Source organism: Shewanella sp. 5S214, from assembly GCF_041439795.1.
GTDB classification, from domain to species: Bacteria; Pseudomonadota; Gammaproteobacteria; order Enterobacterales; family Shewanellaceae; genus Shewanella; species Shewanella vesiculosa.
On record NZ_JBGOOV010000005.1, the window covers coordinates 89,601 to 204,943 of the forward strand.

General features: G+C 42.2%; 96 protein-coding genes (1 of these 96 only partly in view). 72 read left to right on the forward strand and 24 right to left on the reverse strand.

Translation table 11 applies throughout. From position 1 onward, the window contains the following. From ACED29_RS04830 to ACED29_RS05005, 36 genes are all read left to right on the forward strand, one after another. A partial coding sequence (locus ACED29_RS04830) for a flagellin (RefSeq protein WP_371697166.1) occupies positions 1–575 on the forward strand: 575 nt, incomplete at its 5' end. A 205-nt stretch (positions 576–780) separates the two neighbouring features. Next, positions 781–1,173, forward strand: a complete 393-nt coding sequence (locus ACED29_RS04835) for a flagellar protein FlaG (RefSeq protein WP_371697167.1) — start codon at positions 781–783, stop codon at positions 1,171–1,173. A 58-nt stretch (positions 1,174–1,231) separates the two neighbouring features. Further along, positions 1,232–2,599 carry a flagellar filament capping protein FliD gene (fliD, locus tag ACED29_RS04840; RefSeq protein WP_371697168.1) on the forward strand — a complete coding sequence of 456 codons (1,368 nt, stop codon included), beginning with the start codon at positions 1,232–1,234 and terminating at the stop codon, positions 2,597–2,599. 72 nt (positions 2,600–2,671) lie between these two features. Continuing rightward, the gene (locus tag ACED29_RS04845; protein ID WP_371697169.1) at positions 2,672–3,004 is read left to right on the forward strand and encodes a flagella biosynthesis chaperone for FliD, FliT; all 333 of its coding nucleotides are present in this window, start codon (positions 2,672–2,674) and stop codon (positions 3,002–3,004) included. 8 nt (positions 3,005–3,012) lie between these two features. After that, positions 3,013–3,417: a flagellar export chaperone FliS gene (gene fliS, locus ACED29_RS04850; protein WP_371697170.1), complete on the forward strand. Its 405-nt coding sequence runs from the start codon at positions 3,013–3,015 to the stop codon at positions 3,415–3,417. A gap of 468 nt (positions 3,418–3,885) precedes the next feature. Beyond that, on the forward strand, positions 3,886–5,316 hold the full coding sequence (locus ACED29_RS04855; RefSeq protein ID WP_182698011.1) for a sigma-54-dependent Fis family transcriptional regulator: 1,431 nt from the start codon (positions 3,886–3,888) through the stop codon (positions 5,314–5,316). 169 nt (positions 5,317–5,485) lie between these two features. Beyond that, a complete protein-coding gene (locus ACED29_RS04860) occupies positions 5,486–6,706 on the forward strand; it encodes a HAMP domain-containing sensor histidine kinase (protein WP_310741671.1) in 1,221 nt (406 codons plus the stop codon). Next, positions 6,699–8,048: a sigma-54 dependent transcriptional regulator gene (locus ACED29_RS04865; protein ID WP_182742510.1), complete on the forward strand. Its 1,350-nt coding sequence runs from the start codon at positions 6,699–6,701 to the stop codon at positions 8,046–8,048. The genes ACED29_RS04860 and ACED29_RS04865 overlap by 8 nt, the downstream gene beginning before the upstream one ends. 243 nt (positions 8,049–8,291) lie before the next feature. Further along, a complete protein-coding gene (gene fliE, locus ACED29_RS04870) occupies positions 8,292–8,633 on the forward strand; it encodes a flagellar hook-basal body complex protein FliE (RefSeq protein ID WP_124016924.1) in 342 nt (113 codons plus the stop codon). A gap of 71 nt (positions 8,634–8,704) precedes the next feature. After that, positions 8,705–10,384 carry a flagellar basal-body MS-ring/collar protein FliF gene (fliF, locus tag ACED29_RS04875; RefSeq protein ID WP_165870119.1) on the forward strand — a complete coding sequence of 560 codons (1,680 nt, stop codon included), beginning with the start codon at positions 8,705–8,707 and terminating at the stop codon, positions 10,382–10,384. Beyond that, complete coding sequence (fliG, locus tag ACED29_RS04880; RefSeq protein ID WP_273059472.1) at positions 10,377–11,423, forward strand: flagellar motor switch protein FliG; 1,047 nt, start codon at positions 10,377–10,379, stop codon at positions 11,421–11,423. Before fliF ends, fliG begins: the two co-directional genes overlap by 8 nt. A gap of 136 nt (positions 11,424–11,559) precedes the next feature. After that, positions 11,560–12,738, forward strand: coding sequence for a flagellar assembly protein FliH (gene fliH, locus ACED29_RS04885; RefSeq protein WP_371697171.1), 1,179 nt, complete (start codon positions 11,560–11,562; stop codon positions 12,736–12,738). After that, entirely contained in the window at positions 12,719–14,059 is a 1,341-nt protein-coding gene (gene fliI / locus ACED29_RS04890; protein ID WP_124016928.1) for a flagellar protein export ATPase FliI, read from the forward strand. The genes fliH and fliI overlap by 20 nt, the downstream gene beginning before the upstream one ends. A 5-nt stretch (positions 14,060–14,064) precedes the next feature. Then, positions 14,065–14,517: a flagellar export protein FliJ gene (fliJ, locus tag ACED29_RS04895; protein ID WP_124016929.1), complete on the forward strand. Its 453-nt coding sequence runs from the start codon at positions 14,065–14,067 to the stop codon at positions 14,515–14,517. 294 nt (positions 14,518–14,811) lie between these two features. Next, entirely contained in the window at positions 14,812–16,371 is a 1,560-nt protein-coding gene (locus tag ACED29_RS04900) for a flagellar hook-length control protein FliK (RefSeq protein ID WP_371697172.1), read from the forward strand. Positions 16,372–16,461: 90 nt separating this feature from the next. Further along, entirely contained in the window at positions 16,462–16,986 is a 525-nt protein-coding gene (gene fliL, locus ACED29_RS04905; RefSeq protein ID WP_371697197.1) for a flagellar basal body-associated protein FliL, read from the forward strand. A 29-nt stretch (positions 16,987–17,015) separates the two neighbouring features. Beyond that, complete coding sequence (fliM, locus tag ACED29_RS04910; protein WP_124016932.1) at positions 17,016–18,044, forward strand: flagellar motor switch protein FliM; 1,029 nt, start codon at positions 17,016–17,018, stop codon at positions 18,042–18,044. Between the two features lie 10 nt (positions 18,045–18,054). After that, the gene (gene fliN / locus ACED29_RS04915; RefSeq protein WP_124016933.1) at positions 18,055–18,438 is read left to right on the forward strand and encodes a flagellar motor switch protein FliN; all 384 of its coding nucleotides are present in this window, start codon (positions 18,055–18,057) and stop codon (positions 18,436–18,438) included. A gap of 85 nt (positions 18,439–18,523) precedes the next feature. Then, complete coding sequence (gene fliO / locus ACED29_RS04920) at positions 18,524–18,925, forward strand: flagellar biosynthetic protein FliO (protein WP_371697198.1); 402 nt, start codon at positions 18,524–18,526, stop codon at positions 18,923–18,925. Next, entirely contained in the window at positions 18,925–19,686 is a 762-nt protein-coding gene (fliP, locus tag ACED29_RS04925) for a flagellar type III secretion system pore protein FliP (protein ID WP_182757211.1), read from the forward strand. The genes fliO and fliP overlap by 1 nt, the downstream gene beginning before the upstream one ends. Before the next feature lie 12 nt (positions 19,687–19,698). Continuing rightward, entirely contained in the window at positions 19,699–19,968 is a 270-nt protein-coding gene (fliQ, locus tag ACED29_RS04930) for a flagellar biosynthesis protein FliQ (protein WP_182698018.1), read from the forward strand. A gap of 3 nt (positions 19,969–19,971) precedes the next feature. After that, a complete protein-coding gene (gene fliR, locus ACED29_RS04935; protein ID WP_182698019.1) occupies positions 19,972–20,775 on the forward strand; it encodes a flagellar biosynthetic protein FliR in 804 nt (267 codons plus the stop codon). Between the two features lie 9 nt (positions 20,776–20,784). Next, the gene (gene flhB / locus ACED29_RS04940) at positions 20,785–21,918 is read left to right on the forward strand and encodes a flagellar biosynthesis protein FlhB (RefSeq protein WP_371697173.1); all 1,134 of its coding nucleotides are present in this window, start codon (positions 20,785–20,787) and stop codon (positions 21,916–21,918) included. A gap of 137 nt (positions 21,919–22,055) precedes the next feature. Continuing rightward, entirely contained in the window at positions 22,056–24,155 is a 2,100-nt protein-coding gene (flhA, locus tag ACED29_RS04945; protein WP_273059456.1) for a flagellar biosynthesis protein FlhA, read from the forward strand. A 29-nt stretch (positions 24,156–24,184) separates the two neighbouring features. Further along, on the forward strand, positions 24,185–25,570 hold the full coding sequence (flhF, locus tag ACED29_RS04950) for a flagellar biosynthesis protein FlhF (RefSeq protein WP_182757210.1): 1,386 nt from the start codon (positions 24,185–24,187) through the stop codon (positions 25,568–25,570). 4 nt (positions 25,571–25,574) lie between these two features. Next, positions 25,575–26,456 carry a MinD/ParA family protein gene (locus ACED29_RS04955; RefSeq protein ID WP_124017021.1) on the forward strand — a complete coding sequence of 294 codons (882 nt, stop codon included), beginning with the start codon at positions 25,575–25,577 and terminating at the stop codon, positions 26,454–26,456. Then, the gene (locus ACED29_RS04960) at positions 26,449–27,168 is read left to right on the forward strand and encodes an RNA polymerase sigma factor FliA (RefSeq protein ID WP_182698022.1); all 720 of its coding nucleotides are present in this window, start codon (positions 26,449–26,451) and stop codon (positions 27,166–27,168) included. Before ACED29_RS04955 ends, ACED29_RS04960 begins: the two co-directional genes overlap by 8 nt. 44 nt (positions 27,169–27,212) lie before the next feature. Further along, complete coding sequence (gene cheY / locus ACED29_RS04965) at positions 27,213–27,596, forward strand: chemotaxis response regulator CheY (protein WP_011919599.1); 384 nt, start codon at positions 27,213–27,215, stop codon at positions 27,594–27,596. A gap of 13 nt (positions 27,597–27,609) precedes the next feature. Continuing rightward, a complete protein-coding gene (locus tag ACED29_RS04970; protein WP_124016941.1) occupies positions 27,610–28,347 on the forward strand; it encodes a protein phosphatase CheZ in 738 nt (245 codons plus the stop codon). A 15-nt stretch (positions 28,348–28,362) separates the two neighbouring features. Beyond that, complete coding sequence (locus ACED29_RS04975) at positions 28,363–30,576, forward strand: chemotaxis protein CheA (RefSeq protein WP_182741556.1); 2,214 nt, start codon at positions 28,363–28,365, stop codon at positions 30,574–30,576. Positions 30,577–30,603: 27 nt separating this feature from the next. After that, positions 30,604–31,797: a chemotaxis response regulator protein-glutamate methylesterase gene (locus ACED29_RS04980; protein ID WP_182698024.1), complete on the forward strand. Its 1,194-nt coding sequence runs from the start codon at positions 30,604–30,606 to the stop codon at positions 31,795–31,797. Next, positions 31,790–32,242, forward strand: coding sequence for a membrane anchored protein in chemotaxis locus (locus ACED29_RS04985; protein WP_371697174.1), 453 nt, complete (start codon positions 31,790–31,792; stop codon positions 32,240–32,242). Before ACED29_RS04980 ends, ACED29_RS04985 begins: the two co-directional genes overlap by 8 nt. A 46-nt stretch (positions 32,243–32,288) precedes the next feature. Beyond that, a complete protein-coding gene (locus tag ACED29_RS04990; RefSeq protein WP_124016944.1) occupies positions 32,289–33,083 on the forward strand; it encodes a ParA family protein in 795 nt (264 codons plus the stop codon). Beyond that, entirely contained in the window at positions 33,067–34,125 is a 1,059-nt protein-coding gene (locus tag ACED29_RS04995; RefSeq protein WP_124016945.1) for a chemotaxis protein CheW, read from the forward strand. The genes ACED29_RS04990 and ACED29_RS04995 overlap by 17 nt, the downstream gene beginning before the upstream one ends. 2 nt (positions 34,126–34,127) lie before the next feature. Continuing rightward, entirely contained in the window at positions 34,128–34,622 is a 495-nt protein-coding gene (locus ACED29_RS05000) for a chemotaxis protein CheW (RefSeq protein WP_124016946.1), read from the forward strand. An 88-nt stretch (positions 34,623–34,710) separates the two neighbouring features. Beyond that, positions 34,711–35,109 carry a DUF2802 domain-containing protein gene (locus ACED29_RS05005; protein WP_124016947.1) on the forward strand — a complete coding sequence of 133 codons (399 nt, stop codon included), beginning with the start codon at positions 34,711–34,713 and terminating at the stop codon, positions 35,107–35,109. A 95-nt stretch (positions 35,110–35,204) separates the two neighbouring features. On the opposite strand, the gene ACED29_RS05010 is transcribed toward ACED29_RS05005, so the two are convergent. Further along, complete coding sequence (locus ACED29_RS05010; RefSeq protein ID WP_371697175.1) at positions 35,205–36,581, reverse strand: RsmB/NOP family class I SAM-dependent RNA methyltransferase; 1,377 nt, start codon at positions 36,579–36,581, stop codon at positions 35,205–35,207. A gap of 169 nt (positions 36,582–36,750) precedes the next feature. Further along, positions 36,751–37,422, reverse strand: coding sequence for a DUF2461 domain-containing protein (locus tag ACED29_RS05015; RefSeq protein ID WP_182698026.1), 672 nt, complete (start codon positions 37,420–37,422; stop codon positions 36,751–36,753). A 465-nt stretch (positions 37,423–37,887) separates the two neighbouring features. Between ACED29_RS05015 and ACED29_RS05020 the strand changes: the two genes are divergently transcribed. From ACED29_RS05020 to ACED29_RS05035, 4 genes are all read left to right on the forward strand, one after another. After that, positions 37,888–38,319 (forward strand): RimK/LysX family protein, encoded by a 432-nt coding sequence (locus tag ACED29_RS05020; RefSeq protein ID WP_124016950.1) that lies wholly within the window; start codon positions 37,888–37,890, stop codon positions 38,317–38,319. 3 nt (positions 38,320–38,322) lie between these two features. Continuing rightward, positions 38,323–39,228: a 30S ribosomal protein S6--L-glutamate ligase gene (gene rimK / locus ACED29_RS05025; RefSeq protein ID WP_182741559.1), complete on the forward strand. Its 906-nt coding sequence runs from the start codon at positions 38,323–38,325 to the stop codon at positions 39,226–39,228. After that, positions 39,228–40,244 (forward strand): succinylglutamate desuccinylase/aspartoacylase family protein, encoded by a 1,017-nt coding sequence (locus ACED29_RS05030; RefSeq protein WP_124016952.1) that lies wholly within the window; start codon positions 39,228–39,230, stop codon positions 40,242–40,244. The genes rimK and ACED29_RS05030 overlap by 1 nt, the downstream gene beginning before the upstream one ends. Before the next feature lie 507 nt (positions 40,245–40,751). Then, positions 40,752–42,335: a PAS domain-containing methyl-accepting chemotaxis protein gene (locus tag ACED29_RS05035; protein ID WP_182698027.1), complete on the forward strand. Its 1,584-nt coding sequence runs from the start codon at positions 40,752–40,754 to the stop codon at positions 42,333–42,335. A gap of 195 nt (positions 42,336–42,530) precedes the next feature. Here the strand turns inward: ACED29_RS05035 and ACED29_RS05040 are convergent, their stop codons facing one another. Then, positions 42,531–44,567: a methyl-accepting chemotaxis protein gene (locus ACED29_RS05040; protein WP_371697176.1), complete on the reverse strand. Its 2,037-nt coding sequence runs from the start codon at positions 44,565–44,567 to the stop codon at positions 42,531–42,533. Positions 44,568–44,967: 400 nt separating this feature from the next. Here ACED29_RS05040 and ACED29_RS05045 point away from each other — a divergent pair, with 400 nt between their 5' ends. Next, positions 44,968–45,660 carry a fumarylacetoacetate hydrolase family protein gene (locus ACED29_RS05045; RefSeq protein ID WP_371697177.1) on the forward strand — a complete coding sequence of 231 codons (693 nt, stop codon included), beginning with the start codon at positions 44,968–44,970 and terminating at the stop codon, positions 45,658–45,660. Positions 45,661–45,811: 151 nt separating this feature from the next. Here the strand turns inward: ACED29_RS05045 and ACED29_RS05050 are convergent, their stop codons facing one another. From ACED29_RS05050 to ACED29_RS05080, 7 genes are all read right to left on the reverse strand, one after another. Continuing rightward, entirely contained in the window at positions 45,812–46,069 is a 258-nt protein-coding gene (locus ACED29_RS05050) for a hypothetical protein (protein WP_124016955.1), read from the reverse strand. Between the two features lie 55 nt (positions 46,070–46,124). Continuing rightward, complete coding sequence (gene pfaD, locus ACED29_RS05055; RefSeq protein WP_371697178.1) at positions 46,125–47,753, reverse strand: eicosapentaenoate synthase subunit PfaD; 1,629 nt, start codon at positions 47,751–47,753, stop codon at positions 46,125–46,127. Positions 47,754–47,773: 20 nt separating this feature from the next. Continuing rightward, positions 47,774–53,683 (reverse strand): beta-ketoacyl synthase N-terminal-like domain-containing protein, encoded by a 5,910-nt coding sequence (locus tag ACED29_RS05060; RefSeq protein WP_371697179.1) that lies wholly within the window; start codon positions 53,681–53,683, stop codon positions 47,774–47,776. Further along, a complete protein-coding gene (locus tag ACED29_RS05065; RefSeq protein ID WP_371697180.1) occupies positions 53,680–55,866 on the reverse strand; it encodes a PfaB family protein in 2,187 nt (728 codons plus the stop codon). The genes ACED29_RS05060 and ACED29_RS05065 overlap by 4 nt, the downstream gene beginning before the upstream one ends. Further along, positions 55,863–63,698 carry an SDR family NAD(P)-dependent oxidoreductase gene (locus ACED29_RS05070; protein WP_371697181.1) on the reverse strand — a complete coding sequence of 2,612 codons (7,836 nt, stop codon included), beginning with the start codon at positions 63,696–63,698 and terminating at the stop codon, positions 55,863–55,865. The genes ACED29_RS05065 and ACED29_RS05070 overlap by 4 nt, the downstream gene beginning before the upstream one ends. Continuing rightward, entirely contained in the window at positions 63,682–64,563 is an 882-nt protein-coding gene (locus tag ACED29_RS05075; RefSeq protein WP_371697182.1) for a transcriptional regulator, read from the reverse strand. The genes ACED29_RS05070 and ACED29_RS05075 overlap by 17 nt, the downstream gene beginning before the upstream one ends. Before the next feature lie 368 nt (positions 64,564–64,931). Further along, complete coding sequence (locus ACED29_RS05080; protein WP_371697183.1) at positions 64,932–65,069, reverse strand: hypothetical protein; 138 nt, start codon at positions 65,067–65,069, stop codon at positions 64,932–64,934. Positions 65,070–65,366: 297 nt separating this feature from the next. Between ACED29_RS05080 and ACED29_RS05085 the strand changes: the two genes are divergently transcribed. Beyond that, entirely contained in the window at positions 65,367–66,227 is an 861-nt protein-coding gene (locus ACED29_RS05085) for a 4'-phosphopantetheinyl transferase superfamily protein (RefSeq protein WP_371697184.1), read from the forward strand. On the opposite strand, the gene ACED29_RS05090 is transcribed toward ACED29_RS05085, so the two are convergent. Both ACED29_RS05090 and queF read right to left on the reverse strand, forming a co-directional pair. After that, on the reverse strand, positions 66,224–67,747 hold the full coding sequence (locus ACED29_RS05090) for a S10 family peptidase (RefSeq protein ID WP_182698032.1): 1,524 nt from the start codon (positions 67,745–67,747) through the stop codon (positions 66,224–66,226). The two genes, ACED29_RS05085 and ACED29_RS05090, sit on opposite strands and share 4 nt — an antisense overlap. 383 nt (positions 67,748–68,130) lie before the next feature. Further along, positions 68,131–68,988 (reverse strand): NADPH-dependent 7-cyano-7-deazaguanine reductase QueF, encoded by an 858-nt coding sequence (gene queF / locus ACED29_RS05095; protein ID WP_124016962.1) that lies wholly within the window; start codon positions 68,986–68,988, stop codon positions 68,131–68,133. Between the two features lie 54 nt (positions 68,989–69,042). Here queF and syd point away from each other — a divergent pair, with 54 nt between their 5' ends. After that, positions 69,043–69,693, forward strand: coding sequence for a SecY-interacting protein (syd, locus tag ACED29_RS05100; protein WP_182757198.1), 651 nt, complete (start codon positions 69,043–69,045; stop codon positions 69,691–69,693). Positions 69,694–69,788: 95 nt separating this feature from the next. Here syd and ACED29_RS05105 read toward each other — a convergent pair whose 3' ends face one another. The 3 genes from ACED29_RS05105 to ACED29_RS05115 are packed head-to-tail and all read right to left on the reverse strand — an operon-like array spanning position 69,789 to position 73,636. Next, positions 69,789–72,482 carry a DEAD/DEAH box helicase gene (locus ACED29_RS05105; protein WP_371697185.1) on the reverse strand — a complete coding sequence of 898 codons (2,694 nt, stop codon included), beginning with the start codon at positions 72,480–72,482 and terminating at the stop codon, positions 69,789–69,791. Positions 72,483–72,496: 14 nt separating this feature from the next. Further along, positions 72,497–73,270, reverse strand: a complete 774-nt coding sequence (locus ACED29_RS05110) for a Zn-ribbon-containing protein (RefSeq protein WP_124016965.1) — start codon at positions 73,268–73,270, stop codon at positions 72,497–72,499. Then, a complete protein-coding gene (locus ACED29_RS05115) occupies positions 73,271–73,636 on the reverse strand; it encodes a hypothetical protein (RefSeq protein WP_371697186.1) in 366 nt (121 codons plus the stop codon). It abuts the gene before it with no gap. A 159-nt stretch (positions 73,637–73,795) separates the two neighbouring features. On the opposite strand from ACED29_RS05115, the gene ACED29_RS05120 reads away from it, so the two are divergent. Continuing rightward, a complete protein-coding gene (locus ACED29_RS05120) occupies positions 73,796–74,179 on the forward strand; it encodes a DUF3192 domain-containing protein (protein ID WP_124016967.1) in 384 nt (127 codons plus the stop codon). A gap of 35 nt (positions 74,180–74,214) precedes the next feature. Here the strand turns inward: ACED29_RS05120 and ACED29_RS05125 are convergent, their stop codons facing one another. After that, the gene (locus ACED29_RS05125; protein WP_124016968.1) at positions 74,215–74,451 is read right to left on the reverse strand and encodes a DUF2789 domain-containing protein; all 237 of its coding nucleotides are present in this window, start codon (positions 74,449–74,451) and stop codon (positions 74,215–74,217) included. Positions 74,452–74,628: 177 nt separating this feature from the next. Here ACED29_RS05125 and ACED29_RS05130 point away from each other — a divergent pair, with 177 nt between their 5' ends. From ACED29_RS05130 to msrA, 3 genes are all read left to right on the forward strand, one after another. Then, complete coding sequence (locus ACED29_RS05130) at positions 74,629–75,258, forward strand: GNAT family N-acetyltransferase (protein ID WP_124016969.1); 630 nt, start codon at positions 74,629–74,631, stop codon at positions 75,256–75,258. A gap of 69 nt (positions 75,259–75,327) precedes the next feature. Next, positions 75,328–75,645: a DUF962 domain-containing protein gene (locus ACED29_RS05135; RefSeq protein ID WP_124016970.1), complete on the forward strand. Its 318-nt coding sequence runs from the start codon at positions 75,328–75,330 to the stop codon at positions 75,643–75,645. A gap of 1,110 nt (positions 75,646–76,755) precedes the next feature. Continuing rightward, positions 76,756–77,349, forward strand: a complete 594-nt coding sequence (gene msrA / locus ACED29_RS05140; RefSeq protein WP_182742990.1) for a peptide-methionine (S)-S-oxide reductase MsrA — start codon at positions 76,756–76,758, stop codon at positions 77,347–77,349. Positions 77,350–77,885: 536 nt separating this feature from the next. Here msrA and ACED29_RS05145 read toward each other — a convergent pair. Beyond that, entirely contained in the window at positions 77,886–78,515 is a 630-nt protein-coding gene (locus tag ACED29_RS05145; RefSeq protein ID WP_124016972.1) for a heme-binding beta-barrel domain-containing protein, read from the reverse strand. Between the two features lie 264 nt (positions 78,516–78,779). Here ACED29_RS05145 and ACED29_RS05150 point away from each other — a divergent pair, with 264 nt between their 5' ends. Next, the gene (locus tag ACED29_RS05150; protein WP_124016973.1) at positions 78,780–79,307 is read left to right on the forward strand and encodes a LuxR C-terminal-related transcriptional regulator; all 528 of its coding nucleotides are present in this window, start codon (positions 78,780–78,782) and stop codon (positions 79,305–79,307) included. A gap of 363 nt (positions 79,308–79,670) precedes the next feature. Here ACED29_RS05150 and focA read toward each other — a convergent pair whose 3' ends face one another. Continuing rightward, positions 79,671–81,251, reverse strand: coding sequence for a formate transporter FocA (gene focA / locus ACED29_RS05155; protein WP_182757192.1), 1,581 nt, complete (start codon positions 81,249–81,251; stop codon positions 79,671–79,673). 1,410 nt (positions 81,252–82,661) lie between these two features. Here focA and ACED29_RS05160 point away from each other — a divergent pair. Beyond that, positions 82,662–83,369: a hypothetical protein gene (locus tag ACED29_RS05160; protein ID WP_124016975.1), complete on the forward strand. Its 708-nt coding sequence runs from the start codon at positions 82,662–82,664 to the stop codon at positions 83,367–83,369. Between the two features lie 119 nt (positions 83,370–83,488). On the opposite strand, the gene ACED29_RS05165 is transcribed toward ACED29_RS05160, so the two are convergent. Beyond that, entirely contained in the window at positions 83,489–83,875 is a 387-nt protein-coding gene (locus ACED29_RS05165) for a DUF3301 domain-containing protein (RefSeq protein WP_124016976.1), read from the reverse strand. Beyond that, positions 83,872–84,885, reverse strand: a complete 1,014-nt coding sequence (locus ACED29_RS05170) for a DUF3549 family protein (RefSeq protein WP_182698042.1) — start codon at positions 84,883–84,885, stop codon at positions 83,872–83,874. The genes ACED29_RS05165 and ACED29_RS05170 overlap by 4 nt, the downstream gene beginning before the upstream one ends. A 49-nt stretch (positions 84,886–84,934) precedes the next feature. Between ACED29_RS05170 and ACED29_RS05175 the strand changes: the two genes are divergently transcribed. Together ACED29_RS05175 and truC are read left to right on the forward strand one after the other, a co-directional pair. Beyond that, positions 84,935–85,297 carry a YqcC family protein gene (locus tag ACED29_RS05175; RefSeq protein WP_124016978.1) on the forward strand — a complete coding sequence of 121 codons (363 nt, stop codon included), beginning with the start codon at positions 84,935–84,937 and terminating at the stop codon, positions 85,295–85,297. A 170-nt stretch (positions 85,298–85,467) separates the two neighbouring features. Next, positions 85,468–86,268 carry a tRNA pseudouridine(65) synthase TruC gene (gene truC, locus ACED29_RS05180; protein WP_371697199.1) on the forward strand — a complete coding sequence of 267 codons (801 nt, stop codon included), beginning with the start codon at positions 85,468–85,470 and terminating at the stop codon, positions 86,266–86,268. Between the two features lie 17 nt (positions 86,269–86,285). Here the strand turns inward: truC and ACED29_RS05185 are convergent, their stop codons facing one another. Continuing rightward, positions 86,286–86,447, reverse strand: a complete 162-nt coding sequence (locus ACED29_RS05185) for a hypothetical protein (protein ID WP_165870116.1) — start codon at positions 86,445–86,447, stop codon at positions 86,286–86,288. Positions 86,448–86,618: 171 nt separating this feature from the next. On the opposite strand from ACED29_RS05185, the gene ACED29_RS05190 reads away from it, so the two are divergent. The 4 genes from ACED29_RS05190 to ACED29_RS05205 all read left to right on the forward strand — a co-directional run bounded on the left by ACED29_RS05190 (position 86,619) and on the right by ACED29_RS05205 (position 91,825). Next, positions 86,619–87,083 (forward strand): flavodoxin, encoded by a 465-nt coding sequence (locus ACED29_RS05190; protein ID WP_124016979.1) that lies wholly within the window; start codon positions 86,619–86,621, stop codon positions 87,081–87,083. Further along, positions 87,035–88,513, forward strand: a complete 1,479-nt coding sequence (locus tag ACED29_RS05195) for a PTS transporter subunit EIIC (protein WP_182698044.1) — start codon at positions 87,035–87,037, stop codon at positions 88,511–88,513. The genes ACED29_RS05190 and ACED29_RS05195 overlap by 49 nt, the downstream gene beginning before the upstream one ends. A 178-nt stretch (positions 88,514–88,691) precedes the next feature. Beyond that, a complete protein-coding gene (purU, locus tag ACED29_RS05200; protein ID WP_124016981.1) occupies positions 88,692–89,564 on the forward strand; it encodes a formyltetrahydrofolate deformylase in 873 nt (290 codons plus the stop codon). Positions 89,565–89,926: 362 nt separating this feature from the next. Then, positions 89,927–91,825, forward strand: coding sequence for an HD domain-containing phosphohydrolase (locus ACED29_RS05205; protein WP_371697187.1), 1,899 nt, complete (start codon positions 89,927–89,929; stop codon positions 91,823–91,825). A gap of 167 nt (positions 91,826–91,992) precedes the next feature. Here ACED29_RS05205 and dapD read toward each other — a convergent pair whose 3' ends face one another. From dapD to map, 3 genes are read right to left on the reverse strand one after another with little or no spacing between them, the layout of a single operon-like run. Further along, positions 91,993–92,817: a 2,3,4,5-tetrahydropyridine-2,6-dicarboxylate N-succinyltransferase gene (dapD, locus tag ACED29_RS05210; protein WP_371697188.1), complete on the reverse strand. Its 825-nt coding sequence runs from the start codon at positions 92,815–92,817 to the stop codon at positions 91,993–91,995. Between the two features lie 52 nt (positions 92,818–92,869). Then, positions 92,870–95,443 (reverse strand): bifunctional uridylyltransferase/uridylyl-removing protein GlnD, encoded by a 2,574-nt coding sequence (gene glnD / locus ACED29_RS05215; RefSeq protein WP_182741744.1) that lies wholly within the window; start codon positions 95,441–95,443, stop codon positions 92,870–92,872. 23 nt (positions 95,444–95,466) lie between these two features. Next, positions 95,467–96,264 (reverse strand): type I methionyl aminopeptidase, encoded by a 798-nt coding sequence (gene map, locus ACED29_RS05220; RefSeq protein WP_124016985.1) that lies wholly within the window; start codon positions 96,262–96,264, stop codon positions 95,467–95,469. A gap of 350 nt (positions 96,265–96,614) precedes the next feature. Between map and rpsB the strand changes: the two genes are divergently transcribed. The 17 genes from rpsB to tilS all read left to right on the forward strand — a co-directional run. Next, on the forward strand, positions 96,615–97,343 hold the full coding sequence (gene rpsB, locus ACED29_RS05225; RefSeq protein ID WP_124016986.1) for a 30S ribosomal protein S2: 729 nt from the start codon (positions 96,615–96,617) through the stop codon (positions 97,341–97,343). A 117-nt stretch (positions 97,344–97,460) separates the two neighbouring features. Continuing rightward, positions 97,461–98,312, forward strand: coding sequence for a translation elongation factor Ts (gene tsf / locus ACED29_RS05230; RefSeq protein ID WP_124016987.1), 852 nt, complete (start codon positions 97,461–97,463; stop codon positions 98,310–98,312). A gap of 68 nt (positions 98,313–98,380) precedes the next feature. Next, a complete protein-coding gene (gene pyrH / locus ACED29_RS05235; RefSeq protein ID WP_124016988.1) occupies positions 98,381–99,118 on the forward strand; it encodes a UMP kinase in 738 nt (245 codons plus the stop codon). Between the two features lie 134 nt (positions 99,119–99,252). Further along, the gene (gene frr / locus ACED29_RS05240; RefSeq protein WP_220487623.1) at positions 99,253–99,795 is read left to right on the forward strand and encodes a ribosome recycling factor; all 543 of its coding nucleotides are present in this window, start codon (positions 99,253–99,255) and stop codon (positions 99,793–99,795) included. 81 nt (positions 99,796–99,876) lie between these two features. Further along, positions 99,877–100,701: a polyprenyl diphosphate synthase gene (uppS, locus tag ACED29_RS05245; RefSeq protein WP_124016990.1), complete on the forward strand. Its 825-nt coding sequence runs from the start codon at positions 99,877–99,879 to the stop codon at positions 100,699–100,701. A 19-nt stretch (positions 100,702–100,720) separates the two neighbouring features. Next, a complete protein-coding gene (locus ACED29_RS05250; protein ID WP_124016991.1) occupies positions 100,721–101,578 on the forward strand; it encodes a phosphatidate cytidylyltransferase in 858 nt (285 codons plus the stop codon). A gap of 5 nt (positions 101,579–101,583) precedes the next feature. Beyond that, positions 101,584–102,774 (forward strand): 1-deoxy-D-xylulose-5-phosphate reductoisomerase, encoded by a 1,191-nt coding sequence (gene ispC / locus ACED29_RS05255; protein ID WP_371697189.1) that lies wholly within the window; start codon positions 101,584–101,586, stop codon positions 102,772–102,774. A 12-nt stretch (positions 102,775–102,786) separates the two neighbouring features. Continuing rightward, positions 102,787–104,157: a sigma E protease regulator RseP gene (gene rseP, locus ACED29_RS05260; protein ID WP_371697190.1), complete on the forward strand. Its 1,371-nt coding sequence runs from the start codon at positions 102,787–102,789 to the stop codon at positions 104,155–104,157. A 31-nt stretch (positions 104,158–104,188) separates the two neighbouring features. Continuing rightward, the gene (bamA, locus tag ACED29_RS05265; protein ID WP_182757184.1) at positions 104,189–106,672 is read left to right on the forward strand and encodes an outer membrane protein assembly factor BamA; all 2,484 of its coding nucleotides are present in this window, start codon (positions 104,189–104,191) and stop codon (positions 106,670–106,672) included. 65 nt (positions 106,673–106,737) lie between these two features. Continuing rightward, positions 106,738–107,235 carry an OmpH family outer membrane protein gene (locus ACED29_RS05270; RefSeq protein ID WP_124017027.1) on the forward strand — a complete coding sequence of 166 codons (498 nt, stop codon included), beginning with the start codon at positions 106,738–106,740 and terminating at the stop codon, positions 107,233–107,235. A 5-nt stretch (positions 107,236–107,240) separates the two neighbouring features. Next, positions 107,241–108,266: a UDP-3-O-(3-hydroxymyristoyl)glucosamine N-acyltransferase gene (gene lpxD, locus ACED29_RS05275; protein ID WP_124016994.1), complete on the forward strand. Its 1,026-nt coding sequence runs from the start codon at positions 107,241–107,243 to the stop codon at positions 108,264–108,266. A gap of 31 nt (positions 108,267–108,297) precedes the next feature. Beyond that, the gene (gene fabZ, locus ACED29_RS05280) at positions 108,298–108,759 is read left to right on the forward strand and encodes a 3-hydroxyacyl-ACP dehydratase FabZ (RefSeq protein WP_124016995.1); all 462 of its coding nucleotides are present in this window, start codon (positions 108,298–108,300) and stop codon (positions 108,757–108,759) included. Further along, complete coding sequence (gene lpxA / locus ACED29_RS05285; RefSeq protein WP_124016996.1) at positions 108,756–109,526, forward strand: acyl-ACP--UDP-N-acetylglucosamine O-acyltransferase; 771 nt, start codon at positions 108,756–108,758, stop codon at positions 109,524–109,526. Before fabZ ends, lpxA begins: the two co-directional genes overlap by 4 nt. Before the next feature lie 9 nt (positions 109,527–109,535). Then, positions 109,536–110,684 (forward strand): lipid-A-disaccharide synthase, encoded by a 1,149-nt coding sequence (gene lpxB, locus ACED29_RS05290; protein ID WP_124016997.1) that lies wholly within the window; start codon positions 109,536–109,538, stop codon positions 110,682–110,684. A 78-nt stretch (positions 110,685–110,762) separates the two neighbouring features. Then, entirely contained in the window at positions 110,763–111,350 is a 588-nt protein-coding gene (rnhB, locus tag ACED29_RS05295) for a ribonuclease HII (RefSeq protein ID WP_371697200.1), read from the forward strand. A 109-nt stretch (positions 111,351–111,459) separates the two neighbouring features. Beyond that, entirely contained in the window at positions 111,460–114,933 is a 3,474-nt protein-coding gene (dnaE, locus tag ACED29_RS05300; protein WP_124016998.1) for a DNA polymerase III subunit alpha, read from the forward strand. 9 nt (positions 114,934–114,942) lie between these two features. Continuing rightward, on the forward strand, positions 114,943–115,343 hold the 5' end (the start) of the coding sequence (tilS, locus tag ACED29_RS05305) for a tRNA lysidine(34) synthetase TilS (RefSeq protein WP_371697191.1). It continues 1,051 nt past the right edge of the window; only the first 401 of its 1,452 coding nucleotides appear in the window; the start codon lies at positions 114,943–114,945; the stop codon falls past the right edge of the window.

Consider the following 115,343-nt stretch of genomic DNA (forward strand, 5'->3'; position numbering starts at 1 on the left):
GGAAAGCGGGTTATGATGTCAGTTACGATAAAGATACCAGTGTTATCAGTCTTACAGCTAAAAATGTAAATGGTATTCAAATTGCTGGTGCGACAGCGGGTACAGCAAAACTTGGAGGTCTAGTTGCAGGTGCAACTAATGCAGCAGTAAGTAAAACGTCTGAATTGAAGCTATCATCATCGGATAAATTTACTGTTACAGGTGCATCAGCAGATGAATTACTCGGTGGTGGTACTACGGCTACCGCAGGAGCTTCAAAGCTTAATAAAGTGAGTTCAATTGATATTGGAACAGCAAAAGGTGCTCAAGATGCACTCGCTGTGATTGATGCGGCAATTGGTGGTATTGATGCTCAACGTGCTGATTTAGGTGCGGTACAAAACCGTATGAACTTCACCATTAATAACTTGAGCAACATTCAGTCGAACGTATCTGATGCACGTGGTCGTATTCAGGATGTAGATTTTGCTCAAGAAACTGCTCAGTTAACTAAGCAGCAGATTTTGTCGCAAACATCATCTGCAATGTTGGCTCAGGCTAATCAGTTACCTCAAACCGCGTTATCACTACTATAATAGTGAATAGCTAAGTAAAGGTTAAAGATAGGGAGAGTCGTTAGCGATTCTCCCTTTTTGTGTTTTAACAGTAATAAATGAGCAGAGTTACCATAATAACTTGTTATTAGTTAAGTGAAACTAAATGTGATTAACTCTTGATAGGTATGTAGTTCAAAATTGGTGTGGTATTTGCTTTATTTTATGCGTTCTTTAGAGGTGTATTATGGATATTAATGTAACAGCATTAAATACCAACTTACGAAAAGATAGCCTGTCTAATCTTGTCGATAAACAGTCCAGTATTGCAAATGTTGATCAACCACAAGACGGTATCCAGAATGCTGGGGATGCAAGCAGGTCGATTAAACAGGTTAATCAGGCTTCTAAAGTTGATGCCGAAGAATTAAATCAAGCTGTCAATGATATTGCTGCTAGCATGAATGTGATGCAAAAAGGATTAGCCTTTAATATCGATGAGGAATCAGGCATACAAGTGGTTAAAGTCATCGATGTTAAAACGGGTGATTTAATCCGTCAAATTCCTAATGAAGAAGCGCTTGATATTGCCAAGAAATTGAATGAAGTGACTGGTTTGTTGATGAAAACGGAAGTTTGACCAATAAAATAAACAATTATTAGCAGGTTTGTTTTTAGATGAAATTGCAGAGGTTATTATGGGATTAACATCAGTTGGTATAGGTTCAGGTCTTGACATCGGTGGTATTGTTACCGCGCTTGTTAATGCAGAAAGTGCAGGGAAAACTGCCAAGTTTGATGTTAATGAAGGTAAAATTAATGCACAAATTTCTGGTATCGGCTCTTTAAAAAGTGCCATGTCGGAGTTTAAAGACAAAATAGCTGCTTTAACAAAACCAGAAACCTTTGGCAGTCAAAAAGTAGCAACCTCTACTAAAGATTATCTTTCAGCGACAGTTGATAAAACTGCGGTATCGGGTAGTTACCAGGTAAAAGTAGAACAACTCGCCCAAAGTCAAAAAGTCGGTTCCGCTGTGGTGGCAGATAAAACCTCAGCTATTGGTGAGGGCTCGTTAAGTATTGCTCTAGGAACTGGGGATAGCTTTAATATCGATATCGCAGCCACTGACACACTGACTGATATCATGAATAAGATCAATAAATCTGAGGATAATAATGATGTTACTGCCACAATTATCAATGGTGAATTAGGTCCTCAGTTAGTGCTAGGTTCTAAAAAAACTGGTGAAGATAACACTATCAGTGTTAGTGCCACAGATACTGATGGTAATACTGGCTTAGCAGATACTTTTTCTATGACTGAGCTGACCCCGGCTAAAAATGCCATTGCCTATATTGATGGTGTAAAAGTTGTCTCACAAAGTAATACCATCAGTGAGGGAATTACCGGAGTGTCACTCTCATTAACCGCTGCAGATATTAATAAAACAACCACATTGACAGTAAGTAAAGATACAGCAAAAACCAAAACTGCGATTGAGGGGTTTGTTGAGGCTTACAATACTGTGATGACAACTATCAAAGATTTAACGGGTTATAATCCTGACACTAAAGCTGCAGGTATTTTACAAGGTGATGCTTTACCTCGAAGTATTCAAAGTCAACTTCGTGGCATGCTGTCGAGTAGCGTTGACACCTCTGACGGATCAAAAATGCTCGCCAACCTTGGAGTAAAAACTACTCGTGAAGGATTACTGGAAATTGATTCGACTAAACTGACTGATAGCATTAACAATGATAAAGGCTCTATTGCTGAGTTATTTAGCACTGAAGATACAGGTTTAGGTAGTAAAATATCGAACTTAATGGATAGCTATATAAAGTCAGGAGGTATCATGGAAAGCCGTGACACCTCATTAGATGAACAACTATCTCGAATTGAAGATAGTCGAACACAGCTGAGTGAGCGTATGGCTGCTTTTAGTGATCGCTTATATAAACAGTTTAATGCTATGGATCTGGTTGTGGCTAACTTAAATAGCCAAGGTAACAATTTACTTTCTCGTATAGATTCCTTACCTGGTGTGGTATCAAAGAACAAATAAACCAATATGGCAGTTTTTTGGCTTTTGGGGTTTAGTTAATCCATGAACTATCTATGAGTATGAGGTTTTGTTTTGACGTATTCACTCAAAATGATTGATGAAGTAAATGGTAAAATATTGTTTACTATTGATAAAATTGATAAAGCTAAACCAGAAGATGATTTTTTACCTGATGTGGTATTAGAATTGCATTCACTGGTTGAAACGCGTCAAAGTTTGTTGAATGCCTTAGTAGCTGACAATAATTTTACTGATAGAGATATACTCGAACAACAGTATGATTTAACTCAGACATTGATCAAAAAAAGTCAGAAAATCATGGATTTTCGTCAAGCACTATTACAGGCTGGCAATACGACTAAACGTCAAATTAATGTATATAAAGCAATAGATTCAAATAGGTAGGTATAAATATGCGCGGTTCAATGCAATCATATCGAAAAGTTTCAGTTGACAGCAATTTGGCTGTAGCAACACCACATCGTATAATTCAGATGCTTCTTGCGGGTGTACTTGAGCGACTAGCTCAGGCTAAATTAGCTATAGAGAATAACGATATTGCTAACAGGGGTGTGTTAATCGGTAAAGCTATCGGTATCGTTAACGGCTTAAATGGCAGTTTGAACATGGATGCAGGTGCTGAGGTTGCTGGTAATTTGACTCAGTTATACGATTACATGTTACGCAGAATGTCTGAAGCCAATCTCAATAATGACTCTCAAGCTATTGACGATGTAGTGTCTATTTTGAAAACTATTAAAGAAGGTTGGGATGCAATCCCACAGGATATGCACGAGCTAACCTCTGAAGTGAGTTAATCCTTACAGTGTTCTGTATTTCAACTAAAAAGACGCTTCGCGTCTTTTTTTATTTCTATTAGTCTTCAATTCATTACATGAAATTCATGTATCTAATTCATCATTTTTCATCTATTTATTACCGTGAGATGATGCTATGGCGAGTCTATATTTAACCTCTCAGTTCAAACGAAACTTGGTTCATTAGATTTTTCGAATAAAAAAGCAGCATATTGCTATTAAAATGTGGGTCAATGTAGATAAAATGTAACTGGTGCTTGCTTATGGTGAGCTGATAATACAATATTTATCCCTAAGTTCGTTTTTCTACCCAGAATTTTGCGGATTTACGATCATGTTTTAGGAATAATGCTAGAATACTGTCAGTGTTGTCAGCTGTTATGGCTGCAATGTACTTTGGTTTTTGTTGCTGTGTGCGACGCAACCATTCCGAATAAATACCTATAACAAGAGCTTTTGGCCTTCTGAATGATGCAAATAGAACAACGAATTTTAATTGTCGGTACCCCATCAGAGCGCGTGACCCGTTTGTGCTGTATTTTAGAATTCTTAGGTGAGCAATGTGACATTGTTTCTAATGAATCTTTAGCAGCCTTAGTCGAGCTTTCTCGGTACCGAGCAGTTGTCATTGTGAATGAAAATATCGATGTCGATAGTATTAAAAACATTATCGCTGCAGCTCCTTGGCAACCCATACTCTTGCTGGGTGATATTGATATTCATCTATCAAATGTGCTTGGGCTGATCGAAGAACCGATAAATTATCCGCAACTTACTGAGTTATTGCATTTTTGCCAAGTGTTTGGTCAAGCAAAACGTGAGCATACCTTAACAAACGGTAATCAGACTAAGTTATTCAGAAGCCTAGTGGGGCGCAGTGAAGGTATTGCTAACGTTAGACACTTGATTAGTCAAGTATCTAGTTCTGATGCAACTGTATTAGTGTTGGGGCAATCTGGCACAGGTAAGGAAGTGGTTGCACGTAATATTCATTATTTGTCTGAACGACGTGATGGCCCATTTATTCCTGTTAACTGTGGTGCTATTCCTGCTGAGTTACTTGAAAGTGAGTTATTTGGCCATGAGAAGGGCTCTTTTACCGGGGCAATATCTGCACGTAAAGGTCGTTTTGAAATGGCTGAAGGCGGTACGCTATTTCTCGATGAGATCGGTGACATGCCATTGCAGATGCAAGTTAAGTTGTTGCGTGTATTGCAAGAAAAGGTTTTTGAGCGTGTTGGTGGCAGTAAAACGATTGCCACAGATGTACGTATTGTGGCAGCTACGCATCGCGACCTTGAAACCATGATTGTAGATAATGAATTTCGTGAAGATTTGTTTTATCGATTAAATGTGTTCCCAATCGAAATGCCGGCGTTAAGTGAGCGACGTGATGATGTGCCGTTACTGCTGCACGAACTCGTTAACCGAGTGTTTAATGAAGGCCGTGGTAAGGTTCGCTTTACTCAACGAGCCATTGAATCATTAAAAGAGCATCCTTGGTCCGGTAATGTGCGTGAATTATCAAACTTAATTGAGCGCTTAACGATTTTGTACCCAGGCGGACTGGTTGATGTCAACGATTTACCGCATAAGTATCGTTATATTGATGTGCCAGAATATTGTATTGAAGTCAGTGAAGAACAGCTAGAACGTGATGCGTTAGCATCGATATTCAGTGATGAAGAGCCTGTCGAAATACCCGAAACTCGCTTTCCAAGTGAATTGCCGCCGGAAGGGGTTAATTTAAAAGACTTACTGGCCGAATTAGAAATCGACATGATCCGTCAGGCACTCGAACAGCAAGATAATGTTGTCGCAAGAGCGGCTGAGATGCTTGGTATTCGCCGTACCACATTAGTCGAAAAAATGCGTAAATATGGTTTAAGTAAAGAATAATTAAACTGTAATTAATTGATATTGTAATGAAAACACACTAAGAGTGTGTTTTTTCGTTTGCGTAGCTTGCTGAGGAACCGTGCACCGATGTTTCAGCTACGACAAAATGTTTGCTTGGCACGGTAAATGCATTGGGTTAGTCAAATGTTATTTTTTTGACGGAGCGACCATGTATTCAGCACGAGCGTTAACCCAGACAGACGATTCATACTTTGAATTATCTGCGTCAGCTTCGTCTTTCGCTATCACTGATGCGGAAACACAAACGTCTGCAATTGACGTGAATTCAAATGTACAAAGTCATACCAATCAGGGACGTGTTCACTCAAGCTCATTCATTGCCACAGGCATAGCAACGTCTCTCGTCAGTTCATATTCCAGTAAGGCCGCCAATATGTCGAATCAAATGGCGCATATTCTTCAAGCTATGCCATCTGGCGTGGTGATCATTGATGGTGATGGTGTTGTGACGTTAGCTAATCCGGTTGCAACAGAGCTATTAGGCCGACCTCTACAAGGATTACGTTGGTTTGATATTATTCATCGTGCTTTTGCACCTCAAGATGATGATGGACACGAAGTGTCGCTAAAAAATGGCCGACGGGTAAAGTTGGCTATTACACCGTTAGCCCCTGAACCTGGGCAGTTAATTGTGTTAACTGATCTTACCGAAACCCGTTTACTGCAGAAAAACCTATCTCATTTACAACGTTTATCGGCGTTAGGGAAAATGGTGGCCACGTTAGCACATCAGGTACGCACCCCATTATCTGCAGCGCTTCTGTACGCTTCTAATCTTGCTAGTCCTAAATTAACCGATTCTGCACGGTCTAAGTTTCAATCTAAGTTGGTTGACCGACTCAATGAACTCGAGCGTCAAGTAAATGACATGTTACTTATGGCTAGAGGACGCCAAGATGGAATGGCTGAATCTGTTTCAATGGATGAGATAATCAGCCAAGTGATGGCCAGTTGTGAACCGATTGCAGATAAAAAACATTGTCAGCTGGTTGTTGAAGATACTTCACATTCATTGATGCTTGCCAATGCGAATGCGCTCAGTTCAGCGGTAAATAATTTAGTGATGAACAGTATTGAAGCAGGGGCCACAAAAATAAAAGTCAGCGCCAGTGAAACGCCTGATGGTCTATTATTGGATGTTATTGACAATGGCAAAGGGCTTGAACCGTCAATGCAGCAACAAATACTTGAGCCGTTTTTTACAACAAAGAGTCAAGGTACAGGTTTAGGCTTAGCTGTTGTGCAGTCGGTAGTACGAAACCATGGTGGACAGATACAGTTGTCGTGTAAACCCGGTATGGGTTGCCATATTCGTTTGAGCTTTCCGCACATTAACAAAATGAGTGTTCAGGAGGTGGCGCGTGGCTGAAGCAAATATTCTATTAGTTGAAGATGATGCTGATTTACGTGAAGCATTGCTTGATACACTGATGCTTGCCCATTACGACTGTGTTGATGTTGGCAGTGCTGAAGAGGCTATATTGGCCTTAAAAGTAAACCACTTTGATATGGTGATTAGCGATGTGCAGATGGATGGCATCGGTGGTATGGGCTTGCTGAGTTATTTACAACAACATCAACCTAAAGTGCCGGTATTATTAATGACCGCATATGCCACGATTAACAGTGCTGTTAGTGCGATGAAATTAGGCGCAGTAGATTATCTTGCTAAGCCTTTTGCACCAGAAGTGTTATTAAATCAGGTATCACGCTATTTGCCTTTAAAACAAAATCACGACAATCCCGTGGTTGCCGATGAGAAAAGTTTAGCATTGTTGGCGCTGGCTCAGCGCGTTGCGGTGTCAGATGCTTCGGTCATGATCATGGGCCCGAGTGGTTCAGGTAAAGAAGTGCTGGCACGCTATATTCACCAGCATAGCCAACGTAATGAGCAGCCATTTATTGCGATTAATTGTGCGGCAATACCAGAAAACATGTTAGAAGCCACCTTATTTGGTTATGAAAAAGGTGCATTTACTGGTGCTTATCAAGCTTGTCCAGGCAAGTTCGAACAAGCTCAGGGCGGCACCATATTGCTTGACGAGATTTCTGAGATGGAGCTTGGCTTACAAGCAAAATTATTACGGGTATTACAAGAGCGCGAAGTAGAGCGTTTAGGTGGCCGTAAAACCATAAAATTAGATGTGAGAGTTCTCGCAACGTCAAACCGCGATTTGAAATCGTTGGCGACGTCTGGCGAATTCAGAGAAGATTTATATTACCGCATTAACGTATTTCCACTGACGTGGCCAGCACTAAACCAACGTCCTGCGGATATTCTTCCGTTAGCACGTCATTTATTGGCGAAGCATGCTAAAGCATTGAATATGACGTCGGTGCCTAAACTTGATGATGCGGCAACTCGACGGTTACTGACTCATCGCTGGCCGGGTAATGTGCGAGAGTTAGACAATGTTATTCAACGCGCCTTGATATTACGAGTAAATGATGACATTGGTGTCAATGATATTATTATCGACTCTGCTGATGTGAAGTTAGTTGCCACAGAATATGCAGAGACAGAGCAGTCTATTGAAGTAGATGGCTTAGGTGACGAATTAAAGGCCCAAGAACATGTGATTATTTTAGAAACCTTGAATCAATGTCAGGGGAGTCGAAAAAAGGTCGCTGAAAAACTCGGTATAAGTGCTCGAACATTACGTTATAAGATGGCCAAAATGCGTGATATGGGCATTCAACTTCCTGCTTAGCGTTATCTGTAATTGGTTAATTAACCTTATGATTTATAGTCTAATTAACTTTGCTTATTTATTGCTAACATCTGTCAAGATGCAAAAAGTAACCTGTCCTATCTAATGGAACGGTTACTTTTGCTCTGTTTCCCGCCATTTTATCTACTCATATTATATTTCTTCTAATATTGGCATCTAAATTGCTTTAACTCTTTATTAGTTATTATTGTCGTCAAAAAGTCGACGAAAGGGAGTTACATCATGCAGATTAGCGCAAATCCATTAATGCAAGAAATGCAGTCACTTCGTGGCGAAATAGCCCCTTCGATTGGCTCATCAATTCGACCTAATCTTACTCAGCAAGTGAATAACACCACAGGCGTCGATTTCAGTCAGTTATTGTCTCAGGCTGTCGGCACTGTCAATGAGTTACAACAAAACTCGTCCAATTTAGCCACTCGTTTAGACATGGGCGATACGACGGTTACCCTTTCTGATACGGTTATTGCGCGTGAGAAAGCCGGTGTTGCCTTTGAAGCAACGGTGCAGGTACGTAATAAACTCGTTGAAGCATATAAAGAAATTATGAGTATGCCTGTTTAGCTGCAGATAGCGTTAAGCACTAAATAATATAACAACATTAGATATAGCAGGTACGTATTGTGAGCACAGACATGATGGTAGGTTCAGATTCAACAGTTGATGGCGGCGTCCAGCAAGAGAATAAATCTGGGCTGCTTGGCGGCATCGGCGGTGCAGATATGATGCGCCAAGTGATCATGATTTTGGCACTAGCGATATGCCTAGCGCTCGCTGTGTTTGTGATGATGTGGGCACAAGAGCCAGATTATCGACCTCTGGGTAAAATGGAAACAGCTGAGATGATCCAAGTCTTAGATGTGCTTGATAAAAACCAAATCGAGTATCAAATCAACGTCGATGTTGTGAAAGTACCTGAAGATAAATATCAAGAAGTAAAGTTACTGCTTAGCCGTGCGGGGATTCAAAGTAGCACTCAAGCTAACGATTATTTAAGCCAAGACAGTGGTTTTGGTGTTAGCCAACGTATGGAACAAGCGCGCTTAAAACAAAGCCAAGAACAAAACCTAGCCAGAGCTATTGAAGAATTAAAAAGTATTAGCCGTGCTAAAGTTATTTTAGCGTTACCCAAAGAAAATGTTTTTGCCCGCAATGCTTCTAAGCCAAGTGCTACAGTAGTTGTGAGTGTGCGCCGTGGTGGTTTAGGCCAAGAAGAGATTGATGCGATTGTTGATATTGTTGGTTCGGCTGTTCAAGGGTTAGAGCCTTCTCGTGTAACGGTAACTGACTCCAATGGGCGTTTGCTGAATTCAGGTAGCCAAGATGGTACCTCAGCAAGAGCACGTCGTGAGCAAGAGCTCGTGCAGCAACAAGAAGCTGAATACCGTAAAAAAATTGACTCAATCCTAATGCCAATCTTAGGCCCAGAGAACTTTACTTCTCAGGTTGATGTTAATATGAACTTTACTGCAGTAGAGCAAACCGCAAAACGTTTTTCACCAGATTTACCGGCTATTAGAAGTGAGATGACCATTGAACGTAACTCAACGGGTGGAAGTTCTGGTGGTATTCCTGGTGCGCTAAGTAATCAACCGCCGATGGAGTCTGATATTCCGCAAGTTGCAGGTGAAGCGACAGCTTCAACCGTATCTGGCGATTCTTCAAAAGAAGCGACTCGTAATTATGAATTAGATACAACTATCAGCCATACTCGTCAGCAAATTGGTGTGGTACGCCGTGTGAGTGTGTCAGTAGCGATTAACTTTAAACCTGGGCAAGTAGATGAAAATGGCCAGGTCACTCGTGTAGCGAGAACTGAGCAAGAGTTAACTAATATTCGTCGTTTACTCGAGGGCGCTGTTGGGTTTAGTACCCAGCGTGGTGATGCTCTTGAAGTGGTAACCGTTCCCTTTATGGATCAGCTAATTGAAGAGTTACCTGAACCTGATATGTGGGAACAACCATGGTTTTGGCGTGCAATTAAGCTAGCATTAGGTGCGATTGTTATTTTAGTGCTTATCTTGGCTGTGGTTCGTCCTATGCTTAAGAAGCTCACCAATCCTAATGGGATCAACATGCCAGATGATGTTCGTCCTGGACATGAGTTAGCAGAAATTGAAGATCAGTATGCAGCAGATACCTTAGGTATGCTCAATACTAAAGAGGCGGAATACAGTTATGCTGATGATGGCTCAATTCATATACCTAATTTGCATAAAGATGATGATATGATTAAAGCAATTAGAGCGTTAGTGGCTAACGAGCCTGAACTTTCCACTCAAGTAGTTAAAAACTGGTTACAAGACAATGGCTAAAGATAAAGTAGAAAAAACAGAGAAATCAACGGCATTTGACCCAGATTTAGTTACTGGTGTTGAGAAAACAGCCATTTTGTTGCTCAGTTTGAGTGAAGCGGATGCTGCGTCAATTTTGAAACACTTAGAGCCTAAGCAGGTACAAAAAGTGGGTATGGCGATGGCGGCGATGGATGACTTTGGTCAAGAAAAAGTCATTGGGGTTCACAAGCTATTTTTAGATGATATTCAAAAATTCTCTTCAATTGGTTTTAACAGTGAAGAATTCGTCCGTAAAGCGTTAACCGCGGCATTGGGGGCAGATAAAGCTGGTAACTTAATTGAACAAATTATTATGGGCAGCGGCGCTAAGGGGCTTGATTCTTTAAAGTGGATGGATGCCCGCCAAGTGGCGACCATTATTCAAAATGAACATCCTCAAATTCAAACCATTGTTTTGTCTTACTTAGAACCGGATCAAGCCGCTGAAATTTTTAGTCAGTTCCCTGAAAATACTCGTTTAGATTTAATGATGCGTATTGCCAATCTTGAAGAAGTTCAGCCAGCAGCATTGCAAGAGCTAAACGACATCATGGAAAAACAATTTGCGGGTCAAGGTGGTGCGCAAGCAGCCAAAATGGGCGGCTTGAAAGCTGCAGCCAATATTATGAACTACCTCGATACTGGTATTGAGAGCCAAATAATGGAAACTATGCGTGAGTCTGACGAAGAGATGGCGCAACAAATACAAGACATGATGTTTGTATTTGAAAACCTCATTGACGTTGATGACCGTGGTATTCAGGCATTGTTACGTGAAGTACAGCAAGATATCTTGATGAAGGCACTCAAAGGTGCAGATGAAGCTTTAAAAGAGAAAATTCTGGGGAACATGTCCAAGCGTGCTGCAGAATTACTGCGTGATGACTTAGAAGCCATGGGGCCTATTCGTATCAGTGAAGTTGAAGTAGCACAAAAAGAAATTCTGTCTATTGCACGTCGACTCAGTGACAGTGGTGAAATTATGCTTGGCGGCGGTGGCGGTGACGAGTTCTTATAATCCTACAATTAGGTATGTCTGAAAGATATACCTAATTTACTTGCCTAATTCGTTTGTTGTCAGTAAAGCTAATACATTGTACTCCTGTTATTATTTTGTTTTGAGCCAATGTTTTCAATAACACAAGTGACCAATTATGTCTGAATCAAAAGTGCCTAAAGATGTCACCAATGCCGATAATGAGCATGAGTTTAGCCATTGGCAATTACCTGATATTACCAAAGACAGCAGTCACGATCCTTCAAATTTATTTGGTCAATTTTCTGAAGCTCATCGGCCAAACCCCATTTCTGGCCCCGAGAAGTCTATGGCGCCGCCTACGATGGCACAAATCGAAGATATTCGCGCAGCGGCAGAGCAAGAGGGGTTTGAGCAAGGTCAACAAGAAGGTCATCAACAAGGGCTGGAACAAGGGCGTTTAGAAGGATTAGAGCAAGGTCATCAGCAAGGTTTTGCTCAAGGCGAACAACAAGGTTATGAGGCTGGTCAAACTAAAGTTAATCAGTTAGTTGAGCAACTTAATCACATTATGACTCAATTTGAGTTGCCATTATCAATCGTTGATAACGAAATTGAAGCAGAATTGCTCGCCATGACAATCAGTTTAGCAAAGTCGGTAATTGGTCACGAACTAAAAACACATCCAGAGCATATATTATCAGCGTTACGCCAAGGTGTTGACGCCCTACCATTAAAAGAACAACTGGTTAAATTACGCTTAAATCAAGCCGATGCTGAAATCGTCAGCCAATGCTATAGTGCTGAACAATTACAAAAAAATAACTGGCAAATTGATATCGATCCTACTTTATCAAATGGCGACTGTATTATTGAAAGTGTCCGCTCCTCCGTTGATTTACGCGTCGAGCAACGTATCAATCAAGTCTTTAGTGAATTGGATGCGCAGTCGAATCAGATAGCTAAAAATGTACAACAACAAAAGTCTACTCATCCACAATATCAAACAACATCAGTCGATAATTTGACAGAGTATCAACAAGCCTCTGAGTCTGCTGATGGCATTGAGGCTGTCGACGATCAAGCCGCTTCAGATACTGCTCCCGACCAAGATAATCAGCTCGAGACTCGACAAACCGATGTTGCTCAGAATACTAATGCGACTGAATCTGTCGCTGAAAATGTTCTAGATGGCTCAGCTGCATCACTCAATGTTGAGCATGATAAAAATGCCACTGTCGATAACGATATAACGCTCAATACAAGTGCACCAGCGGGTAGTAGCGCAGGCGATGACGATCAGCAACAGAACAAAGGTCTATCTCAAGGAAATATCGATGACCACCCGTCAACATAAACTCCTCAATAAACTGTCGGTGCATCATAAACACGTGCTACCGCTTAGACCCGTCGCTAGCGGCCAGTTAGTTAGGGTTGTTGGTTTAACCTTAGAAGCGACAGGATGTCGTGCGCCTGTGGGCAGTTTATGCTCCATTGAAACCATGGTTGGTGAGTTAGTTGCTGAGGTGGTTGGCTTTGATGACAAACTGTTGTATTTAATGCCTATTGAAGAGCTGCGAGGTGTCTTGCCTGGCGCACGGGTTCAACCCTTGGGTGAGCAATCTGGATTAAATGTCGGATTAGCATTGTTAGGTAGAGTATTAGACGGTAGCGGCGTGCCGTTAGATGGTTTGGGGCCATTGAATACGGATCAATACGCAGCCCGTCATGGTCCTTACATTAATCCATTGTCTCGACGTGCCATTACCGAACCATTAGATGTCGGTGTTCGTGCCATTAATTCGATGTTAACCGTAGGTAAAGGTCAGCGAATGGGGCTGTTTGCTGGCTCTGGGGTAGGTAAAAGTGTGCTCCTAGGCATGATGACTCGAGGTTCTAAAGCCGACATTATTGTGGTGGGATTAGTCGGCGAGCGTGGCCGCGAAGTTAAAGAATTTATTGAAGAAATTTTAGGTAAAGAAGGTCGTGCCCGCTCGGTTGTAGTGGCTGCACCGGCAGATACTTCGCCATTAATGCGTTTACGTGCCTGTGAAACATCGACTCGTATAGCCGAATATTTTCGTGATTTAGGCTACGATGTTTTATTGTTAATGGACAGCTTGACACGTTATGCACAAGCGCAACGTGAAGTGGCGCTTGCGGTAGGAGAACCGCCAGCAACCAAAGGCTATCCACCCTCTGTGTTTGCTAAGTTACCCCGTTTGGTTGAGCGCGCCGGTAATGGCGGAGCTGGACAAGGTTCTATTACGGCTTTTTATACTGTGTTGACCGAAGGTGATGATCAGCAAGATCCGATTGCAGATGCTTCTCGAGCGATTTTAGACGGCCATATTGTGCTATCTCGTCAACTTGCCGATTCGGGTCATTATCCCGCGATTGATGTGGAAGCATCAATTAGCCGCGTTGCGCCAATGGTGATAAGTGGAGAACACTTAGAGGCGATGCGTAAAGTCAAACAGATGTATTCTTTGTATCAGCAAAATCGTGACCTGATTTCAATTGGCGCGTACTCACAAGGCAGTGATCCTCGGATTGATAATGCGATACGTTTACAACCTGCAATGAATGCTTTTTTACGTCAAGGGTTTAAAGAACCTGTCTCATTTGAAGAAAGCCGAGTGATGTTGACTCAAATTGCCGCTCAATGTCAGGGATAACCTAGATGACTCGCACAGACCCATTATTAACGGTATTGAAGCTAGCGACTGCTGCCGAGGAACAAGCGGCATTGCAGCTCAAGTCGGCTCAATTTGAAAAACAAAAACGCCAAGGGCAGCTCGATGCGCTAAACAATTACCGTTTAGATTACATGAAGCAGATGGAAGGGCACACGGGCACGACATTACGTGCTAATCAGTACCATCAGTTTCATCAGTTTATTCGTCAAGTTGATAGTGCTATTACCCAACAAGTAGCAGCGGTTAAAGATGCCGAAAAACAAGTGGGTTACCGTCAAGTTCACTGGCAAGAAAAACAACAAAAACGCAAAGCGGTAGAAATGTTACTCGCTCAGAAAGCCAAAAAGGCTATGGTCGTAGAAGCAAAACGTGAACAAAAAATGTCAGATGAGTTTGCTATGCAACAATATTACCGTCAAAAATCAATTAAGTCATAGCCTCCAAATCTAACATTCGTTTTACCGCAATCCCTTTGATTGGTTCGTGTTCAAACTCTATTTATTATCTAAACTTTATTAACTAATATTTATTGGCACTTAAATTGCTTAATATAAATTTAAGTTTACATTGGAATAGAAATCGTCAGCGAAGCGACAGTGGAAACCTCATGATGAGGTTTGTAATGACTCTATTGATATTACCTAATATCGACATATGATTCATCGAGGTAATTTGATAGCTGTTTGTTAGACGATAATGACCTAACTTTGTTTGATTGAGTGGAGCTGATTATGCAGCAGATGAGCAATATCTTACTTGGAAATAGCAGTAAATCTGCTGATCTTAGTACAAAAGGAAACATGCAAGGTGTTGAAAATACATCATTCTTGTCTGCTTTTAATCAAGCGAGTGAATCCGAACTTGCTTCGCGGCCTAACGCCAATAGTGCACCTGTATCGTTAGACGCTGAAGTGGATCAAGTCGATGCTGCCAATGACCTTGATTTATCTACTGAAGAAAATGCTGATATTGAATTGATTTTTGCTCAGCTTAATATGGCCGATGCATTAAATAAACGTCATTCCTCTGGCGGAAATGAATTGCCGCATGTGGATACATTAGATATTGGTTTTGACGCGATATCTTTGATCGACCCTGACAGCAGTATTATTGATGAGCTGAATAGCGATAGTCAGTCAGAGATGGGGGCGCTATTCACTGATGCTATTGATTTACCCGCTGACTCTCTTTCTACCAAAGAAGCTCTTTCTCAGCTTAGCCCTGAAGATATATCCAGCTTAATGGCATTTGCCAATTTATCTGAAAATGATTTACAAGCACTAGACATTAAGGGCTTAAGCGAGTTAATTAGTGACTTTAATTTACAAGCGCCTGTTGTTGATGAATCCATTCTAGCGATGGTGTCTGCAGATATGGACAGTAGTGACGATTCCCCAAAAAGTATCCTTAGATCTGAAGAACAAAACCAAATTGATAAATCAATTGCCGCCAGTGTCACCGTTCCAGGCCAAACTGGCTCTGCGGGTCTTAATTCTGCGGTTGTTAAATTAGACCGCACCGTTTTTTTGGAGGCTAGCGCCACTCTTGCATCTTCTTCAGCGATATCTGCCGACCCTAAGACGATTTTAGGTGATAGCACTGGTATTGATGCCAATATTCAATCAGATACTGATAATGCTAAAATGCTGGCGAAAGCTGATTTTTCTGTGGTCCTAGATTCCCTAGCGACCAAGCGTGCATCAGGAGAACTGTCAGCCAATATAAATTCGGCTAACTTGGGTTTAGACGCAGTGAATGATATCGGTGATACCGACACTAAGGCTTTACAAAATCAGAGTAGTTTTACTCCGATACATAAAAGTGATGTACCACAATTTCAGTTATCGTTGAAACCGCAAGGCGATCATGGTGCGCAAATGCAAGAGATGATCCAGCGCTTTTCTCCGGTCATGAAGCAGCAGTTAATTACTATGGTCAGTAATGGTATTCAGCAAGCTGAAATTCGTTTAGATCCGCCGGAACTTGGGCATTTAACCGTTAAAATTCAAATTCATGGTGATCAAACCCAAGTACAGTTTCATGTTGCTCAGTCGCAAACCCGTGATATTGTTGAGCAAGCAATGCCTCGATTACGCGATATGCTTGCCCAAGAAGGATTACAACTAACAGACAGTCAGGTTTCTCAAGGCGATGGCGGGCGTGATCAGCAAGGACAATCTGGTGAACATGCTGCTGGAGATACGCAATTGGATGAAATTTCAGCACAAGAGCCTAGCTTGATGACAAATCCATCAAGGAGTTTACATTCTGCTATAGATTATTATGCTTAAGCAGGTAACCTATAGCATTAATATATCTTTTCAAGAATAACGAGTTATTCAGTTAAGTTATAATGTTAATCACAATGTTGATTAGGAACCATAATGCCTGAACAAGAATTAGAGTTAAACGACACCCCTAACACCGGTAAAAAAAGCAAGAAACTATTCATCTTTGGTGGCATTGGTTTAGTATTAGTTTTGCTTATTGGCGGCGGATTGTGGTTTTTTATGGGCTCGGACGAGCCTGCCGCTACCGACGTCAGTGGTGATGCATCTGCCGATCCCGCTGCGCCGATAGTCAGTTCTGAAGCAGAGTATGTCGGTATGCCAAGACCTTTTTTATTTAATTTACCTGGCGCTGACCGTGCTCGTTTAGTTGAAATAAAAGTCCAATTAATGGTGCGTGGTGAAAGTAATAGTGTATTGACCCAAAAACATATTCCTTTAATTGAAGATGCGTTATTAACGACCTTTAGTGCTGCTGATGTGCAAAAGCTTAGTACCCAAGCCGGTAAAGACGAGCTGCGCCAGTTAGCCTTACTCAATGTTCAGAATACGCTGCAACCAATAACAGGAACTAAAGTGGTAGAGAAAGTCCTGTTTACTGGTTTTGTCATGCAATAACTAAAAGCGTTAACTGCTAAGGCGATGATGTGAGTGATTTATTAAGCCAAGATGAGATTGATGCGCTATTACATGGTGTCGATGACGATGATGATGATGAGATTGTAGAAGATAGTGCTGATGCACGATCGTATGATTTCTCATCTCAAGATCGTATTGTGCGCGGTCGTATGCCAACGCTTGAAATCGTCAATGAGCGATTTGCTCGGCATTTACGCATCAGTATGTTTAACATGATGCGTCGCGCTGCAGAAGTGTCAATTAATGGCGTACAAATGCTTAAGTTTGGTGAGTATGTACATACGCTATTTGTTCCAACGAGTTTAAATATGGTGCGTTTTAGTCCACTAAAAGGCACAGCGTTAATTACCATGGAAGCAAGACTAGTCTTTATTCTCGTCGACAACTTCTTTGGTGGTGATGGCCGTTTTCATGCCAAAATTGAAGGTCGTGAATTTACTCCAACAGAACGCCGAATAGTCCAGTTACTGCTTAAAATTATTTTTGAAGATTACAAAGAAGCATGGGCGCCGGTAATGGACGTGGAGTTTGAATACCTCGATTCTGAAGTGAACCCTGCCATGGCCAACATTGTCAGTCCAACTGAAGTGGTGGTGATTAACTCATTCCACATCGAAGTCGACGGTGGGGGGGGAGACTTCCACATCACTATGCCGTATTCAATGATTGAACCAATACGTGAATTACTCGATGCCGGTGTTCAAAGTGATAAACAAGATACCGATATGCGCTGGTCGCAAGCATTACGTGATGAGATCATGGACGTGCAAGTTGGTTTTGATGTCAATGTGGTTGAGCATGAAGTGACTTTACGTGATGTGATGGGATTTAAAGCGGGTGATATTATTCCGATTGATTTGCCTGAACATATTATGATGCGAATAGAGGGCTTACCAACTTACCGCTGTAAAATGGGTAAATCACGCGATAACTTAGCATTAAAAATCAGTGAGAAAATCCCGCGGCCAGAAACGGTTAAAACAGAGCTGCAATTAGTGACTCGCAAAGGCAAGTCGCGTGATATTTCAGACTTATAAGGTGAAGTAAATGAGTACAGAAGATACTGGCGATGACTGGGCTGCAGCAATGGCTGAACAGGCTTTAGAAGAAGCGGAACATGTCGAATTAGATGAGTTAGTCGACGAGTCCAAGCCTATTTCTAAAGAAGAAGCGGCAAAATTGGATGGTATCCTAGATATTCCTGTGACCATTTCTATGGAAGTTGGAAGAAGTTTTATTAGCATTCGAAATCTACTCCAGTTGAACCAAGGCTCTGTTGTTGAGCTTGATCGCGTCGCAGGTGAGCCTCTGGATGTTATGGTTAATGGCACCTTGATTGCCCATGGGGAAGTGGTGGTCGTTAATGACAAATTTGGTATTCGTTTAACTGATGTTATTAGCCAGACTGAACGTATTAAAAAGTTAAAATAACCATTTACACTAACGAAGCAGAGATCAGTATTCATTGAGTCTTTGCTTGGTGGGTTAACTATCACAAGGAATCACAGTGGCTAATATGATACCAATGCTCGGCATCATGAGTGAGGCATTAAGCGCCCCTGCAATGTCTAGCACTTTAGCTAGTAACACCTTAGTTCGGCCCGCCGAAACCTCTAATGTTGCAACCTTAGCGAATATGGTTGGTGGATTAATTGTCGTTTTAGCGCTGATTTTCTTGTTAGCGTATATTGTGAAACGTCTTAAGTTAGTCCCATCAAATGGTGGAATCATTAAAACGATTGCTGTGACGCCCATTGGACAGCGTGAAAAGGTGGTATTGGTGGAGGTCAATGGTCAGCAATATTTACTTGGCGTGACTTCGCAACAGATTAATCTTATCGATAAGTTATCTACCCCTGTCGACGTTCCACTTTCCTCGTTTGCCAGTCGCCTAAAACAAGCCAAGGAACAGCAATAATGAATAAGTACATAACAGCATTGGTGTTGGCGATACTGACGTTAGTGGCCGTTGTTCTATCACCCTCTGCACTGGCTCAAGACGGAGTGTTACCTGCATTGACGGTTACAACTGGTGCTGATGGAACCACTGAATATTCGGTAACCATGCAGATTTTATTGCTGATGACGGCAATGAGCTTTATTCCTGCCATGGTGATTATGCTCACCTCTTTTACCCGTATTATTGTGGTGTTATCGATATTAAGACAAGCTTTGGGGTTACAACAAACACCGTCGAATCAGGTATTGATTGGGATTAGCTTGTTTATGACTTTTTTTATTATGGCGCCCGTGTTTGACAAGATTTATGCTGAAGCCGTAGAACCTTATATCAATGAAACCATGACCTTAACCCAAGCTTATGACGTTGGCAAAGAGCCAATTAAAACATTCATGCTGTCGCAAGTTCGCACCACAGACTTACAAACTTTTATTGAAATATCAGGCTATAAAGACATTCAATCTCCTGAACAAACGCCAATGAGCGTTGTTATTCCTGCATTTATTACTAGTGAGCTGAAAACGGCATTCCAAATTGGCTTTATGCTGTTTGTGCCTTTTTTAGTCTTAGACTTAGTGGTTGCCAGTATTTTAATGGCGATGGGGATGATGATGTTGTCACCAATGATTGTGTCGTTACCCTTTAAAATCATGCTGTTTGTACTGGTTGATGGTTGGGGTCTTGTGATGGGCACATTAGCGAATAGTTTCGGAATATAAGGCCTCGTATTTATGTCTCCAGAATCGCTCATTGATATCTTTCGAGAAGCACTGTCAATTATTGTATTGATAGTGTCAGCGATTATTTTGCCTGGCTTATTTATTGGTTTAATTGTGGCGGTCTTTCAAGCTGCAACTTCAATTAACGAGCAAACCTTAAGTTTTTTACCACGTTTACTCGTGACCTTATTTGCATTGATGTTTTTAGGCCACTGGCTAGTGCAAACTATGATGGATTTCTTTTATGAGATGGTCAACCTCATCCCACAGGTTATAGGTTAAGTTGTGGATATTTTGTTTGATGAAATCAGTCAAACAATTGCGGCCTATCTTTTGCCTTTTTTTCGTATTTCATCCATGTTGATGGTAATGGCTGTGTTTGGCGCAAATACTACACCCGCTCGAGTTCGGCTGATGTTATCTGTTGCGATAACTATGGCCGTTGCGCCTATGCTGCCTCCTATTGAAAATATCGAGCTAATGGCATTAGGTTCCGTTTTTGTGATTGCTCAGCAAATTTTGATCGGGGTCACTATGGGTTTTGTCACCTTAATGGTGATGCAAACTTTTGTGTTAACGGGGCAAATTATTGGTATGCAAACCAGTTTAGGTTTTGCCTCTATGGTCGATCCAGGATCCGGTGAACAAACACCCGTAGTGAGTAACTTTTTTCTATTGCTCGCCACATTAATTTTTTTAGCCGTAGATGGACATTTATTGATGTTGCGGATGTTGGTAGCCAGTTTTGAAACGATTCCAATTTCAAATCAAGGCATATCAATTGCTAATTACCGTGCCCTTGCTGATTGGGGCAGTTTCATGTTCGGCTCAGCCTTAACGATGTCGATTTCTGCGATTATTGCCTTGTTGCTAATCAATTTATCCTTTGGTGTGATGACTCGTGCATCGCCGCAATTAAATATTTTTTCGATTGGTTTTCCGGTCACTATGGTTAGCGGTTTATTGATTTTATGGTTAACGTTAGCCCCAATCATGGCGCATTTTGATGAGGTGTGGTTAGCTGCACAGCTGCTCATGTGTGATCTACTGCTACTTCAATGTCAAATTGATGGCTCAGTGGTTTTTTAGGGGGCATAGATGGCAGAAAATGATAGCAGTCAAGAACGCACCGAGGAACCTACAGGGAGGCGACTTGATCAAGCGCGTGAAAAAGGTCAAGTCGCTCGCTCTAAAGAGTTAGGTACTGCAGCTGTATTGCTTGCTGCATCGATAGGGTTTTCGATGACAGGACCTGCTATTGCCAAAAGTCTCTACACCATTATGAAGCAAGTGTTTTCAATGGAACGCGATCAAATTTTTGATACTAATTCCATGTTTCGGGTTTGGGGCGTTGTTGGCAATGAGCTTGCTTGGCCGTTGATCAGCTTTATTGCTTTATTGGCATTCGTGTCTTTTCTGGGGAATATTGCCTTAGGTGGTATGTCTTTTTCAGTCAAAGCCTTTATGCCAAAAGGCAGTAAAATGAACCCAATGAGCGGCTTTAAACGCATGTTTGGTACTCAAGCCTTAGTTGAACTTACAAAGGGTATCGCTAAATTTTCTGTGGTAGCGCTATCTGCATATTTCCTTCTTAGTTTTTATTTCTATGATATTTTGACTCTGTCTAGCGATCATCTTCCTGGTAATGTTTATCACGCCTTAGATTTGTTGATTTGGATGTTTATTTTACTGTGTAGCTCCATGCTATTGATTGTTGTTATTGATGTGCCATTTCAAATTTGGAATCATAACAAACAGTTAAAAATGACCAAGCAAGAAGTCAAAGATGAATATAAAGACACTGAAGGTAAGCCAGAAGTTAAAGGCCGCATAAGACAAATGCAGCAAGAGCTGGCGCAACGACGCATGATGAGTGAGGTACCTAATGCTGATGTTATCGTGGTCAACCCAGAACACTATGCTGTGGCGGTTAAATACGATGTAAGTCGTTCTTCTGCCCCCTTTTTAATCGCTAAAGGGGTCGACGATGTTGCTTTTAAAATACGTGAAATTGCTCGTGAACATAATGTTGCTATTGTTTCTGCTCCACCACTTGCCCGTGCTATTTACCATACAACTAAAATAGACCAGCAAGTTCCAGAAGGCCTATTTACTGCAGTAGCACAAATACTCGCGTATGTTTTTCAGCTAAGACAATATCAAAAAGGCAAAGGTCGTCGGCCTAAACCCATTCCTATTAATCAACCCATTCCTGATGATTTAAAACATTAATCAACCCTATATCAGTCAAATCGCGACATTATGAATGATGCTATAACTAATAGTGGCTTAGTTTTTGCTTTGTAGATTTATTAGCGTCAAATAAAAACATAGTATTTCGCAATAGACTATACAAAGGGTTCCCCTCTATGGATGCAAAAGCAGCTTTCGGGCAGTTTAAACAAATAAGACCATCGACATTTAAAGGTATCGGTACACCTTTATTGGTACTTGCTGCGCTTGGGATGGTAGTTTTACCCATTCCTGCTTTTTTACTCGATATCCTATTTTCATTCAATATCGCGTTAGCATTAGTTGTGTTACTTGTTGCTATTTATTCAGACAGACCCCTTGATTTTGCTGCATTTCCGACAGTCTTACTGGTTGCTACTTTATTAAGACTCGCGCTTAACGTTGCCTCCACCCGTATTGTATTGCTCGAAGGTCATAATGGTGGTGATGCTGCGGGTAAAGTGATTGAAGCCTTTGGTTCTGTGGTTATTGGCGGAAACTATGCGGTTGGTTTAGTGGTGTTCATTATTCTTATTATCATTAACTTTGCTGTGGTAACTAAAGGTGCGGGGCGTATTGCTGAGGTGAGTGCTCGATTTACCTTGGATGCTATGCCGGGTAAGCAAATGGCCATTGATGCTGATTTAAATGCTGGCACCTTAACCCAAGACCAGGCGCGTATTCGCCGTGCTGAAGTGACTCGTGAAGCCGACTTTTATGGTGCGATGGACGGTGCTTCAAAGTTCGTTAAAGGTGATGCTATCGCCGGTATTATGATTCTTGTCATCAATATACTCGGTGGCTTTGTGATTGGTATCGTTCAGCATGATCTGGATTTTTCTAGTGCAGTAGAAATTTATACTTTACTGACCATCGGTGATGGCTTGGTTGCGCAAATTCCCGGTTTATTATTATCAATTGCAGCCGCGTTAATGGTAACGCGTCAAAATGAATCTGGTGATATGGGCCAAATGATGTTTAGTCAGATGTTTGACAGTCACAAATCATTAGCCATTGCTGCTGGGTTACTGTTTATCATGGGGGTTGTCCCTGGAATGCCTCATGTGGCATTTTTGACCTTCGCATTTATTACTGCTGGTGCAGCGTACTTTGTCTACAAGCGTAATGTTGACAAAAAACAAGCGGCACTGACACTGGCGACCAAAGGGCCAGTAGAAGCTAGAGATAAAGAACCTAAAGAGTTGAGTTGGGATGATGTGCGCCATGTTGATACTATCGGTCTGGAAGTGGGATATCGGTTAATTCCATTGGTTGATAAGTCTCAGGGTGGTGAGTTATTAGGCCGAATTAAAGGTGTGCGTAAAAAATTGTCACAAGAATTAGGTTTTTTAGTGCCAGCGGTGCATATTCGTGACAATCTAGACTTATCGCCAAATGCATATCGTATTTCCTTAATGGGTGTGGTGGTAGGTGAGGCTGAAGTTAGACATGATTGTGAGCTAGCGATCAATCCTGGTCAGGTTTACGGTAAGCTTGACGGTATTGACACCCGTGACCCCGCTTTTGGTTTAGAGGCGGTGTGGATCACACCAGAGCAACGTGAACATGCACAAACATTAGGTTATACCGTCGTTGATACCGCAACGGTTGTGGCAACGCATATTAGTCAGTTATTGAGTAATAATGCAGCCAAACTATTAGGTTATGAAGAAGTGCAGCAGTTAATGGATATGCTGAGCAAGAACTCGCCTAAATTAGTCGATGGTTTTGTGCCTGATATTATGCCGTTGGGATCGGTTGTTAAAGTCATGCAAAACTTACTTAACGAAGGTGTCTCGGTTCGTGATTTACGCACCATAGTGCAGACATTATTAGAGTACGGCACCAAGAGTAATGATACCGAAGTCTTAACTGCAGCAGTGCGTATAGCGCTAAAACGGATGATAGTACAAGAAATCTCTGGGCCTGAACTTGAAATACCTGTCATTACATTGGCGCCAGAGTTGGAACAGATGTTGCATAAGTCTATGCAGGCGACTGGCGGTGAAGGACCGAATATTGAACCCGGCCTTGCAGAACGCATGCAGCAGTCATTGTTAGATGCTGCACAGAAGCAAGAAATGGTAGGGCAACCAGCCATTTTATTGACCTCTGGTATGTTGAGGTCAACGCTGTCCAGATTTGTTAAATACACTATTCCAAATTTACGAGTGATTTCTTATCAAGAAATACCCGATGAGAAACAAATTAGAATTGTTTCTGCTGTTGGCCAATAGTGATAACGTCAGTTTATTGAGGTGCATAAGTGAAAATTAAACGATTTTTTGCCAAAGATATGCGCGAAGCATTGGCTCAAGTAAAAGAGACCTTAGGCTCTGACGCTGTCATTATGTCAAACAAAAAAGTAGCAGGCGGAATCGAAATTGTCGCCGCAGTCGATTATGATGAACCTAAGGCCTCTATTGCATCGCAAGCGCCAACGACAAGCTTTATGGACGTCAGTGAGGATCGCGTCTCAATAGGCGCAAAGCCTGTAATGAAAGCTCAATCTAAGGTAAATCCGCCACCGGAAGCAGATTCTCTTCAAGCATTGCTTGAAAAACAGCATAATCGCATGAAACAACAAATGTCTGTTCGCCAAGATGAACCTGAATTACCTGAGTGGGCGCGTCAATTACAAGGGGCAAAGTCAGCTAAGCCTACATCAACGTTAAAAGCGCAAGCCGCGCCTGAACACGCTAAAAAAACCAATAGAAATCAATCTGATGATATGGACGCGTTGCGTGAAGAAATGGCTTCATTACGTAACTTATTGACTCATCAAGTGTCATCGTTAATGAAAGACCAAAAAAAGCGTACCGATCCAGTTGGTGCTATGCTTGAAAGTAAATTGATTGCCGCAGAGTTTTCTCCTGCAGTTGCTGCTAAACTAGCAGGATTGAGTCAACATTATACGCCAGCCGACTTAGTAAGAGCGCTACCGCAAAGCTTAGCTAACTTACTCGACAACCAAGGTGATGATATTGTCAAACGTGGTGGTGTGGTCGCTTTTGTTGGCCCAACAGGTGTAGGTAAGACGACTTCTTTAGCTAAAATAGCAGCTCGATTTGCTGCCCATCATGGCCCCGAGCAGGTGGCATTGATTACCACAGATCATTATCGTATTGGTGCCTATGAGCAATTAGCAACTTATGGCAAAATAATGGGCTGTCCGGTGAAGCAAGCACATGATTTAGCCGAATTAGAACAAATTCTTTATCAATTTAGGAATCGTAAGTTAGTATTAATCGATACCGCCGGTATGGGGCAGCGAGATATGCGCTTATATCAGCAACTTGATAATTTGACGGCAAATAGTAGGATCCCCATTCGGAGTTACTTAGTCTTGTCAGCGACAGGCCAGCGCCGTGTCTTACAAGATGCTGTAGAACATTTTAAACGTATTCCATTAGCGGGTGCGATTTTAACAAAATTAGATGAATCAATATCAATTGCAGGTGCATTGAGCGTATTGATTCAAAATGAGTTACCATTAAGCTATGTTACTGACGGTCAACGTGTTCCTGAGGACATGAAAGTCGCAGATACACTAGAGCTAGCCAAGAAAGCTCTCGCGGCGTTAAATGAAACTGAACAACAATTATCACAAGACACAGTGTGGTCTAATGACACAGCCTATGCATTTGAGTAAAGATATGACTCGGGATCAAGCAAGTGGTTTACGTATGATGAATCAACCAAATAACGATAAAGTTAAAGTAATTGCCGTATCCGGTGGTAAAGGCGGAGTTGGTAAAACAAGTGTGTCAATTAATACTGCGGTAGCATTAGCCGAAAAGGGCAAACGTGTATTAGTACTTGATGCCGATTTAGGTTTAGCCAATGTCGATGTGATGCTCGGGATACGTGCTGAGAAAAATTTATCTCATGTTTTGTCAGGTGATGCCGAATTAGATGACATCATTGTACGCGGACCCAAAGGTATCGGTATTGTTCCTGCTACATCAGGTTCACAAGCGATGGTTGAATTGACACCAGCACAACATGCCGGCTTGATCCGTGCATTTAGTGAAATGCGGACTCAGTTTGATATTTTAATTGTTGATACTGCTGCCGGTATATCAGATATGGTGCTGAGTTTTTCTCGTGCATCACAAGATGTATTAATTGTGGTTTGTGACGAACCAACATCGATTACTGATGCTTATGCGTTAATTAAGATACTAAGTCGTGAACATGGTGTGTTCCACTTCAAAATTGTGGCAAATATGGTACGTAGTTTACGAGAAGGTATGGAATTATTTGCTAAACTCAGTAAAGTGACTGATAGATTTCTAGATGTTGCATTGGAGTTGGTGGCAACCATTCCCTTTGATGAGAATTTACGTAAAGCAGTTCGTAAACAAAAACTAGTCGTTGAAGCGTATCCTAAATCACCTTCAGCCATTGCTTACCACGGATTAGCCAATAAAATTATGACTTGGCCTGTGCCACAGCAACCCGGTGGTCATTTAGAATTTTTTGTTGAACGTCTTGTACAACGTAAGCCGATACAAGAAGGAAGAACGGGTGAATAAAGCCGCAGCGTATACTCAGTTCGATAACAAAACGTCTATCATTGAACAGTATGCACCGTTGGTAAAAAGAATTGCTCATCATATGCTGGCAAGATTACCAGCATCGGTGCAACTTGATGACCTGTTACAAGCTGGAATGATGGGGTTGCTTGAGGCCTCATCAAAATTTGATAACAGCAAAGGTGCTAAGTTTGAAACTTTTGCTGGCATTAGAATTCGTGGAGCGATGATAGATGAAATTCGTCGTGGTGACTGGGTTCCACGCTCAGTTCACCGTAATAATCGTCGAGTTGCACAAGTAATTGATGAATTAGAGCAACAGCTTGGTCGTGATGCTTATGATACTGAAATTGCTGAAAAGCTTGAAATGTCGCTCGATGAGTACCATCATATCTTAAATGATGTTTCTGTTGGTAAAATCATAGGCATAGAAGATCTTGGTGTTTCGCAAGATGTGTTAATCACAGATAATGAATCGCCAGATGAGGCCTTTGACTCGCTTGCTGAAATTCAATTCCAATCTGCATTGGTTGAAGCAATTAAGACATTGCCAGAAAGAGATGCGTTAGTGTTGTCGTTATATTACAACGAAGCATTAAATTTAAAAGAAATCGGTGCCATCCTTGATGTTAGTGAATCGCGTGTAAGCCAGATATTAAGTCAGGCAATGCTCAGATTAAAAGCTAAACTCAAGCATTGGACACAAGAATAATAACTTATTTAGAGCAAACGAGTGTCAGCTCACCGGAGGAAACCTTGGACAAGAATATGAAGATTCTTATTGTTGACGATTTTTCAACAATGAGGCGTATCATTAAGAACTTGTTGCGAGATTTGGGATTTAATAATACCCAAGAAGCAGATGATGGCTCAACAGCCCTACCTATGTTACAAAAAGGCGATTTTGATTTTGTAGTAACAGACTGGAACATGCCTGGAATGCAAGGTATTGATTTACTTAGAGCAATCCGTGCAGATGATTCGTTAAAGCATTTACCCGTATTGATGGTAACCGCAGAAGCCAAGCGTGAACAAATTATTGCTGCAGCGCAAGCTGGGGTAAATGGTTATGTGGTAAAGCCTTTCACCGCCGCAACGTTAAAAGAAAAGTTAGATAAAATCTTTGAACGACTCGCATAAGCAAGGATAAGTCATGCAGGCATCAATATCGGGGTTAATCACTCTCGAACAGGCCCAAGAACTTGTTGAATTGCTTACCTTAGGTCAGCAAGATAAAGCTGATGACGTCATCAGGGAGCTTGCTACACCATTGCAGCGTGAGCTTTTTGAAGAAGTGGGTAAGTTAACTCGACAACTTCATAGTGCATTAAAAGATTTTCAAATTGATAACCGTTTATCTGAATTAGCCAATACCGAAATTCCGGATGCTAAAGAAAGATTAAACTACGTTATCGATATGACAGAGCAAGCTGCTAATAAAACCATGGATGCAGTTGAAGAATGTCTACCTTTGGCCGATACCATTATCAGTAATATTCAATCAGTAACGCCAATGTGGGATAAATTGATGCGTCGTGACATCGAGTTGGGTGAGTTTAAATCACTTTGCCACGATGTTCAGCAGTTTATGTTACACAGTGAAAATGATTGTAATCGTCTTCGTGAGCTATTAAATCAAATTTTAATGGCGCAAGACTTCCAAGACTTAACTGGCCAAATGATCCGTCGAGTGATTGATTTAGTTCGTGAAGTAGAAAGTAATTTAGTTTCAATGCTAACGGTGTTTGGTGATCATATTACTGAGTCATCACCAACGATAAACGATAATAAAATAGAAGCAGAAGGCCCCATCATGAATGCAGAACTGCGTGAAGATGTGGTGACAGGTCAGGATGAAGTAGACGATCTGCTATCAAGTCTGGGTTTCTAATTAGGAGTCAATTTAATGTCCTTTGATGTTGATGAAGAGATACTCCAGGACTTTTTAATTGAAGCTGGTGAGATTTTAGAGCTTCTACAAGAGCAGCTAGTTGCTCTTGAAAATAATCCTGATGACAGTGATTTACTTAATGCTATTTTCCGTGGATTTCATACTGTCAAAGGCGGAGCTGGTTTTTTAAGCTTAAAGCCGATGGTTGACGTGTGTCATGAAGCTGAAAATACGTTCGATTTATTGCGCACCGGAAAACGTGGCGTAAATGCAGAATTAATGGATATTATTTTGCAAGCGGTCGACGCCATTAATACTATGTTTGCTCAAACTCAACAGGGACAAGAACAAGACCCTGCCGATCCAATGCTACTTGCGAAACTCAAATTATTAAGCTCTGGTGCGCCATTACCCTCAGAGATGTCGGCTGCAGAACTTGAACCTATCGAAAATGTTGTTGAGGTTAACGAGCCTGAAGTCATAGAGGATGTGAGTTCTTTTACGGCAGAAACGTCTGATTCTGGCAGCATTGATGAAATTGATGAGTTAGAATTTGAAGCCTTGCTTGATGCCTTACACGGTTCAGGTAACAGTCCTGTTGCATCTAAATCTTCTGCAATAAAGAAAGACAATATTGACTCAAAACCAGCACCAGCAAAAAGCAGTGACGAAATTACCGATGACGAATTTGAAGCACTCTTAGATGAGTTACACGGCTCAGGTTCATTTAAAGCCAAAGACGAACCTGTGGTTGCCGCTAAACCTGCAAGTACACCAGTTGCTCAACCCGCAGTAGACTCAGATGAAATCACCGACGATGAGTTTGAACGTCTTTTAGATGAATTACACGGTAAAGGCACAGCCCCAGTAGCGAAAGTGCAATCAACTCCGGTTGCTGCAGAATCTGCTAAAGTGGTTACTCCTCCACCGGCAGCAAAACCCGCTCCGACTCCAGTTGCTAAGCCAGTTATGCCATCGACTCCAGCCGTTGTGCCAAAAGTTGAACCCTTAGCAGATAAAGCCCCAGTCAAAGCCTCGTCTGTGCCACAAGGTGAAACCACAGTTCGCGTAGATACCGCTCGTTTAGATCAAATCATGAATATGGTTGGTGAATTGGTATTAGTCCGTAATCGACTGGTGAGCTTAGGCATTAATCGTGAAGACGAGGAAATGTCAAAAGCACTTGCTAACCTTGATTTGGTGACCGCTGATTTACAAGGTGCGGTGATGAAGACGCGCATGCAACCTATCAAGAAAGTATTTGGTCGTTTCCCACGGGTTGTTCGAGATTTAGCGCGTACATTAAATAAAGAAATTGATTTAGTTATGATTGGTGAAGACACCGATCTTGATAAAAATTTAGTTGAGGCTTTAGCCGATCCTTTGGTCCACTTAGTGAGAAACTCAGTCGACCACGGTATTGAAATGCCGGTGACTCGTGAAGCAAATGGTAAATCCCGAACCGGTACTATTACCTTATCGGCTAGCCAAGAAGGTGATCACATCCTGCTGAAAATTGAGGATGATGGCGCTGGCATGGATCCTGAAAAGCTAAAACAAATTGCGATAAGTCGTGGTGTGCTCGATGAAGATGCCGCCTCGAGAATGACTGATAACGAAGCGTATAATCTGATTTTCGCTCCAGGGTTTTCAACTAAAGTTGAAATCTCAGACATTTCAGGCCGTGGTGTGGGTATGGATGTGGTGAAAACCCGCATAAATCAACTCAATGGTACTGTCTACATTGATTCGATGAAAGGTAAGGGCACCACACTTGAAATTAAAGTGCCGTTAACCTTGGCTATCATGCCAACCTTGATGGTTGATGTGTCTAATCAAGTCTTCGCTCTGCCATTATCGAGTGTTAATGAGATCTTTAATTTAGATTTAACCAAAACCAATATTGTAGATGGTCAATTAACGGTTATTTTCCGTAATAAAGCCGTGCCATTATTTTATCTAGAACATTGGTTGCACAGTAAGAAATCGACATTTAAGCATGGTGATAAGAAGCATGGCCATGTTGTGATTGTTCAACTTGGTACGATGCAAATCGGTTTCGTTGTTGATGCATTAATTGGGCAAGAAGAAGTTGTCATCAAACCACTTGGCAGTATGTTACAAGGTACGCCAGGAATGGCGGGGGCAACAATTACATCAGATGGTGGTATTGCACTTATTTTAGATGTGCCAGGACTACTGAAACATTACGCCAAAAGCAAAAAATAAAAAAAGTTCCATTATTTAAGGAATTAAATGGCCATAAAAGTATTAGTTGTAGATGATTCTAGCTTTTTTCGACGTCGAGTCAGTGAGATTGTTAATAAAGATCCTGATCTCGAAGTCGTTGCTGTTGCTGTTAACGGTAAAGAAGCTGTTGAAATGGCTGCAAAATTAAAGCCTCAAGTCATCACCATGGACATTGAAATGCCAGTGATGGATGGTATTACTGCTGTGCGTGAAATCATGGCTACTAACCCCACTCCAATTTTAATGTTTTCATCATTAACTCATGATGGTGCCAAAGCGACACTTGATGCGTTAGAAGCTGGCGCATTAGATTTTTTACCAAAACGCTTTGAAGATATTGCGACCAATAAAGACGATGCAATACTGTTACTGCAGCAGCGAATTAAGGCTTTGGGGCGACGCAGAGTATATCGCCCAAGTTCAGCATCAAGTTCATTATCGACTTCATCATCACCTGAACCTCGTAAAACATCGGTTTCCGCTTCGGATACCTATTCATCTCGTCGTCCATTTAGCAGCGGTTTAACTCCAACGCCTGCAGCAACCCACTCTAGTGCATCTCCTGATCGCCATACTCCCAATAACACGAGTTCATCAATATCGTCTATTCGGGCTAGTGGTAAACAATACAAAGTATTACTTATCGGGACTTCAACTGGTGGACCAGTGGCTTTGCAGAAAGTATTAACCGCTTTTCCTGCGAATTATCCTCATCCAATTGTATTGATCCAGCACATGCCTGCAGCATTTACTCCTGCATTTGCAGCACGTTTAAATACATTATGTCAAATTGATGTGAAAGAGGCTGAAAATGGGGATGTTATGCGCCCTGGATGCGCTTATTTAGCGCCCGGTGGTATGCAGCTTATGGTTGAACGAAATGGTATTACAGGCAGACTTAAAGTTGTTCCTGGTACCCCTGAAATGAATTATAAGCCAAGTGTAGATATTACTTTTGCGTCTGCATCTAAAGCTTTTGGTGGAGATGTTTTGGCTGTAGTGTTGACTGGGATGGGGGCCGACGGTAGAGAAGGGGCTAGAATGTTAAAGTCTGTTGGTGCAACCATTTGGGCACAAGATGAAGCGAGTTGTGTTGTCTATGGTATGCCACAAGCTGTAGCATCTGCTGGTATCTCGACTCACTCTATTTCGTTGGATAATATTGCTGAAGCTATTTTAAAAGAGTCTAGTCGTGGCTAAGTCGAGTTATTCCTCACAGACTAAGCACATGCTGGGTTTTTTTCTGTGTTTTATTACCATCTTAGTACTAGCGGGTTTGTATGTTGATGCGAATAAAAAGATAACACTATTAAAGCAAGATGTGGCTCGTTTAACCGACTCTCAAGTACTTTTGATGGTTCCTGAGGAGCAAGCTGCTAATATTGCTAATTGGTTAACTCAGCATCCTGAACAAACTCAAGCAATTGTTGCGTCCGCAGGACAAGAGCAAGCTAAAAGTGTGTTGTTTGGACCTGGCGCTTTAGATGATGATCAGCCCACTAAACATAAGCATCCCGAAGTTGTTAGTGAAGGCAATAATCAAGAAATCATAGTGTCAGAAGATGCTCAAGGGGTTAAGGTGATCCGTTTACCTAACGGCGGGATCCGTGTAACAACCCGTGATGATACACAACACAAGCAGTAGTCAATATTCCATAACAGCATCATTATAATGAGTTGAGAGGCTTTTTTTGAAAGTATGGACGGTAGCGAATCAAAAAGGTGGTGTCGGTAAAACAACCACAGTAGCCAGTTTAGCCGGAGCATTGGTTAAGCGTGGTCAACGAGTGCTGATGATTGATACTGATCCTCATGCTTCATTGGGTTATTACTTAGGTATTGATTCAGATGAAGTGCCATGTTCGCTTTATGATGTCTTTTTGAATCACCAGACACTGACTCAAGAGTTTATATTACAAAATGTCATCCCTACTCAAATAGAGGGACTGGATATTATTGCTGCTAATATGGCGTTAGCAACACTGGATAGATCCTTAGGTCATCAGGAAGGTATGGGCTTGGTGTTGCGCAATTTATTGGCGCTACTTGAAGATAAATATGATGTGGCTATCATTGACTGCCCACCTGTTTTAGGGGTGCTAATGGTCAATGCATTAGCTGCAAGTCATCACATTATTATACCGGTTCAGACTGAGTTTTTAGCCATAAAAGGCCTTGAACGTATGGTGAAAACCATGGAAATCATGGGGCGTTCTAAGAAAACACGATACAGTTTCACAGTATTACCGACTATGTATGACAAGCGAACTAAAGCCTCACCTATCGCACTACAATTTTTGCAGGATAAATATGGTTCATCACTTTGGCCAAGTGATGTGATTCCTGTGGATACTAAATTTAGAGATGCAAGCTTGGCTCATTTACCAGCATCACATTATTCAGCCAGTAGCCGAGGTGTAAAAGCTTACAATCGTCTGCTGGATTTTTTATTTTCTCAGGAGTTTAACCATGTCAAAATCGGTTGATGAAACTGTTTTTGATTATTTCAGTCTTTTACTACAGGAATCGTCAGAGTCGATTCCTGTGAATCCTGCTAATAATATTACTACTAAATCGCTAAATATTATCGAGGACAAGCTGGCTGATACCACCACAATAGCCGCATCTTCATCAGCTCATTATTCACCACCAACTTTGTCTAAGATTTCATCTGTTGTTGCGAGCCAGTGGGATTATGCTCAGCCGACAACCAGTGTAGATAAACTGGCGCTTGAAAAATTATTATCAGCAGTATCTACACCTAGTGCTGAAACAGATTTATCGCAACAGATCAAAAACAGCGCAGAACGTGTTCGTCAGGCAATTAGTGATATTGAGCCTAAAGCAGTCGTTAATAATACAAAAACACAAGAAATAGAGCTAACGGATAAAGAAATCAAGCCGTTAGTCGATATAAATAATAACGAAAGTTCACATGCTGTTATAAAAGACGCTATTATTAAGCATGAAGAGTTGGTGATGAATTCGGCGGAGCAAGTGCAAACGCCACCACAAACTCAGGTTGGGCATCAACCACCGAGTATCACCCATGATTTACAAGAAGTACTTGATGATGAGTTTCAGGTGCTATTCTTTAATGTTGCAGGGTTAACGTTAGCGGTACCACTAGTGAGCTTGGGGGGGATTATTAAAATTGACAAGATAAACCATCTTATTGGTAGGCCCTCTTGGTTTAAAGGGGTGCAAACCCACCGAGATACTAAAATTAATGTGGTTGATACATGTGCATGGGTAATGCCTGAAAAATATTCTCCAGCATTAGCACAAACGGTAAATTATCAATATCTTGTTATGCTAGAAGATAGTCAGTGGGGACTAACGTGCGAATCGTTAGTTAACGCCGTTAAAATAGATAAATCCCACGTCAATTGGCGTGAAAAACCGGGTAAGCGTCCTTGGCTTGCTGGGGTAGTAAAACAACAAATGTGTGGCATTTTACATGTTCAAGCATTAATCAAAATGCTTGATGCAGGTTTAGGTTGTCAGGATTCGATTGACCGAGGTTAACTATGAGCGATTCTAGAAGTGTAGCAGCGGTTGCTGCAAGTAAAGACGATGCAGTATTACAATGGGTAACATTTAAATTAGATAATGAAACCTATGGTATTAACGTAATGCAAGTTCAGGAAGTATTACGTTATACCGAAATAGCTCCTGTGCCAGGTGCTCCTGATTATGTGTTAGGGATTATTAACCTTCGCGGAAACGTAGTTACCGTTATCGATACTCGTTCACGTTTTGGCTTACAATCAGCAGAATTAGACGACTCGACTCGTATCGTGATTATTGAAGCAGAAAAACAAGTTATTGGTATCTTAGTTGATAGCGTGGCTGAAGTCGTATACTTGCGCCGTTCTGAAATCGATAACGCTCCTAATGTCGGCACGGAAGAAAGTGCTAAATTTATTCAAGGGGTGAGTAATCGCGACAACGAGTTATTAATCTTGGTTGATTTAGATAAACTATTATCTGACGATGAGTGGGTTGAATTAACTCAAATCTAGTCGTGTTGTAACCGAAAAGCCAACCGAATCACTGTTGGCTTTTTTGTTTGGCTTAGTGCTTTTGAGTAATAGCAACATAGGTATGTTAATGGGTGATGAATTTCTAATTGCAGCTTTAGTGTGTGCGATTGCATGTCTTGTTTTAGTACTTTACTTGCAAAAACAGTCGAGTAAATTAAAAACTAAAGTGGATGCCCTGACTGTGTTGGTTAAAGAAAGCGACCGTCAGCGTGAAGCTGTTAAGCGTGAATTACACGAATTACGCAGTGGTACTATTGGTGTCGGTAGGCGAGTTGTCGAACTAGAAAAAAAACTGTCTAAACAGTCTGATATGCTTGAAGAAGCTAGCCAGCAAGACCCACAAGCTAAATTATACTCGCGTGCGCTTAAAATGGTCGGTCTTGGGGCTGGTATTGAAGAGTTAATGCAAGAGTGTGAATTGCCAAAAGCTGAAGCGGAATTAATACTGCGGCTGCACAGAAAATAGCTCAATAGTGTTTGTCTGTGAACCATAATATAAAAGCCATCGAAAGATGGCTTTTTAGTGGAGCATTATTTGGCATTAGTGTTTGAGTCAGCTTGCTATTTACGACGCATCTTAGCAACAAACATCCCATCACTATCGGCTTGTTGAGGCCAAATCGTTAACATATCAAATTGCTCACCAGTAAAAGGATGTATGACTGGTTCAAGTTCAAACTCAGACGTTACGGATAAAAAGTCTTTCACAATCTGTTCATTTTCACTTGGTGATAAAGAGCAGGTGGCATAAACCAATTTACCGCCCGATTTTACTGCAGCAGCGCTTCGACGTAAAATTGCTAATTGAAGTATAGGCTTGTCTGTAATCGCGCTAGCATCATCAAGCCAGCGCATATCAGGATTTCGACGCCAAGTGCCAGTGCAGCTGCAGGGTGCATCAACTAATACACCGTCAAAAGCATTAGCATCGACAGGCAATACCTCTCCTTTCCATGGCGCGACACTGATATGCTCAAAACCCGCACGTTTAGCTCTTTTACGCAGTTCTTCTAAAGGTTTATGGCGAATATCTGATGCCGTAATGCTACCGCTGAATTCCGTGCTTTGCTGTGACATTAATGAATGCAATTGCAGGGATTTACCGCCAGCACCACTGCACGCATCCCACCATTTTTCATGACTGTTTGGCTGGCAAATTTGGCCAATAACTTGTGAGGCTAAATCCTGAATTTCAAGATGACCTTGTTTATAAACCTCTATCTCATTTAGATTAATACTTTTATGCCCTAGACTAATGGCATCGGCAAAGTAGCCGCTAGTTTTAGCTTCAACACCCGCTTGTTTAAGTGACGTAATTAATTTGGCTGTTGATAATGTTTGTGCCCGAGCCCAAATGGGGGGGCGAGTCGTCATTGCGTTAACAAGCGCATATTGCTCTGTGCTATCTACTGGACAAAGTTGCCAAAACCATTGGGGTAATAACTGAGTGATTTGACAACTTTCTATCGCGCTTAAAGCAATATAAGCGGCTAATTTATCTTTTAATGTGGCTTGATTATCTAGGGTAGTTTGATCTGCGCGGGTTTGAGGCCAATCAGCAAAATCATTCCAAGCACCAGTGACATCAGGCCATGGGTGTTGTTCTAACATTGCACAAGCACTTAATTGTTGGAACCATGTACTGTGTTTTTGACTGGTATCTAACTGGCTTAACCAACCCCACCAGCGAAATAAACCAAACAAACTTTCACGGATCACTCGTCTATCTTTAGAGCCATGTTTTTTATGCTCGCGAAAATATTGGCCAATGATTCTATCGGCTGGCATGCCGGTGTTCATCACTTGATTGAAGAGTGATTCAATCGTTGTCGAGTAACTTAAGGCACGTTTTTGTGCTGGCGTGATCGCAGCGATTTCGGACGCAGATGTCTCAATTGATGGTGTTGTGTTAGACATGGCGGAAATATTATGGCTCATGAATTGACCTGGTAATAGGTGCAGCAATTAACAGAGTGCTGCACCGGAAACTATTTTTTGCTAGTTTAACACGGCTTATCTAAATAATGAGCTAAAACTATAATAGCGTAAAAATGAGTTAATATTTTCAACAACACCATGATTAATGTTTCGTTATGTTGCTTAAAGACTAAAAATCTAGCTCTAGGGCAAAACATAAGTAAGCCATTAATGCGCGAGTATGCTGATATTCTTGCGCACAAAACTCGACAAAATCAGCCTGGCATACTTGCTTAGGGCTAATGGATTTTATGGCGATAAAGTCTTTACGCTTTAGCTCGTCAATCATGGGATGATGTTTATCAAATCCGCGTGGCGGTCTGGATAAGCTATCGCCTGTTAATTCAAATCCAGCCTGCCTCAATTGCGCTAATGCTTTTTGGTACGCATTAGGGTTTTCATCAATACAATGGCGAATTGCATTGAGCGTTTTTGATTCAGGATGCCAAATTCCAGCCGCAATAAAGCATTCATCATTGGCAATATGGACATAAAATCCAGGCGCATGCACATCTTTTGCTTGAAAGTGTCTAAACTGGATACCCACATTGGTTTTATAAGGCGTTTTATTTTTACTAAAGCGACTGTCGCGTTGTGGGCGCATTAGGCTACCCCCGACTTTTTTAGCTACAGCAACAAATCGTGGTGATAAGCCTAAAATGGGTCCTTGCATGGCTTGTATAAATTGTAATGCAGGGCTTCTAACCTGATCTTCATATTGTTGCTGGTTGGCTTTAAACCATTCTCTATCATTATTGGCTGCTAGAGTGTTTAAAAAATCGAAACTAAGTTGACTGAACATGACGATACCTTTTTACAATAGCGATGCAGATTATAATGTTATAATTTTACTAGTATGTTAAACAATGTCTGTAGTAAGTGACATAGCTAGGATTTATTTAAACTATTAAGATTGAATACCTTATGTTGACATCTCTATATTAATGCGGTGTTTTTTGGTATTTTATCTAGAGTAAACATAATATTTTGATGCTTTTTAAATTTCCGTATATCCATTGTAACTTACTGACATAGAGATTTTTTTTCATTATTTTTTAAATGTTAATTTGATATAAATAAAGTGTTGGTGTTAAAATCGCTTCAAAGGCTAGTTTATTGATGTAAACCTTGTGGTTCATCTTTATCAACAACATATATTGGTTGGCTAGTGCAAGACGTTAAACCGATTTTGCTATCTATTCAAACACTAATTCATTTAAAGATTACACTTTGGAATGAATAATTCCTCTACAAGAAAGGATTGACCATGACTGAACATTCCCTCGGTATTGTGGGTTGGCGTGAGTGGGGCACTTTTCCTGATATTGGCAACGAAAGAGTCAAAATCAAAGTGGATACTGGCGCAAAAACATCTTGTTTGCATGCGTTCAAAATAAAACCGTTTCAAAAAAATAACCAAAAATGGGTTCGAGTCTGGCTGCATCCTGACCAGGATTCTGACCGAGAAGTCGTGTGTGAGTTTCAAGTATTTGATCGCCGAGATGTCAGTGATTCCGGCGGCCATGTAACCAAACGTTACGTGATAAAAACCCCCATTCTTATCGGTACACAACTTTTTGACATCGAACTGACATTGACCAATAGAGATCACATGAAATTTAGGATGTTATTAGGTCGTCGCGCGTTAGAAGGGCGTTTTTTGGTTAATTCAGCAGAATCATTTTTAGCAGGAGAATAACAAATGCATATTGCAATAATGTCGAGAAATAAGAATTTATACTCGACCAGTCGCTTAAGAGAAGCTGCTGAAGCTCGCGGTCATGTGATCAAAATTGTCGATCCATTAAAGTGTTACATGAACATCAACATGAATGCACCTAGTATTCATGTCCGCGGTGAAGAGCTGCCAAAATTTGATGCCGTGATTCCGCGAATTGGCGCGTCAGTGACCTTTTATGGCACCGCGGTATTACGCCAGTTCGAAATGATGGGCACTCACCCATTAAACGAGTCTGTCGCCATTACACGTTCTCGGGACAAATTACGTTCATTGCAACTGTTATCTCGCAAGAATATTGGTTTGCCGGTGACCGGTTTTGCCAGTAAGCCTGCTGATATTCCCGATTTGTTGGACATGGTCGGTGGTGCTCCTTGTGTGATCAAGTTACTTGAAGGCACTCAAGGTATCGGTGTTGTATTAGCTGAAACCCGTAAAGCCGCCGAATCGGTTATTGAAGCCTTCATGGGGTTAAAAGCCAACATCATGGTGCAAGAGTATATTGCCGAAGCTGGTGGCGCTGATATTCGTTGTTTCGTGATTGGTGACAAAGTGATAGCGGCGATGAAACGCCAAGCATTACCAGGTGAGTTTCGTTCTAATTTACACCGTGGTGGTTCCGCCAGCATTGTTAAGCTCACTCCAGAAGAACGTTCAACGGCATTACGTGCTGCTAAAACGATGGGGCTAAACGTTGCGGGTGTAGATATATTACGTTCTAAGCACGGTCCATTAGTGATGGAAGTTAACTCATCTCCGGGTCTTGAAGGCATCGAAAAAGCCACCGGTATTGATGTTGCGGAAAAGATCATTCAGTTTATTGAAAAAAATGTTAAATCTACTAGCTCGAAAACGAAAGGAGTTGGTTAATGGCAAGAAAGCACGAACCGTTTGTTATCGGTGATGTTAGCGTACCGGCAGGCACTCAACAAAGTGTTAAATTGCCCGCAGCAAAACTGTATAACGATACACCGATGGATCTGCACGTTGAAGTGTTTCATGGCACTAAAGCGGGACCTGTTTTATTGGTTTGTGCAGCGATCCACGGTGATGAGTTAAATGGCATTGAAATATGTCGACGCTTGCTCGGTCGTGTGAATGCTAAAACCTTAACCGGGACCTTACTCATTGTCCCTATCGTTAACGTATTTGGTTTTATTCAACAATCTCGCTATTTACCCGATCGTCGTGACTTAAATCGTTGTTTTCCGGGCTCAGCTAAAGGTGCGCTTGCCAGCCGTTTAGCGCATTTATTTAGCAGTATTTTAGTTAAACGTGCAACCCATATTATTGATTTACATACTGGCGCAATTCATCGCGATAACTTACCGCAGATCCGCTGTGATACCGACGATACAATGATGCTCGATATGGCTAATGCTTTTGGAGCACCAGTCATAATGTCTTCTAAAGCACGTGAAGGTTCAATGCGCGGTTATGCTAACAGCCTTAATATTCCTTGTATTTTATATGAGGCTGGTGAAGCACTGCGCTTTAGCGATATGTCGATTAAGTCTGGTGTAAATGGCGTTATCAATGTGATGCGTTGTTTAGGTATGACCAAAGGTAAAATTAACACTAAAACCACCAGTGTTAATGCAAGTCGCAGTTACTGGGTACGAAGTGAATCTGATGGGCTGGTGAATATTAAATTTAAACTGGGTGAGCGAGTATCTAAAGGCCAAGTGTTAGCCAATATTGTAAACCCTCTGGGCGGCGAGCCGATACCATTAAAGGCCCCAACAGATGGGATTATTATTGGCAACAGCAATATTCCGGTCACCAATGAAGGTGAGGGCTTGTTTCACATTGCACAATTTAGTGGTGATGAAATAGAAGTTATTAACGATAATCTTGATGATTTTATGCAAGAGTACGCTGAATAACGTTCTTGAATAGAAACCCTTTGAGAGTTTAATTGGATTGTTAATCAAGCTGTATAAAGCGATTATTAGCACTATGTTATTAGATAACTTAACCCTTGGTGATGACGAAGCTCGGGTTAAGTTTATAGATAAAGATGTGTTTTAAACTCGCAACAGGATGATTAACCTAATGTTGGATTTACTGTTTTAGGCTAAGTATCCTGAATTCAGCTCATTTTCAACTCGCTTCACGATAAGCCAATCAAGGTTAAGTTTAAAACGACGAGAGTAATGCTTGGTAATAAATCGACCAATATTATTTTACAGATAGTTAATTAATTAATTGACAATTTTCAGATACATACCAAACTTATAATGACTTATCAAAATAAGTGTATATCTCGTTAAGTACAGTGATGTTATCAACCAACAAGCTCATTAAACGGAATTGTTATCTTTGCACCTTTGGTGTCAAAGATAATCTTAATGGATGCTTATTTTCCATACATTTAAAAGGATTTAGTGTCCATGCGCAATAACCAACCCGTTACTCTAAAGCAATATTACTTCGACGATGAAGTTCGTTTAATTTCAGGAACTGATTTACGCGGCCACATCACTTATTGTAATGATGCCTTTGTTGAAGTCAGCGGCTTTGACAAAAGCGAGTTAATCGGAAAACCCCATAATCTCGTTCGTCATCCCGATATGCCAAGTGAAGTGTTCAAAGAGATGTGGGCCTGTATTTCAGCTGGTAAAGTATGGATGGGGTTGGTTAAGAATCGTCGAAAAAATGGCGATTACTATTGGGTTAGCGCATTTGTCACCCCAGTGTTTGAAAACAATAAAGTAGCAGGATATGAGTCCGTTAGGATAACTGCATTACCTGCAGAAATTGCTCGAGCAGAGGCTGCTTATGCCAGGATTAAGGCCAATAAGTCCCCAAGGCCACTGCATGCTAAAATAACACATCAAGTACTTAAGTTGTTGCCCGTTTGGTTACCTATGTTTGTTTTGTCAATGGTACTCTTTGAGTTTTGGGGGCTGATCCCTGGCTTGATAAGTTTAATCACACTAACACTATCAGCTGCATGGTTAGGCTATAAACAACAGCAAGACTGGCTAGAAGTCGTCACACTCAATCCTAATTCGTTTACCGATCGCACTGTCGCAGAAACCTACTTTGCTGATTTTGGCGCCAAAGCACAGGCTAAATTAGCTCTTGGTTGTGAAATTGCTCGATGTCGTACCGCTATGACAAGGATCGAGGATGCAGCAGGATCTTTAGATGGTATTGTTGAGCATACCCAAGTTGAAGCAGAGTCAACCGCTAAAGCTGTCGGTCTTCAAAGCGCATCAATACAACAAATTGCTTCAGCCATTACAGAGATGTCTACAGCGATACAAGAGGTCTCTGCTAATGTCGAGCGTAATGCTGATAGTGCTAAAGATGCATTAGACAATGTGAGTGCAGGGGCTCTACTTGCAAATCAAGCCAAACAGTCTATTGATGAATTAAATCTCTCGGTTGCTGATATCGCGACTACCGTTCGCGAGTTATCGGAATCCACCAATGAGATTGGTCAAGCCGCCAGTATTATTTCCAGTATTGCCGATCAAACTAATCTACTTGCGTTAAATGCGGCCATTGAGGCAGCAAGGGCAGGTGAGCAAGGACGAGGATTTAGTGTTGTTGCTGATGAGGTCCGCTCTCTGGCATTTAAAACTCGCGAATCAACCGATAAAATTCACAGTATTGTCAGTGTGTTAACCAAACGTGCCAGTAACGCTGTCCAAGTGTCACTTAGGGGCGAGCAAGCGGCGAGTAAAGGTGTTCAAATTGTCGATGAAACTCGTAATGCATTAGCGTCGATTAATCAATCAGTCGAGCAAATTACCCAACTTACCTTGGATATGTCAGCCGCTGTAGAAGAGCAAGGCGCTGTCGCAGAACACATTAACCAACAGATTATTGATATTGCTGATTCAGCAGAGATAACTAAAATATCATCAGAAAAATCCTTACATAATAGTAGTGAGTTAGGTGAATCCGTAATGATGGTTAGATCAATTATCAGACGTTTTGCGGTTGGGGCCATAGGCAAGAAATAAATTAAACAGCAGATGTCAAAAAGGCCAGAAACTTGACGTTTCTGGCCTTTTTATTCGCTTAATCATGATGTTATAAAACGTTTCACTGCACTGATACATGAAGTCAGTGGATCAGCTCATGGCTCTAGCTGATAGTTTATTGAGTTATTGATACCGCCCCTCTGGCTTTTCCTCAGGTTTTTATTCGCTTAATGGTTATAGTTTAAAGCGTTCTACTGAGGTCGTCAGTGAATGAGCTAATTGGTTTAGTTGCTGGCTTCTTTCTGTCATTGATGCCGATTCTTGGGCATTTTGTTGCGCTGAGTCTGCAGTCTGAGTCATTGTTTGTTCTATTTGTTGACTGTAATTAACCTGTTCATTGGCCGCGTGAGTAATATTTTGGCTCATGCCACTAATGGTATTTAATGCGGTTTCTATTTTTTCAATCGCATCATGTAAAGATTGGCTTTGTTCTACACATTCACTGGCTTGGTTTTGTCCTTGGGTGATCGCCTTAACGGCGTTTGTGGTTTCTTGTTGCAATGCATCTATCATGGTTTGAATTTCAGCTGTTGATAATTGAGTTCTAGAGGCTAATGAACGTACCTCGTCAGCAACGACAGCAAAGCCGCGACCATGCTCACCCGCTCTGGCTGCTTCAATGGCTGCATTCAACGCAAGTAAATTGGTTTGGTCTGCAATAGCACTAATCGTTGTTAAAATCCCGCCAATATTGTTGCTATGCTGACTAAGCGTTGTCATGATCTTAACTGAGTCGTGCAAGCTACTTGATAAGGTCTCAATACGGATACGGTTATCATCGGCAATGGTTTTTATTTGTCCTCCTTGGACAGAGGCGGATTTGATATATTGTTCTGACTCAGAAGCTTGTTGATTAACCTGAGTTGAACTGTGATGTATTTGTTCGGCAAGCTGTTTGGCTTGGCTAATATTATCAATCTGTTGTGAAGCTGAATGAGATATTTTTTCGCTTTGTACTTGTGAGCGAATAGCGGATTCATCTAATTGATGGGCATCACTATTAATCGCTTGTAATAACTGGGTCAAATCATCAGATAACTTATTAGTGTTGTCTATCAATTCGCCAAATTCATCATTATTTCGTTTGCTTAATCGTTGCGATAAATCGCCACCCGCAATTCGCGATAATGCGATGTTTATTGCTTGTAGAGGGCCTAACATGGCTTTTGAGGTAAAGTAATAAATAAAAATCGCCATCGATACAAATATCACTGCCATTGAAATGGCTAATGTTTGTGCTGTCGTCACTTCATCAACGGCCACCATCTGCAATAGGTGGAACCTTTCGTTAGCGAGTGTGACTAATTGATCTAACTGCTGATTAGTCGTATCAAAAAAGGTGTTAGCTTGCAGGTGACTTTGCTCTGCCAAGAGTTGCTTATTGATGACATTTTGTTGCGCGATGTACAAGTTACCAGGCTCATCTGTAAATTGTTTAATTGCTTGCAAGTGAGTGTTAAATTCTGCAAATAGCGCCGCAGCACCTAAGGGTTCAGCTTGTTGAGTTAAGTAGCTGCCATTGACGCTAATATTACCTAATAACATGGCAACATCTTGTTTGTGGATGTCCACGGCATCGGTAGAGGTTAATCGACCGAGTTCTGTCATGGTATTACCCAGAGTAAATAGCATGTCATCGATACGTACTCCACCACCAACCACTTCTTCTAATAATGAGGCCTCATTTTCTGGCGCTTCGATAAGCTCTAAATCAATCATGTTATTACTGGCGCTGATGCGCGCATCGTCGAACTGTTGTTTTAAAGTGGTGAAAGTGGCGCGGGTTTGCTCTATTTCGAGTTTTGCGTTGAACATAGTGCGAGATTGCTTAATGTACTGCTCATAAGCATTTTTGGCTTTGGTTAACGCCTGTTGCATCGTCGGCTGATCGGCGACTTTAACTAATAGTGTGCTTAATACATTATCGAATTCTTGCTGTAATTGATTAAATTGTGTAAAGCTGAGATTAATATTGTCATTACCTGTTTGTGAATAAGCTAGGCTATCTGTTTTTGCCATTTTTAATAAGGTAATTTGCAACCCGTTCGATTGATTTTGTACCGGGACGGCTAAGGTTTCAATATTATTATTTGCTGTTTGAATTTGATTTAGGGAACCATAGAAAAAACTACTTCCAACAAGCAGTAATAAGCCTATTGAGGAAAAACCTAGCGCTATTTTTTGTTTAATAGTGAATTCGAACATGGCCATTTGGTCTCTCTTATTGTTATTTACCTGACGTCATTCATACTATATTTATATGTGCTATTGCTTGTTTATTGTCTGATTAAGACTGACTCTAGACTAGAACGTTGTAAAAAAAATGTAAATGCACTTATGCAAAAAATAGAAATATATCTTTGTTTTTATAGTAGTATTTCATTGTTTATAAGTAAGCAATACCTAGCTTGTAATCAAGATGTGTATATCCTTGTTAAGTTTATATGGCTACTGTTCAACATCTATATCGTCAGTTAGCAGCAAGATTGATAGGCTATCTTTATGTTCACTAGACACCCAATAGTATTTTGCTTTAAGTCTAAAAAGTGTAGTTGTTTATATCGCTAAATCGATATTTTTTATCATTATTTTGAAACCATTCGAGGTTAATGTGAGTCAACAATCGGTAACGCTAATACAAGCCAGTGGCCAACAGAAAAATATTACGCCGTCGAAAGTGATATGTATTGGGCGAAATTATGCTGAGCATATTGATGAATTAGGCAATGAAGTACCCGATGATATGGTGGTATTTCTTAAGCCTAATTCAGCGATTACTGAGAACTTATTAAGCTATAAGGACGAAGTGTTGCATTATGAAACCGAGTTGTGTTTTATGGTGGCAGATGGTCAGTTTGGTGCAGTTGGCCTTGGGTTAGATATGACTAAACGCGAGCTCCAAGGTAAATTAAAAAAACAAGGCTTACCGTGGGAGAGAGCAAAAGCCTTTGATAGCTCAGCCCTGTTTAGTCAATTTATTCCAATCACTCCGGGCATGGATAATTGGTGTTTTCAGTTAACCATTGATAATGTCGTGACCCAACTTGGGCATCAGCAATTAATGATGTATCAGCCTCGAGCCATTTTTAATGCGCTTAGTGAGTTTATGACTTTAAATGATGGTGATATTGTTATGACGGGAACCCCAAAAGGTGTGGGAGCTGTCACTGCTGATACGCAATTTACGATCAGTTTATGGCCTAATGTGCCATTTAGTCAGTTTGAGACTGCACTCTCGGGTGCTCATTCGCTTGAACAGCTTTGTGGTAAGCCAATGATCCTCAAGCAGTGGCTTGCTCAATAATCTTAGTACTGGATATGGCGATAGTGCTGCATGTAAATAGATAAAGCGCGAAAAAAAATGACCATCTTGTTAAAGGTGGTCATTTTTTATTGGTCATTGTTGGCGAGTACTTACGCATTTATCTTTTCAATGAGTATTGCTTTTATGCGTACTATTTCATTAACGCTACCGCTTCCATGTCTAGCTCGATATCGGTGCAACCTTTAGCACAATAAATCCCAGGGGCTTTAGCTGCAGGTTTGGCCTGTTTAGTGTTAGGCGGCAATTGCAGTGTTAGCGGTTTATTGCAATCACTGCAAGTGGCATTATTACCTTTAAGCATGCGCTTAATCAGATTCTTTTGTTGATTAAATGACGCCAATGTAGGGGCATTAATCGCTGAGAAATCGAGTTTCTGGGTATCGCTCATCTTAGTTCCTATCTTTGTAGCTGATCTCGCGATGAACCGAGATCCACTTGAACAACTATTTTATTTGATCAATTGGGCGCCAACGCTGTAATGCTACTGGAAGGCTAACGCCTTGCGCCGTCAATAAATTCACTCGGGCCAAATAAGCTGCCCCATGCATTAAATGTTTCGCTAAGTCTACTGCATGACGTTGGCTGTAGTCATCTAAATAACTATTTTTAGCCCAAGCGTTAAATGCGCCTAATGCTGGGCCTGCCCAAATTTGATAATCCATTTCACGGCCGACTTCACCAGAGTTTGACCAGCGGCTTGATAAGCCAAGATACCAACGGAAAATCAAGGCCATTTTACGTTTTGGATTGTCTTTAGCTCGTTCAATTTGCTTTGGGTCGCGCTCATTAAAATGCGCGACAGTACCAGCCCAAATATCATCTAGGCTTGAGCGGAATACTTGTTTTTCAAGTTTTTCGCGTTCGTCACTTGGAATCGCTTCTATTGAGTCATAACGGCTGTAAATTTCATACAACTTGTTGGCTCGCATCGGGAATAATGTGCCACGCTTGACCACTTGTAACTTGACCCCCATTTCGAACATATCAGCAGCGGGTGCCATAGTCACATCGGCCATTTCGGTCGTTGACAGTAATTTGCGCGTATGCTCGCTAGCCCCCGCTTCCACGCAGGCTTGGTTAATTGATCCGGTAACAATATAGGCTGCGCCCATATGAAACGTAGCCAGCGCGGCATCGGGTGTACCCACACCGCCACCCGCGCCAACACGGATAGGTGTTTTGTATTTGTATTGCGCTTGCACTTCATCTTTTAACGCCAAAATAGTGGGCAGTAACGTCACTAATGGACGGTTGTCGGTATGGCCACCAGAGTCGGCTTCAGCGGTAATATCATCTGCCATTGGTACAAGTTGTGCCAGTTCCATTTGCTCTGCGCTAATGAGGCCATCATCAACAAGTTGTTGCAGCATTTTAACAGGTGCTGGTTGCATAAACTTAATCGCGACTTCGGTGCGGCTAATTTTAGCAATCACTTTATTGTCGATTTGAATATCACCATGAGCATCGCGGCTTAAGCCTGCTGCGCGGTAATAGACTATTTGTGGGGTTAAGCCTAAAAAGGCTGAGGCCTCAACCGTGCGCACTTTATGTTTTAAAAATAGCTCAACACTGCCACGCTCAAGCGCTGGCTCACTCGGGCTGTGGATTAAGTTAAACGCATATGGCCCATTGGGCAGCGCGGCTTGGATGCGGTTTATCGCTTGTTCAACTCGAGATGGAATTAACCCAGCTGCGCCAAACGAACATAAAATACCCGCTTGGCCTAACGCGATAACCAATTCTTCCGAGGAAATGCCATTAGCCATCGCGCCAGCATAATAGGCATATTTAACTCCATGCACGCGGCGAAAATTACTGTCGCCTAAACTTTGGGTACCCAGTGCAGGTCCAAAAGCGCTTACAGGTAAAGTGTTAGGTGCATTAACTGCGTCGGTCACCACTTGAGCTTGTTGCGCCACGCCTAAGCCTTGTTGCGCGTCGTTAACCAAATAACACGCTTGTGATAAATCTTTGAGCTTTTTGTTCATCCCAGTTTGATCAAAGCTAACGTGTTGCTGGCTAACTTGCCATGGCCAAGGAGAAAGCTTTTCGTTGTGCACTTGTGTTGTCATTATTATTATTCCTTTTGGGCCTAAGCTTCTTCAATACAGATTGCGATGTCTTTGACTTCATAAATGCGTAGACCATCTTTACTGAGGTTTGCATCGCCTATTATGATGCGCTTACCGTCTTCATCTTTTACTGCACTGATATGCACATCAAGTGACATTTGTTTGTTAAGCGGATTAATTTGACCGCGATATTTCCACTTAATATCCGACAATATTTGACCAAATTTCGGATTGGTGAAACCTTTACCTAAGTCTGTAGAGATGGCGTAAGTTTGCATCAACTCGATCACGGCTTCAACACCTAATGAACCCGGCATAACCGGATCTTGATGGAAGTGAAATTGGAAGAACCAATCACTTGGGTCAATCGTGCGTGACGCAGCAAGATAGCCCTTACCGTATTTGCCACCAGTGTTAACAATTTCGGCTTTATCGATAAAGTTAAGCTGGCCGCCCGCAAGGCGATAATGCGGTTGGCTCACTGGTGCATTAAATACTCGCGACTGTTTATCCAGTAAGTTGACGCTAATGTCTGCCGCGACATTATTATCGATATGCCAAGGCTGGGTGATCCTGCCATTATCAATACCAAGCTGGTTCTTTAGCGCATCACCTTTGAAGTAACCAAATACCGCACTACCAGTGTAAAACGGCTCGTTATCAACACTTAATTCAAAGGTGAAGCTTTGAATAATGTTACTGCCAGCGATGACGGTTGATAATAGCTTTGAGTCATTGACTATGGTTTTACCGCGTAAATCCACATGGCGCAATAATTTACCGCTACCATCTAAATTACGGAAAAACAGCTCTTGCCCGGGGAAGCCAAGAGTGGTGCCCATATAGCCTGAGATAAAACCGTTAGGTTGTAGTGAAATTTCCATTAGCACTGAGTAAGGCATTACCGCTTGATGGCTGTTTTTTGCAAAGTACCAAGCATCTGCCGGCACTTCGTACTCTGCGATACACGATGATGGCTTTTTCAGTTCGCCGCGCTTACCGTTAATTTCAACGACGCGCGTGGTTAACTGTAAATCGCCACAGGGTGTACGCGGCGGGATCAATCCGCGGTAAATACTAAAGTCTGGGCCAAAGCACTTTTCGATATCGCCTGTGGCAAATTCGAACATGTGGTATGGCGTAAATGGTACGGTATCAGGCACGCGATTAGCATACTTTGAATCGGCACTTACGATGGGCGCTTCAAGGTGTTTTAGCGGAATAACGCCCTTGTTACTCGGGGCATGTAAATCTGGAACTTGCGCCATTAATGGCGCTTTGCTGGCAATCACTTTACTGCTAGCGTCTGAATCAACGGTAGTGCTAGTGTTTGCTGCGTTTAACGAGATAAGTGGGTAACGGGTACATTCAGCCTCTTCCTTAATCATCACGCCTAAGTTTTGGAAATCGACCACAACTTTGCCATTAAGTAAAATATCAATATTAGCTTTGGCGTAAGGGCGAGGATGAATGCCTATTTCAGTCACTTCCATGCGATAAGTCAGTTCGGCGGTTTGTGGTAACACTTGGCCACGACAGCGGACTTTTTGTGAGGCGTTTTCCAAAGGCTGGAATCGGCCATTCTCGACGAGAGTATGCATGCCAATGTGGATCATATAGAACTGTAATAGTTGACCACAACCTTCTGCCATTAGCGAGCCGGCCATCACCTGATCGCCTTGGAAATGACAAGGGAAATACCAATGATCTGGCGCAATGTGCTTATGACCTTCGAGTAAGCCTAAGCCCCAAGCACCACCTTGAGTTTGTAATTGACTAACACGCTCAATCATTAAGAACTTTTCTGAGGCAAAACAAAGCGATTTTTGCATACCATTTTGTAGCTGGTGGGCGACATGTTCGCCGCCAAAACAGCTGCCAATATCGCCGGTCAGTAAATGATGAATTTGGCCATAATCAAATGCCGTTTGGCTACAGTGTAGTAATGGCGTGAAGGTCGGTTTGTTTGGATTATTGAGCACTTGTTGACGACGTTTTATTTCATCTTCAGTTTGAATAACCCCTTTACCATCGGCCAGTTCTTGGTCGGTAAAGAAGCCTGCGCAGCCGCCATCCATTTTGAGGATCATCTTGTCGCCTACGAAGCATTCGTAAGAGAAAAAGAATAATAACGTATCGCCATTGCTAGCAAAGTTATTGATTTTTATATCGTAACGCAGCGTGTCACCGCCACGAGGTAAATCTTCTAAGAAAGTCAAAGTACAATCTAATAAACGATAAACCCGTTCGCCCTTGTTTTCAAAATCGATGCCTAAGTAACTGATCAACATTAAATCACATTGACCCGATTCTACTGCTACAGCCCAAGGGATTTGACCATCGACTAAATACGGCGCATCGACTGGGATGTCGTATTCTGTGGTCATTGAACAAGGTTTGTATTGATTCATGGTCGCATCAAGTTTAGTGACGCGCGACACCAACAAATAATCTGTGGTGGGCAATCTTACTCGACGAGAATAGCTGTCGATGATGGCATAATCTGGGCCAAATACCTTAGCGATATCGCCTTCGGCATATTCAACTAAATCAGCATAATTCCAAATACACGGTTTATTCGCTGGGATCGGCGCGGTGTAAGCTGGCACACAAGCATGATTAGGTTGAATTAATTCCACAGGTACAGCAGCTGAGGCGATAGGATCTACATTTACAGCAGGCTGTGAAGCCTGCGACACATAAGAGATTTGCTGGCTGGCGAAACCGGCTAATTGTGAGCGTAATAAACTGTCGGCAACTTTTAACCCCGCATCTCGGCTGGATAAGTAGGCTAAGTGCGCTTGCTGCGCTAACCATTGAATTTGCTGAAATGCACTTAAATGTGCTGGCGGTATGGTCGGGCTTGTCACACTGGCAACCTTAGGTTGCTCTGCTGTTGAAACGGTGTTTTCTGACATAAGAGACTCGGCGATATGCTCGCTATGATTGACACTAAAGTGGCTGCTGTCACAGGTGGTTTTTGGCTTAGTTGTGTCAATGATTTTAGCTATTGCTGAAGTGGTATCAGCACATTGATCTAGATTGCTGTCGGCCATTGTTGTGATATTGGCGCATTGAGCCACAATGCTGTCGAGACCTTCAAGTGAGCTATCAATAATATGTTGATAGATATCTCGGCCACCTAAACTAACTTGCTTAATTAAGCTTAACTTATTGCCTGTGGCTAATTGTTGCGTCAAATTGTTGCTCAGACGAGTACGCAATGCGTATTGCTGCGGCGCCGAAACAGACAGATTAACCTGTGAGTATTGGGTTTCGCTGCTGGTGAATACACTGGCGTTGATGGCCGATTTATCAATATGGCGGCTTTGTACTAAAGCGTGCAGTAAACTGGCCATGCCAGAAGCGGCAAAGGTGTGACCGAGAATATCTTGTGCTTTACTCAATAACGGCGCTGAGTTGATCGCTGCAGCATCAGTTAATCCTTGGACAAACTGTTGGCCTTGAGTTGTTAATATGCATTCAGGCGATTGGTTTAATTCGATAAGATCTGCTGCAATATTGGCCGGGCGTTGTGATAAGGAGTCAAAATCAATACTGTTTATGCTGGCATAGCTGTCAAGCTCTGGATGCGCAGCATTAGTTTGTTGCAACACTATCGCGCCAGCGCCTTCACCTACTTTCCAGTCGGTTGAGCTTAATCCTTTAGCATTAAGCTTGGCAGTATTGAATAACATATTTTCAATGCTGCCTGAAAGATCTACCGCGGCGATGATGATGGCATCCAAAGGCTCTTGTAACGAACCAAGAGCAAATAAGTTTTGCGCTACATCGATACAACGATTAACTGACTGTGCACCAGCTGAAATGGTAAATGCCGGGCCATTGAAATCCCATAATGAGGAGATCCGTGACGCCATAATGTTACCAATGAAGCTGGTATATTGATTTAGCTTGGCGGCATCTAAAACACTGTCCATCGCAATTGCTTCAAGGCTGGCATATTCAGCACTGGATAACTGGATCCCTTGGGCATTAAGGCTTTGCGCTATTTGGCTATGTAAGTTAACTCGACCGCGAAATTGGTGTAATTCAAGTTCGGTTTCCATGGCTACCAACACAGCTACTTTACTGCCAGGCGTTAGCTTAGCATTGGCAATGGCTTCATCTGCTATTTTGATTAATAACAGTTGCTGCGATATTAGGCGATCATCTTCATTAGGCGGCACTTTGAAACGTAAAAAATCAAAATCGAACTGATCAATATACGCCCCTTGTGGCACCTGATGTATGCCATATTGAGCTAATAACTCAGGGTGCTTGTCTAAGCCTTTCCAGCGTTGATTGGGCAATGGGCTAAACAGTGGTTGCTTATTGATGATTTTATCAGCCAAAGCATTGATGCTGCTGCACTGGCCAAAGTGGGCTGCCATGCCGGTAATGTGCATTGGCGTTTCTGTACTGACTATTTTGCTGCGACTAAGCTGAGAGCGTTTACTGTCAGCATGGTTTATCCCTGCCTGAGCTTGATAGGACTCAATCAGTAAATGGGCGTTACAACCGCCAAAACCAAATACTGATACGCCAGCATGGCGGGCTTTATTGCCGACTTTATCGGGCCACGGAAGCACATCATTTGGCAAAGTCGCTTGACCAAATAAGCCGTTAGGCGAGGTGATAGGGGAACTGATATTAATACTCGGTGGCAACACGCCTTGGCGCATGGCAAAAATCATTTTCATGATCCCAGGCATGCCTGCCGCGGTGAGTAAATGGCCTAGATTAGATTTGGCTGAACCAATCAGTGGCGTGGCGCTGCCTTGAAGTTTATCTTCAAAAAAGCGTTCCATTGAGGTTAATTCTACTTTATCGCCTAATGGCGTTCCCGTGGCATGGCATTCAATCACTTCAATACTGGCAGGGGTAATACTTGGGTCTATTGCTGCCGCATCGCGATAAGCGCGCTCGAATGCTAGTACTTGGCCTTTGCTATTTGGGCTTAACACAAACTGACCTTTACCGTCGTTTGATAAACCGATACCACTGACTAAAGCATAGATATGGTCGCCATCACGCTCAGCGTCTTTAAGGCGTTTAAGCACTAATACCCCCGCACCTTCGCCGGCGAATAAGCCTTTACTGTTACGATCAAAGGGCGCTGAAATTCCATGGTCTGGATAAGCGTGAAATATCGAAAAGCCCATATTGATGAAGAATGGATCTGCGCCAGACACAGCGCCAGCTAACATCATATCTGCCTTGCCGGTATGCAAGTAATCACAGGCGAGCTTTAAGGCGTAAACCGAGCTAGCACAGGCTGCATCTAAACTCAGCTGCGTACCGCCCAAACCTAAAGCATCGGCAACAATTTTCGAGGCATTATGGGCAATGGCACCATTACCTAAGTTAACCGGTTGAGCGGTAGCAGCGTGATTAGCTTGTGGCTGATCACAACTCTTGTTAACGCTATTATTGAAACAGTGTAGGCTAAAGTTTGGCTGTTGCAGCTTGGTCTGTAAGGCTTTTTCGACCGCACTGTGATACAGAGGTACAAACAGTTCATTAGATTTAGCCGTAGGGAATGATAAGGTTCCCATCACAATACCGGTGCGTTTAAGCAAGCTATCGTCAAGGCTAATACCGGCATCTGTTAACGCATTACGTGCTGTGTCGGTTGCCCACAAGAAGCTATCGTCTAAGCCATTAAATGCGCTGGGCTCAATGCGATAACCTTGAGGATTAAATTGAAAGTCTTGAATGTAGCCGCCTTTATCGCAATAAAAACGGTCCGATTCGCCTTGTACACCCAAGTAGTCACTCGGTGAAGCATTGAGTTTGCTGGCACTGATTTGGCTGCGCGAATCTTTTTTGTCTAATAAGTTTTGCCAAAATTTAGCGGGAGTATCCGCGTCTGGATACTGATTGGCTAAACCGACAATGGCTATTTTAGGGGTAGCTTGAGAACTCAATGAGGTTCTCCTTCTAATGATGTTTCACTATAACAAATGAGGGATGAGCCGTCGGCTAATGCCGCCTGCTGGGATAATGTATTAATGCTAGCGTCAAGGCTGCGAATAAAAGGGCTTAATGACATGGGCACTCGATGAGCAATTAGTTGCCCTAGGCATTTAAGTAAACTGGTGACGTCATCGCCACCTTTAGCATTGACGGCCATTGCCATCGCTGAGACGCTATTGCAACTCTGCGCATTGATTTTGTCAATTAGGGTGGTAGTTTGCCGATCGGCACCTACTTCAACAAATAGTCGACAGCCTTGCTCTCGAGCATTGAGAATTAACTGAGTAAAATTGAGCTGATGACAAAAAGTATCGGCAATCGATTTTGCAATGGCTTGTGAGGTTAATACAACAGGCTGAGTCTCTGCTGCGGAGATAAACTGCAATTGGCTTGGTAAGTTTTCTACTAATGGTTGTTGATAAAATTGCCTTACTGATTCGCTGATGTTCAATGCCGCAGGCGTGTGCATTGCGGTGACGCGATTAGCGGCAATGCCGCGTTTACCCGCTTGTTTTAGTAAGGCTTTACAACTGTTTTCACAGCCGGCAACAACACAGGTATCACCCTGAATAATAGCAATATAAGCCCGAGGGTAATTGGCTAAATGGGGCGAGAGTTCGTCAATTCTGGCTCGAGTAACGAAGCTATTCCATACAATGTTTTCGTCATCGGCTAATTGCCATTGTTGGCGAACACAGCGGAGCTCACCAGAAATATCTTGGGTAAAAATACTGCTGTTTTGCGTGGCTGCAATCATGCTGTGTGGTGTTTGCCATACGTTTAAACTCGCCCACATGGCCGCTTCACCCATGGAGTAACCCAAAGCAAATTTGGGCTCAATGGCAAATTCTTGCTGCAACAGCTTGGTTAAAATATAACTGGCGCCAACACCAGCAATGGCTAATTGGCTCAGGCTCATCTGTGCGGCACGATTTTTATCTGCCGCATAGATAAAGTCCGTTTGTAACATCGATTGCATGTCACCTTGGTTTTCAAGTTCAGCATACAAATCTGGGAAAACCAGGCCTATTTGACTAAGCATGTTTGGGTACACAGTGCCAACGCCAGGATAAACAAAGCTCAAGCCATTATGACCCAGCGGCGCTGAATATAAGCAACTGCCCGCAGGCGTTTTATATTCTATCGGCGTATGACTATTCGCATCATGCTGCTGATGAGTGGCGATTATGGTCATCATCGCGCTGACTTCTTGTACTAATGCGCGGCGATCGGCTGCCATTAAGACTAGGGCTAGCGGTGCATCTGTTTGATAATCTGACAAACTGGTTTTGATAAGCTCGAGTAAGCTTATGTCGTCAATTGCTGAGTGTAACTGCGAAGAAAGGCCCATCAGCTTAGTGTGCAATTGCGCCAATGAAGCGGCGCTAAGCGGCAGCCATAAACGTTGAGTACTGATTAACGGCTTGGCGGCGATAAGTGCACGACCTTGGGTAAGGATGATTGCCTGAATACCTGATGCGGTTGGATAACATAAAGCTGCGACTCGGCTTTGGTGAAATGCGCTAAACCAATATTGACCGTTAGCCTTGTCTTGGGCTGGTATACAGCGACTCGCGATAGACTCGACTAGGTTGGCCATTGCCGTCAGTGCTGTTTGTGCCGTCTCATTCGTATGGGGCGCACTTGCATGAGGAGCTGACTCAGATCTAGAATCATTAGCTAGATCCGTCACTGCATCATTAGTGGCATTGCCATCAGAACTTGCACTAAAATTATAACAGCCATCTAGCGCGACTATCTGTGGCTGAGCATGCAGACGTTTTGCATGCTTAAGGGCAAGTGTTACCGCTTCAGTTTGGTTGTTACTCAGCGCAATACCATTGATATAAGCATGCGCATGAATACCGTTTTTAGCCGCAATTAACCCAGACATAATCCACAATCGATCGCCAATATTGACCATATCATTGCTGGTGGACGATAGGTGTTCGCCAGCGTGCAATAACGCCAACGCAAAGCCGTCGACACTATGAGTGTCGACAGTGATCAGGTGTTCATTAATCGAGGCAATATTAGGCTTGCAAAGCAACAAAGCTAATCGCATAGGCTTAGTTTGTTGCTTTGCAATACGCTCACTCATCGTGTTTAGCGCCATGTTGCTTAATACCGTCACACTGTTTCCTTGCTGTGGTGAGACACACCAGTAGCCGCTTGATGTGGAATAAAGGCCCCATTCAAACTTTTACTGATAGTCACTTTAGCGTTGAGCATTTGGCAACTCAAGCGACCATCTTGATGGTATAAACTCACGTTAGCGATTAACATTCTGCCGCTGTGTTTAACAACATCCAGTTGAATATAGCCTTTATCACCACTGGCAAATGGCCAAGCGGTAACGCATTCAGCCGTAGATGACGGTAAGCTTGCTGCACCGTATTTAAGTCTGGCCCATACCAGCATGGCTTGTAGCAGCAAATCTTCCGCGAAAACTTGGCTGCCACCTAATGCCGATGACGGGATAAAATGTTGACAGTCAGCGGTATTAATCTGCGGTAATTGCACTTGGCACAAGAGCTGAGCATCATCAAATGCCAACACTTGCTTAATGCCTTGCAAACGCGGGCCATGAAACAAGGTTCCGTTTTGATACAGTTCAACCCCTGAGCTCAACGGCGCTATATGCGACCACTTTGTCAGGCTCGCTGTATCAATCACGGGCTTGGCAATATCATCAGTCAAGACGGCGCTATTGATCACTAATGTTGCTTGATATTGCGGTTTCATCGCTGCACTTGGCTCATTTAACAAACGAGATGAGATCAGCGCGTTGATCCCAGCGACAGTTTGCGTTAGTTCCAGTTGCAGCAAATGTGGCTCATTGGTGTCAAAAATAACCCCTTTAAGCAATTTATATTCAGCAATACTGACAGGCACATGACATAAGGTTTGTGCTGCATCACGCATCCATTGCATGGCACATACTGTCGGCAATACCGGATTACCAGCAATACAATGATCGCTAACAAAAGGCATTTCAGCCGGGGTTAAGACTCGAGTCACCGTCATACTGATAAGATCAGAGGACTGTGTCTTAGCTGCAAACGTCAGCGAACCCTTGGCGATAAGCAAAGCGTCCGCATTAAGCTTTTTTACAGCATTACCCTGTTCTGATGAACCTTGCATATCAGAGCCAATAAGCAATTGTGCGCCTTGCTGACTTAATAAACTGTGGGCAAATAACTCGGCACCTGCTTGTAATGGAATCACGTAAACACCGCGATCAACAAACATTTTCTTTAATGCCGAACTGACCATTCCGCCATCCCAAGGGCCCCAGTTAAAACTCATTACTTTAGCATGCGCTAAGGTGTGTGCCAGTTTAAGGGCGGTTTTATTGAGGATTTCATTCGACATAGCATAATCGCTTTGTCCGGTATTTCCGTAGAAACCGGCAGCCGATGAAAACAAGGCAACCAGCTTGATCTGTTGTGGGTCGAGTGCATTAATTATGCTTGCAAGCCCGGTCACTTTGGTGTGATAAACGCGGTTAAGTTCATCCAAGGTTTTGTCTTGAATATGCTTGTCGGCTAACACACCGGCGCCATGAATAACGCCATTAATGGTTAATGAGTCGCCCTTAGCATTCGTCAGGCTATTAAGGCTGGCGGCTACCGCTGTGGCGTCGCTGACATCCATTGAGACATATTGCGCGCTGGCGCCGACCTTACTGAAAGCGGCTAACGCAGCATCGATTTCTAGGCTGCTGCTAATTGGCCACACTAATGCATCAATTTGTTTCGGCGTGGGTTTATTGCCTTGCGATTGAATATAAACAATGGCCGCGGCTTTTAACTCAGAGGCTTGCTTGCCTTGTGCCCAAGCCGGTAAGTCGCTGCCAAAATGTTGGCTACGACCTGCTAACACAAAATGTGATTGGCATTGTTTGGCTAAGGTGAGGGCGCATTCAAACGTTACCCCTTTTGCGCCGCCGGTGACCAAAATAGTGTCATTACCATCAAGCGTTGCTGGCGCAAACTGCTCACTGGCATTGGCGGCGACTAAGGTTACTCGACCTTGCTGACTAATCCCCACTTCATTAATGCGATCTACGCTTGCATTGGCACCATCGATATCAAACAACTCAGCAACGATGGCATCGGCAAAGCTTGTAGCATCAATATTATTGCTAATGTCTAAGGCACGGCAAAATACTTGTGGCCACTCATGGCTTAAGGTTTTGCTGAGCCCAGATAAGGCCGCTTGATTCAGTTCCGCTGTGGCTAATTGGTCATTATCTAAGTAGCCAAACCCGCCGTCTAAACGACTCACGGTAAAGTAGCACAGACGCGAAGACGTCGGTTTAGCAAATTCTGGGTGAAGATGCTTAGCCCATAAGAACGCGTTGTCGACAGCGGCTTTTGCAGCAAGAGTACATGACATTAATGGGTGATTATTTACTAGCGTTTGCGGCTGTAAATGAACAAAACCTGCAATGGCATATTCAGCGCCCAAGTCGGCTTTAATATCGGCAATCACCTGAGCAATGTGCGCATCATCAATGCTGCTCAAGGTGTAGCTTTTAATATCACTGCTTAATGGTGAATGCGCTACGCTGATGGTTTGTGGGTTACGAATAACGGCGACGGTTAATCCCTTTGCAGTGAGTTTTTCAGCGAGTAAACCGGCGTTATGGCCATCATCTGTGATGACAATACAGTTTTTTGCTGAATAACAATCTACGAGTTTATCCGCCGCGGGTAACTTTTTTAGCGCTACCTCGCTGTGTGGCGGTAATGCTGCGGTGTTAACCTCAACCTTATTTGCCGTTGATGCTGGGGCGACAGCCGCAATCGCGGTTGAGGTAGCTGCAGGCAATTTGGTTTGCATGTAGCTGACGATTTCACCTAAGGTGCGACATTCGGCTAAATCTTCTGGGTTAAGCTCAGGTAAGCCAGGCAACTCATCTTGTACTGTGCCTAAAATCTCGACCCGTTTGATTGAGTCGATACCTAAATCCGCTTCCATGTCCATACTCAGTTCAAGCATTTCAGCTGGGTAACCGGTTTTGTCGGCGACAACTGACATCATGGTGCTTAATACTGTATCAGCACTCAAGCCCGTTGTCGGTGCTGTAGATGAAGAGACGGTTGCTACTGGTGCCACTGTAATGGCTGCAGGCAGTTTGGTTTGCATGTAGCTGACGATTTCGCCCAAAGTGCGACACTCGGCTAAATCTTCTGGGCTGAGTTCAGGTAAACCTGGCAGCTCATCTTGCACTGTACCTAGAATTTCAACACGTTTGATTGAGTCGATGCCTAAATCGGCTTCCATGTCCATGCTCAGTTCAAGCATTTCAGCAGGGTAACCGGTTTTGTCGGCAACCACAGCTAACATGGTGCGCTGAACGCTTTCTGCGCTTAAGCCCGTTGAGTTAACCGTTGCAGCCGCTACTGTTGGCAACGCAGAGGTTGCAGGTAATTTAGTTTGCATGTAGCTGACGATTTCGCCCAAGGTGCGACACTCGGCTAAATCTTCTGGGCTCAGCTCAGGTAAACCTGGCAGCTCATCTTGTACTGTGCCTAAAATTTCGACGCGTTTGATAGAGTCGATACCTAAATCGGCTTCCATGTCCATGCCAAGTTCGAGCATTTCAGTAGGGTAACCGGTTTTATCGGCAACCACAGCGAGCATGGTGCGTTGGACGTTTTCAGCTGTTAAGCCAGTTGATGCAGTTGCAGTGTTTGCCGCGACTGGTGCAGAGGACGCTACACTAACTGCATTGGCAGCAGGCAATTTGGTTTGCATGTAGCTAACGATTTCACCTAAGGTGCGACATTCGGCTAAATCTTCTGGGCTCAGTTCAGGTAAGCCTGGCAGTTCATCTTGTACTGTACCTAAAATTTCGACGCGTTTGATAGAGTCGATACCTAAATCGGCTTCCATGTCCATGCCAAGTTCAAGCATTTCAGTTGGGTAACCGGTTTTATCGGCAACCACAGCGAGCATGGTGCGCTGAACGTTTTCAGCTGTTAAGCCAGTTGATGCAGTTGCGGTGTTTGCCGCAACTGGTGCAGCAGACGCAACACTAACTGCATTAGCAGCAGGTAATTTAGTTTGCATGTAGCTAACGATTTCACCTAAGGTGCGACATTCGGCTAAATCTTCTGGGCTCAGTTCAGGTAAACCTGGAAGCTCATCTTGTACTGTGCCTAAAATTTCGACGCGTTTGATGGAGTCGATACCTAAATCGGCTTCCATGTCCATGCTAAGTTCAAGCATTTCAGTTGGGTAACCGGTTTTATCTGCGACCACATTGAGCATAGTGTCTAACACTTGTTGCTGCGATAGTCCTGCTGTTGGGGCTGAAACTGCAAGCGAACTCACTTGCTGAGCTACAGGAGCCTGGACTGGTTTACTGGCAGTCTGTTGAGATTGAACCGCTTGAGCTGGTTGAACTTGAGCAGCAGCAACAGGAGCTACCACAGTCGAAGGCGTCGTTGTGGCCTGAGCAACTTGGCTTTGGGGCACAAATGCAGGCGGCATAGATGCCGCAGCTACTGGTGCTGACGTCGACGCTGGCATTGGTGTTTGCCCTTGTAACATGGCTAATGCAGCTTGACTTGCTTGCGCTTGCAGCGTTAAAAATTGACTGTGACTTTGCAATGTTTGTGCTTGATGCTGGTGGAACAGCTCCATAGAACGTTGCAAGCTTTCAGGAATGGCTAATCCCGATGATGCCATTTGTGCTTGCGCTGTCATCAAATGAGCAAACGTGTCGCCATATTGCTGTGGTATGGCTAAAAATTGCTGATGTAATTGCGCCGTTTGTTGCTGCGCAGCAAAAAATGCACCGATACTATCGGCCGACGCAGGCACATTTGCGCTAACTGGTTTAGCCGCTACAGCCGTCGTTGCCGCCAAAGGTGCGGCAACCGCAGAGGCTGGTGCTGATGTTGCAGGCACTTCAATGTATTCAGTTTTAATCACTTCTTTTTCCACAATTTTTTCCACAATTTTCTCAACCGGTACTTCTACTGTTTTGCTGGTAACTGTGCCAGTTTGCAGCGACTTGTTCATTTTGGCTTGGGTGGTGGCGCTAATATAATTACTCGCAGTTAACTTGACGTTCATCGGTGACACTTTTGCAAGTTCAGCGATGGGCGCTTGATAAGGATCAACCTCGGTTAATGCCAGCCCTAATACCGCAAGCTGACACGCTGCTTGACGCAGTTGAGTGTCGCTATTGCCTTTAGGATTTGGGTTCAAGCTCACTATGCTGACTGATTCGGCTTTGTTGCCTAAGGTCGCCTCAACCAATTTATGGAGGATGTTTTTAGGACCAAACTCAACAAATACTCGTGCGCCAGCGTCATACATAGCGGTTAATTGCTCGCTAAAACGAACTGACTGCAGCATATGATCAGTAAATGCTGCCTTGATTGCTTTAGGATCATTTGGATGTGCTTTACCTGTGCCATTGGCATAAAGGCTTAGTTTTGGCTTAGCAAATTTAACCTTATCGATGGCCGCAGCAAAGGGTTGTTGCGCATGCGCCACTAATGGCGTGTGGAATGCGCCAGAAACCGGCAGGGCGATTGCTTTAAAACCAAGTTCAGCGGTGATTGCTTGTGCCGCTAAGGTACATGATGCTGTTGGACCTGCAATAACCAGTTGGGTTGGTGCATTGTAATTAGCCACTTTGACGCCCTCAAATGCACTAATGCACTGTTCAAGCTTTTCAACACCTTGGTCAGCAGCTTGAGCGGGGACAATAATGGCGTACATCACGCCAGCATCTTGATCTTTAGGCGTTGCCGCCATTGCTTGGCCACGAGCAAAGGCCAATTGATAATAATCAGCTTGGCTAATGACCCCCGCAGCACATAATGCTGACAGTTCACCAAAACTATGACCGGCCACCATATCGGCTTTAAAACCTGCTTGAGTCAATAATGCATATTGGCCCATGCTCACTGCACCAATAGCACTTTGGGCATTGGCAGTATTGGTTAATGCTGCGTGTTGTGCGGCAATATCTTCGGCTTCAAAAGCCGGGGTAGGGTACATTATTTGCGATAGTGGCATTTGTTTATGTTGCGCAAATACCTTATCTGCTTGCATCAATTGTTGACGCATTTCTGGATAAAAACAGGCTAAATCGACGCCCATGTTCAGATACTGCGCCCCTTGTCCGGCAAATAATGCCGCCACTTTATGGCTTGCCGATTCAGGATGAATTAATGCTGCTGAGCGATAACTGGTGCCAGAAGGCAATTGCCAGCTGTCGGCAGTATTCGAACTCAATTGCGCCAGCGCTTGAGTCAGCTGAATGGTTAAGTCTGCTAATGATGCCACCACTAAGCCTATGCGCGCGGCTTTGGGGGCTATGGTCGTTAAGGCAAAACGTTTACCAAAATCAGCCAACACAATTTCTTGACGATTTTGCTGTGTGGTATCAACAGCCTTAACTTCAGTTTGCAGGGCTGTTAATTGAGCCTGTAATGCAGCTTTATTTTCAGCATGGATTAGTAGACTTTGCGGCACGGAACGTTGACGATATTTATCGCCTCGAACATGTTCTTGGCGGTATTCTTCCAACACAATGTGGAAGTTGGTGCCACCAAAACCAAAGGCACTAATACCCGCGCGGCGCGGCGTATTGTCTGTACGAGGTAACCATGGACGGGTTTCGGTGTTTAAATAAAACGGCGAGTCCTGAATGTTTAATTTAGGATTGGGCTTACTGACGTTAATGGTCGGTGGCAACACTTTATGATGCAAAGCCAAAGCAACTTTAATGACCCCAGCGGTTCCAGCGGTCGATTTAGTGTGGCCGACTTGTGATTTTACTGATCCAAGAGCAATGTGCTGTTGGGTATCATTATCTTCGGTAAACACCGATTTTAGACCATTGAACTCTGCCACATCGCCAGCGGCAGTGCCTGTTCCATGGGCTTCAATTAAGCCAACCGTGTGCGGTGCAAAACCCGCATCATCATAAGCGCGTCTTAATGCTTTAGCCTGGCCTTCTGGGCGCGGGGCATAAATACTTTTAAACTTGCCATCAGATGATGAGCCAATCCCTTTAATAACAGCATAAATTCGGTCACCATCGCGCTCAGCATCGTCAAGACGTTTAAGCGCCATCATGCCAATGCCTTCACCTATCATCATGCCTTTAGAATCGATATCGAAAGGTTGAATGGTGTCATTAGTGGTAAATGCCGGTGTTTTTGAAAAGCTCATGTACATAGATGGTGAGTTATCGGTACACACACCGCCTGTGATCATCATGTCACTGCGGCCTTCAACTAATTCGGTTATCGCCATGCGCATCGCCGCTAAAGAACCTGCACATGCTGCGTCAACCACGCAATTCATGCCGCCTAAATCAAAGCGATTAGCAATACGCCCAGCAATCACGTTACCAAGTGAGCCTGGAAATGAGTTTTCTTCCCAGTGGATATATTGATCTTGAAACTTTTTGATCAACATCTCAGTGTCTGCGTCGCTTAGACCACTATTTTTAAATACTTTTTTGAGTATAGGGTACTGTAAACGACCGCTGAGACTGTGATTGATTTTTTGACCACCGCCGACGCCTAATGTAATACCGATGCGATCGGTATCGTACTGCGCATCAATACCTGCATCGGCCAGCACTTCTTTGGCGACCACTAAAGATAAGAGTTGTGAGGTGTCTGTCAGTTCGAGGATATTCGGTGGCAAGCCAAATTCCATTGGATTGAAATCGACTTCGGGTAAAAAACCACCGCGTTTACAGTAGGTTTTATCGGCCATTGATTTATCGGCATTGTAGTAATCTTCAGCGTTCCAATGGGTTTCTGGAACGTCGATAATGGCATCAATTTTTTCGCTGATTAAATCCCAAAACTTGTTTAGGTAACGTGAGTTAGCAAAAATACTCGCCATGCCGACAATCGCGACTGGCATATCTTTTAAGCGTTTGTTTAAACGCTTATCTTTATTACTGGATTGGCTCATATGAGTCTCCGTTTGATAACTGAGGTTCAGTTATCTGGTGTTGGGATCCAGCTGCATCAATGGTGCTAGTAGATACTGCGGCTGGTTGACTTGCTCCAGGAAAACGAGCAAGAAAAGTGTGATAGTTGCGAACCAATAACTTACGTAAATGAAATGGCCCGTGCTTTAAGACATGGGTTATATAGCGATTACTCGCTTGGGTATGGCTGTCTTGATAAATATCGAGGTAAACCCAGTCAGACTTAAAATCAACGCCAAGCAAAACAGAATAGGCTTGCTGCTTTGTTAATTGAGGCGGAATACTTAACGACACCACTTGCACGACGTTGTCCGGATCTGGACTTGGCAGGGCTAAAGTATCGGCTAAGGTTTGCGGGTTAACGGTATAGGTTTGAATATCGGCTCCCTGAGTGATCGGCAGCTGATTGAAAAATTTTTCTGGCACAAAAGGAGTATCAAACTCGTCGAGTTTTGATACTCCAAAGCGCTTTAAACAGCGAGCTAGGCCAGATCGGGATACATTAGGGTTGATAAATTCTTGGGTAACTTTTAATAACCTGTCTAAAGGCATTTTTAATTGATAACGCAAGCCCAGCATCACGTACTCTTCCATCGGAGAGAGTGTTGTGTTGAGTTTGTGCGGGGTATTTGGCGTGTTATCGATGGAGTCACGTTTACGCCACTTACGAACGGTGGCTTCGGTAATATTAAGGATTTTGGATAATTGACTGACACTATAATCGGATTGCTGAATAAATTGACGCATTTCCGGCGTCGTAGTCGCATTACGGTGATAAACCGATTTTGGACGAGGCTTATTCTTCAATAGTTCAGGTGCTAAATGTGTGGTTATCTTTTTTGTCATCTAGACCGGTATTCCAAATAATCTATTGGGACTTTAGCGCATTTAAACTTACCCATACTTACTTAATTCATACTTAAATAAGCTAAAAAATGAGTCCAAATATCCATTTATGCTTTTTTTAGCACAAAGCAGATTACCTGAGGTTTCACTCCGATACAATCACCCGAGACTAAAAACAAGATCTGAGCGGTAAAAACGATTATTAAGGCTATGTTTCAATGCTTCCATCGTCGCTGTAATTGCCCTGAAACCGCGTTATTATGGCAATTATTTAGCCCTAAATTAAGCGGTATACTATTTGAGTAAAAAGCCGCTAACGAGCTGTCTCATACCGGCTTTGGAACAATTTCATCGGTTTTTAAAGCCAATTAACTTGAAAAGAAATCAATGGCCCAGATGGTGGTCATTACAGCGACACTTTCGGCAGGGAAGTTGATTGAACGCAATACTAAGGTTAATTGACGCTCTAACTTGGGGTTATTGAGTTCGCTTGATTTAATCGCCACTTTGCTGATGGTGCCATTGGGCAAATGCAGCGTTTGAGCTGAATAACGATAACAGTAATATAATGACTAGGCTGACTATGCGCATAAATGTTCAAGCTTTCGATGTTGTGGTTATGGTGACGATTGTTGATGAATTAACGCCAATCATCAACAGTAAAAGTTAACATAACGATTATCAGGTTAACTATACTGACTTGTACCCGCCGTGATACAGGGAGTTTGACAAATTCCTCGCTGAATCGAGATTATTGAGGTAATTTAACGGTATTAACGTTTAATAGAGCCTTGTTTGTTTTAATGTCTGTTTCATCTCCTATAAACTCATCTCAGCCGCTTTTTCAGCCACATATTTATTTTGTGCCACTGGATGGTGCCCTTTGTGCTGCAGATTACGAGGCTGGTTTAGCCTTAAATTGGTTAACCGATGACGAGGTTGCTAAGGTCAGTCGTTACAGAAGTGAATCGGCGCGCAATACTGGTTTACAAGTGCGTTTAGCGCTTCGGGCTATTATGTCACTTCATAGTGATCTAAAACCTTTTGAGTGGCGTTTTAGCTATGGTGCTAAAGGTAAACCGGCGCTTAGCGAAGACTTATTGGTTCAAACTGGGCTGCATTTTAATTTGAGCCATAGCGGCGATTGGCTAATGATCGGCATTGTCAGTAATAAGCAAGCATATGCCGCTGAAACAGCCTTGTCATTTGGTGTTGATATTGAGCGTGAACGCAGTAGTACCAAAATAGAAGCTATTTTGAATCACTACTTTTCTGCTGTTGAAATAGAAGATTTGATGGCATTGCCGCTTGAGTTACAACGCCAACGTTTTTTTGATTTATGGGCGTTGAAAGAGGCCTTTATTAAAGCAACAGGCAAAGGGCTGGCGCAGTCGTTAACCTCTTTTGGGTTTACATTCGCTGCTAATAGCGTGTTTGAAGCTGTTAATGAACAATATCCTACTATCGCAGCCAGTGATTATATCCATTTTTCAGCGCTCGATTATCACGAGCCGCAATGGCAGTTTTACTTTGGCCGATTAAGCCCATATTACCGCTTCAGTATGTGTATTGGTGATATGCAATCTCAGTCTTTGCTGCACATAAAAGCGCCAACGATGTCGATAATTTCGTTGGCGCAATTAATACCTTCTTCACACGACTAGTATTTTGCCGCTTGTTGTTCTGTTGGTAATGTGGAGTTAATAAATTGGCGCAAATCTTGATTTGATTGCTTTAAGTCATCGTGACGAAGATACATCATGTGGCCACTGCGATAGCCTTTGAATGATAACCTGTCTTTCATTAAGCCACTGCGATCAAGCTGCCACATGGTGTATTTAGCATCAAAATAATTAGTTGCACCATCATAATAACCGGATTGGATCATCACATTGAGGTATGGGTTTTGCGCCATTGCTAAGCGTAAATTTTCACCGGTTTTATTACCGCTTCTATCCCACGGATGAACTGGTCCGAACATATTGTATTTTATATCAGTTTTATAGTTCAGTTCGGTACGCAGGTAATCATTAATTGCTGGAGTAAAACTGTGAAGCCAAGAGGTAAGCTCCGCATTATAGTCAGGACTTGCGCCAACGACTTTTTCATCGATACCGATATAACGTGAGTCTAAACGGCCTATGGTTTGCTTGCGGTCACGCAATAAGGATTTCCAAAAGTAATCAGTGTCGATATCTAAATTACTTTGCAGTACATCCGTTAGGCTAAGTCCTGAATAATGAGCAACTTGTTGGGCAATGCGCAGCTTTTCATCTGGATCAATAAAACTGCCTTTGGCGAGTGCTGGTAGATATTGATTTAAGGTAAATTGCTCTACCTCAGCTAAAATCGGTGTTAAATCTTGTTGCTGTAAATCAGTATCAAGTGCTTTGTGGTACCAAGCTGCAGCGGCAAAATAGGGTAAGCGATTAGCTGCCTTTACAGGACCATTTCGCTCAATACCAAGATCTGTGGGTGAGACTAAGATAACCCCATTAGGATACATCCATTGATTGTTCTGCAGTTCAAGGGCTAAACCTGAAACCCTTGCAGTACCATAACTTTCACCAATTAAATACTTAGGTGAGCGCCAGCGTTCATTTCTAGATACAAATGTGGTGACCCATTCTGCTAAGTATTTTATATCGGCTTTAACTCCAAAAAACATTTTTTGTTGCTCATCTTTTGAAGGCATTTTGCCTTCATCATTTGGCAATACTCTTGAGTAACCGGTGTTAACAGGATTAACGTAAACGATATCGGCAATATCCAGTATTGAGCTGTCGTTATTTTTGACGCCATAAGGTTGTAGTGGGTAACCTTCGTCGTCCACATTTAATACTCTAGGTCCAGTATAGGCAATGTGCATCCATACCGAGGCAGATCCAGGGCCACCATTAAATGAAATAATTAACGGTCTTTTAGCGTCGTCTTTAACGTCAGTACGTTGGTAATAAGTGTAAAACAAGGTCGCGGTCGGATGACCTTCTTCATCCCATACGGGTTGAGTTCCTGTCGTGGCTTTATAGGGGATGGTTTTACCATTGATCTTCGCTTTATGCTCGGTCACTACTTTTTCATCAATGGGTATTTGTCTGATATCGTTAGCAAAAGCGTTTGATGAGATGCAGGCGCTTTGTAAAAAAAGCACGATTAAACCTGTATGTAAAAGTGATTTGAGCATAAGAACTCTCTGGTTATGTTAGTCATTTTTGGTCGAGTAGACTGCAGATTAGCATAGCGATTGTTCAAATGTGTTGCGAACAACAAGGCTATATTGTAAAAGTTTGTGCCATATTAAGTGATGTTTGTGATGTGTATTATCAATGTGTGTAGAAGGTATTATGCTCATGATATACCGATCGATTTAGGCCTTATATTCATTTAAACCTAGGCTTAATGGCATTGAGTACTGCTCGAAAAGTGTTATTAAAAAGAACCTAGTGCAAGTATTAACACTTCACTGAGAATGGCGAAGAATGATCATATGGCTTAAAAAGATCGGTAGATTAATTAAAAAAGCCTTTATCAAAGATAAAGGCTTTTTTGCAGTCAATTCAAAAGCAATTACTGTCTTGCTAGACGGTTCGACTCTGGTGGATTTTCAAAATCACTGCGATAAGGGTTGATGTCTAAGCCGCCACGGCGGGTATAACGTGCGTATACGGTTAGCTTAGTGCATTGGCAATATTTCTTTAAGTCGACAAAGATACGTTCAACGCATTGTTCATGAAATTCATTATGCTGACGGAAAGAAATTAAGTAGCGCAGCAGTTTTTCACGGTCAATTTTAGGGCCTTGATAACGGATCATCACGCTGCCCCAATCAGGCTGTGAGGTGATTAAACAATTAGACTTTAATAGATTAGAATTTAGTGTCTCAGCGACATTCTTATCTGCGTCTGTGCTGTCTAATAAATGATCTGGGTTAAAGGCGTACTCATTAACTTCAATGTCTAGCTCATCAATACAGCTACCCGGTAAATCAATGATACGTTCAAGATTAAAAAACTTAGGCTCAATGACTTTTACGCTTAGCTCACCTTGGGCGCAAGTGCTTAGGTCACGGCTTAAGGTTTCTTGTACGGCTTCTACACTGTCAAATTTAGTTTGGTTAAAACTATTCAAGTACAGTTTAAAAGACTTAGATTCAATCAAATTGACACTGTTGATATCTAACTGAACTTCCAAAATAGCAACAATAGGCTTGCCTTTGGCATTAAGCCAAGACAATTCATACCCTGTCCAAATATCGGTACCATGAAAAGGCAGTTCACCGCTTAATTCAATAGCATCTCGGTTAAGTTTACGAGGAACCCCTTGCAGCAGTGACGCGTCATACTCAGCTTGATAAGCAGTTGCACGGCCTAATGTTAGGCCTTTTAATGCTGCAGCGTCACTATAAGGGTCGTGATTGTGTGTCATCTAATCGGTTTCCGTGTCAAAATATGGTTTTATTATAAACTACGAGTGGCTTAAGTGTCTTGTTCATCTGCATTAGATTGCTTCATTAAAAAATATCTTAATTCTTATCAAGATACCCTATCTGAATTTCCGCGCTATTATCCTTTGGGCGAGGATTCGGTATGTATTCAAGGTGCATTTGATGCGAATAACGATAAAATCGTATTCTGGCAACCTGTTAAACGGGATGATACAGGCGACTTTAGTAATGTAGAGCATGCATTAAATATTCAGTTACACCAAGATATTCATGCATTTTATGGGCAATATTTTTCAGCGCCATTGGCGTTTACTGCATCGTTTGGCGAAGGTGAATTAATCCAAGCGTGGAATCAAGCTGACTTTGAAAATTTGCAACAAAATGTAATTGGTCATTTGATCATGAAGCAAAAGCTCAAACAACCAGCAACTTGGTTTATCGGCGTGTTAGGTGATGGTGACGAAATGCTAACCGTAAACAATGATGATGGCAGCGTATGGATAGAAATACCAGGCGAAAAACAAACTACTCAGATTGCACCATCATTAACTGAATTTCTGCAGCAACTCTCTCCGTTAATAACCCCACCAGTTAAACCCATAGAAGAAGCTGAGATTGTTGCTGAGCATCCTGGGATCTGGCTGCGGATCAAAACCATGGGACGACATTTTTTACGTAAAAAATAACCATCAGCAGTATTGAAATGCTCTTTTGAGTGTTTCAATACTTAATGCATCCACAGTGGTTAATCCTATAAATCATCCCCGCTTAGCTTTTCTTATCATGGTAATAACAGCGTAGACTTTATTTTATCAATACATGCTTGCTTATCGACAACCCACAGACCATAGCTTAATGGCAATATTTCAACTCCTGCTCTTTCAAATAACCTGTAGGTTGTCAGTTCGAAAAAATTAGCCCATGGTCCAGGAAAGCCAATAAGATCGATGGCAAGGTACTTGTTAGCATAACGACATAAAATATCTATTTCTGTGCCAACAATGGCATAACCCGGCCATGTTTCTATTTGTTGCTCTTGTAATGCTGCAATGATTTGTTGTTGAAATGCGTCTATTTCTGAGGTAACGCTATGCTCGGCATGAAAAGTGGTCATTGATGCTATATAGCGCCGCAGTAGATTATTTTCTGGCAATTGTGAGTCATCAATTGACAGGTATAACGACTGTTTTTGACGTGCTCTGGTAATGGTGACATTAAATACATCGGCCTTGTTTAGGTAGGCTGCTGCATGTTTACTGTTATTATCAATTGCAAACGAAATCAACATAATATCTCGTTCTTCACCTTGAAAACCAAACGGCGTAGCAGCGCGAATACTGTGTTTAATGATATCGGCTTGAGGAATATGCTGTTCAATCAGTGCGGCAATCTGTTCTGCTTGAGCGCTGAAAGGTGAGATGACTCCGATACTGTGAGCTATGCCAGTGTTATTGTCGGTTGTTATTTGAGCTTGAATATCAGCTAGGATGCATTGTGCTTCTTGATGATTTACGCCGGATGTGTCGCGGACCCCCTTTAGTCGATGAAGGTGCAAATGGCCTGAGCTAGTACAAGGTCGGTGTTGCATGACTTTTAATCTTGAATGATAAAAAGACTGATTACTAAAATGGATGAGTTCAGGTTTACTTCTAAAATGTTCATCTAGAAAGGCCAGCTCTTTATCGGTGTTTAAGGTTTTTAGGGCTAAATCTAAGATAGAATTATCTCGATAACTGATGGCGCTCTGGTTGTTTTCAGGCACGTTGTTTTTGCTTAATAATTGATTCTGCTTAGCTCTAGCTAAAAATGAATAGTGTTTTAATTGTTTGGTATCGCCAACAATCAGTGCTCGTTTTGCACGATATAAGGCCGGTAAACAACTGCTAATATTGCATTGCGTGGCTTCATCAATAATCACTAAGTCAAACATTTCACTGTTAAGTGGTAATACTTTGTGCAGGCTATTTAAGCTCACCAACCAGATGGGAAATGCAGCAAATAACTTGGCATATTCAATCTTCGCAAACTGGGCGAGTTGTTTACTGGAGGTTCGACTGCGTATTGCTTGGTTAAATGCTTGAAGAGACTTTCGGTGTTGGCTGACTAATGTTTTTAAGTTGTTTTTTTTAAGTGCATTGAGATAGTCAGAAGCAAGTGTTTCACGTTCAATGGTGCGTTTGTTAATGGTATCTAATGCATGCCATTGATGGTGCCATTGGTTTATTGATCCTTGAATAAAAAACAGATAAGCGCGCTTTAACCACTTCGATTGTTGTAACTCAAGTTGGTGCAACCGCAAGCCTCGGCTGATGGCTTTTTGGCTGAAAGCCATAAAACGATGTTCTAATATACCTAGCAATCGATTTAGCTGGTTAATTTCTTGTTCATTTGCTTTGGGGCTGTTGTCCAAGTCATCTGCAAAGTAACCGGCTAACAAATCAGCGGTATAGTCTTTTAGCTGCTTTAAAAAGGCTTTTTGTCCGGCCTTAATTGAAACATCGCCTAAGGTAAAGTTACTCGCCAATTTGTCTGCAATAACATCAAGGGCCACTTCATTATTGGCCACAATTAACACCGACTCTCCGCGAGCCATATGTTCCGCTGCAACGGCAGCAATAGTATAGCTTTTACCTGTGCCGGGTGGGCCAGACACACAACCTAGACTGTTGTTAGCGGCGATAGCGATAACTTTCTTTTGTGGGCCAGATAATAGTCCAGGCAAAAAGTCGTACTTGAGCTTCGCAGGTTTGGAAACCTTGTTCGACTTTGCCATTGTATGGTTAAAGAGCTTACCGATAGGGGCTGATAGCTGATTAGCATTGATGATAGTGTCTAATTCGTGAAGTACGCCGCGGCTACTTTTTGATCTTTCAACAAAAATTAACATGGAAATGGGTAATAAGCTGGGGATCTTTTTTGTCAGTGCTTTTTTGATGTCACTGTATTGAGCAAGCTTCGGATATTGGAGTAATTCAAGCGAGCTTATTTCAATATGATTATTACTAAAATATGAGGTCCAAAATGATGCGGAGCGAGTCTCTTCAGTAAAAAGCGATTCTGCTAGCGCATTATCTTCTGGGAGTAATTGTTGCAGTAAGGCTTCATTGATTTCAGTTTCATCGACTTGGGTAGAAAAATAGCAATTACCATTATCCTGCTCAATGGTGGCTTCGCTAAAGAGCAAAGGCGATACCACCGTTTTAAGCTCGCCTTTTATGGTGACTTTGCCGACAAACAAGAACCGTGCATACAGTAATACTCTTTCTCTTTGATACATTGCTACCCGTTTTAACATTGGGGCGGCAAATTCTTCGGGGATAGGTAGCCGAGGTAAAAAACCTGTGCCTAGTTCATCTTTACCTTGAAGAATTAAACGGTCTTCTTGTTTAAGTTTATTGACGTTCCAAAGATTAATGGAGGCACTATCTTCCTTGTAGCAATCTCGGTAATAAGAAATAATTTGTTTGTAACTCAATGAAGTAATTCCATTTACTGATGGTCCCAAGATATATTAGACACTATGCGGCATGGCTCGCAGCGAAAGTGAAACATGTCTAACAAAGGCTGTTCAAGTTTCCAATGATGTGAACCACAACGTGGGCAAGCTCGGTTCAATTCGCTTTCTAACGACTCACCACCGACACGATACAGATAATAGTAAGTTGGTATTTGCGTTAAAAACTCTATTCTGCCACGTAAATCCCAACCTCGTCTAAACAGGTCGCTGTCTACTCGAGTGATTTCATCTAATGCGGCAAATTCAGCTTTAGTGGCAGCCGCCATTTGTAGCTCATCACATGCTTGCCATTCTGTTTGCCATTTTATAATGCGTTTATGATCGCCATTGAAGGTCGCAGGTAATTGATACAGGGGGATTGGCAGGAGATTATCGCCATTACGTAGCGGTGAGCACATATGAACATAACTGGTATACAACACCTGCCATGATGGTGTCTCTGTGCTGCTAACTTCAGAGTTAATGTCTTGGCCGATGAACTTTTCTCTAGGAGCCAATAGTTTGGCCGCGGTTAATCCGGCTAAAGTGACCTTTACCCACGGGCTATGATAACGATTTGCCAGGCTGGTTTTTTCGGGTAACAACAGGCGAACTCTAAATTCACCATCATTAAAAGCGACGGCAAACTCCCTGCCTAAAATTTGTCCATTCGCCCTTAGGGCTTCAAGAAAAGCGTTGATGGCTTTTTCTACGGTATCAATTGTTGTGTCGGCAAAACATTCAAAGCGCAGTTCAGTAACAAACATCTATTGGTCTGCCTTATTAATAATGATATTGCTTTGAATGGCATTGTCTTGTAATTGATTTTCTAGCTGTTCGACTCGCTTAGTGAGCAGTGTGACGTGTTGTTGCAGACTCATGACCTGCTGAATAACATTGGTAAGATCCACGTTATTATCTGCAGGTTGGTCAGCCACAGCGACAATATCGGCTAATTCTGGTATGTGTTGCCACTCGGATTTTGGCAACGCCTTAAACTGTTGTAAACCTTGGATTAGGGTAGGCATTGGAATGCTATTTCCTAAACGGCTTTTAATCAGTGCCAAACAGGGAGTATTTCCATTGTTAGCAATCGATTTAGCCGCGGCAAGTACTTGCTCAATTGGACTCATTGTTGGTTAAATTCCTTAATTCGGTGGTGTGAGATTAACTAATTCTTATTAAATATAAAAATAAAGGCATACAAATCAGTATTTTATTTTTTGGCACGATTCTGGCTTAAAGGAACTGTAAATACAATGCGGATTTTATTTTAACAAAAAGGATGCAACATGAAATTAAAACTTATCACAGCAGGATTAATTATCGCCACATCAGTAGGGCTAAGTGGTTGTGTTATCAGTGTCGGTGATCATGAATCGGCTAAAAGTGCTGACTATTGGCAAGTTCAACAAGATAAGAATCGTGAACTGTTGAGCAAACTGTCTATGGGGATGACGAGTGATCAAGTGATAACTCTAATGGGCACCGCCGATTTCAGCGAAGCTTATATTAAGCCGACTGAAAACCAAGGGGAACAGTCTATCAAGGTCATGTTTTACCGAACGCAATGGGCGCAAGGCGATGGTAAAACAACCAAAGATGAATGCACGCCCATTGTGTTTCGCGATGATGTTTTAGTCGGTTGGGGTAACACCGCCTACAAACAAATCTGATGAGATAATGGCGCTGTTATAAGGTCAAAAATTAATTACATTTCAGCGCGCATCATTACGTCCAATTGGTCAATCACTTCTGACCATTGGGCGTCTTCTCGTAATGCCTCTTTTAAAAATGCTTTTTGGCCTGGATTCCAGCAATCTGCATCGGTTATTAACGTATGCTTAGCAAGCTTGTTTTGCATAACAAAGTCATCGATACCCACTTGATCATGCGGTAAACCTAGTTGCATAAATAAATGGCTAAGATCATTTGATGTAGTGTCCATTTAAAGGATTCCTTGTAATGGTGTGGTAAACAAATTCAGTATCAGCGTTGATGAGGTAAATAGCAAACAACTGGCAATGACAACCGCGAACAGGCTAAATGCGTAAACAAAACTTGTAGAATGTTTCAAACTTGTTAAGTTAGATTGAGTTTAGAGAGTCAATAACAAGGAATAAAAATGGACAATCACACCTTGGAAACTATTCGTGCAGTGTATTTGACCGCAGAAGACCTGAGAGTCGCAGCTTCCATTCTCTACAACGCATATCATGATGACCCCTATTTTATTGACGTGCTTGCTCAAGATGATGAACAACAATATGAGCAAAAGCTTCGGGCAGCCATCCGTGAAGAGTTAAATGAGTTATGGCAACAAGAACAAGCTTTAATCGGTTTATTTGATGGTGAGCGTTTAATCGGAATTGCGTGTGTCATTTCTCATCTCATTCCTCTGGGTGAGGGACGATATTGGCACTGGCGTTTCAAAATGATGCTGGGTACCGGATGGAAATCGACACAAGGATTAATGCAAAAAGAAACCTGCATTCTTGAACATCTGCCTTCTCAAAAGTGTGGTGTTTTACAATTTATTGCTATATCACCAAATGAGCAGCAAAAAGGTTATGGGGCTAAGTTAATTCAAGCGGTATTGAGTTGGTGTGATGAACAACCTGATCTCGATGGAGTAGGCGTGTTTGTTAGTCATCCATCACATCATCGGGCTTTGGTAACACAAGGGTTTAGCAGTATTGCTAACGTTAGCATCGGTAATATAGAAGGTGAAATTCTGTTTTACAGTAAAGTGTAAAGCCAGCGTAAAATAATTGAATACTCATCGGGCCATATCATTTGCGGATTATCAATTAAGGAGTGAATAGTGGAACCTAAACGTTATTCTTCATTTACAGAATTTTACCCATTTTATCTGTCGCAACATCAAAACCCTATTTGTCGAAGGCTGCATTATATTGGCAGTAGCATTATTTTGGTTATCATTGTGAGTACCTTGATTAATCAGCATTGGTGGCAATTATTGTGGCTGCCCGTTGTGGGTTATGGCTTTGCATGGTTAGGGCATTTTCTATTTGAAAAAAATAGGCCTGCTACATTCACTTATCCGCTTTATAGTTTGTGGGCTGATTGGGTCATGTTTGGGCAGATGATAATGCGCCTGTGGCGAAAATCAATCCGATAGTAATAACCTGCTCATGCTTTTGTAAGCCATATCCTACAAGCATGTAAGGGATCTTATCTAAAGTTGTCAGCGTTTAACGTCATTAATTATATTTAATATATAAAAATCATAGTATTACATGTTTTTTCTTGAGTGTCGGTATGTTAAGCATCTATTTCAATGATGTTGAGTGACTTTTCATCGAGCTGGTTTTGATTAGAATGTAGTTATCGAAAGCGAGTTATTTGTTGGTTTTCTTAGGATGAGAAATAAGACAATTAATGCTTAAGAATATCATGGATGTTATTAGGACACGCTCACGGATTGAGCATAAGCTCGGCAAATGGATAGCCGAATCAAGGATGAGTGAAAACAGTCATGCTGTTGACACAAGGATAACAAGGATAGGGCTGCAGGATGCAGCATGGATAGATTCAACGGATTGAATAGATTTACCGCTCAGTCAATGGATAGGCTGTTCAAAGGAGTGACACTCATGAGTTTGTTTGTATTACACAAATAGACAAGGAAATGAGAACAGGGAAAAGGACTGCAGGAAGCATGTTTACATGGATGGTGTGCAGGGAGCAAATATTCAGCAGGATGCTGACAAAAGTGTTAACGGGCACAACCTTATAACTTAAGGTTGTGCCTTTTTGCATCTAAAACTCATATTTGAGCCGCTACGGAATTCTATGGTCGGACTGGTTGATGATGTGCTAGGTTAACTGGCTTTAGCTTATCTAAATCGCTAATCTCAATATTCATAATAAGTCCTATCGATATCGTTCAGTTTTCGCGATGTTTTTATAATCCTGTGATGTAATTGAATACTTATTTGAACGATTATCTCGTCATCTTTGTGACACTAATGTTCGCCAATATGACCCAATATCAACTGAATCTGCTAATGCCTATATTGATACTCTCAATTTATCCCGAGGGCATGTTCAAGCATGTCATTGATACTCTGAAAATGCTGATGATTATCTCAATGACCTTTTGTCTAAATAATAAACTCAATGTAATAGTGACAGCTTTCTGCCATAGTGAACCTCCACATTATTAACTTCGTAGTGCACATATGTTTGATGCAAGCAGGCCATCATCTCGAAAAATAAGGAGGGTGTTATGAAAAGTATATTAATGCTAACAATATTGGCAGCAAGCTTATTGTCCTATGCTTCTAACGCCACGGCAGATAAGACCATTTTAGCCGGAGGATGTTTTTGGTGTATGGAGTCCGATTTTGAAAAGCTTGATGGTGTTAGCGATGTGATATCAGGGTTTACTGGTGGAAGCTTAAAAGATCCCACCTATAACGGTAACCATGCAGGTCATTTTGAAGCGGTACAGATAACCTATGATCCTAGCAAAGTGAGCTACAAAGAGTTATTAGATTATTACTGGGTAAATATTGATCCCTTTGATGCAAGAGGGCAGTTCTGTGACAAAGGTACTAGCTATTTAAGCGCAATTTTTGTGGCAAATGATAAAGAAAGGCAAATTGCCGAACAGTCTAAAAGCGATATTGAAAAACAATTTCCTAACCAGAAAGTGGTTACGCCAATTTTAGCATCGAGTGTTTTTTACCCTATCAAAGGCGATGAAAGTTACCATCAAGATTACTATAAGAACAATCCTATTCGCTACCATGCTTATCGCTGGAATTGCGGTCGTGACCAAAGGTTAGAGGAAATTTGGGGAGATAAAGCGACACATTAATCAGGTTGTTTGGCACAACACATATGAGATTGAAAGTGAATCAGCTATTCACTGCTTATATTTAGAATAAAGTAACGATTTTTAGTGGGTATTGGTTGATGTTAATGCCGTAAAAATTCTAACTATTAAATAAAGTGGATTATTTGACTGTGGCTATTGAGACGATTAATTATTTGAAAATCAATAACCATTAGTCACAAGTTGATTTACCCCATTTGAAACTGTTTCCTTTATCAGGATCAGATCTTTATTGTGTTCGGCGGTCGATGATTGTTTAGCTTCTTTTGGCGATAACCTGCTCTGTTTATTTGTTTAATTTCACTATCAAAAAATATAGTTTGGAGTAATAGGCGGACATCAGCTGATTTAAGCCGTTAATAAACCAAGTTCATGACTGATGCCCTTTATGCCTAGATTACCCATGCGTTGCTGATGCCTTCTCGTTATCTGAGTAGAAGGACGCTGTTATCTGCAGCGTCTAATCAATAACCTACTCTTTGCTATTGTTTTATTTAAGCGCGAGAAGTCGTATTAACTTACTCATTCACTTTTTCTAACGTCGCAGCATCGGTATGAGAGAAATCTTTACCGTAGATATTGAGTTTGGTGGTTTGTGAGTAGGACAGGGTTTTTTCACCAATTTCCATTGTCATAGAGAATCCTTGGGTCGTCGCATTTTCGGTCATATATGTCGATTCACCTATACCTCTACTTGGCGCTGTCAGGGTCATTTTTTTGCCTGCTTTTCCTTCTGCGATCACACATACCGCTCTTGGCACACAGTATGAGTTATATACCATTTGATTCTTTTGGTCGTAAATCATATAACCACGCTGATCATGAAATTTGGCATCGTCTCTTTGTCTAAACACCTCTAGTTTGTAATAAATAGCGACCAGAGATTGATCGCTGGCATTAACAGCGTCGGCAGCGGCTTCATATGTTCTTATTTCATAGAAAGCTTCTACAGCTGTGCCACCTTCACCAACATTTGACCCTGTTCTTCCAGGTGCGATGTCAACGCCGGGACTAACCGTTTTCCACGATCCAATTAACGGCTGAAGTGGACCAAAATCAACATTTTGAGCTACAGCTTGCCCAGTAAAAGATAATGAAAGGGCGATTGATGTCAGAATGATTGCGGGTAGATAGTTAAGATTTTTCATCGATGTTTCCATTTATATTATTAACAGCAAGTGTCGATTGGGATCCGTTAGGCTTGAGTCAATATGCACAGATGAACTCAAGTCATCATCACCTCAGGTAACGCCGATGATAGGCCTGGTTGAATCATTGTTATATGGGCGTAATGTCCCGAGCTCTGTTTCTGTGTAAAAATAAGAGTTAATTTTCAGTACGTAGGACATATGTCGCATACCCAAAAAAGCAATGAGTGAGACAATTAACAAGGAACTAATTTTAGGGAAGTAATGATGCACTATATTCGAAATGTGATGATTGACGCTGGAAAGTTAAAATTTCTAACTATGCTGTTTTTTTTGATCGTTATCATCACCAGTATTTCGGATTTTTTTGCCGATATGGGGCGAGGGGCTAATATACTGCATATATTACAAGAAGCTACAGTTTCTGTTTTTTCGCTATCTTTACTGTTGATGTTGCTATGGAATGCGAAAGTGACCACACGAAGAAACGCACAGTTGCTCAAAGAGCGTGATCAAGCAATCATATACTCAATGCAGGCATCGAAAGAATTGATAAGTGCCAAGCGACATTTTGGCGAGGAAATAGTAAAACAATTTTCTAGATGGGGGTTAACTGATAGCGAGTCTGACATTGCTTTGTTTACTCTCAAGGGATATAGCGCTAAGGAAATCGCTAATTTTAGAAACGCTTCAGATAAAACCGTACGCAATCAGTTAACGAGTGTATATAAAAAATCTGCGACTACGAGTAAAGTTAGCTTTATTGCTTGGTTCATGGAAGGCTCGTTGTAACGCTCTAAATCTCAAAAGCTCTCAATACGAATGTTTGTTTAATGGGACTTGAATGTGAAAAGAAATATAACGCTAGCTTCACTTTGGTGAATAATCTAGTGTGATGAATTTGTCAGCCTTGGTTGTATAAATGACAATCAATATGGTTTATCGATGTTGTTGATGAATAATAAGCTTAATCGGCTGACAAACTGTTTCGCACTGTTATAGACAGCATTACCCTGCACATAAACCTAGAGAGTCAATCTTATATAGGAACAAGTTAGCGATATTGCTAACTTGTTCCTGGTGATATCAACTTAAGCAAAGTGTTTGTGAGTTGACTATGAAATCAGTATTTGCATCGGCATTGTGTCCTCAGGATTATGCCACTGATTGCTGTTCAACCGGATGGGTAATGCCATCGTGCTCTGGACTATAAAGCTTAGCGAACATTTGCATGAAGGTTTCACGACGAATAACCCCACATAAACGACCGTTTTCAACAACTGGATAAGTACTTGGTACTGTTGCAGATGCATCACGCAGACGTTCTTCATAGCTTTGATAGCCACCGCTAATGTACATACCTGAATCTGTCACAGGGAATAGTTTGTTTTTATCAACCACCATAAACTCTAGCAATTGAACAATTTTCTCTGTTGGTGCGACAGTGAGCATTTTAGTTTGCATAATATCTTTGACTGAAATAGGCAATGTAGATGCAAACTCCTCAGACCAAAGTGAGCGCATAAGATCTTGCTCTGATACAAAGCCTAATAGCTGATTATCTTTATCGATCACAGGTGCACTGCGGACATTATTTTTTGCTAGCAGGGTAAGCGCTTGATAAATACTTGTATCAACTGAAAGAGTGGTCGGTTTAGTGTCCATTAGTTCACTGACAATAAGTTTTTGGATTTTATTTTTCATGGCTAAGTCCTCTTGACTTGGTTGATATTGAGTTTGTTGAGCAATACTTGAATCTTGGTACTTTTTTGAAATTTGCATCGGAGTTTTTGTGATGGTGCTAATGTGTCGTGATGCAGCTTCGCCAGGGACTTTCATCGCGGTATTATCTATCCAGTAATAACCAAGACCCACAAACACAGCACCACCGACGATATTGCCCAGCGTTACCGGAATAAGGTTGTTAAATAGGAAGTTACTTAAGGTAAGGTCTGCAAAAGTTTGTCGCATTACTCCCAATGCACTGAAGTATTCATTTCCAGCAAAGTGTTGAATGGCAATACCCAGTGGCACCATGAATAAGTTGGCAATGCTATGTTCAAAACCGCTGGAGACGAACATAGCAACTGGTAATATGAGCAGTAACGATTTAGCTAAAGCATCTTTGCAGCTAAAGGTCATCCACACACCTAGGCAAACTAACAAATTACACAGTATCCCAAGAGCAAAAGCCTGGCTCCAATCATGGTGGATCTTGTGTTGTGAAACATGCAGTGCATTAAGTCCCCATTGATTACTGTCCATTGCGTACATTTTTGACATCATTACCAGTAGCAGTATCAACATCGCGCCACATAGGTTGCCTAAATAGACGCGCGTCCAACAGCCCAGTAATTGTTTGGTCGAGACCCGTTTTTGTGCCCAAGCAATCGCACTCAATACCGTGCTGGTAAACAGTTCTCCACCCAGAACAACTACGAGAATGAGTCCTAAGCTAAAAGCGATACCACCACTAAATCTGACTAAGCCCCATGAATCCGCTGATGAACCAGTCGTTACCGTAAGATAAAATACAAATGCCAGAGCAATGAAGGCGCCTGCAAATACAGATAGACCAAATGACTGCCCAAAGTGCTTAGTGACTTTAGCGTGTCCATATTCCGCAGCCTTTTCAAAAGGGCTGATTACAATATGTTCATCTACCACGCAGAAATGGTTTTTTTGCTTGGCTGTTAATAAGTATGGGTTCGCCTCTGGGGCGTGATCCTCCCTCATGATGTCTTCCGTAATGTGTTACGGACTCCAAATCGAGGTGGACTTAAATATGCTATATACATCGATAACTCCTTGAATGTGTTTATTGTGTCGTTAGTGCAAATTTAAATTACACAATAAATCGCATAAATAATATTGAGACTTTTTTAAGTAAGCTATCAATTAAATTGATAGCTTGCTTGTCGTTGATGATCGTACTTTTTTAGCCGTTTTAGGCTGATTGGAACCGCTTTTTGTCCTTCACATATGACACGCTGTGCCATTATGGGGAGCAGGCCGTATGGTCGTTTAAGCCTTGCTATACACAAAAAATAAAAATTGATAGTGAGTATCAATTTACTCGGGGCGAGAATGATGTCATTGGGCTTAAAGATTATTTAGGTAGTAAAACTGTCACCGTTCAACATACAAACAGCCCATATAAGCAAAATCTAAATAGGATGTTAAAATTTAGGTTTAATCCACTCATGCTTAAAACCTATCTATTGGGATTGGCTAATATTGCTCATAAATTGGCATGAACCAGTGTCAATGTGGTCATTTATGTATAGAACTATTCGGGTAATATCTGCGAGTCCTGAAATGATGCTATTTGGGTAAAATGACCATAAAAGCGAGTTGAGGCGAGTATTCGTGCTATTTACTCAGAATAAATGTTTGATTAGTGTTAAACGTTAACTAGGTGTTTACCTTTTTAGCCTGCATTTTTGTGAGATATATCTCACAAAGCATGTGAGATGAATCACCTAATTAATGGTGAATATTTCTTTTTTAAATCTAAGCTTATGATTTTGTTGTAAAGTTTATTTTTCATTATTCGCGGGATATTTTAATCATTTAGAGGTACCTGTTTAGGTTGAGGTAAATGAACTATTATTTATCTCGTACCTAGGAAGGGGACATTACAAGGTAGTAAATAGGTCTAGGAAGACCATGACTATACGGACATAACGGACGATATTAAGTTTCAGGATGAAACGCTAAGCTTGCTCAATGGACGCACTAGCGGATTAAGCAGGTTTTATAACATTATCAGGATGATAATGTGCAGTGGATGCAAGATGCTACGCAAATGATTTGCGACAGGATATGTTAAGAATTTCATGGATGATATAAGGACACGCTCAGGATGGAGCAGGCTCGGTAAAAGGATAATCGAGTAAGATGGAAAGTACTTAATTGTACAAGGAACATCAAGGATTGAACAAGGACATAGCAGGAAGCAAGCGATACGCATGGATGGTGCAGGGAGCACATTTATAGCTGGAAAGCTTAACAAGAGATCAAGAGGCCGCGGCAGTTAATGTCGCGGCCTTTCTTTTGTGTTTTTTTCGCTATAATCGGAACTTATCTTGGTAATGTTGTCAAATTGTAAACAGTTGATGTGAGTTTAGTATAAGAGGGAATAGTATGAATGTGTTTACGTTGGCTTTAGTGATCAGTATTGCTTTTACGTGTTACAAAGCTAATGCCGAGGTGACTCCTGAGGAGTTGCAATGGGTTGAGCAGGCATTAAGTGAGATTAACCATAACACAGATGATGCAAATGTACGTTGGCAATATGTTCAGCATACTGTTATGCCTGACTTAACACGAGTTGAACGATTTGATGCGTCACAGCCTGAAATGCAGCGATGGACCTTGGTGTCTGAAAATGGTGAAAAACCTGATAAAAAGCGCACAGACAAATATCAGCAACATCAACAAGATCTTAAAGAGGATAAAGATGAGAACAGCCATGAGTTAGCATTTTCTGATCTTATTGATTTAACCACACTTGTTTTGGTGGCTGAAGATGAAACGAGTGTAGCGTTTAAATTTGTTCCTAATATTGAAGAACTTGATAATGCTGCTCTTACTGGAATGCTTTATTTAGATAAAGCATCCAAACAGCTGAAAAAAATTCTGATCAGTAATACCGATGATCTGAATCCGGCATTTTCAGTCACTTTGACAAAATTTGAATTAGAATTAGGGTTTGCTGTGTTCGAAGGTTTAGCGATGCCAGAACATACATCAACCACCATCGAAGGAACGGCGGCAATTTTTAAATCGCTTGATAGTATCCAAACGGTGACTTATCACGATTATAAAATGATTAACAAACCTCAAGCTTAATGCAGGTAAGAGCAATGCTATTAACAAATAGATGAACAGTAATGTTTAGTTCTCGGGCATTGAACAACAATAAAACGCTATTTTGCTCAAGAGTGCAAAATAGCGTCAAGTTAACCTCATTAATGGCATTTGCCTGAATCGCAACTTTTACTGCTGCCGCATCCGCCAAATTTACCACTGGCCATAGGGGCATCCATCCATTCTGGCTCCGGGAAAATAGGCCATTCAATCTTAGTCGCACGATTACCATGCATCATGATGTGTCCACGATATTGGTTTAAACCGTCGGTGCTAAATTCGAACATAAAAGTTGCTTTCCAACAAATGCCTGTCGTGCCACCAATACTCGGACGAGCCGATTCCATTGCAATGGCGAGCAATTGTACGTTCTGTTTTTTACACGACTGCTCTACGACAGTTCGGCTAAGTTCGGCCATTTGTCTTAATTGCCAAAAAAAAGCGCCAACAACAATTAAAGCAACAAATATTAAAAAATCACTCATCATAGGCTGGTTGCCCTAAATAATCCGCCGATAGCGGTCGCTAGTTGAATGCTTCTGTCTGGATGCCTTAAGTCAGCTAATAATCCCGGACGCAAGCTGGGTATTGCCACGATATCAGCAAATACTTGATTAAAGAAGTGCTGCGGCTGCTTTGCAAGTGCTTCTAAATAGTGTTTACGAGTGTCATCATCTTTTAGGGCTAACCAGTTACGAGCCGCAATGGTGATTAAGGTGTTTTCATCCAGAGCTTGCTGGTCATTTAACTGATTAATCGCTGCCATGCTGTAGTGCACATTGGACGCTAATGCCGCTAAATACATGACCTTTAGATGATCTTCAGCTTGTTGTAGTTGACTAAACAAGTGTTCAGCAAGGCGCTTATCAAGATTAATGTGCTCCAAACTTTGGCAAAGTGCAGCTTTTACTTCAATAGGAGCATTATCAAGGGCGTTGATTATGTCATCAAGATGATTAAATTGGTGTGCGCGAACGCAAAGATCTGCTAAACCTTGAACACCCAGTTGTGGCCATGTGTCATGCGCTGCTTGCCCAGACAAATACTGTGCGGCAAATTCGTATTGACTCGATGCCGGTTGATTAAGCTGAAGCCTCACTAAGGCATTAAATAATGCCAGTTTATGTTGATTTGGCTTAAAGCTAAATGGATGATTGGCTAATTGCTCTTGCTGTTCATCAGTTAATGCTTGGGTTGGGTTACGACCCAAGGCCTCTAAAATCATTTTAATAAACTGAGTTCGCGGCGCAGGTGATAATAAACCTTGCTCATCTAAAGGTAATTTTACAAACCAGATATAGGGTAATTGTGCTTGTTGCCAAAATACGATTGCAAACTGCGCATGGCCTTGAATGGGATAAGGATACGGCGCCAATAAAGAGTCAATTTGCTGAAAGGCTAACATATCGATATGTTGCACTCGGCGACCTAAATCGTATATTTGGAATTGAGTATTTGCGGTCGTCAGAAACTGGCTTAGGGTAGTTATCTCGGTCATGGGTGTTGTCACTAAATCACATATGTTGGATGGGTATTCAATGCGCTAAATGATATCATATTCCGACTTAGCCTTGATGTTGTCGTTCACTTTTATGCTTTATTTAACCAGCCAAAATCATTTAATTAAATTAGAACAATTGCTTAAGGAGTTTCAGCTGTGGTCTGATATTTTACCTCCTGTATCAGCAATGACCAGTACGGCACCATTTTGCTGTGATGTAATGGCATTTGAGCAATGGTTGCAGTTTATTTTTATTCCAAAGATGACCGAGCTTGTTGTACAACGACATCCTTTGCCAAGCAATATGGCGTTAGCCCCTATGGCTGAGCACGTATGGCAAAGTAAGCCCCATGGTGAGGTGATGATTGCCCAGTTACGGCAATTTGATATATTGCTCAGCCAGCGTTAAGCGAACAATAAACGTCAGCCACATTAATCCTATACCCTATGCCAACAAAGCTTGACCCAATAGGCCTAGCCCAATACAAAATAAGTAAAGTGATAAAGATGACAAAAGATAACGATGCTGAATACTCATTGGATAATGATGATTTATTTGGGCAAATAAGCTCTGATGACATGAATTATAGTGCTGAAGACACTGACTTAGACGACGTACAGCCTCCTCATGTCGAGATATTATTTGAAGACGAGCATATTGTTGCAATACATAAACCCGCAGGTTTATTAGTCCATCGCAGTTATTTAGCTCGAAGAGAGCGTTTTTTTGCGATGCAGATGACCCGTGATTTAGTGGGTTGTCATGTGTTTCCAGTGCATCGCTTAGACCGTCCGACATCTGGCGTATTGCTGTTTGCTAAATCGAGTGAGGTGGCTCGGGCATTATGTGACCAATTTGCCGATCACAGTATTAAGAAGCAATACTTAGCCATTATTCGTGGCAATATGCACGAGTCTGGCAGGTTAGATTATGCCCTGAAACAAGAATTTGATGATTTGGGGGACAAGCATGTCGATCCCAATAAAGCAGCACAACAAGCGGTAACGGATTACCAACCACTATTGAATGCTGAAATCCCCTTTAGCTCAGGTCGTTATCCTTCTAGCCGTTTCGGATTAGTAAGATTAAGTCCTCATACTGGGCGTAAGCATCAATTACGCCGTCATATGGCGCATTTACGTCATCCCATCATTGGTGATACTACCCATGGTGATGGTAAACAAAATAAGTTTTTTCGTGAGCATTTCGGTATTAATCGTTTATGGTTGATAGCAAAAAGTTTGCAGTTTACCCATCCGGTGACACAGCAACCGATGCATATAGAAACTGAGTTAGAAGCAGAATGGCTAGATATTTTCGCTGCATTTGGCTGGGATGATGATCAATTATCATCTATGCCAAGTATGTTACTTAGTTAACACCCTAAGACGCTGATTTATTCTATGTGATCGGCAATCGCTTTTTTGAGCTTTTCGAACTCAGCAATAGGGGGAATAAGCTTATGATTTTGTTGTTCAATATGAAAATAGTAATTACGGCGTATGTGGGCAGATTTATGCTGGAGTTTGAGTTTTCGCTTTCGGCTCACTTGTCGCATGGTCTAGATTCCATTGTGGCGTTATTTCACTTTGAGCCAACCCGCTTTGACCCTATTGATTTAACCTTAGCAGCATAAAGACACTTGCGAGAGACTAAAAGAATACAGTAAGGTAAGTCATTAACACTCAAGGTATTTTACATAGTATTTAATTTAAGGGGAAAGTATACCATGAAAATGGTCAATATTGTTTTTGGTACCGTTTATGGTAGTGCACAATTTACTGCTGAAACAGTGACTAAGGAGATTGCAAAATTAGGTTTTACCGCTAAACTTTGGCAACCTAATGAATTATTAGGTTTTGTGCCACCACAGAATGAACTACTAATAGTCGTATCGTCCACTACTGGGCAAGGTGATTTACCTGAAGATATTGCGCCTTGGTTTAATGAACTTAAATCCAATGCACCGTATCTGCCCTCATTGCAATACAGCCTTATTGGCTTAGGTGATTCAAGCTACGAAACCTATTGTGGTGCGATAAAACAATTTGATGAATTATTTACTGAATTAGGTGCAAAACCCCTGACTGAACGGTTAGAGATCGATGCCTGTGAAACGATGGAACCCGAAATAGAAGCTAAAACATGGATAGCCACTTGGCACAGCACCGTTATATCGGTAAACGTAGCGTAAGTTTTATTACGCAACAATGGTTTAAATTTGCCCAGCGTCTTAGTCAAGCTCTGCTGATTCCAATTGCTATTTTACCCGCTGCGGGGGTGATGTTAGGGTTGACGTTTAATCCGCTGCCATTTATCCCAACAGAATTAAATACTGTCTTGTCTGCAGTCGGTAACTTAGTGTTTACCATGATGCCATTGTTGTTTAGCGTCGCAGTAGCCATTGGATTTTGCCGTGATCAAGGTATTGCTGCTTTTTCTGCAGTCTTTGGTTTTGGTGTTTTTCTATCTACCATGGGGGCCCTCACAGATATTTATGGCCTGGTTTCACGGCCATTGTGGGGGATGCAAACCATTGATACTGGCATCGCTGGCGGTATGTTAGTTGGTGCGATCACTTGTTTAGCGGTAAACATTAGTCATCATGTTAAATTACCAGCTATTTTTTCATTTTTTGAAGGTCGCCGCAGTGCGCCCATCATTGTTATTCCTCTCTCTATGGCGTTGGCTTATCTTTTAATCCATGTATGGCCACCGTTATCTCGTGTTATCGAACATCTTTCTGATTGGTCCGTGTATCAAGATCCTGCCATTGCTTTTGGGGTCTACGGTACGGTTGAACGTTTATTAATTCCGCTTGGGTTACATCATATTTGGAATGCGCCATTTTATCTTGAAATAGGCCAATACATTAACCAAGGAACAGTTGTACGAGGTGAGGTGGCTCGCTATCTCGCTGGTGACCCATTAGCTGGAAATCTCGCAGGCGGCTATTTGATAAAAATGTGGGGCTTACCTGCCGCCGCATTAGCTATCTGGCGTTGTGCTGATAAAGCTGAGCGCAACAGAGTGGCAGGTATTATGTTATCCGCTGCCACGGCCAGCTGGCTAACTGGGGTGACCGAGCCGATTGAATTTGCCTTTATGTTTGTTGCGCCTATCTTATTTATTGTCCATGCATTACTCACTGGTATTGCCTATAGCGTGTGTATTTTGCTCGACATTCATCACAGTATTGTGTTTTCTCATGGATTGGTGGATTTTACGTTATTGTTTTCTCGCTCTGCCAATACGCATTGGATTGTAGTGTTAGGTCCGCTTACTGCTGTGATCTATTACGCTATTTTTAGGGCCAGCATTTTAGCATTTAACTTAAAAACCCCAGGGCGAATAGAACAAAGCGATATACCCGCAAAACCCAAAGAGAGCTTAAGAGCGATGATTTCGGCATTAGGTGGGCGCGATAATATAGTTGAAATTAACGCTTGTTTAACCCGCTTACGTATTAGTGTTAACCAAGCGCATTTAATTGATAAAGCCAGACTGATGCGCTTGGGCGCTAAAGGCGTGGTGGTAATGGGTAAAGGTGTTCAAGTTGTCTATGGGACTAAGGCGGAAACACTGCGTAAATTACTGCAAAAATATTTAGATTCTCGACGCTAATGATAGCCGTTATATGTAGTTGTGTTGAATTTTGGCTTAATTTGGCGGCCATTTTTTAGAACATGGGATTAAAAAAGTAGATAATTTTCATTTTATGAAAATTTATCACTAAAAACCTCACCCAAAAATCTTTTTAAATGGCACACTGTTGAACAGTCTTTAAAGAGGAGTTGTACGCGTGAGCCAACAAGATCATACCATTATTAACCCACCAGTTTTACAGCGAAAAGTGCTGATAACCGATTGTGCCGATGCCCAAGGTTTGATTGCCAAAATTACCAGTGTATGTTTCGCTCATCAATTAAACATTATTAAAAACACCGAATTTGTAGACCACACACAAGGGCGCTTTTTTATGCGCGCAGAACTTGAAGGTCAGTTTGATGATGAACGGCTATTAAGTGAGTTACGCGCGGTATTGCCTACCCAGAATCGGATGAAATTGGTCGATATGGGTAAAAAACGTATCGTGATCATGGTGACAAAAGAAGCCCATTGTTTAGGCGATATTTTGATGAAATCCTATTATGGCGGCTTAGACGTTGAGATTGCTGCTGTAGTGGGGAATTATGATGTGCTGCAGCCATTGACTGAAAAATTTGATATTCCATTTCATTATGTTAGCCATGAAGGGTTAAATCGTCAGGAACATGAGCAGGCGATGTTGGCGGTAATTCAGCCTTATGAGACTGACTTTTTAGTGTTGGCTAAATATATGCGAGTGTTAACGCCTGAATTTGTGTCAGCATTTCCAGATAAGATTATTAACATTCATCATTCATTTTTACCGGCTTTTATTGGAGCATCTCCGTACAAGCAGGCTTGGGATCGCGGCGTCAAAATTATTGGTGCAACAGCACACTTTGTGAATAATCTTTTAGATGAAGGGCCGATTATCAAACAAGATGTGATTTCAGTTGATCATAGTTACAGTGCTGAAGAGTTAGCACATAACGGTCGTGATGTTGAAAAAAGCGTATTAAGCAAAGCGCTACAATTAGTATTAAATGAACAAGTTGTGGTGTACGGTAATAAAACGGTAGTCTTTTAACGTCGTTATTTATCGGTCATATACTACAAAAAAGCGCCCAAGTAAGGTGTTACACAAGCAGTGCAGCCTTACTTGAGTGTTGGTCTTACAGAGCGGAATATGGATGTTGCAGTTACTTAGTTTAAGCGAGTAACACGCTTTGAACTAGTCAAAGATAATCGTTAGGATTGTTTAATATTATCAATGGTATGCTGTCGTAATTCCTGTCGCTATTGTATCTATTTGGTGTTGAAGGGCGATACGCTATTTAAACAATATGCGTCATAGCGTAAGGTCAATTTTAGGGAGAAATATTGAGATCCTTGACCGCGCTAAGTTAAACCACTTCCTATGCCGATTGAAAATATTAAATAGGGCCCACCATGCTACACAAAGCTGACTTATTCTTAAAACCATCTGAATTGCCTAACACAGCCAAACTGTGTTGGGGTATTTTTAATGACAGGCTTGAGTTAATTAAGCTGAGTGAGCCATTGTATAAATTAGTCAATAAACCTATAGCGGCTATTTTAAAACAACCGCTTTCGCATGCCTTTTCCGCTCTTACATTAGACAACATCGATTTTAACAATCGCCATATCGATCATGTTATCAATTTTGTTGATGATAAAGGCAACGCACTTCAAGCTACCATGACTCCTATAGAAGAAAGTGATCAGCATTGGTGTATAACGGTGATTGTAATCGAGTTAGACAAAGCGTGGTTGTCACAGCTCCATCCTGATTATCATCAAGCGATACTTTCAAGTGATGATTGGCTTAATCAAATAGAAGAAGTCATTAATGCTCGTCCTGATTTGGTATTTACCACTGCGATAAACCAAGGCTTGTCGTTAACCCATTCTAAAGTGGGTTACTTACACAAATTTGATGAAAAAAAGAATCAAATCGTTAGCACTGCGTGGAATGAAGCGGTAGCTGATTATTTTACCCTCTCCAAGGGCCAAGAGTATAAAGCCAATTCTGGTATTTGGGCCGAAACCATTCGTACTGGCAAACCCGTTATTCATAATGATTTAACTGTGTTGTCTAAAAATAACACCCAAGAAGATGGCTTTTTTGCCTTTAAAAACCATTTATGCGTCCCTATTCATTATCGCAAAAAATTAGTCGGTATTATTGGGGTGGGTAATCGGGACACCACCTATACCCAAGTTGATGCAAAATCCTTGAGTATTTTTGCTACAATTTTATGGCACTGTATCGAATTACCTCGCACCATGAAGGCCGTCTCTCGGCAGTCGAGCATCATTAAAATCCAAAAAGAAAAGATGACCTCGATTTTAGTGCAACTTATAGGGGCTATTTCCGAGGCGCTAGAGCTTAAAGATGCTTACACCGCAGGGCATCAAAAGTCAGTGGCACAATTAAGTTATCTTATTGGTGAGAAAATGAGTTTACCTCCAGATCGTTTAGAAGGACTTAAACTGGGCTCATTGATCCATGATATTGGTAAATTGGCCATCCCTAGTCAGATCCTGTCTAAAACATCAAAACTGAGTGATGCTGAATTTGGCTTGGTTAAACAGCATCCCGAGCAAGGGGCGCTGATTGTTAGTGAAGTCGATTTCCCATGGCCGATCAAACAAATGATCCTCCAGCATCATGAACGTTTAGATGGCTCTGGTTACCCTAAAGGATTAAAAGCTGATGATATTATACTTGAGGCTAAGATCATTGCCGTAGCCGACGTTGCCGAATCAATACTTAGCCATCGACCTTATCGTCCCGCCCTTGGCATGGCAGTGCTAACCCAAGATTTACTAAAGGGCAGAGGTAAAATATACGATGAGGTTGTTGTTGATGCATGCTTGGATATTTTAGCGAGTAAAGACTTTAAAGACGCGGGAGTCGTGAGCGGTTTGCTATTAGCTCCGGTTGTATTTCTTGAGGAGTACCATACTCTTGAGCATGCAGAAGCGATGATGAAAAAGGCTAAAATGGATGTGGCTGTGGTACTGTCAGAACAACATCGTACGCCCATTGGTGTCATCGATAACAATACCTTGGCATTTTGGCACAGCCCTTTTTTAGATACCGCAGCAGAGCGCGCAGTGGATAGAAGCCTGCTTAATAAGCGTGTGCATCAGGTAATGATGCATAAGGCCGATATGATATCTGACAGTACGATTTTGAATGATGCCAAACTTATGATGGAAACAACCAATGCAAACTATTTGATTGTTCACAATGACAAGCATCAGGTTATCGGTATGCTCACCTGGAAAATATTAGCTAATGCATTATTGGTTAACGCCTAATACGCCGATGCATTAGCTTATTACAGATTTAATTCATCTAGGTTATTGATGAGAGTCGATGCTTTCTGTCAATTTGACTGGTTAAGTGAATTTGTTCAGTAAATATTATCAACGCAATAAAAAAGGCTCCTAGGAGCCTTTTATCTATTTATCGCTGTTGAGCAAGATTAATCAACAATACGTAATAGTTCATTAATACCCACTTTACCACGGGTTTTAGCATCGACTTTTTTAACAATAATGGCTGCATATAAACTGTATTTGCCGCAAGCTGATGGTAAATTACCTGATACTACAACCGAACCTGCTGGCACTCGACCATAATGTACTTCACCGGTTTCACGGTCGAAAATCCGTGTGCTTTGGCCAATGTAAACGCCCATTGAAATCACACTGCCTTCTTCAACCACCACACCCTCAACGATTTCGCTGCGAGCACCAATAAAGCAGTTATCTTCAATAATGGTTGGTCCGGCTTGTAATGGCTCTAATACACCACCAATACCCACACCACCTGAAAGATGAACGTTCTTACCTATCTGCGCACACGAACCTACCGTTGCCCATGTATCAACCATAGTGCCTTCATCAACATACGCACCTAAGTTAACGTAAGATGGCATTAATACGGTATTTTTACCGATAAATGACCCTTTACGAACGGTGGCTGGTGGCACAACGCGAATACCTTCAGCTTGAAAACGAGCTTGATCATAATCGGCAAATTTTTGTGGGACTTTGTCGAAATACTTAGTGTCGCCACCTTCAATCACGCCATTATCAAAAATGCGGAAAGACAGTAGCACCGCTTTTTTAAGCCATTGATGCACATGCCATTCGCCATCAATTTTCTCTGCAACACGTGCTTGGCCTTTATCGAGCATACTGATCACTGTCTCCACATCGGCGCGAACACTAGGTTCAACACTTGAAGGTGAGATGTCTTGACGTGTTTCGAATGCTGCTTCAATGCGTTGGCGTAAAGCCTCCATTGTTTTCTCCCGGTATTAAATGATTAGTAGCGTAAAAATTAAGGTTAAAAAATTAGTTAGATGATTTTAGCGCCAGTGTAAGCGCATCAGATAATTGTTGCTGCTGTTGCTCATCTAGGGCTGTCGCATTTTGGTTTTGTAAAATAAAGAAGTCTTCTGCACGTTCACCGATAGTGGTAATTTTTGCCGCTAACAGTGTAACGTTACAACGATAAAAGGTATCACCGACTTTGGCCAGCAGACCTGGCGTATCTAAGGTAATTAATTCCATCATACTTGTACCATGACGGGCACTGGGTAAGAAACTCACATGAGTCGCAACATTAAAAGGTTTCATGATCCGCGCTAATTTTCTAAATTTTGGTAATTTAGGGTTTTCACTGGCTAGGGCTTTTTCGAGCGCCTTGCGGATACTTTGAATGCGAGATAATTGTACAATAGGTTCGCCATCTTGTTCTAAAATAACAAAGGTGTCGAGTGCATAATTATCTTTTGATGTCATGATGTTGGCGTCATGAACATTAATGTTTTTATTGTCTAAAACGGTCATTACAGTAGCAAAAAGTTTTGGTTTATCTTTACTGTAGACGAACAGTTCAGTGCCACCACGAGTAGTATGTTTTGACATTAACACTAATGGATCATCGTGATGATGTTTTAAAATCGCTTCTGCATGCCAAGCAACTTGGGTTGGTTGATGACGTAAAAAATACTCCGACTTAAACCGTGACCACAGTGTATCCATGTCTTTTTCTTTCAACCCGCGGCGGATCAGTTCTTTTTTCGCTTTGGCTTGGATCTCTTGGACTCGTGCTTTTACGTCGATAGGTTTTTCTTTACCCCGAGCTAATACCCGTTGGGTGGCAAAATACAAATCCCGCAGCAATGATCCTTTCCAATTATTCCACGTTTTTTCATTGGTGGCGCAAATGTCGGCAACGGTAAGGCAGTACAAATAACTTAAATGCGCGGCATCGCGCACTTTTTCAGCAAACAGTGCTATGACCTCTGGATCTGAAATATCTCTTCGTTGCGCAGTGATCGACATTACCAGATGATTTTCAACTAACCATGCCACCAAACGTCCGTCGTGATCATTCATGCCATGCAATTTGCAAAAATCGATTGCATCTTTGGAGCCCAGTTTACTGTGATCACCGCCGCGGCCTTTGGCGATATCATGAAAAATGGCCCCGAGTACCAATAAGCCTTTTTTCGGTAATTGATTAATTAAGATGGCGCCCAGTGGGAATTCATCTTTTTGTTCTGCTTGTGAGAAACGTTCAATATTGAGCAGTAATCTGTGGGTGTGCTCATCAACGGTATAGGCATGAAATAAATCAAACTGCATCTGGCCTTCAATTTTGCGCCAGGCAGGTAGGTAAGACGATAAAATGCCGTGTCGATGCATTAATGAAAATGCCGCTATGCCGCGAGGATGTTTTAAGATCTCCATAAACACTTTACGACAGGCAGGGTTTTCTTGTAACGGTGTCGTTAACGCTCTACGGGCATTGCGTAATAACCTGAGAGTGGGCGCGTAGATTTCTTGAATATTAGAGTTTTTAGCCACCAACAGAAATAAGCGTAATATCTCTTCGTTGTGGAGACTAAATAAATCATCATCCAATACTTCGATGTAACGCCCGCGACGTTGGTAAACATCGCTAATAGGCTGTATCTCAAGCGCTTTTGTATGGCCCAAAGTCGCGCGCTTAAACAATTGCAACAGCATTTGATTGAGCTCCATCACGCGGCGCACCGTGCGATAATAGCGTTTCATCATTTGCTCAACAGCTAACTGAGTGGCATCTTCGTAACCTAATAAACTGGCTATTTGGCGTTGCAAGTCAAATAGTAGGCGGTTTTCGTTGCGATTAGCTGTGATGTGCAGGGCAAAGCGAATTTCCCACAGAAAATTTTGGCACTCAATGAGTTCGGCTAACTCTGCCGGTGACAAAAAATCGTATTCGACCAGTTCTTCTAATGTCGCCGCGTCAAAGTGGCGCATCGCGACCCAGGCTATGGTCTGAATATCGCGTAATCCGCCAGGGCAAGTTTTGATGTTAGGTTCTAAATCAAAGGCACTGGCTTTGCTGTGGCGTGCCGATTGTTCATCTTTTTTGGCGTTATAAAAGTCATATGAGGGCCAAAAGTCTTGTTGACGAATGGCGTCATATAATACGTCAAACAGAAATTCATTGCCGGTAAGCAATCTGGCTTCAATCAGATTCGTGGCAATGGTGATGTCTGACTTACCTTGTTCAATAGTTTGCGCTATGGTGCGAACACTGTGGCCTATTTCAAGCCCTGTATCCCAAAGGTAGGTAATAAATTGACTCAGCAGAGTTTCAGTTTCTGGCGATAATGGTTCATCGTCGACCAAAAACAGTAAGTCTACGTCTGAATGAGGGTGCAGCTCGCCGCGACCATAACCGCCAACAGCAACCAAGGCAATGTGGCCATTATTGAGGCCAAAATCTTGCCAAGTTTGTATGAGTAAAGCATCAACAAATTGACTACGGTGTTTAACAATATCAGCAATTGGGTGTTTTGCAGTGTACTGCTCAACTAAGCGCTGGTTTAGGTCAATTAATGTGTTTTTGGCGGCCAGCGCAGTATTCATTGATGTCCTTACTCTTTTAATTTTTAGTGATTAATAATACGAGGAAAGTCTTCTTCTTCACGCAAAGTTAACACTTCTACACCAGTTTGGGTCACTAAAAGCGTGTGTTCCCACTGTGCCGAATTTTTACTATCTGAGGTGGTGACGGTCCAATTATCACTTTTATTCAATACGGTGGTATGACGACCTGCATTGATCATCGGTTCAATCGTAAAGCACATCCCTGGTCTTAGCACGGTTTTATCATTATTTTTATAATGAACAACTTGAGGCTCTTCGTGGAATCCTGTGCCAATACCATGACCACAATAATCTTGCACGATGGAATACTTATCAAGCCCTGTTTTACTTGTTTTGATGAATTTTTCGATAGTCGTGCCAATTTCGCCTAATTTTAACCCAGGACGCACTTTGCGAATGGCTAAATATAAGCTTTCTTGGGCAATGCGGCTTAAACGTTTGTCTTTTGCTGACACTTCACCAATCAGAAACATTTTAGAGGTATCACCATGATAACCGTCTTTAATAACCGTAATATCGAGGTTAATCATGTCGCCTTCTTTTAACACGTAGTCAGAAGGAATACCGTGGCAGACGACTTCGTTTACCGAGGTACAAATAGACTTTGGAAATCCGTGATAATTCAGTGGTGCAGAGATAGCACCTTGCTCTTCGGTATATTTAGCACAAATGTCATTTAATTCATTTGTGGTGACTCCAGCCTTAACATATGGAGCGACTATTTCTAAGACTTGCGCTGCTAATTTACCCGCTGCGCGCATTTTTTCTATTTCGTCTGCATTTTTGATCACTATACTCATGAAAACTCTCTATCTTTTGACGGTCAAAATAGGCATGTTTTATCCAAGGATTTTACGGCAAAAATTTGTATTTACTTGCCGTTTATGGTATAAAGCGCGCCGTTATGTGTAAGTTCGTTGTTGTACGGTTCGAGTAAATATAATGTCAATCGACGCTTTTTAAGCGAGATGTACATCATGTTCGGCAAATCGTAAAATATGGCGGCTATTATACATGGCAATTAACTTAAATACTAAATCACACACGTATCGACACATTTTTCGGGGTGCTTTCTCATTCTTAACGGAAGTTAGAAAGTCGAAAACATGGGATGCGTGGAGGTCTAACCCCTTACATTAAGGTATATACAATGACTACTGTTACAATGCGCGAAATGCTACAAGCTGGTGTTCACTTCGGTCACCAAACTCGTTACTGGAACCCAAAGATGAAGCCTTTCATCTTCGGTGCTCGTAATGGTGTACACATCATTAACCTTGAGCATACAGTACCAATGTTCAACGAAGCTCTAGCTTTCATTAGCAACATTGCTTCTAAGAAAGGTAAAGTATTATTCGTAGGTACTAAGCGCGCTGCTGGCGAAGCCATCAAAGCATCTGCACTTTCTTGTGATCAGTACTATGTTGATCACCGTTGGTTAGGCGGCATGTTAACCAACTGGAAAACTGTTCGTCAGTCAATCAAGCGTCTTAAAGAGCTAGAAAGCCAGTCTGTAGACGGTACTTTCGACAAGTTAACTAAGAAAGAAGCGTTAATGCGTTCACGCGAATTAGACAAATTAGAAAAGTCTTTAGGCGGAATTAAAAACATGGGCGGTTTACCTGACGTATTATTCGTTATCGGTGCTGACCATGAGCATATTGCTATTAAAGAAGCTAACAACCTAGGTATCCCAGTTGTTGCAGTTGTTGATACCAACTCTGCACCAGACGGTGTTAACTATATCGTTCCTGGTAACGATGACGCTATGCGTGCTATCCGTTTGTACACTTCTTCTGTTGCTGCAGCTGCTAACGCTGGCCGTGGTCAAGATTTAGCTGTTCAAGCAGAGCAAGACGGTTTCGTAGAAGCTGTTTAATAAGGCGTGATGCTTAGCATCCCCCTTATTTGCCAATAAGATAATTGGTGAACAGGGGCCTATTGGCCCCTGTTTTATAAATGCAATATTAGACGAATTAAATTAGAGGATTTAACAATGGCGATTACTGCTGCCCAAGTTAAAGAACTTCGTGACCGCACTGGCGCTGGCATGATGGACTGTAAGAATGCACTGACTGAAACTGACGGTGACATCGAACTAGCGATTGATAACATGCGTAAAAGCGGCGCTGCGAAGGCTGCTAAAAAAGCAGGTAACATCGCTGCTGACGGTACAATTCTAATCAAGAATGGCGAAGGTTTCGCTGCACTATTAGAAGTTAACTGCCAAACTGACTTCGTTGCAAAAGATTCAAACTTCTTAGCATTTGCTAACGCAGTGTTAGACGTTGCTGCTGCATCTAAAGTGACTATTGAAGAGTTAAAAACACAGTTTGAAGAAACTCGTGTTGCTCTAGTGACTAAAATCGGCGAAAACATCAACGTTCGTCGCGTTGAGTACATCGACGGTGCAAACCTAGCTTCTTACCGCCACGGTGAGCGCATTGGTGTTGTTGTAGCCGGTGAAGCTGATGAAGAAACATTGAAGCACATCGCAATGCATGTTGCTGCTTCTAAGCCAGATTTCGTCAACCCTGAAGATGTTCCTGCTGAACTTGTAGAAAGAGAGCAAGCACTTCAAATCGAAATCGCGATGAATGAAGGCAAGCCTGCTGACATCGCTGAGAAGATGGTTGTTGGTCGTATGAAGAAGTTCACTGGTGAGATCTCTCTTACTGGTCAAGCTTTCATCATGGAACCAAAGAAAACTGTTGGCGAAGTACTGAAATCTAAAGGCGCAACAGTAACTAACTTCGTACGTTTAGAAGTTGGTGAAGGTATCGAGAAGAAGGCAGAAGATTTTGCTGCTGAAGTAGCTGCGCAAATTGCTGCTACTAAAAAAGCGTAATCGCTTTTATCTAAATACCCTAAGACCGCAGCAACCGCTGCGGTTTTGTTATGATCAGGATGAAAATTATGAGCACCAATCCAAAACCAGCGTTTAGACGCATTCTGCTTAAATTAAGCGGTGAAGCATTAATGGGTGAAGAAGGCTTCGGCATTGACCCTAAAGTACTTGATCGTATGGCTCAAGAAGTGAAAGAGCTTGTTGAACTTGGTATCCAAGTTGGCGTGGTTATTGGTGGTGGTAATCTGTTTCGTGGTGAAGGCTTAGCAAAAGCTGGTATGAACCGCGTGGTGGGCGATCACATGGGTATGTTAGCAACCGTAATGAATGGCTTAGCCATGCGTGATGCCTTGCACCGTGCATATGTTAATGCTCGTCTTATGTCTGCTATCCCGCTTAAAGGTGTGTGTGATGATTACACCTGGACAGAAGCAATTAGTTTATTAAAGTCTGGCCGAGTAGTGATTTTTGCTGCGGGTACGGGTAATCCTTTTTGTACAACTGATTCTGCAGCCTGTTTACGTGGTATTGAGATTGAAGCTGAAGTGGTATTAAAAGGCACTAAAGTCGATGGTGTATACTCTGCTGACCCAATGAAAGATCCTGAAGCGGTTAAATATGACGCACTTAGTTATGCTGAAGTTCTTGAATCAGAATTTAAAGTAATGGATCTTGCTGCATTTACTATGGCTCGTGATCATAATATGCCTATTCTGGTATTCAATATGAATAAGCCAGGAGCACTTCGCCGCGTGATTATGGGTGAGAGAGAAGGTACGATTATTAGCAGTAAACAATCTGCTTAATCACAGACACAGAAAATATTTACATTATATCATTTAACTGTTTGAGCGGTTTTATTGCATGTGTCATTCTTAGGCTAATGCTCAAACACACGTGAATTTGTGACAAAAAGGAAACTATTGTGATTGATACTATTATGTTAGATGCGCAAGAGCGCATGGGTAAATGTGTAGATGCGACTAAAAATCAAATGGCGAAAGTTCGCACCGGTCGCGCACACCCAAGTTTATTAGATTCTATCCAAGTGTCTTGTTACGGCTCTATGTCACCGCTTAAGCAAGTGGCAAACGTAGGCGTAGAAGATTCTCGTACCTTAACGGTTAGTGTGTTCGATAGAACTATGGTTCAAGCGGTAGAGAAAGCTATTATGAGCTCTGACTTGGGCTTAAACCCAATGACAGCGGGTGCTACTTTGCGTATTCCATTACCTTCGTTAACTGAAGAACGTCGTAAAGACTTCATCAAAGTGGTACGTAACGAAGCTGAAAACGGCCGAATTGCGATTCGCAACGTTCGTCGTGATGCTATTAGTGAAGTTAAGAAGCTTGAAAAAGCCAAAGAATGCACAGAAGATGATGTACGTCGTAGTGAAGATGAGGTGCAAAAGCATACTGATGCATCAATCAAAAATATTGATCAGATCTTAGCAGCGAAAGAAAAAGAGTTGATGGAAGTATAATCTGTCAATTTAGACGCTAGAGTTAACACGCCGTGTAAGGGTATACTACACGGCGTTTGTTTTTATAAAGGATTGTCGTAGATGTCGTCTACAGTTGAGTTTGGATCAGACCCTAAAGCCGATTCGGAGCATATGACTTCGCAAGTTTTGCCGGGACAATTATCTGATGTAGTAAAACAATCTCTGCCCAAGCATGTTGCGATTATTATGGATGGTAATGGCCGCTGGGCGCAACTGCAGGGTAAAGCTCGGGTTTTTGGTCACAAAGCAGGTGTTAAAGCGGTGCGCCGTGCAGTTAGCACAGCAAGTCAACTGGGTATTGAATCATTAACCTTGTTTGCTTTCTCCAGTGAAAATTGGCGCCGACCAGATAAAGAAGTCAGTTTGTTGATGGAACTGTTTTTTACCGTGTTACATCGTGAATTAAAATTGCTCGACAAAAACCAAGTTAGGCTCAATATTATTGGTGACACGAGTCGTTTCTCGACTCGTTTGCAGAAACAAATTGCCGCAGCCCAAGAGAAAACCACCAACAATACTGGATTGATATTAAATGTGGCGGCGAACTATGGTGGCCGTTGGGATATCTTACAAGCTGCACAGAAATTAGCCGAAAAAGTGGAAAGTGGTGAAATCAGCAGCAGTCAGATGACCGAAGAGGCCTTAAATGAACATTTGTGCATGCAAAATCAGAGCGAAGTTGATTTAATGATCCGTACTGGCGGTGATTACCGCATTAGTAATTTTGTTTTATGGCAGGCCGCTTATGCCGAATTGGTGTTTACTGACACCTTATGGCCTGATTTTGATGAGCGAGCATTTCGCGATGCTATTGCCATTTTTGCCAGTCGGCAGCGCCGTTTTGGTTTGACCGGGAGTCAAATTGAAGAGATACGCGCAATATAAATATTAAGAGGATTAGTTTTTGCTAAAACAACGAATAATAACAGCATTGTGGTTAATCCCAATTGTACTCGGAGCAATATTTTTACTCCCAGCAAATATTTTTGCTTGGGTGTTAGTTCCAGTGTTTTTAATTGCAGCAAAAGAGTGGGGCAGTTTTATTGACCCAAGCTGTAACGTTACGCAGTGGTCTTTTACTGCAACACTGGGCTTGTTACTTATCGCGCTTAATTTGGCGGTACCAATTGATGTGTTGTGGTTTAAAGGGCAATTACACCCTATGTACCTCGCCATCATCACCATTGGAGTATTTTGGTGGATAGTGAGCAGTGCATTGGTGTTCAGTTTCCCCAAAAGCGCCAAAATATGGAAAGACAGCCCAATGCTGAAATCCATGTTTGGTCAGTTAACGCTTATTCCGTGCTTTGCTTCATTGATTGCCCTCAAATCGTTAAGCAGCAATGTGCATCCGTATTATGGCGGTGCTTTAGTGTTTATCGTCATGTTAGTGGTTTGGGCTACCGATACTGGAGCTTATTTCGCTGGCCGTAAGTTAGGTAAGCGTAAATTAATGCCAAGCGTCAGTCCTGCTAAAACCCTTGAGGGTTTAGTTGGTGGCTTGGTGACCACTATGGTTGTGGTCGCGGGTATTATGTATGTTGCCCCAGAGCAAGAACTGGGTTTACTTGTTGTAGTTACCTTAATTACAGCACTTGCATCTGCATTTGGCGACTTGTCTGAGAGTATGTTTAAACGTGCAGCCAATATCAAAGACTCTGGCACCATTTTACCCGGACACGGTGGGATTTTAGATCGCATCGACAGTCTAACGGCTGCATTACCTGTATTTACGTTTATCTACATAGCTATGTGGATGTGATGCCAATGCAAAATATGGTGATTTTAGGGGCGACAGGCTCGATTGGTGCAAGCACCTTAAGTGTGGTGGCAAACAATCCTGCTGATTTTCATGTGTATGGATTAGTGGCTAATACCAGCGTGCATAACATGCTGGCTCTGTGTATCAGTCATCAACCTGAATATGCTCACATGGTCGATGAGCGCGCCGCTATGGAGCTTAAGTCGTTATTGCCGAGCAACTGTATTACTCAAGTGACAACCGGTGCTGAGGCGTTAAACGCCTTAGTGACCGACAGTCGAACCGATACCGTGATGGCGGCCATTGTTGGTGCGGCGGGTTTAGTGCCAACATTTGATGCTGTTAAAGCTGGCAAAAGGGTGTTGTTAGCCAACAAAGAAGCCTTAGTGATGTCGGGTGAGTTATTTATGCACACGGCAAAAACATCGGGCGCAATTGTGTTACCTGTCGACAGCGAACACAATGCAATTTTCCAGTGTTTACCCACACAAGTTCAAGCCCAATTAGGTTACTGTGATTTAGCCGCTTCAGGTATTGCTCATATTTTATTAACAGGTTCCGGTGGGCCATTTCTAAACACCGATTTAACCACGTTAAGTGCGATGACGCCGACTCAGGCGTGTAATCACCCCAACTGGTCTATGGGCCCTAAAATCTCTGTTGATTCCGCCACTATGATGAACAAAGGCTTAGAGTTTATTGAAGCTCGCTGGTTGTTTAATACTCAAGCTGAGCAACTGAAAGTGGTGATTCATCCTCAAAGTCTCATTCATTCTATGGTGCAATACCGAGATGGCTCTGTTATTGCGCAAATGGGCAACCCCGATATGCGTACGCCGATTGCTCATTGTATGAGCTATCCGCAAAGAATTGACGCTGGCGTTGAACCTTTGGATTTTTTCAAAGTCGGACAATTAAGCTTTTGTGAACCTGACTTTGACCGTTTTCCCTGTTTACGCTTAGCGATGCAGGCTTGCGAGCAAGGGCAAGAAGCCACTACTGTGCTGAACGCAGCGAATGAAGTCGCTGTTGATGCGTTTTTAAAAGGCCAGATCCGCTTCACTGATATTGCCAATGTAAATGCTCGCTGTTTAGAACTGGTACAACAGACGCGCTTAGCGAGTATTGACGATATATTACAGCTTGATGCTCAAACCCGTGCGACAGCAATGTCTGCCATTAAAGCACTTAATTAGTTCAGGGAAATAATGATAGATTTTTTGTGGAGCCTAGGCTCTTTTATTGTTGCATTAGGTATTTTGATTACCGCACATGAGTACGGACACTTTTGGGTTGCCCGTCGCTGTGGTGTCAAAGTAGAGCGCTTCTCTATTGGCTTTGGTAAAGCAATTTGGCGAAAAGTCGGTAAAGACGGAACTGAATATGTGGTTGCGATGATACCACTGGGTGGCTATGTCAAAATGCTCGATGAGCGTGTTGAAGAGGTCCCCGCCGAGTTAGTTGATCAAGCGTTTAACCGTAAAACTGTATGGCAACGGATTGCGATTGTGTCAGCTGGCCCTATCGCTAACTTTATTTTTGCTTTTGCAGCCTTGTATCTCATGTACCTTATTGGCACTCCGTCGATTAAGCCTGTGATTGATACTACTAAATTAGACAGTCCTGCCAGTGTTATTCAATTGGTTGAGCCGCAACAGATTATCGCGGTGTCAGGACAAAAAGTGCGCACTTGGGAAGAGGTTAACTTGGCCCTAGTGGGGCATATTGGTGATGACAGTATTGAATTAACCTTGGCGTCACTACCTGAGTTATCAGGGATGGACATGCCAGTTCGCACGTTCAAGCTCGATACGCGTAACTGGGTATTTGATCCTGAAAAAGAATCACCGATTACGGCTCTTGGATTAGGCATTTTTCGCCCGGGTATAGATCCAACTATAGCAGCAGTGAGCAAAGACAGCGCAGCTGAGCAAGCAGGCATTATTGCTGGCGATAAACTGGTCAACATTAACGGTTCACAATACAGCGATTGGAATGCGTTTGTTGATGTGATACAAAGCTCTGCTAACAAAAATATTAATATGACATTGCTGCGCCAAGGCGAACTTATCAATGTTGATGTTGTGCCAAAAGCACAACAAGATCCTGAAGGTAAGACTATCGGGATTGTCGGAATTAGCCCAACTCAAGCTCCATGGCCTGATAATATGCGCTTTGAACTTGAGTATGGCATAGTAGATTCTGTTGTCGCTGCAGCTGATAAAACATCGCAACTTGTTGTGGTCAGCTTCAAGATGATTGGAAAATTATTTACCGGCGATGTGTCGGTGAAAAATCTTAGTGGTCCTATTTCTATTGCACAGGGCGCAGGCGCCAGTGCGAGTTACGGTTTAGTGTACTTTCTAGGATTTATCGCGCTCATCAGCGTTAACTTAGGCATTATCAACTTAATGCCTTTGCCAGTGCTCGATGGTGGACACTTGCTGTATTACTTTATTGAAGTGATTACTGGTAAGCCTGTACCCGAAAAGGTTCAGGAAATAGGTTTCAGGTTTGGCGCAGCTTTGCTGCTAATGTTGATGGGCGTAGCCTTATTCAATGATTTTGCCCGACTCTGAGCAAGGACAGACTAATAATTAGAAGTGCTCTATGAGATTTAATAAAATTTTTGCCTCGATGTTATTCGTCGGCGCGTCTTTTTCAGGGAATGGTTGGGCAGAGTCTTTCCAACCTTTTGAAGTGACCGACATCCAAGTAGAAGGTTTGCAACGAGTTGCTCTCGGTGCAGCACTATTGAGTTTACCTGTGAAAGTAGGTGACACGGTAGATGAAGTTAAATTACAGCAAGCGATTAAGAGCCTATACGGTTCAACCAATTTTGAAAACATCAGTGTCAGTCATGAAGACGGTATACTTTTTGTAACGGTTAAAGAGCGTCCAACTATCAGTATTATCTCGTTTGAAGGTAATAAAGATATTAAAGACGAACAGTTACAAGAAAGTCTTGACGGTTCTGGTGTTAAAGCGGGCGAGTCACTTGATAGAACCATGTTGACAGGCATTGAAAAAGGCCTGCAAGATTTCTATTACGGTGTGGGTAAGTATGGGGCTAAAGTTGAAGCGCAAATCATCAACTTACCGCGTAATCGTGTTGAGCTTAAGTTTAAATTTACCGAAGGGTTAGCGGCTGAAATCCGTCAAATCAACGTGGTAGGTAATACTGTGTTCTCAGATTCTGAGATCATCAGCATGCTGGAACTCAAAGATTATGTGGCTTGGTGGGATTTGTTTGGCGAGCGTCGCTATCAAAAGCAAAAGCTACAAGCCGACTTAGAAACCATCAAAACCTATTACCATAACCAAGGTTATATTCGTTTTGAAGTCACCTCAACACAAGTGGCGATGACACCGGACCGTAAAGGTTTGTACATCACTATCAATGTTAATGAAGGTGAAAAGTATAAAGTAAAAGAAGTTAACTTAATTGGTGACCTTATGGGCCGCGAAGAGTTAATGAAAGCTATTTTACCGATCAAAGCGGGTAATATGTACAACGGTGCCGATGTCACATTCACCGAAGAAATGTACAGTAAATACCTGGGCCGTTTTGGTTATGCTTATCCGGAAGTGAAAACTTACCCTGAAATTAATGATGACACCAAAGAAGTGGTGCTTAACATTAATGTTAAACCGGGTAAACGCGTTTATGTTCGCTCAATTAACTTCACCGGTAACACGGTTACCAAAGATGAAGTTATGCGTCGTGAACTTCGTCAAATGGAAGGGGCATGGTTAAACTCAGCCCAAATTGAGCAGTCTAAACTTCGCCTTAACCGTTTAGGTTATTTTGAAACGGTTGATGCAGAAACGATTCAAGTGCCGGGCAGTGACGATTTAGTTGATGTTGCAGTGACCGTAAAAGAACAGCCGTCGGGTTCGTTTAACGCGGGTGTCGGTTATGGTACTGAATCTGGCGTGAGTTTGCAGTTTGGCGTTGAGCAAAACAACTTCCTTGGCACAGGTAACCAAGCGGGTATTAGTATTAACACTAATAAATATTCCCGTAGCGCTAACTTGTCTTTCACTGACCCTTATTTCACCAAAGATGGTGTTAGTTTAGGTGGTAGCGTTTACTGGAACGAGTTTGATGCTAACCAGGCTAACCTTGAACGCTATAAGAATAAATCTTATGGTGTGGCGTTAAACTCAGGCTTCCCGATCAACGAATATAACCGTTTGAACGGTGGTATTGGTTATCGTCATAATACCATTTCAGAAATCTCTGCTTATGAACAAGCATTGCGTTTCTACAATGTGTATCGTGAAACGGACGATCCAAATTCAGACTTAAGTTTTGATAACTTTGAATTGAATGCTGGTTGGTACCGTAGCACACTTAACCGTGGTACGTTCCCTACAGATGGTTCATCGCAACGTTTAAGCGGTAAAATGACGGTTCCGGGTTCTGACTTGCAGTACTTTAAAACGGATTTTGATACCAATTTCTACTTCCCGCTGACACCTCAGCATGGGTTTGTATTATTGGCTCGCGCCCGTTTAGGTTACTCAAACGGTTATGGTCAATATAACGACAATGACCAAATCTTACCGTTCTGGGAAAACTACTATTCAGGTGGTAGCAGTTCGTTACGTGGCTTCAAGTCAAATTCTGTCGGTCCACGCTCGTTCTATTTATACCGTGGTAGTGAGCAATGTGCGCCTGATGTTTCTGGTGATGGTTGTAGCTTACCTGGTGACCCAAATACGATTCAGGTCAGTTCAGGTCGCTCAATTGGTGGTAATGCTATTGCAACCGCAAGCTTTGAAATGATCGTTCCAACGCCATTCCTTGATGAAGCTTACACCAACTCAGTGCGGACCAGTTTCTTCGTGGATGCCGGTAACGTGTGGGATACAGAGTTTGATTATGAATCTTATCGAAATCTGCCTGCGGATCAGTTCTCTAAGTTAGAAGATTATAGTGATCCAGCTCGTTTACGTGCCTCATGGGGTATGAGCGTTCAGTGGCTATCGCCAATGGGTCCTATGGTATTCAGTTTAGCTTGGCCGCTGAAAGAATACGCAGATGATGAGACAGAGATTTTCTCGTTCAATATTGGCAAAACGTTCTAAAACAAATACACTCGGCAAGTTTTGCTGACAACAACAAGTTCAACAAGGAGTCTACTTTGAAAAAGATGGTAAATCGCGCATTAATTACATTGGCATTGTTTGCTACCCCTATGCTAGTTCAAGCAGAAAAGCTTGCTGTAGTGGATATGGGTCAAGTGTTCGAGCAGTTGCCACAGCGCGAACAAATTTCTAAATCGTTAAAAGCTGAGTTTGGTGATCGTGTTGCTGAAGTCCAAAAAATGCAAGAAGACATGCGTTCTATGGTTGAAAAGCAACAACGTGATGGCGCGTTAATGAGCGACACACAAAAAACTGAATTAGTCCGTAAAATGGAATCATTGAAATCTGAATTCCAACTGAAAGGCAAAGCTTTAGACGAAGACATGCGTCGCCGTCAAGGTGAAGAGCAGAACAAGCTATTAGTTCAAGTTCAAAAAGCAATTAATACCATTGCTGGTAAAGAAAACTACGACATGGTTCTTCAACGTGGCGCGGTAATTTTTGTTAAGCCAGAAGCTGATATTAGCAGCAAAGTGGTAGAAGCCTTAAGCAAAGGCAAATAATAAGTATGCAAAAAGTGACTTTAAAAGAGCTTAGCCAATTATTGGGTGCAACAGTCAAAGGTGACGATACGCTGGAAATTACTAGTGTGGCCACTCTTGAACATGCAGTCCAAGGCCAACTCTCTTTTTTAGCCAATAGTAAATACCGTGCAATGCTTGAGGCAACTCAAGCTAGCGCGGTTTTACTTAGCGAAAAAGAAGCAAGCAATTATCAAGGTAATGCCCTAATTGTCAGTGACCCTTATGTTGGGTTCGCTCGCGTGGCGCAATTACTTGATACCACACCAAAAGAAAGCCTTGGTATCCATCCTTCAGCCCAAATAGAAGCCTCAGCCATTATTGGTGACGGTGTTGCGATTGGTGCAAATGCGGTGATTGGTGCCAATGTTATTTTAGGTGAAAATGTTCAGATTGGTCCAGGTTGTGTGATCGGTGAAACCAGTATTATTGGTTCAGATACACGTCTTTGGGCGAATGTAACGATTTATCATGATGTGCATATTGGTCACCACTGTATCGTTCATTCAGGCTCTGTTATTGGTTCTGATGGTTTTGGTTATGCCAATGAACGCGGTAATTGGATTAAAATCCCTCAAACAGGTGGTGTACGTATTGGCAATCATGTGGAAATTGGCGCATGTACCAGTATTGACCGTGGCGCGCTGTCGCATACCGAGATTCATGATGGTGTGATTATCGACAATCAAGTTCAAATTGCCCATAATGTTGTTATTGGACAAAATACCGCGATGGCGGGTGGTTCCATCATTGCAGGTAGTTCTACTATCGGTAAATACTGCATTATTGGTGGTGGTAGTGCTGTTGCAGGACACCTTAGTATTGTGGATGGTGTCCATGTCTCTGGCGGTACCAATATAACGAGTATTATTCGCGAGAAAGGCGTGTATTCATCTGCTACAGTTGCCATGGAAAACAAACTTTGGCGTCGAAATACTGTGCGTTTCCGCCAACTAGATGATTTATTTAGTCGAGTGAAAAATCTCGAGAAAAGTGCTAAGGGCACAGAATAATTGTAATTCTGCCTTATTAAAGGAATGTAGTGTGTCAAACCAATTAAACACCATGGATATTCAAGAGATACTTAAATATCTACCCCATAGATATCCATTTTTGTTAATCGATCGTGTATTAGACTTTACTGTAGGTGAGCAATTACATGCGATTAAAAATGTCACTATTAATGAACCATTTTTTCAGGGACATTTTCCAATACAACCTGTGATGCCAGGTGTACTAATTTTAGAAGCTATGGCACAAGCCACAGGTTTACTTGCATTTAAAACCATGAGTACAGAGCCGTCTCCTGACGTATTGTATTATTTTGCGGGTATTGATAAAGCGCGTTTTAGACGTGTAGTTGTACCGGGCGATCAAATACATTTTCACGTTAAAATGATTAAAGAGCGTCGTGGCATTGGTGTGTTTATTGGTGAAGCCCTGGTTGATGGCGAACTGGTTTGTTCTGCTGAAATCATGTGTGCACGTAGAGAGATTGAAAAGTGATAGATAAATTAGCATTTGTTCACCCAACAGCCAAAATTGGCCATAATGTCACTATTGGTCCTTGGACTTATATCGGTGAAAATGTTGAAATTGGCGACGACACATGGATAAGCTCGCATGTTGTGGTTAAAGGTCCAACGGTTATTGGTAAAGGTAACCGTATTTTTCAATTCTCTTCAGTCGGTGAAGAGTGCCAAGATAAAAAGTATGCCGGTGAGCAAACTCGGTTAATTATTGGTGACAATAATATTATCCGTGAGTCAGTCACGATTCACCGAGGCACTACCCAAGATCATGGTGAAACACGCATAGGTTCAAATAATCTATTTATGGCTTATGTTCACATCGCCCATGACTGTGTTGTAGGTAATAACGTCATTATGGCTAACAATGCATCTATCGCTGGCCATGTGCATGTTGGTGATTGGGTTATTTTAGGTGGCATGACAGGTGTACATCAGTTTGTTCATATTGGTGACCATGCGTTTACTGCCGGTGCTTCGCTGATTTTAAAAGATGTACCTCCATTTGTGATGGCTTCGGGATCTCCTGCTGCACCACGTGGATTAAATTTAGAAGGTTTAAAACGCCGTGGTTTTACTAAAGAAAGCCAGCGTGCAATCTTGAATGCGTATAAAGCGATATTTCGTAAAAGCTTAACCATTGAAGAAGCCAATGCTGAACTGGCTGAGTCTGCTAAAAATGACGCCAATGTAAAAATGTTAGTAGATTTTGTAAACCACTCTGCTCGTGGCATTATTCGATAGACGGAAACGATGACCAACTCTTCTTCAAAAGTATTTGCCATTGTCGCCGGAGAAATCTCCGGCGATATTTTAGGTGCCGGTTTAGTTCATTCACTCAAACAACGCTACCCTGATGCGCGATTTATCGGTATTGGTGGCCCGCGCATGCAAGCCCTAGGATTTGAAAGTTTATTCTCAATGGAAGAGCTTTCAGTGATGGGGTTAGTTGAGGTGCTTTCGTGTTTACCGCGGCTTATGCATATTCGTTCCAGTTTAGTGAAACAGATTACTGAATTAGCTCCAGATTGCTTTATCGGTATTGATGCACCTGACTTTAACATTGGCTTAGAGCTTAAGTTAAAAGCTAAAGGAATAAAAACGGTCCATTATGTTAGCCCGTCGGTCTGGGCTTGGCGTCCAAAGCGTATTTTCAAAATTGCCAAAGCCACTAATATGGTGTTGTCGTTACTGCCATTTGAGAAAGCCTTTTACGACCAGTATCAAGTACCCTGTACCTTTGTCGGTCATACACTTGCTGATGACATACCTATGTACAGCGACAAGCAGGCAGCGCGTCAATTATTAGGATTAGATGCCGATGCTGAATACTTGGCGGTATTACCAGGGTCTCGTGGCGGTGAGTTAAAGCAATTAGCTGAACCTTTTATCAAAGCAGCCCAGTTGGTTAAACAAGCTTATCCGGACATCAAATTTGTCACGCCAGTGGTTAATGATGCTCGTCGGCAACAATTTCTAACTGCGCTTGAGGAGTTTGCGCCCGATTTAGAGGTCACTCTTATCGAAGGTCAATCTCGTGAGGTGATGGCTGCTGCTGATTGTATTTTGTTAGCGTCAGGCACTGCAACTTTAGAGGCAATGCTGGTAAAACGCCCAATGGTGGTGTCTTATCGTGTTAGCCCTATTACTTACGCCATTGCGATTCGTATGATGAAAATTAAGAACTATTCGTTGCCTAATCTGTTAGCAAACGAGACCATAGTGCCTGAGCTCATGCAAGCAAATTGCCAGCCTCAGTTAATTGCAGACGCGGTAATTAACCAACTCAATCAAGATTTTGCACCGCTAAATGCCCGTTTTGAGCAATTACATGGTTTACTTAAATGTAACGCCAGCGAACGAGCTGCAGATGCTGTAGTGGCATTGTTACATGCGTCTTAGGTTTACAGGATAAAACAGATGACATCTCTTGATTCTCTTCCTGTGGTGATTAAAAATATTACCCCAGAACACGTCGCCATGATTTCACAAGGTGTGGTTGCCGGTGTTGATGAAGTCGGCCGTGGTCCATTGATTGGTGATGTGGTCACCGCCGCGGTGATCTTAGATCCGAGTAAACCAATTGTTGGCCTTAATGATTCTAAGAAACTCAGTGAGAAGCGCCGTAACGCTTTATATCAACAGATTATGGATAACGCGTTATGTGTCAGTATTGGTCGTGCCAGTCCACTTGAAATCGATGAGCTTAATATTTTGCATGCCACTATGCTGGCGATGCAACGCGCTGTGGCAGGTTTAGCAATTTTACCTGAGCGAGTATTAGTTGATGGTAATCGTGTGCCTCATTTTGGTATTACCAGCCATGCTATCATCAAAGGTGATGGGCTCGTTGCCGCTATCAGCGCAGCATCTATTATTGCTAAAGTGACTCGTGATGCCGAGATGGATGCCTTAGACAGCCAGTATCCCCAGTATGGCTTTGCTAAGCACAAAGGTTACCCAACCAAAGCACATTTTGAAGCCCTGGCATTATATGGCGTGTTACCTGAACATCGTAAAAGTTTTAAACCTGTTGCTGAGCGTATTTTACTTCAGGATCCATTGTGATAATCACCAAACTAAGTGAGTTTATCATTGGATAAAATCACTTAGTTTGGTAGTCTAAATTCCGCATTTTCGTGTTGTTTCATTCATCTTTTTCGAAGAAAAATAATCTATGTCCGATCCTCGTTTTGTTCATTTGCGCGTCCACAGTGATTATTCAATGTCAGATGGCGTTGCCAAAGTTAAACCTATTATTGCTGCTGCTGAAAGTCAGGGCATGGCAGCCATAGCGTTAACTGATCAAAACAACTTTTGTGGTTTGGTCAAGTTTTACGGTGCCTGTCATGGCGTCGGGATTAAACCTATTATTGGTGCCGATTTTTGGGTACAAACGCCTGGTTTTGAAAAAGAGTTTTGTGCGTTAACCATTATTGCGATGAACAATGACGGTTATCAAAATCTAACCCAATTAATCAGCGAAGCTTATCTTCGTGGGCATATCGATAACCGCGTAGTGATTGATCAAGACTGGCTGATCAAATATAACAGCGGCTTGATCATTCTTTCTGGCGCCAAAGACGGTGATGTGGGCAAAGCCTTATTAAAGGGCAATCAAAATCAAGTTGAGTCACTGATTGCTTTTTATCAACAACACTTTGAAGACCGCTATTACCTCGAACTTATCCGCACCGGCCGGGCACATGAAGAACGCTATTTACACATGGCGGTTGAGCTAGCGTCAATTAAAGGTTTACCCGTAGTGGCCACTAACCAAGTGGTGTTTTTAAAGCAAGACGACTTTGAAGCGCATGAGATCCGTGTTGCGATCCATGATGGCTATACTTTAGTTGACCCACGTCGCCCTAAAACCTACAGCGATCAACAATATCTGCGCACCGAAGACGAAATGCTTGCGCTGTTTAGTGATATTCCGTCGGCGATTCAAAACAGTGTTGAAATTGCTAAACGTTGTAATGTCACCATCCGCTTGCATGAATACTTTTTACCTAATTTCCCCACCGGTGATTTATCGATTGAAGACTTCTTAGTCGCGGCCTCCGAAAAAGGCCTCGAAGAGCGTCTGGCGTTTTTATTCCCCGACCCACAAGTTCGTATCGAAAAGCGTGGCGAGTATGACGAACGCCTTGCGATTGAGCTGAAAGTCATTAACCAGATGGGGTTTCCTGGCTACTTCCTTATCGTGATGGAGTTTATCCAATGGGGTAAAGATAACGGTATTCCGGTTGGCCCAGGTCGTGGTTCAGGTGCCGGTTCATTAGTGGCATACGCACTTAAAATTACCGACTTAGATCCACTCGAATACGACTTACTGTTCGAACGTTTCTTGAACCCTGAACGCGTATCCATGCCCGATTTCGACGTCGACTTTTGCATGGACCGACGTGATGAGGTCATTGATCACGTAGCAGAGCTGTACGGCCGAGAAGCGGTATCGCAAATTATTACCTTTGGCACCATGGCAGCTAAAGCGGTTGTGCGCGACGTTGGCCGTGTTTTAGGTCATCCATACGGCTTTGTTGAACGTCTCACTAAAATGATCCCAGCAGAGCCTGGAATGACGTTAGCTAAAGCGTTTGAAGTTGAGCCATCGCTACCAGAAGCCTATGACAGCGACGAAGATGTTAAAGAGCTCATCGACATGTGTCGGCGCCTAGAAGGTGTGACGCGTAACGCGGGTAAACATGCTGGTGGTGTGGTTATTGCGCCCACTCGGATTACCGATTTCGCGCCACTGTATTGCGATGCAGAAGGTCTAAACCCGGTTACGCAATTTGATAAAAACGATGTTGAAACCGCGGGTTTAGTTAAGTTCGACTTCTTGGGTTTACGTACCTTAACCATCATTGATTGGGCATTGCAGATGATTAATCCGCGCCTAGCCAAAGAAGGTAAAGAGCCGGTACTGATTGAAGCCATTCCACTTGCCGATCCAGCTTGCTTTAGATTACTGCAACGGTATGAGACCACTGCGGTATTCCAGCTCGAATCTCGCGGCATGAAAGATTTGATCAAACGTCTGCAACCAGACTGTTTTGAAGACATGATTGCGCTTGTAGCGTTATTCCGCCCAGGTCCTTTGCAATCAGGCATGGTGGATAACTTTATTGAACGTAAGCATGGGCGTGAAGAAGTCTCATACCCAGATGCCGAATATCAGCATGAATCGTTAAAAGAATTATTGTCACCAACTTACGGCATTATCTTGTATCAAGAGCAGGTGATGCAGATTGCGCAAGTATTGTCGGGTTATACCCTAGGTGGTGCGGATATGCTCCGTCGTGCCATGGGTAAGAAAAAACCCGAAGAAATGGCCAAGCAGCGCGGCACGTTTAAAGAAGGGGCGATTAACAACGGTATCGATGGCGATTTGTCGATGAAGATCTTTGACTTGGTGGAAAAGTTTGCCGGTTACGGGTTTAACAAATCTCACTCAGCCGCTTATGCACTCGTCTCGTACCAAACCCTGTGGTTAAAAACCCATTTTCCGGCGCAGTTTATGGCGGCGGTAATGTCTGCCGACATGGACAACACTGATAAAATTGTCACCTTAGTGGATGAATGTGAGCGCATGGGCTTACCGTTAATTCCGCCCGATGTGAACAAAGGCCAATTTAAATTTACCGTCGATGACGACTTAAATATTGTTTATGGTATCGGCGCGATTAAAGGCGTAGGTGAAGGTCCGGTTGAGTCCATTTTAGAGGCCCGAAAAGACGGCCCATTTATCGACTTATTTGATTTCTGTGCCCGTGTTGATTTGAAAAAACTCAACAAACGAGTGATTGAAAAACTGATCCTTGCGGGTGCACTAGATACCTTAGGCCCGCATCGCGCATCAATGATGGCCACTTTGCCAGAGGCTATTAGTGCTGCCGCGCAACATGCTAAAGCCGAAGCCATTGGCCAGCATGATATGTTTGGTTTACTCAACTCTGAGCCAGAAGACAGTAAGCAAAACTTTGTTCAGTGTACCCCTTGGCCAGACAAAATTTGGCTTGAAGGGGAGCGTGAAACATTAGGTTTGTATCTAACGGGCCACCCGATTAACCAGTATTTAAAAGAGTTGAAGCAATACACTAACGGTCGCTTAAAAGACATTCACCCAACAGAACGTGGTAAAACCGTTAAAGTTGCTGGTCTAGTGGTCGCTACGCGGGTAATGATCACCAAGCGTGGCTCTAAAATGGGCCTAGTCACCTTAGATGACAAAAGTGCCCGTTTAGAAGTCATGCTGTTTACCGAACCGTTTGAAAAGTTTGGCCACATGCTTGAAAAAGATCGTATTTTAATTTGCGAAGGTGATGTCAGTTTTGATGATTTCTCTGGTGGTAACCGGATGAACGCCCGTAATATTATCGAAATTGGTGAAGCTCGTAGTCATTTTGCTAAAGCGGTTGCAATAAATGTTCATGGCAACGATGTTACCCAAGCATGGCTGGAAACCTTTGAACAAACCTTAACCCCTTGGCGAAATGGTGTGGTTCCGGTGACCATTAATTATGCACAAGACCATGCTAGCGGTAAAATTACTTTAGGTGATGAATGGCGAGTTAATCCCAGTGATGAGTTGATGTTAGCACTCGAAAGTATGCTCGGGTCAACCAATGTTAAAATTGTTTTCTAGGTACATACCATGACAGTGAAACACTCGACTTTAGCTCAACTCAGCGGCCAACAATTGCTTAGTTTGCTTGAACAAGCGGTAATGCCACTTTATCAACAGACGAGTTTGCAACATGAGCACACACCTAAGTTAGTGCTGGCTTACAGTGGTGGGGTTGATTCTGAAGTATTAGCTTATGGTTTGAGTGCGTTCGCCCAAAAGTATCCACATATTGCGTGTTTACTTATCCATGTTCATCATGGGCTCAGTCCTAATGCCGACACTTGGGTGCAACACTGTATAACGCGTGCGGGTTATTACCAATTACCCGTGCAAATTGAGCGCGTTAATGTTGACAAAGGTCCAAGGCAAAGCCTTGAGGCACAAGCGCGTGACGCCCGTTATCAAGCGTTTGATCGCTACCTTAATCC

Bases quoted from the DNA above. Each gene is read 5' to 3' on its own strand.
- ACED29_RS05205 (WP_371697187.1), top strand. From the start codon at position 89,927: ATGCTACACAAAGCTGACTTATTCTTAAAACCATCTGAATTGCCTAAC.
- ACED29_RS05050 (WP_124016955.1), bottom strand. From the start codon at position 46,069: ATGAGCGATACCCAGAAACTCGATTTCTCAGCGATTAATGCCCCTACA.
- truC (WP_371697199.1), top strand. From the start codon at position 85,468: ATGAATTATAGTGCTGAAGACACTGACTTAGACGACGTACAGCCTCCT.
- ACED29_RS05005 (WP_124016947.1), top strand. From the start codon at position 34,711: ATGGGTGATGAATTTCTAATTGCAGCTTTAGTGTGTGCGATTGCATGT.
- ACED29_RS05015 (WP_182698026.1), bottom strand. From the start codon at position 37,422: ATGTTCAGTCAACTTAGTTTCGATTTTTTAAACACTCTAGCAGCCAAT.
- flhA (WP_273059456.1), top strand. From the start codon at position 22,056: ATGGATGCAAAAGCAGCTTTCGGGCAGTTTAAACAAATAAGACCATCG.
- ACED29_RS05010 (WP_371697175.1), bottom strand. From the start codon at position 36,581: ATGAGCCATAATATTTCCGCCATGTCTAACACAACACCATCAATTGAG.
- glnD (WP_182741744.1), bottom strand. From the start codon at position 95,443: ATGAATACTGCGCTGGCCGCCAAAAACACATTAATTGACCTAAACCAG.
- ACED29_RS05175 (WP_124016978.1), top strand. From the start codon at position 84,935: ATGATATCATATTCCGACTTAGCCTTGATGTTGTCGTTCACTTTTATG.
- ACED29_RS05030 (WP_124016952.1), top strand. From the start codon at position 39,228: ATGGCAAGAAAGCACGAACCGTTTGTTATCGGTGATGTTAGCGTACCG.
- frr (WP_220487623.1), top strand. From the start codon at position 99,253: ATGTTAGATGCGCAAGAGCGCATGGGTAAATGTGTAGATGCGACTAAA.
- map (WP_124016985.1), bottom strand. From the start codon at position 96,264: ATGAGTATAGTGATCAAAAATGCAGACGAAATAGAAAAAATGCGCGCA.
- queF (WP_124016962.1), bottom strand. From the start codon at position 68,988: ATGACACACAATCACGACCCTTATAGTGACGCTGCAGCATTAAAAGGC.
- ACED29_RS04900 (WP_371697172.1), top strand. From the start codon at position 14,812: ATGCAGCAGATGAGCAATATCTTACTTGGAAATAGCAGTAAATCTGCT.
- dnaE (WP_124016998.1), top strand. From the start codon at position 111,460: ATGTCCGATCCTCGTTTTGTTCATTTGCGCGTCCACAGTGATTATTCA.
- fliE (WP_124016924.1), top strand. From the start codon at position 8,292: ATGCAGATTAGCGCAAATCCATTAATGCAAGAAATGCAGTCACTTCGT.
- fliN (WP_124016933.1), top strand. From the start codon at position 18,055: ATGAGTACAGAAGATACTGGCGATGACTGGGCTGCAGCAATGGCTGAA.
- ACED29_RS05020 (WP_124016950.1), top strand. From the start codon at position 37,888: ATGACTGAACATTCCCTCGGTATTGTGGGTTGGCGTGAGTGGGGCACT.
- fliO (WP_371697198.1), top strand. From the start codon at position 18,524: ATGATACCAATGCTCGGCATCATGAGTGAGGCATTAAGCGCCCCTGCA.
- ACED29_RS04975 (WP_182741556.1), top strand. From the start codon at position 28,363: ATGTCCTTTGATGTTGATGAAGAGATACTCCAGGACTTTTTAATTGAA.
- ACED29_RS05085 (WP_371697184.1), top strand. From the start codon at position 65,367: ATGTCTGTTTCATCTCCTATAAACTCATCTCAGCCGCTTTTTCAGCCA.
- ACED29_RS05185 (WP_165870116.1), bottom strand. From the start codon at position 86,447: ATGCGACAAGTGAGCCGAAAGCGAAAACTCAAACTCCAGCATAAATCT.
- ispC (WP_371697189.1), top strand. From the start codon at position 101,584: ATGCAAAATATGGTGATTTTAGGGGCGACAGGCTCGATTGGTGCAAGC.
- dapD (WP_371697188.1), bottom strand. From the start codon at position 92,817: ATGGAGGCTTTACGCCAACGCATTGAAGCAGCATTCGAAACACGTCAA.
- fliF (WP_165870119.1), top strand. From the start codon at position 8,705: ATGATGGTAGGTTCAGATTCAACAGTTGATGGCGGCGTCCAGCAAGAG.
- fliG (WP_273059472.1), top strand. From the start codon at position 10,377: ATGGCTAAAGATAAAGTAGAAAAAACAGAGAAATCAACGGCATTTGAC.
- focA (WP_182757192.1), bottom strand. From the start codon at position 81,251: ATGAGGGAGGATCACGCCCCAGAGGCGAACCCATACTTATTAACAGCC.
- bamA (WP_182757184.1), top strand. From the start codon at position 104,189: ATGAGATTTAATAAAATTTTTGCCTCGATGTTATTCGTCGGCGCGTCT.
- ACED29_RS05110 (WP_124016965.1), bottom strand. From the start codon at position 73,270: ATGTTTGTTACTGAACTGCGCTTTGAATGTTTTGCCGACACAACAATT.
- fliD (WP_371697168.1), top strand. From the start codon at position 1,232: ATGGGATTAACATCAGTTGGTATAGGTTCAGGTCTTGACATCGGTGGT.
- ACED29_RS04855 (WP_182698011.1), top strand. From the start codon at position 3,886: ATGATGCAAATAGAACAACGAATTTTAATTGTCGGTACCCCATCAGAG.
- ACED29_RS04970 (WP_124016941.1), top strand. From the start codon at position 27,610: ATGCAGGCATCAATATCGGGGTTAATCACTCTCGAACAGGCCCAAGAA.
- ACED29_RS05070 (WP_371697181.1), bottom strand. From the start codon at position 63,698: ATGAGCCAATCCAGTAATAAAGATAAGCGTTTAAACAAACGCTTAAAA.
- rpsB (WP_124016986.1), top strand. From the start codon at position 96,615: ATGACTACTGTTACAATGCGCGAAATGCTACAAGCTGGTGTTCACTTC.
- ACED29_RS05035 (WP_182698027.1), top strand. From the start codon at position 40,752: ATGCGCAATAACCAACCCGTTACTCTAAAGCAATATTACTTCGACGAT.
- flhB (WP_371697173.1), top strand. From the start codon at position 20,785: ATGGCAGAAAATGATAGCAGTCAAGAACGCACCGAGGAACCTACAGGG.
- fliJ (WP_124016929.1), top strand. From the start codon at position 14,065: ATGACTCGCACAGACCCATTATTAACGGTATTGAAGCTAGCGACTGCT.
- ACED29_RS05130 (WP_124016969.1), top strand. From the start codon at position 74,629: ATGGACAATCACACCTTGGAAACTATTCGTGCAGTGTATTTGACCGCA.
- pyrH (WP_124016988.1), top strand. From the start codon at position 98,381: ATGAGCACCAATCCAAAACCAGCGTTTAGACGCATTCTGCTTAAATTA.
- ACED29_RS04835 (WP_371697167.1), top strand. From the start codon at position 781: ATGGATATTAATGTAACAGCATTAAATACCAACTTACGAAAAGATAGC.
- ACED29_RS04980 (WP_182698024.1), top strand. From the start codon at position 30,604: ATGGCCATAAAAGTATTAGTTGTAGATGATTCTAGCTTTTTTCGACGT.
- pfaD (WP_371697178.1), bottom strand. From the start codon at position 47,753: ATGACAACACAAGTGCACAACGAAAAGCTTTCTCCTTGGCCATGGCAA.
- ACED29_RS05170 (WP_182698042.1), bottom strand. From the start codon at position 84,885: ATGACCGAGATAACTACCCTAAGCCAGTTTCTGACGACCGCAAATACT.
- fliH (WP_371697171.1), top strand. From the start codon at position 11,560: ATGTCTGAATCAAAAGTGCCTAAAGATGTCACCAATGCCGATAATGAG.
- tsf (WP_124016987.1), top strand. From the start codon at position 97,461: ATGGCGATTACTGCTGCCCAAGTTAAAGAACTTCGTGACCGCACTGGC.
- ACED29_RS05090 (WP_182698032.1), bottom strand. From the start codon at position 67,747: ATGCTCAAATCACTTTTACATACAGGTTTAATCGTGCTTTTTTTACAA.
- uppS (WP_124016990.1), top strand. From the start codon at position 99,877: ATGTCGTCTACAGTTGAGTTTGGATCAGACCCTAAAGCCGATTCGGAG.
- ACED29_RS05120 (WP_124016967.1), top strand. From the start codon at position 73,796: ATGAAATTAAAACTTATCACAGCAGGATTAATTATCGCCACATCAGTA.
- ACED29_RS05270 (WP_124017027.1), top strand. From the start codon at position 106,738: ATGGTAAATCGCGCATTAATTACATTGGCATTGTTTGCTACCCCTATG.
- ACED29_RS04955 (WP_124017021.1), top strand. From the start codon at position 25,575: ATGACTCGGGATCAAGCAAGTGGTTTACGTATGATGAATCAACCAAAT.
- ACED29_RS05150 (WP_124016973.1), top strand. From the start codon at position 78,780: ATGATGCACTATATTCGAAATGTGATGATTGACGCTGGAAAGTTAAAA.
- ACED29_RS05000 (WP_124016946.1), top strand. From the start codon at position 34,128: ATGAGCGATTCTAGAAGTGTAGCAGCGGTTGCTGCAAGTAAAGACGAT.
- fliQ (WP_182698018.1), top strand. From the start codon at position 19,699: ATGTCTCCAGAATCGCTCATTGATATCTTTCGAGAAGCACTGTCAATT.
- ACED29_RS05125 (WP_124016968.1), bottom strand. From the start codon at position 74,451: ATGGACACTACATCAAATGATCTTAGCCATTTATTTATGCAACTAGGT.
- lpxB (WP_124016997.1), top strand. From the start codon at position 109,536: ATGACCAACTCTTCTTCAAAAGTATTTGCCATTGTCGCCGGAGAAATC.
- rnhB (WP_371697200.1), top strand. From the start codon at position 110,763: ATGATTTCACAAGGTGTGGTTGCCGGTGTTGATGAAGTCGGCCGTGGT.
- fliP (WP_182757211.1), top strand. From the start codon at position 18,925: ATGAATAAGTACATAACAGCATTGGTGTTGGCGATACTGACGTTAGTG.
- lpxD (WP_124016994.1), top strand. From the start codon at position 107,241: ATGCAAAAAGTGACTTTAAAAGAGCTTAGCCAATTATTGGGTGCAACA.
- ACED29_RS05190 (WP_124016979.1), top strand. From the start codon at position 86,619: ATGAAAATGGTCAATATTGTTTTTGGTACCGTTTATGGTAGTGCACAA.
- ACED29_RS05165 (WP_124016976.1), bottom strand. From the start codon at position 83,875: ATGATGAGTGATTTTTTAATATTTGTTGCTTTAATTGTTGTTGGCGCT.
- ACED29_RS04995 (WP_124016945.1), top strand. From the start codon at position 33,067: ATGTCAAAATCGGTTGATGAAACTGTTTTTGATTATTTCAGTCTTTTA.
- ACED29_RS05160 (WP_124016975.1), top strand. From the start codon at position 82,662: ATGAATGTGTTTACGTTGGCTTTAGTGATCAGTATTGCTTTTACGTGT.
- fliS (WP_371697170.1), top strand. From the start codon at position 3,013: ATGCGCGGTTCAATGCAATCATATCGAAAAGTTTCAGTTGACAGCAAT.
- ACED29_RS05040 (WP_371697176.1), bottom strand. From the start codon at position 44,567: ATGGCCATGTTCGAATTCACTATTAAACAAAAAATAGCGCTAGGTTTT.
- msrA (WP_182742990.1), top strand. From the start codon at position 76,756: ATGAAAAGTATATTAATGCTAACAATATTGGCAGCAAGCTTATTGTCC.
- rimK (WP_182741559.1), top strand. From the start codon at position 38,323: ATGCATATTGCAATAATGTCGAGAAATAAGAATTTATACTCGACCAGT.
- rseP (WP_371697190.1), top strand. From the start codon at position 102,787: ATGATAGATTTTTTGTGGAGCCTAGGCTCTTTTATTGTTGCATTAGGT.
- ACED29_RS05115 (WP_371697186.1), bottom strand. From the start codon at position 73,636: ATGAGTCCAATTGAGCAAGTACTTGCCGCGGCTAAATCGATTGCTAAC.
- fliI (WP_124016928.1), top strand. From the start codon at position 12,719: ATGACCACCCGTCAACATAAACTCCTCAATAAACTGTCGGTGCATCAT.
- ACED29_RS05145 (WP_124016972.1), bottom strand. From the start codon at position 78,515: ATGAAAAATCTTAACTATCTACCCGCAATCATTCTGACATCAATCGCC.
- ACED29_RS04860 (WP_310741671.1), top strand. From the start codon at position 5,486: ATGTATTCAGCACGAGCGTTAACCCAGACAGACGATTCATACTTTGAA.
- ACED29_RS05195 (WP_182698044.1), top strand. From the start codon at position 87,035: ATGGATAGCCACTTGGCACAGCACCGTTATATCGGTAAACGTAGCGTA.
- ACED29_RS05075 (WP_371697182.1), bottom strand. From the start codon at position 64,563: ATGACAAAAAAGATAACCACACATTTAGCACCTGAACTATTGAAGAAT.